Origin of the sequence: Pseudothioglobus sp. nBUS_23 (genome assembly GCF_051201565.1) — a bacterium.
Lineage (GTDB): Bacteria > Pseudomonadota > Gammaproteobacteria > PS1 > Pseudothioglobaceae > Pseudothioglobus.
In genome coordinates this window covers 971430-1086772 of sequence record NZ_CP179200.1, presented here as the reverse complement: position 1 = coordinate 1086772, position 115343 = coordinate 971430, and the positions used below count along the sequence as shown (strand labels likewise).

The following is a 115343-nucleotide window of genomic DNA, read 5'->3' as shown; positions in this document are numbered from 1 at the left end:
GCTGGAAAGACTTCGTATATACCGTCCCCAAAGAGAAACCCCCGGTCCATCACTGATATATAAGCTTTGTTTTTTTCTATAAAGTTTCCGTTTAAATAAACCAAAATTATCTAAACATGAGTTTGACTGTATCTATCATTTTAGATACAAATCCTGCCTCCTCGGCATTTTCAAGAGCTATTAATGGAAGCGTTGCAATATTCTCATCATTAAAACTTATTGCGAGAGTACCTACCTGATCACCACTACTGATCGGAGCGATTAAGTCACCAGACAACTCTATAGTTTGAGTGGTATATTTAAATTGATTTCTTGGAAGGGTAAGGTAGCTAGAGTCAGCCACTCCAACTTTCAAATTACCTTTCTTTGATTTGAATACTGGAACTTGATGAGAGATGTCATTGACAGATTGGGTTTCAAAGAAGCGGAAACCATAGTCAAGCAGCTTTTCTGTTTCAGCAGTTCTTATCGCTGGGCTCGCAGAACCTAGCACAATGGATACTAGTCTCATGCCAACACGATTTGCACTCGTAGCAAGGCAGTACCCTGCTTTCTCTGTCCATCCTGTTTTTAGACCGTCAACAGTGCTATCGGTAAATAGCAGTTTGTTTCGATTGATTTGCTTAATGTTGTTATAGGTGAATTCTTTTTGGCCATACCACTCATAAAACTTAGGGAAATCTTTAATGATGGCAGATGAGAGTAGAGCCATATCTTTGGCAGTTGTGTATTGGTCTTTGTGGGGTAGTCCTGAGGAATTTTCAAAGCGCGTATTCGTCATCCCAATTTCTTGGGCATAGTCATTCATGAACAGAACGAATGTTCCTTCTGAGCCGGCTACATGTTCAGCCAAGGCTACAGAGGCATCGTTCCCTGATTGAATGATCATGCCTTTTAATAAGTCCTCAAGCTTGATCATTTTACCAACCTCAATAAAACTTCTAGAGCCTCCAGTTTTCCAAGCCTTTTCGCTTATTTTCACCTCATCATCCAGAGAGATAAAGTCCTCTTGAAGGCGCTTAAAAACAACATAAGAGGTCATTATCTTTGTCAAACTGGCAGGAGACCTTCTCTCATTTTCATTTTCAGCAGCCAGAACTTTGCCCGAGTTATGGTCCATCAGGATGTAGGCTTTTGCAGCAATTGGAGGAGATTCAGGAATATAGAATCGAGGCTCATCAGCGCTGACACTTGAGCACAAAAGGACTAAGAAAAATGTATTAAAAAGAGTAAGAATATTTTTTTTCATGAAATATTATTTATCCAGAATGTTTGTAATGATAAAAGGGCAATAAATTTTGTAAATTCTAATTACAGATTGATTATAACGAGTTACTGTAAATATCTTGGACTTTTGTGCTTGTGAATCGACATAATAATTCCAAAACTAGCCATCAGGGTTATTAAGGATGAGCCGCCGTAGCTTATCAAAGGTAAGGGAACCCCGACTACAGGCAATAAACCCGACACCATGCCTATATTTACAAAAATGTAGGTAAAAAACACAAAGGTGAGGCTTGCCCCTAGAAGTCTAGAAAAATTGTCTTCACATCGAAGCGATAGGCTCATGCATCTATAAATAATGAGCGCATAAATGATAACAAGTAATATGAATCCCATGAATCCTAGCTCTTCAGCTAAAACTGAGAAAATGAAGTCAGTTGACTGCTCTGGCACAAAATCAAGTTGCGACTGAGACCCTCTAACGATTCCCTTTCCAGTAAACCCTCCAGATCCGATAGCAATTTTTGATTGAATGATATGGTAGCCAGATCCAAGTGGATCAGACTCTGGGTTAAACAGAGTCAGAATGCGTCTTTTTTGATAAGCAATCAACAAATAGTTCCACGCAAAATAGAGTAAGCCAGCAAGGGTGCTTATCAAAATAATAAGATTAAGCCAAATATTTTTTACAAGCATCACCCTAAATCCAGAAAAGAATAAAACATAGACTCCTGAAGCGCCAATTAACAATGAGGTGCCGAGGTCAGGTTGTCTCGCTATAAGAAGAACGACAGTGCCTATCGTTACGAGTGAAATGATTACCGGAAACGCTCTTGGAGGAAGCGTTTTCTCACTAAGGATAGCCGCAATTGTCATGGGTACTATAATTTTCATTAATTCGGATGGCTGAAATCTTACCAAACCCAAATCTAACCATCTTTGGGCGCCACCGCCAGAGCTCCCAAAAAATAGGACTAGGATTAATAGAACGACTCCAAGAATCATAAGTATAGGCGAGACTCGGAGCATAATGATGGGCGGGATTTGGGCTATTATGAGCATGACTGAGGTCGCCAATCCAAGATGAATCATTTGCCGGTAAACTAGATTGAGTGATCCACCTGAGCTGCTGTATAAAATTAACAGGCCGAGCGATGAAAGCAAAATTAGAAGGATTAAAAGTGGCGTGTCGATCTTAAAAAATTTATAAAAAAGTATGAGCTTTTTTAATAAAAATGAAATCATATCAACAGTAATCCAACTTTCCTTAAGTCCCCAAGAAGTAAATTGAAGCTAGAGCATGCTGAGGTATTGTTCATGCACTCAACGCCAAGACCAATACTTGAAAGCTCGATTTGTTGTTTGGGCGAGAGAAATTTTGGGGATGCGCCGGTACCTATTATTAATAAGTCTACTGAGTCCTTCGTAATCAGAGGAAATAAAAACTCTTTTCCAATTTCTGTGATCTTGATGTTTGATAATTCATTAGACGTAGTGGCGGAGACAAAACAAGGCCTATTTAATTTAGTGTGCGATAGTGATACAGAGGATTCCTCAATCGAAATAATGGTATTTGTATTCGCGTTTTGCTGAGTGAATTCCATTAATTTGCATGCATATTTGAGTGTTGGTTCAACATTATAACAGTGTAAAATTGAGAGTGATTTAATTGAACTTTAAATAACTATTATTTAAATCAAGCTTTCAAAATAAATTTTCAATTTTTCTACTTAAAGTAATAGATGAAATCAAGATTTGCTCCTTCCCCAACTGGTTTTTTACATATTGGCGGTGCTCGAACGGCATTGTTTGCTTGGCTATGGGCAAAAAAAAATAAGAGTAATTTCGTTCTAAGAATTGAAGATACTGATAGAGAGCGTTCAACTCAGGCTTCTGTTGAGGCTATTCTGGATGGACTGGAATGGCTTGGTCTGGACTATGACGAGGGACCTATATATCAAAGTGATCGATTTGGAAGATACAATGAAGTTATTCAAGAGCTGCTTTCAAGTGGCCAGGCTTATTACTGTGACTGCTCAAAAGAGCGTCTGGATTCAATGAGAGAGACTCAAATTGAAAACAAAGAGAAACCTAAATATGATGGCTGTTGTCGAGAAAAGTCTCTAGAAAATGGGGTCGTTCGATTTCGTAACCCTGATGATGGATCCGTTATTTTTAATGATTTCGTCAAAGGTGAGGTTATTATTGCCAATTCAGAACTGGATGATTTAATTATATCAAGGTCAGATGGAACGCCAACCTACAATCTAACTGTCGTTGTTGATGACCATGATATGCAAATAGAATGCGTCATAAGGGGTGATGACCACATTAACAATACTCCGAAACAAATCAACCTGTATGAGGCTCTAGGATGGAGTGTGCCTAAATTTGCTCACGTTCCAATGATTCTAGGTTCAGACGGATCACGCTTATCAAAAAGGCATGGCGCACTTAATCTTTTGTCTTATAGAGATGAAGGATTTTTGCCTGACGCACTTTTGAATTATCTTGTTCGGCTTGGATGGTCGCATGGGGATCAGGAGATCTTTTCAATTGACGAGATGATTGAGCTTTTTGAGCTTAAAAATATTAATAGCTCTCCTGCAAGCTTTAATCAAGAGAAGCTCGAATGGATAAACCAAAATTATATTAAAACATGCGCTCCAAGTGATCTAATTAAACACTTGAATTGGCATCTTGAGCGCCTAGAAGTAAACTTAGATGATGGACCTAAAATTGATGAGCTCGTTGATTTTTTACGAGAAAGGTCTCAATCTTTATTGGATTTATCTAGAAGCTGCGTTATGTTTTATAAAGACTTTGATGATTTTGACGAGCTTCAAGCCAATAAAACTTTCTCACTGAACGCAAAAGATTTTTTAGAGGATTTACTGAGTCATCTCAGTGAGCTAAATGATTGGAGTGCTAACAATATCCATTCTATAATTGAATCAATCTGCGATGAAAGGAATATCGGTTTTGGTAAGGTTGGGCAGCCCTTTAGACTCACCCTTAGTGGCGATGGAAAGTCTGGAAGTATTGATAAAAGCGCACAATTTGTGGGAAAGAAAAGAACTTTAGCCCGATTAAAAAAAGCGATTGCTTGGATTAATAGTCAAAATAATTGAATCATTTAGACTAAATTCAGTGCTTTCAAATTTTTTCCAAATATTTTTATTAATTTCACCAGTATTTCTTCTGATTATATTAGGAAATATTCTCAGAAGAATTGGGGTTCCTGACCTCTCTTTTTGGGAGGTAAATGATAAGCTCTGCTACTGGGTTTTAATTCCGGCTCTTCTATTCCACTTTATATCCCAGGTTAGTCTATCTTCAGAAATGCTTTTCATCTATTCAGCTATTGTATTTGCTGGATTTGTAGTCACGTTCTGTTCATCATTTTTTTTTGGAAAGTTGCTTAGATATACTCCCGAAGTGTGGACCTCAATTCTCCAGGGCTCAATGAGACAGAATGCCTTTATTGCGCTTGCAATAGCTGGAAGTTTTTACGGCTCAGAAGGTCTAAAAATAGCCTCACTTTTTATGTTTATTTATGTGCCTACTATTAACATAATCATCATAACTACAATGGTCTTGGCTCTTAACAAGACTGAAGAAAAAGACACGAAGAAAGCTATATCGAACGTATTTTTAGAAATTGCTAAAAATCCATTCATTTTGGCAATGATTGCCGGATTATTGGTTTCACTTTTTCCCATAGAAAAAATGAGCGTTCTTATTGATACAACCGAGCTTCTGGGTTCAGCTGCACTCCCAATAATGCTATTAACTATTGGCGCAAAGATCAAAGTGCGAGACTTAACATTAAAAGTAGTGCCCATAGTAATTTCAAATTCTCTTAAATTAATTATTCTTCCAGTTGTTGTCTATTTCTTAGCAAGTTACTATGATTTGAGTCAAACTGAAATAGTTGTTGCGGTAATTTTTGCATCGGTTCCAACTGCAGCCATGTCATATTCATTAGCTCAACAGTTTAGAGCAGATCATCAACTCATGAGGGCTATCCTGACCACCCAAGTAGCGCTATCATTCATTACTATTCCTTTATTACTTGCCTTTATTGCTTAAATGCAAATATTTAATATATTTAATAAATATTTATAAAATATAAGAAAAGATAAAAAGAAGTGTTATAATTAAGCCGCGAGTTATTTCAACTCTAATTAAAATTCCATTTTAAACACATGAACGACAAAATTAAAGTAGTCAGTGACGCCTCTTTTGAGGCTGATGTTGTAAATTCCTCTCAACCGGTATTAGTTGATTTTTGGGCTGAATGGTGTGGTCCATGCAAGGCTCTTGCTCCTATTCTCGACGAGATTGCTGATGAGTATGATGGTAAGATTACTATCGCTAAAGTCAATGTTGATGAAAATGTTCAACTACCACCAAAATATGGCATTAGAGGAATTCCAACTATGCTTTTATTCAAAGATGGTGCAGTTCAAGCAACTAAGGTTGGTGCTCTATCAAAAGCCAACTTAAATGCTTTTTTAGATTCCAATATTTAACAAAAAAAATTACCAAAAAACAATAACTTAAAAAAACTTTCCTCAAAACAAACATATATATCAATTGTATGTTCCATTATAAGGCTTTTAGCCAAATCTTCTAAAACTCAAACAAACCCCTATGAAATTATCAGAATTAAAAGTTAAAACTCCAGCAGAGCTTCTTGATCTTGCACAATCTCTTGGTATTGAAAATATATCGAGAGCCAAAAAACAAACGCTCATATTTGCAATCCTTAAAAACAAAGCAGACAATGAGGAGGAGGTTCTTGGTGATGGCGTTTTAGATATTTTGCAAGAAGGGTATGGTTTTTTGAGATCTTCAAACGATTCTTATGTTTCTGGTCCAGATGATATTTATGTTTCACCAAATCAAATTAGGCGCTTTAATTTATCTACTGGAGACGTGGTAACTGGAAAAATTAGGGCACCCAAAAAAGGTGAAAAGTACTTTGCACTGATAAAGGTTTCTGAGGTTAATGGTGATTCACCAGAAAATATAAGAAATCGCATACCTTTTTCATCATTAACACCCCTGCACCCAAACCAAAGACTAGGTCTTGAGCTTGGAAACGGAGGTACTGAGGATATTACAGCCAGAGTGATTGATTTAGTTGCTCCTTTTGGCAAGGGTCAAAGGGGGCTGCTTGTTGCGCCTCCAAAAGCTGGAAAAACGATGATCATGCAAAATATTGCATCATCAATTGCAGTGAATCATCCTGAATGTGAACTCATTGTTCTTTTGATTGACGAAAGACCCGAAGAGGTTACTGAAATGGAGAGAACTGTCCGCGGTGAGGTGATTTCTTCAACCTTTGATGAGCCAGCAAAGAGACATGTTCAAGTAGCTGAAATCGTTATTCAAAAGGCCAAAAGAAGAGCCGAACAAGGCAAAGATGTTATTATTTTGCTAGACTCAATTACGCGTTTAGCAAGAGCTTACAATACAGTTGCCCCGTCCTCAGGAAAGGTATTAACTGGTGGTGTAGATGCCAATGCCCTTCAAAGACCAAAACGATTTTTTGGTGCAGCGCGCAACATAGAGAATGGAGGAAGCATCACAATTATTGCTACAGCTCTAATTGAAACCGGCTCTAAGATGGACGAGGTCATCTACCAAGAATTCAAGGGTACTGGTAATATGGAACTTCACCTTGAAAGAAGGCTTTCAGAAAAACGCATATTCCCAGCCATTAACATTAATGCTTCTGGAACAAGGCGTGAGGAATTAATAACGGATGAGCAAGAACTTCAAAAAATGTGGATTTTAAGAAAAATTCTTCATCCAATGGACACTGTAGAGGCTGCAGAATTTTTAATTGAAAGACTAAGGTTTACTAAGACTAATGATGAGTTTTTTGACTCCATGAAACAAAAAAAGTAAAGGTTCGCTTTTAAGCTATATTATTTTATAATTAGCTTAATGACTCTAAAGATATTCAATTTTCCAAATTCAATTATTTCTAGATATCTACTGAAGAGCTTAGTAGTTTTCTTTTTAGGTATTTTTTTTATTATTGGTTTGATTGTTTTTGGAAATCAATTCGTATTGACTGTTCAAGAGAGTGTCGAGCATGGAATTCCTATTCAGGAATTAATGCCAATAGTTGGTTTTAATATGCTTCGTGATTTACCCATCATACTGTCGCTTTCTATTTTTTTATCAATAATCATATCCATATCACAGTTTTATAAAAACTCTGAGGCTGTTGTAATGAATTCCTTTGGTATGGGAGATAAAAGCTTTATTCATCTGATACAACCAGTAGTTGTATTTTTATTTCTTTTGGTTTTTGCACTTACAATTTATGCAGTTCCATGGGCAAAACAACAAAAAAGTTTCGCTGAAGATGAGACTGTAAATGCCTCAGAATTTTCTTTTATCAGTGAGGGAAGGTTTGAAAGTTTTAAAAATGGCGAGATTGTTTTTTATGCATCTGAATCATCTCAAATTGATGAGGCTGGTGAGCAAAACATGGAGGAAATTTTTATCTATGTATCCAATGAAACTGCTCCAATTGTTGTATTAGCTTCTGAGGCGATAAAATACACTGATTCAGATAATGAAAGTATCTACTTGAGACTCAAGGATGGGGTTCGCTATGAGGGTTTGCCGGGAGATAAAAATGTCAATATTTTGGATTTTGATCGATATGATTTGGAAATTGTATCAGGAGAGGTTCAAAAATCGCTTTCAAATTTTTCCGAAATTGAAGAAAAAACATCGATTGACCTGCTAATGGAAGGAGGTAATCTTGCTAATGCAGAAATTCAATGGCGCTTATCGCAGCCAATTTCAATTCTCATTCTTTCATTTATTGGTGTGCTGTTAGCAAAAACTTCACCTAGAACGGGCAAAGGGGTTAATCTGCTCTTTGGAATAATTATTTTTATGCTCTATAACAACGGTTTATTGGTTGCCAAAAACTCGATTGAAAGTGGCCAATTAAATCCATTTGTAGGGCTTTGGTCAATACATATTCTTTTTATTTTATTTATAATCATTTTTTATCAGTTTAGACAGGGGAAATTCTCCTCTTTTATTGCTAAAATATCTCCTTTATAAATTAAACTGAGAAAAAAACTATGTCTAGCTCTCCAAGTAAAATTTTAGAAGTTTTCGATAATCCAAATGAAGAAAGAGATTTTGTAATAAGAATTGATACTTCAGAATTTACCTGTCTTTGCCCACTTACTGGCCAGCCTGATTTTGCAGATATTCATATTGAGTACATTGCTGATAAGCTCTGTGTAGAGCTTAAAGCCTTGAAAAACTATTTCTGGTCTTATCGAAATGAAGGCGCCTTTCATGAGGCAGTAACTAACAAGATGCTGGATGACTTGGTAGTAGCAATGAACCCAAGATTTATTAGGTTAAAGGCTGTTTTTAATGTAAGAGGCGGCGTTTATACAAATGTAGAATGTGAGCACAGAAAAGAGGGATGGAATCCAAGAGAAGTAGTTAGTTTATGAGTCCAATTCGTCAAAGCGTTCGATTTGACAAAAAATTAATTGATTCAGATGCTTTAAAAATTGTTAAAAAGCTAAACAAAGCAGGTTACGAGGGATATCTTGTTGGTGGCTGTATTAGGGATCTACTTCTTGGGTTGAAGCCAAAAGATTTTGATATTGCCACTAATGCAACTCCTGAGCAAATTCAAAAACTATTTAAACGCTCAAGAATTATAGGAAGGCGATTTAAATTAGTTCACATTATGTTTTCTGCTAGAAAATTTATTGAAGTTGCCACTTTTCGCTCTAGTCGAAGCAACCCAACCTCTAACAAAGGCATGGTGCTTCGTGATAATTTCTATGGCTCTTTAAAAGATGATGTTTTTCGAAGAGACTTCACAATCAATGGTCTATACTTCGATGTGAAAAATTACCAAGTTATCGATTATGTTGGAGGTCTTGAAGATCTAAAAAAGTTACAAATTAATATGATTGGTAATCCTTCTGAAAGGTTTGGAGAAGATCCAGTCAGAATGATTCGTGCTGTTAGATTTAAGGCTAAATTAAATGCAACAATTAACGCAAACCTAAATAAAAGTATTTCAAAAAATGCTCATTTAATAGCTAATGTTCCTCCAGCAAGGCTTTATGAAGAAGTGATTAAGTTGTTTCACAATGAGAGTTCTTTAGCGGTTTTTCGTGAATTGTCAAATTTAGGCATTCTTAAATATTTGTTTCCTCATACGCAAGAGGACGCATTTATATCTGCCTCACTTATTAATACCTCAGAAAGAATAAAGTCTGGAAACTCAGTTACGCCAGCTTTTCTATTTGCTGTGTTTCTTTGGTCTGCTCAAAATAAGCGTTTTAATGAGATTGATAAGAAAAAAACGTCTCGTATTGAACTGATGATTAAAGCTTCAGAGGATGTTATTAGGAGACAAGTTCAACAAGTCATGATGCCCAGATGGCTTTCAGGGAGAGTAAGGGATATTTGGCTATTGCAATATCGCCTTGAAAACTATAATCCTAAAAAAACTCAAGAGATTTTGAGTAATCCTCGATTTAGAATGGCGTATGATTTTTTTGTTCTACGATCTGAAAGTGTTGATCATCATCTAAGAGATAAGGCACAATATTGGACAAATATTCAAAAGTGAAGTCAGTTTTAATCACAGGATGCTCAACTGGAATAGGTCTTTGTATTGCTATAGGACTTCAAAAAAAAGGGTATAGAGTTTTTCCAACAGCCAGGACTAATGAGGATGTAAAAAAGTTGCAAGATTTGGGCTTTGAAGCACTTTATTTAGACTTGCCCTCCTCAGACTCCATAAAATCTGCAGTTTTTAAGCTTTATGAGAAAACTGACTCTTTATATGCATTAATAAATAACGGAGCCTATGGACAAGCAGGGGCTTTGGAAGACATATCTAAAGCTGTGCTAGAAAAGCAATTTCAGACCAATGTTTTTGGTTGGCATGAACTCACAAATCTTTTACTTTCAAGAATGAGAGATTCTGGCTCAGGAAGGATAATCTATATTAGCTCTGTATTAGGATTTGTTGCAATGCCTTTTAGAGGCCCCTATATAGCTTCTAAGTTTGCAATTGAGGGACTTGTTAGTACTTTAAGACTTGAGCTATGCAATACAAATATAAAGTTTTCAGTAATTCAGCCAGGCCCAATAGAATCAAAATTTAGGCAAAATGCATATAAAGCTTTTAAAGAGAATGTTGATACATCCAATAGTCATTATCTAAATCAGTATGAATCAATGATAAAAAGGCTCAATTCAGGCAAAAATGTTAAATTTACTTTATCTCCTGACGCCGTCTTAAAATGCACAATCCATGCTCTAGAGTCAAACTCTCCTAAAAACTATTATAGGGTTACCTTTCCAACAAAACTGTTTGCTTTGTTAGGTAACATACTGCCTAGTAAGTGGATGGATAATATTTTGAAGAGATCATAAGTTAGAGGTTAAAAAGTTTATGGCTGAAAAATTTAATTTCAATAAAGGTTTGTCAAAGCTTGAAGAAATTATTAACAAGATGGACTCTGGAGACCTGAGTCTAGAGGAGTCTCTAAAATACTTTGAAGAGGGTGTCAAAATTCATAGACAATGCCACTCAGCTCTTAAGGATGCTGAGCAGCGCATTAGCATCTTGACTGAGAATGATGAATATAATGAAGAAAAGCCCTTTGAAGACTCATGAGTTCTACAGGGAGCGAGTCAACTCCCAGTTAAATCTGTTTTTAAGCTCTATCCAATCGACTAGTTCTTCGAAAAATCGTCTTAACGACATTATGAAATACAGCGCTTTGGCTGGAGGAAAGCGTTTTAGACCAATCCTCACCTATACTGTTGCAAGTTTATATAATGTTGCAATCGAAAAAGTTGATTCATGCGCATGTGCGATAGAGCTAATTCATATTTATTCTCTAATTCACGATGACCTGCCGGCAATGGATGATGATGATATTCGCCATAATCAGCCAACAAGCCACAAAGTTTTTGGTGAGGCGCAAGCGATTCTCTCTGGGGATGGTCTTCAAGCATTGGCTTTTCAAGTTATTTGTAATGACTCATTGCTTCATGATGAGACAAAAGTGAAGTTGCTAAGCCTGCTATCAGAATCATCTTACAAGATGGCAGAAGGCCAATCAATAGACCTATCTATTGTTTCTCAAAAGGTCGATATAGACCTTTTAAATGAGATGCACCAAAAAAAAACTGGAGCCCTTCTTAGCTGTGCTATAAATTTTGGGGCAATTTTAAATGATACTAGTGATAAGGATTTATCATTGCTCGAAGTGTTTTCTAACAAAATTGGACTAGCATATCAAGTTCAAGATGATGTGCTTGATGTAACCACCTCAGACGATATTTTAGGTAAACGACAAAACTCAGACTCAACTAAAAATAAACCCTCTTATCCTTCTATTATTGGAGTTGATGAGTCTATAAGAATTTTTAAAGAGCTTTACCATGGCGCGCTTGATGAATTATCTTTATTGAGCGTTGATCCAGAGCCTTTAAGAAAGATAACTAGAGAGCTAATGTCTCGAAGTTATTAAAATTCAGTGAGTATACTACCCCAGCTGAATCCTCCGCCAATACCTTCAAATAGCAAAGTATCCCCTTTTTTAATTCTTCCATCACGAACTCCATCATCTAAAGCTAAAGGTATCGAGGCAGCAGAAGTATTCCCATGCTTATCAAGGGTCTGAATGACTTTTTCCATAGGTAGATTTATCCTTTTGGCAACTGCTTTGATGATTCGTATATTAGCTTGATGAGGTACCATCCAGTCAAGGCTCTCTGAATTCATCTTACAGTCTTTAAGTGTTTCTTCTGCTAAATCAGATAATCGATTAACTGCAATTTTAAATACCTCATTTCCCTCCATTTCGATTATTCCTAATTCATCGATTCCATTGTTATTGACATGAAGCGAAGACAGATAACTTCCATCACTAAAAAGTTTAGAGTGTTTGATGCCAGTATGGCTATCAGCTGATAACACAACAGCACCAGCACCATCTGCAAATAAAATAGCAGTAGATCGGTCACTCCAGTCAACAATTTTAGACATTGTTTCGCTTCCAACGACTAAAATATTTTTAGCACTCCCATTTTCAATATACTGCTGAGCAGTACTTAATGCAAATACAAAACCAGCACAAACCGCTTGAAGGTCAAAAGCTGGACATGAGGCGCCAAGACGATCCTGAAGCATTGTTGCTGTAGCAGGGAATATTTTGTCCGGCGTAGTTGTCGCAAGAATAATTAGATCAATCTCTTGTGGGCTAATTTCTGCCATTGAAAGAGCATTTAAGCTGGCTTCTAGAGCAAGATCACAGGTGCTTTCATTGGTAACAATTCTTCTTTCTTTAATTCCTGTTCTTGCAGTAATCCATTCATCTGAAGTATCAAGAGTTTTTTCAAGATCAAAATTCGTAATAACTTTTGTAGGGAGATAGCTTCCAGTGCCAGTAATTCTTGCAAAATTTTTCATTATTTGTGCTCTTCTAGTTCGCGAGTTAGCTGTTCAGAAATCTTATCAGTGATTTTAGCATGTGCCTCAAGATAGGCTTCTTTGATTGCATGAAGGAAAGAGTCGATATCTGCATTGCCATGACTCTTTACTACAACACCTCTTAAGCCTAAAAGACTAGCCCCATTATATTTTCCTGGATCTACTTTAGACTTAAAGTCTCTCATAACGGGCTTAGCAATTATTGCAACAAGTTTGGTAAAGATATTTTTAGTGAAAGATTTTTTAATAAAGAAGGAGAACATTTTGGCTACCCCTTCACTGGCTTTTAATGCAATATTACCCTCAAACCCATCGCAAACAATAACATCAACATTACCCTTATAAATATCATCTCCTTCAACAAAACCGATATAGTTAAGAGATGAGTTTTTTAAGAGCTCTGATGTTTCCTGGCTTTTATCATTTCCCTTAAGCTCTTCTGTTCCAACATTTAAAAGGCCAACAGAGGGTCTATCAATATTTTCGGTATTTTGAACTGCGATAGAGCCCATGATTGCAAACTGAAGAAGAGTGCTCGGTTTTGAATCAATATTTGCTCCTAAGTCGAGTACATGTGTCGGACCATTAAGTGTAGGAACTGCAGACATAATAGCTGGCCTATCAACTCCAGATATTGTTTTGAGCACAAACCTTGCGATAGACATTAATGCCCCAGTATTACCAGCACTAACGCATGCATCTGCCTCACCATTTTTCACTAAATTTATGGCCACTCTCATCGAAGAGTCTTTTTTATGTCTTAGAGCAACAGATGGAGAGTCGTCCATGTTGATAACTTCACTGGCATGAGTTATCACAATACGATTAGTGAATTTTGAATATAAAGAGTTGTTATTTAACTCTTTTTCTATTCCTGTCTGATCACCAACAAAGTTAACTAAAAGATCATCATAAATCTTTAGAGCATTGATACCAGCATTAATGGTAACAGGTAACCCAAAATCACCACCCGAGGCATCTATTGATACCTTAATAGACATGATTTAGTTAGGCTTCAACCTCTTCAATATCATCAACAGTTTTAATCACTTGCTTGCCACGATAGTATCCATCTGCTGTTATGTGATGTCTGAGATGAGTCTCTCCAGTTTCTTGATCTTCAGATAATGCAGGGTTCTTTAATGCATTATGAGAACGACGCATTCCTCTTTTAGATGGTGTCTTTCGACTTTTTTGAACTGCCATATTTACTCCTTGCCTAAATCGGCTATTTTTATATTTTTTAGAACATCGAAAGGATGTTCCCGAACTTCTTCAACTATGTTTCCTTTATCAGTCTTTAAGCCGCAATCATAATCATGAGAAGGGGCCATAGGAATTGATAAAAGAATTTCATCAGTAATTAAATCTTTTGTCTCTAACTCTTCATCATCTCCAATAAGATAAATTTCAAATTTATCATCTAGGCTATCAGCCTGGAATTCATTTCTAGCAAATGCTATATTAAATGGAACTTTTAAATCTACTTGAAGACTATCCAAACATCGTTGACAATCCAAAACAAGTATAGACTTTATTATCCCCTCAACACATGGGATTCTTCCATTTTCTAGGCGAAAAGATAAATCTACTTCTACCTTGTCATTTTCATTGCTTGCTATTTCAGAAAGTCTTGATAACTCTGAAACTTTAAAGTCTCCATTTAGCTTGACTTCTTTCTTAGCAAAGTTAAAAAAATTAATCTTCTTAGGAAGCTTTTTAGCCTTTTCCATTATCTAATTTATAAAGCCGAAAATTATACCCAATAGTTTACTTAATGTTAAGAGCTTTCTCTCTGTCTTTTAATCTCAAATAGGCTAATCGCAGTTGCCACTGACACATTGAGACTTTCTATATTTCCAGACATTGGAATACAGACTAATTGGTCACAATTTTTTTTGATTAATGGCCTAATTCCTTTGCCTTCTGAGCCCACCACAATAGCAATTGAACTAGTTAGATTGACATTGTAAATAGAGGACTGTGTATTTCCATCAAGACCAACAACCCAAATATTCCTTTCTTTAATTTGTTTTATTGTTCTTGATAGGTTTGTTACATGAAAAATTTGAAGACTATTAATAGCTCCGGCTGATGTTTTATGGACTAAAGAATTAATTGGTGCTGAACCATCTTTATTGATAACTACATGAGAAACTCCAGCTGCATTAGCACTTCTAAGGCAGGCCCCTAAATTTCTTGGGTCCTGGATTGAGTCTAGTATAAGAATCATTGGCTTTTGATCAAACATAGTAATTGAATGAAAAAAAGAATCTTCACCTAGAACTGGTGGAGTCATGACTTCTGATATGACCCCTTGATGGATCTCTCCTTTTGAAATTTTGTCTAAGTTGTTTTTATCAGAAATTGAATAAAGTATTTTGTAAGAATTAAGAGTATCTGTTAAATCAATAATTCTTTTATCTTTTCTTCCTTTTTGAATTAGCACTCTTATAACTAATTCAGGACTCGAATTTAATACACTTTCAATACCATGGAATCCAAAGATATTAATTGATTTAGACATAAAAATCAGACCTATTTAAATTTGTCGTAATAAATTTCAATAAATGCTTGCTCTCTTTGGTTTTTAAGCCAATCCGCATAAAATATTTCAGCATTTTGATATATTATTTTCTCTTCACACTCTTTTAGTTTACTACTTATAAATCTTTCATCAATTTTAATTGCAATTGCTAAGCCATAAATAGTTGAATAGATTTCTGAGACTTCATTTGTATTAAGAGAGTCAAGCATTTTAAGAGTTGGGTTATTCACTGTTAGCCAATCACTAACACCACCATCTTTGTAGCTGGGATGTTGGGAGTGAAGTTTAGCAAAAGATTCAAAAGATGCACCTTTAGAGATATGAGTCGAGAGTTTATTTAAAAACCCTTTAATAAGAATATTTTGTTGTTTAGTATCTTTTAATTCGGAATCAATTTCAGAAATAATAATTTGAGCTACTTTAATTTGTTTTAGATCTTTAATTAATTTGTTATTGAAGCATTCAGATTGGATTTTATCTTTTGGATAGGTAACATCTTGAGTAATATATCTTTGTAAATTTAAAATAGATAGTTTCTCTGAAATCTTTGTTTTAATTAAATCTATATCATCAAAATTTGTTAGTTCATCTATAGTAATATTATTGCTTTTAGCAATATCTAACAAGACTTTATTAATATTTTGTTCGGACGGTATTAAATTAAGCTCTTCAACTTTTTGAAGTTGAAGAATATAACCAATTTGAGTATTTATAATTTCAATTTTCTTTTCATTTGTTTTTACTGAAATAAATTCATCATCTAGTGAATGAAGAGAAATTGGTTCATTATTTACTAAAGCAATGATAGTGTTTTCAGCAAATATAATTCCTGTAAAAAATACAAGAAAAAGAGCTAAGATTTTTTTCATTATCTAAGTTTTGCAGAATATCCTGGTATCTTATTTTCGATTTTATCCCTTAGGGGAGAAGAGGTTGAGCCAAGTCCCGTAAGAACCAACTCCATTCCAGTGCTATAGTTGTATCCCCCAGATGAGTTGTCATTTTTAAAATGGGCAAGTCTAAATGCCCAGCAGCATGACTCATAAGCAATTCCTGTTGTTTCTGCATTTCTAACACCTGTGGATGTTGTTTTTTCTAGGCCACCAAATACATGAACTGAGTCAGTAAGAGGGTATGCTCCATAAAATTTTTCAATCTCTTTTGATCCTTCGTCGATAAAACTCATAGTCACAAACTTTCTTGATGAAGGACTATACGTTATCGTATTTTCTTTTTTTACTATTTTTGATTCATCTGGATTAAATTGAGCAGCTGAGCTAAATGAAAAGTTATTAACTGCCATATCAATTGAAGCTGCTATGTCAGAGTATGATTTTCTTGTTTCGTAGTTAGTGCTCACTGTATCACTTACTACTTCGTCATCTGTATAGTAAGTTTGTGCAATCTTCATGCTAAGTAAATCTTTATCATCTTTTAGGGCGCCATCCTTTCTGTAGGTCGACTCTAAGCTTAACGTAATGTCATTAGCATTAGTTATTCTATCTAGACCTGTATATCTTTCGCCCGATGTAAGGTCAGCAAAACTAATAATATCATCATACTTATCAGTACTATCAAACAGTGGTATATTTCCTTGAACTTTTTTAGCTCTATAGTTATAGGTAATTAATGGACTAATCTGATGGGTTGCTTTATAGCCAAATAAAGTGCTGTTTTTGATAGTTGTAAAGTCAATATCAAGGCCAGAACCAAAAATCGTTCTATTTATATTTGGATTGTTTTTTAGTGAATAGTTTGTGATAGCTACACTTGCTCTCGGAGTTACTTTAGGATATTTAATGTTCAGTTCTCTTGAAATTCCAATACTTCCATGAGTTCTTGTGCCTGATTCTTTTATAGAATTATCATGGGCAAAGCGTGTACTTACTAAGTCAACTTTTAATGGCATTTTGCTATTTGAATTGAAAGTTTTTGAAGCTGTTCCCTCTAGTGCTCTTGTGTATTCTGGTGTTCCAGAATTCACGACTTGCTCATCTTCTGTCATAAGAGAAAGTGAAAGGTCTTCTTCTTTGTTTTGAAATGAGTATTTTAAAGATGACTTTAGAGTGCTAACATTTGTATTGGTTCTTGCAATTTCTTCAAAATATTTTGAATCTGAAACTCGATAGTAATTTGCACTTAAATGAACTTTATCAGATAAATCCAATTCTTCAGAAAAATTAATAAGCCATCTTTTAAGACCAGTAATATCATCTTCAGGCAGATACTTTACTTCTAAGGATAGTAGCGAGTCATTATAATCAGGTGATAACTTTGGAGCAATTAGTTGTCGATATTTGCCTTCGTATGTCATTCCTCTGCTGGACATATAAGTTAGAGCTAAAAGAAGATCACGATCGGGGGCTAAGTTAACATAGTAGGGTACTCTTAAGCTATAAGCATCTTTATTTTGACCAGTTTCATTATAGGTTGAATAGTCTGGAGTTAGAAAGCCCGAACCTCGTCCGGACAAAACCCAGCTATGTTTTGGAGTGTAAAAAATAGGAACACCATAAAATTTTATGGTTGCATTATCTGCATATCCACGATTTTTTTCAAGGTTAAGTTCTATCTCATCTGCATCTATTAACCAGTCATTTTGATTTACAGGACACAGGCTGTAAGTAGAGTTTGTAAGAAGAACAGTAGTTGGCGTTTTTTCTATTATCTCAGTGTATCCATTTGCTCCTTTCAGGCCTGCAGCGTAGTCCTGATAATTTGCATTTGTTGCTGTTGCAATAAGATTGTTCTCATCGCTTGCTGCAGAAAGGTAATCACTGGTAATCAAATAAGATTCATCCTGAAATTTAACATTACCTGTGGCTAAAATTGAGCTATCAGTTGATGAAACCTCAACATCATTTGCTGACAGAAATAAATTCTGTGAATTGACTTCAACGTTTCCAGAAAGAAGATATTTATCTTCAATAATCTCACTTTGATCAGCTTCTATATCAAGTGCACCAGTACTTTCTGAAAATTTTTCAACAGGAAAAATTGTTTGATATTCAGGGCAACGGTCACACGAACTTTGATCAAGTGCGCAACTCAGATTAACACCGTTAGCAAAAGAGGAAAGGTGGCTAAAAATTAAAACTAAAAAGATTAAAAATTTCTTCATATTTTTACATAGCCATAAGAAAACTACATTTTATCATTATAAGTGATTTAAAAAATACTCTGATTTTGAATGTTTATTTGAAATCTTAAAATGTATTTTGAATTGTATTTATGGGTAAAATGATTTTTTTTGGTTTAGTGAAGTTTTTTTAGTACTTCTACACCTTGTTTTTTTCAAATATGACCATATCTTTCTTTTTAACTTAATTTTATTCTAAGGATACTGCGTGAGTAATAATAAAAATGGAGCCCAAATGGCTTGGAATGATAACAACAATCAAACACCACCTGAGTTAGATGAAGTTATCAAAGACTTTAAAAATAAATTTAACTCAACCTTTGGAGGCAAATCCTCAGGTAACTCTGGTGCAAGTAAGGCGGCTAAAGGCAGTTTTAAGTATATTTTTATACTGGCTTTTATTGTTTGGCTAGCAACTGGTATATATATTGTTGACCCTGCAGAAAGAGGAGTAGTGCTTCGATTTGGTGCTTTTCAAACCTCAGCAACCCAAGGCCCTCACTGGCACATTCCTTACCCAATTGAGTCGGTATATAAGATAAATGTTGAGCAGATTCGTTCTGCAGAAATTGGCTTTAGAAATGTTCAAAATTCCTATGGTGGTGGAGTTAGCTCAGAATCGCTCATGCTGACCAAGGATGAAAATATGGTTGACGTTAAGTTGGCTGTCCAATATAAAGTTGCAGACGCCCAGGCATTCCTGTTTAATGTATTTCAACCTGAATTGACACTTAGTCATGTGGTTCAAAGTGTTATTAGACAAGTTGTGGGTGATAATACAATGGATTATGTTCTAACAACTGGTCGAGAGCAGGTTGCTCAAGAAGTGAAAGTTGCTTCTCAAGCATTACTCAACGAGTACAATACTGGACTCATGATTACTGCTGTTACTATGCAGGACGCACAGCCACCAGTTCAACTGAAAGCAGCATTTGATGATGTTGTTAAGGCACGTGAAGATGAACAGCGATACATTAACGAGGCCAGAGCCTATGCGAATGATATTGTTCCAAAGGCTCGAGGAGCGAGCCAGAGACTTCTTGCAGAGGCCGAAGCATATAAGTCAGAAGTAGTTTCAAAGTCTGAAGGTGAGGCCTATCGTTTTAATCAAATACTAACCGAGTATACAAAAGCTCCTGAAGTGACAAGGGAGCGACTTTACAGGGAAACATTAGAAGAAGTTTTAAGTACGACTAATAAGGTTATTGTTGATTCAAGTTCAAACTCAATGATGTACTTGCCTATTGATCAGTTGATTAACTCATCAAAGACACCTAAATCATCATCTTCAACGAATTCATTTCAGCAAACTCCATCAGGAAGTTCAAATAACCAAGGGGTACTGCGTTCAAGGGAGAATAGATAATGAAAAGAATAATTATAGTATTGGCTATCTTGGGCGCTATCCTTCTATCATCAAGCCTCTATACGGTTAATGAAACTCAGGTAGCTATTAAACTTAGACTGGGTGAGATTGTCTCAGTTGAAAATAAACCTGGACTGAAGTTTAAGACTCCTTTTGTCAACAATGTAGTCTCGTTTGATAAACGTATACAAACTTTAGATTCAGCTGCTGAGTCATTCCTAACGGTTGAGAAGAAAAACGTGGTTGTTGACTCATACGTTAAATGGAGAATCGTTGATACTGAGAAGTTCTATATTTCGACTGGCGGTGCTATGGCGTCTGCCAACTTGAGACTAGCGCAGAATAATCAGGACGCACTAAGAACTGAGTTTTCCAAAAGAACAATTATTGAAGTAGTTTCAGATGAGCGTGAAGCAATCATGGCAAGTGTTAAAGCGAAACTTAAAACAATTGCTGAAGACGAATTTGGTATAGAGGTTATAGACGTTCGTATTAAGCGAATTGAGCTTGCTCAGGAAGTTAGAAATTCTGTCTACAGCCGAATGGAGACTGAAAGAAAAAGTATTGCTAACAAATTCCGTTCAGAGGGTGCTGAAGAGGCTGAGAAAATTCAAGCCTTTGCAGACAAAGAGAGAACAATTATCTTAGCGAATGCTTATCGTGACTCTGAGAAGATTCGTGGTGAGGGCGATGCAATATCTGCAAGCAATTATGCTGAAGCATATAGCCAAGATAGTGACTTTTACTCATTCTACCGTTCACTTGAATCTTACAAAAAGTCATTCAGTGATCAGGGTGATATTTTGGTTCTCAACCCAGAATCAGAGTTTTTCCGCTACTTCAACCCAACTAAGTAATTCAGGGTTATGAGTAATTGGCAGTTACCCGAGGGCATAGATGAGCTCACTGGTGACCAAGCCAATGCGTTTGAGTGCGCGAGAAGAGGCCTACTTGATCTATACCAAAGTTGGGGGTATGAAATTGTAGTACCCCCAATGATTGAGTATGCAGATAATCTTGTTCTAAATTCCAAATCAATTGATGACAAAACCTTTAAGTTTCTTGACTCAGTTTCCGCTCGGATGCTGGGAGTTCACTCTGATATAACCCCCCAAATTGCTAGAATTGACTCTAAAAGAACTAACTCTGGGGATATCAATAGATACTGTTATATCAACGCAATACTTCAAACTAAGGCAGATGATTTTTATGCTTCAAGGTCGCCTATACAGGCTGGTGTTGAGCTTTATGGTTTTAAGGGAATAGATGCGGATATAGAGGTCATTGTGTTGATGCTTTCATCCTTAAATATCCTAGGCATATCAACTCCAACTCTAAGTCTTGGTAACACAGCAATTTTTAATACTTTATGTGATTCAGCTAATCTTCAAGTAAACGATAGGTCGGTTCTAAGAGATATTTTCAGAAGGAAATCAATACCTGATTTAGATAATTTTCTATGTCAAAACCAAATTAAAGAATCCGATAAGTTTAAATCTTTGATTTCTCTTGATGGAGATGAAAGGGTGCTTGATGATGCGTTAGAGGTTTTTGAGGGTATGCCCTTGGTCATAGAAGCAATCAATGATTTAAGAAAACTGAATGACTTTTTCAAGGGTTATGACACTGAATTAATATTTGATTTAGGTGAAGTTAAGGCCTATGAATATCATGATGGTATTGTATTCGCAGCATATACGGATAAATTTTCAAAAGCTATCGCTCAGGGTGGTAGATATGATGCTTTAAGTCAATCATTTGGATCTCTAAGAGAAGCTACAGGATTTTCATTTGATCTTAAATTTTTGATACATCAACAAACCATTGGTCTAAAAAATAAGAGAGTGCTAAATGCACCAAACATTGACAATCCTGACTATATAAAGTTAGTTAATCAATTGAGAGCTCAAGGTCACATCATTAGAACTGATTTGAAAGGGTCGGATAGTATTGATTTTGTTAACGATAATGGGAAATGGAAGCTAAAGGAATAAAATGGGAAAAAATGTAGTAATCATTGGTACTCAATGGGGCGATGAGGGGAAAGGAAAGATAGTTGATTTGATTACTGACAAAGTCAGCTCTGTAGTTCGTTTTCAGGGAGGACATAATGCTGGACATACTTTGGTTATCGATGGCAAGAAAACAGTGCTACACCTCATACCCTCTGGCATCTTAAGAAAAAAAGTTAATTGCTTCATTGGGCACGGCGTGGTTTTATCAATGACTGCCCTTTTAAAAGAGATGAATGAGCTAGAAGACTCTGGAGTCGAAGTGAGCTCTAGACTCAAGATTAGCCCAGGTTGTCCTTTGATTCTTCCTTACCACATAGAGCTTGATAATGCTCGTGAGGCGCACAGAGGCAAAGCAGCAATTGGAACGACTGGAAATGGTATTGGTCCAGCGTATGAGGACAAAGTGGCTAGAAGAGGGTTGCGTGTTGGAGATTTACTGGATGAAGAGCTCTTTACGAAAAAATTAAAGGACGTTGTTGATTATCATAATTTCAGTCTAGAGCAATACTACAATCAAACACCAGTAGATTTTGACAATGTATTGTTAGAGGCTTTGAACCAAGCAAAAATCATTAAGCCAATGATCATGGATGTTGCTAATGAACTTCACAAGCAAATGGATAACTCTGAAAATATTTTATTTGAAGGGGCACAAGGCGCTCTTTTAGATATTGATCAAGGTACATACCCTTTTGTAACTTCATCCAATACTACTTCTGGTGGAGCGGTAACCGGCTCAGGAATAGGGGTCAGAGATATTGATTATGTTCTTGGTATTGTAAAAGCCTATACGACAAGAGTCGGGGGTGGGCCTTTTCCTACTGAACTTGATTATGACGTGAATACTGATGAGGGTGATCCAGTTGGAAGGGAGCTCTGTTCTAAAGGGCGCGAGTTTGGAGCGACAACTGGTCGTCAAAGAAGATGTGGATGGCTTGATTTAGTTATATTGAATCGTTCATTCAGGCTTAATGCAGTGAGTGGTATTTGTTTAACTAAGCTGGACGTCATGGATGACTTGGACTCAATAAAGATTTGTATAGCCTATGAGATTGAGGGTCAAAGAACCTCGATTCCTCCATTTTCAGCAGAAGGTTACAGCGCTGCTAAGCCTATTTATATTGAAATGCCCGGCTGGAAAACCTCTACTATAGGAACTCACTCATTTGACGATTTACCCAAAGAAGCTCAGGACTATATCAGAAAGATTGAGGAGTTAAGCCAGATTCCTGTGGACATTCTCTCAACAGGTCCTGATAGAGATGAGACATTGATATTGAAAAATCCATTTGAATAGTTATAAAAAAGACTAAGCTTGCTTTATACTTAGCACATTATGTCAGACCCTCACTATCTTCGTGAAGCGGAAAAATATGAGAGCCCGATTCCGTCTCGAGAACATATTTTAAGTTTTATTCAAAAAAGACCCAAAAGTAAGCGGCAACTCTTCGAGCTCCTTTCGATAGAGGATGAACAAAAAAAAGCCTTTGAGAGACGCCTGAGAGCAATGGTTCGCGACAAACAGCTTAGCTGTAACAAAAACGGTGTATATCGCCCTTTCTCCAATAGGGGTCTGATATCTGGAACTGTAATTGCCAACCCCAAAGGTTTTGGATTTGTCTCTCTTGATAAAGGCGGAAAAGATCTAAGGCTTTCAAGTCAACAAATGAAGTTGGTCTTTCATGGCGATAAGGTTAAGGTTCGTCTTTTGAATCGAAAGCTTGATGCTGAAATTGTTCAAGTTACTCAAACAGTTAAAACTTTAGTGGGCCGTCTTAATATTAATCAAGACGAGTGTTATGTGGTAGTTGATGATAGAAGAATTAAGCACGAGATTGATATTGTAGAGCTGATAGAGGGCTGTGCAGACAATCAAGTCGTTGTAGTTGAGGTGCTGAACTCTCCAACCCTTGAAAAAAATGCATCAGGCAGAATCACCTCAATTATTGGCAACTATCTAGATGAGGGGGTCGAAGTGGATTCAGCAATTCATCGCCATGAAATCCCCGCCATTTTTGGAGATAAGGCCCTTGAAGAGTCTGCAAAACTTCCTAACAAGGTTCTAACAAAAGATAAAAAAGGAAGAGTTGATATAACTCACCTTGAGCTAGTAACGATAGACGGTGAAGATTCACGAGACTTCGATGATGCGGTGTACGCGATTCCATCGAAAAATGGTTGGAAGTTAATGGTTGCAATTGCAGACGTTTCACATTACGTCAAAGAGGGCTCTCAGTTAGATGCTGAATCACTGGAGAGAGGTAATTCAGTATACTTCCCGCATCGAGTAGTTCCAATGCTTCCAGAATCTATTTCTAATGGTCTCTGCTCACTTAATCCTGAATTAGAAAGGCTCTGCATGGTCTGTGAAATGGAGATTGACTCATTAGGCTCTCTTCTTGAGTATAAGTTTTATTCAGCAGTGATGCTTTCTCATGCTCGATTAACCTACACAGAGGTTAATGAGATGCTAGAGAATAAAAAAAGTAAGCTCAGAAAAAAATACAAAAAAATTGAAAATAACATTGATTTTTTGTATGGGCTTTACCAAACACTCAGAATCTCAAGACAAAAGAGAGGTGTTATGGATTTTGATAGAATAGAAAGCCAAATTCTCTTTGATGATCAAGGAAAAATTGAAAACATTGTTGCTCGAAAAAGAAATGATGCACACCGCTTAATTGAAGAGTGCATGCTCATGGCGAATCAAGCTGCGGCAAAATACCTCCAAAAAGAAAATGAAGATTTTCTCTACAGGGTTCATCCAAAGCCAACGCCTGAGAAGGTTGAGATAACTAGGCAATTCCTTACTGCTATAGATCTCAGACTGGATGGCGGCCTTGAGCCAGAATCAAGTGATTTTGCTAAATTACTTAAAAACGCATCTGGAAGAGAGGATGAAAATATTATAAAGACAGTAGTTCTAAGGACAATGAAGCAGGCTACCTATACACCAAATAATGAGGGCCATTTTGGATTAGCCTTCGAAGACTATGCTCACTTTACCTCTCCCATTCGTCGCTATCCTGATTTGCTGGTACACAGAGCAATCAAGAGGGCGCTCTCTAATAAACATCGAGAACGTTCTAATAAAATGGTTGAACTCGGCGCTCACCTGTCTATGACAGAAAGAAGAGCTGATGACGCCTCTAGAGACGTTGAACAATGGCTTAAATGCGAGTACATGAGAGACAAGGTAGGTGAATGCTTTAATGGTGTTATTTCAGGAGTTGCTGGCTTTGGACTATTTGTAGAGCTGACAGAAATATTCGTTGAAGGCTTAATTAGTGTTCGTGACCTTAAAGAGGACTACTTTATCTATGATGATGTTCACCATCAACTCAAGGGTCAAAGAGGAGGAAGAATCTACCGACTTGGAGACTTGATCAAAGTCAAAGTGGCGTCAGTCAACCTTGATGATAGAAAAATTGAGTTTGTCCCAGTTTCTAAATAAACTACTCTGTAATTGCACCACGTGAAGCTGACTGAGCTAGTTTTCCATACTTGGCTAAAACACCTTTAGTGTATCTTGGCTCTGGCTGCTTCCAGTTAGAAAGTCTATCGCTAATGATTGATTCGTCCACTATCAGCTCGAGTCGATTACTTTCAGCATCAATAAGAATTTCATCGCCATCCTCAATAATTGCTAAAGCTCCACCAGTATAGGCTTCGGGTGTAATGTGTCCCACTACAAAGCCATGGGTTCCGCCCGAGAATCTTCCATCGGTTATGAGTGCAACTTTGCCCCCTAGTCCTTTGCCCATAACTGCGGAAGTTGGCGCCAACATTTCTCTCATTCCAGGCCCACCTTTGGGTCCTTCATAGCGAATCACGATGACATCACCCTCAACGATCTGATCCTTTAAGATTGCCTGAAGAGCATCCTCCTCACAGGCAAAGGTTTTGGCACTACCTCTAAAGGTTAACCCTTCCTTTCCTGTAATTTTAGCAACAGCTCCATCGGTAGCAAGATTACCTCTTAAAATTCTTAAGTGTGAATCCTTTTTGATAGGATTATCTAGAGGCATAATTATTTCTTGATTAGACTCATATGGCTTGACACCCTTTAAGTTTTCAGCGAGTGTTTTGCCAGTCACCGTCAAGCATTTTCCATGAAGCATGCCAGCATCTAAAAGCATTTTCATTAAAGGTAGTGTACCTCCAATTTGAACCAGCTCACTCATCATATATTTGCCTGAAGGTTTAAGGTCAGCCAAAACAGGAACATTGGCACCGATCCTTGTAAAGTCATCAATAGAAAGGTCAACATTAATGGCATCTGCCATAGCAATCAAATGAAGTACGGCATTAGTCGAGCCGCCCAAGGTGATAATCAAAGTGATCGCATTTTCAAACGCCTCCTTAGTCATGATATCACTAGGCTTAATGTCTTTTTCGAGAAGGTTTAGAACTGCCTCTCCAGCTCTTGAACAGTCATTATTTTTGTCATCAGAAATTGCATCCTGCGCGGATGAATTTGGAAGGCTCATACCCAATGCCTCGATTGCTGAAGCCATAGTATTTGCCGTATACATTCCACCACAAGACCCTGGTTCAGGAATTGCTTGAGACTCAATCTGCTCCAACTCTATGTCGTTGATATCATTATTCGCTCGCTTTCCAACCGCTTCGAAAACGCTAACAATATCAGTATGGTTTGCACCTGGCTGAATAGTGCCTCCATATACGAAAACTGAAGGGCGATTAAGTCTTGCAAGACCCATCACGCAACCTGGCATATTTTTGTCGCAACCACCAATAGCAACTACACCATCAAAACCTTGGCACGACGTTACAGTTTCTATTGAGTCTGCTATAACCTCTCTCGAGACTAGGGAGTATTTCATTCCTTCAGATCCCATTGAAATACCATCAGATATGGTAATAGTGTTAAAAATAACGCCTTTACCACCAGCACTATTGACTCCCTTTTCAGCTTCACTCGCCAAATCATTAATATGCATGTTACATGGGGTTACCATAGACCAAGTTGAAGCAATCCCAACCTGAGGCTTTTTAAAATCTTCTTTTTTGAAGCCTACTGGGTAGAGCATTGCCCGAGATGCGGCGCGCTCGTAACCATCAATTACAACTGATGAATATTTTCTAGAGTTCGACATGACTTTTAAATTAGCAAAAAAATATAAATTTTAGACTAAAATAACCCGCTTCTAATGTCAATTAAGGCTATAAGTTGAGTAAGGCCAACCAAATTATCAAACTAATGGAGCCATTCATAGAGGAAGGCAGGCTCCTCCCAAGAAGCGCTGAGACTATCAGCGAATGTATAGATGACTTTGTTGTTATTGAAAATGAAAATCAAGTCATTGCTTGTGCTGGTTTAAAGGTCTACGAACAAGAAAAGGTAGGCGAAATTTATGCTTTGGTTGTAAATAAGAGTTTTCATAATACTGATACTTCTTCAAAATTAATGCAATTATTAATAGACAAAGCTACCAATATGGAGCTAATCTCAATTTTTGCATTATCGAAGTATGGTGGTAGGTTCTTTTTTAGGTTTGATTTTAAGGAGACGAAATTATCTTCTCTTCCCGAGTTAAGACAAAAGAGCTATGATTATGAAAGAAGCTCAATCATTTATTCAAGAAAGCTTTGAGCTATTGTTAAGATAGTGTTTTTAAATAAGGCTTATTAATGCGACTTAAAGACAGAATACGCGGATATCTCCCGGTTGTCATTGATGTTGAAACATCCGGATTTAATGAAAAGACTGATGCATTGTTAGAAATTTGCGCCATCATAATCAGTATGGATGAAAGTGGTTCTTTTTATCCAAAGACAATGCTCCACTATCACGTCAAACCTTTTGAGGGGGCTAATATTGAGCCATCAGCAATCAAGTTTAATGGTATCGATATAGACAACCCTTTCAGACTAGCCGTAAGTGAAGAAAGAGCTTTAACTGAGATATTTGAAGAGATTAATAAAGCGCTAAAATCTGAGGAGTGTTCAAGATCTATTTTGGTGGGTCACAATGCCTTTTTTGATCTTGGGTTTGTCAAGGCGGCAACTAAAAGGGCAGGCCTAAAAAGTCCATTTCATCAGTTCTCAACAATTGACACTGTCAGCCTTTCAGCATTGTATTGTGGTGAGACAGTGCTTGCTAAAGCGATTTCTAAAATTGGAATTGAGTGGGACAATAATGAGGCTCATTCAGCGCTATACGACACTCAAAAAACCTCTGAACTCTTTTGTCAAATCTTTGACTCTAAAATAATAGGAGATTAAGGGCTCTCGTTCTTAATTTCTCTAAGATATTTGTAGTCAAGTGCCCATTTAATAAAGTCATCTGTATTGATTTTATCACTCCTAAATCTTTCCCTTAAAAGATGGTTTTCAACTCTTTGAAAGAAAATTAAGCTTAGTTGTTTGTCCTGAAGTTTCTTTATTTCATTAAGTTTAGTTTTGTAAAGCGTTGGTTCAATAATGTTTGAGAGTTTTGGACTCACCCCTAATAGGATCAAAAGACATTCATTAAAACTTAGATATTTAGTTTCAGTCAAGAAGTCATGCCAATACTTACGAGTTTTTAGCTGATTATTATTTGGATTAAGGTCTTTAAAGTCTAAAATATTATCTGCTAACAGAGATTCAATTGATAGAACATCAGAGTGAATTTCTGCATTATTTTGCCCACCTTTTAGAAGGGATTCTCTAAGTTTTATTAGTTCAGCCTTAATATTTTCTGCAGTTCTTAGGTGAAAAAGATTGTAGTTCAATTCAGACATATTCTTAACTATTTAATTAAATTTGCTTTCTTGCTCTAAGGTCCACCGCCTAATTTGCTCAGTAAGCTCTGAAGGTTTTAAATTAGAAGGAGAGATTGCCTTGCCGATAACTAAGGTTATAGCCCCAGGTTTTTTAATAAATGCACCCTTAGCCCATAGTTTACCCGCGTTATGATAAACAGGCACAATACTGTAACCAGTCTTTTTTGCTATCGCGCTACCCCCATTTTGATATGCACCCAATTGTTTGTATGGCTGTCTTGTTCCCTCAGGATAAATAACAATTGATATTCCTCTCTTTAATCTATCTGCGCCTTGCCTAATAACCTTTTTAATCGCATTTAATTTATCACCTCGATTAATTATAATTGGGTTCAATAGAGCTAAACTCCAGCCAAAAACAGGAAGCCACAATAACTCTCGCTTTAATACCCAAGTGTGTGCTGGGAATATAGTTTGAAAGGCAAGCGTCTCCCATGTAGATTGATGATTTGAAATAATAATGCATGGTTCCTGTAATACATTTTCTCTGCCAATGACCTCGGTGGTAATATTGAGAGTTACTTTAAGCCACCAAATACAAAAAATTGCCCACTGCGAGAGAAATTTTTGACGAGTGGGGTAGCCAGTAAAAATTAGAAATAAGCCAACAAAAGAGATCAAAACTAAACTAATAATTGAACCAACAAAGTACAATAGTGATCTTAAAAGTAACATGGCTTATAGAAGTCTAAGCGTTATAATTTAATTAAAATTTTACTAACTTTAGTCAACACTGGTAAGTCTATTTTATGAATGCATCAAAACAATTGTCTATTTTCCAACATGTAAGCGCTGAATGAATATTCTAATAGGCATTATTTCGCTTTTAGTTGGTGCAGCAATTAGCTTTTATATTCTTAATAAGAGGCTTTTTAAGCTATCTCAAAAAAATATTCAGCTTGAAACAAAGCTAGAGGAACAAGACAAGAATTATGCTGAAAAAATTCAGCTTGTTGATCACCTAAAGAACCAGGTTAACAATGAATTTAAAACGATTGCATCAGATATATTAAAAAACGATCGAGATAAACTAAAGGTAGATAACTCTGATTTATTGACACCTCTTCAGACTCAGCTCAAAAGCTTTAGGGAGAGAATTGAAACAATTACCAAGGAGCAGGTTGAGGAGAGAACAACTCTCAAAGAGCAGATTAAATCGCTACATGAAGCGAATATAGAGACTCAGCAGTCAGCAAAGAATTTAACTGAAGCGCTCACTTATGATAATAAAATTCAAGGAGACTGGGGTGAGGAAATACTGAGCTCTCTGCTTTCAAGCTATGGCTTTCAGGAGGGTGTTGAGTTTGATCTTCAAAAGCAGTACAAAAATGAGATGGGTGAAAAATTCAAGCCCGATGTCATTCTCCATTTGCCTGAAGGTAAGGACGTTGTTATCGACTCAAAAGTGTCTTTAAAAGATTATGTAGATTATGTAGCCGATCAAACTAATGAGTTAGCCCTTAAGAAGCACATATCCTCAATCGAGAATCAGATTAAAAATATAAGTATTAAGGAGTATGAAAATCTTGAGGGAGTTAGAAGTCTAGACTTCATTTTTGTCTTTATTCCAATCGAAGGAGCGCTATTACTTGCTCTCCAGCATAAGCATAGTTTGTTTGATGATGCACTCAAGAAAAATATAATGCTGGTTTCCCCGTCAATGCTGAGCATGAGTTTGAAAACTGTTAACTTTATGTGGCAAACCGATAAACAAAATAAAAATGCGGATGAGATTGCCAGGCAAGCAGCAGGAATGTATGACAAGCTTGCTTTATTTGTAGAGGATCTAGATAGGATTGAGAATCAACTTGAAAAAACTAAAGAGGGTTTTACAAGTGCTCGAAATAAACTATCTACTGGAAAAGGTAACTTGATAAGCAGAGCTGAGAGGCTTAAAGCGCTTGGAGTCAAGTCGAATAAGGAAATCAGTGAATGATAATTGAGAGAGCACACACTATTAAGAAAGAGGAGTTTAAAGATAAGGTTGTTCTTGTTACTGGAGCAAATAGGGGTTTTGGATTAGCAATTACAATGGATCTAGCAAGAGCTGGCGCTACAGTCATAATGCTGGGTAGAGACCTTGGATCGCTGGAGTATGCCTATGACGCTGTAGTGGATGCTGGACTGACTGAACCGATCCTCTATCCTTTGGATTTAGAAGGCGCAACTCCCGAAAACTATCAGGAACTTCAGGACAACCTGCTCAATCAATTTGGAAAGCTAGATGGCTTGGTCCATAATGCGTCCATTCTTGGCACTCAAATGCCAATTGAGCATTACGATATAAAGCTGTGGTATTCCACATTGCAAATCAATCTTAGTGCTCCCTTTATGCTAACTCAATTTCTTGTTCCTGCTCTTTTAAAATCGGATGATGCTAGAGTTATTTTTATGTCCTCAACTGTTGGCAGAGAGGCTAGGGCATACTGGGGAGCATACAGCGTTAGTAAGTTTGGAATTGAGAGCCTTGCGAAAACGCTTTCTGAGGAGCTTGAAAAAACTACTATTAGCGTTAATACAGTTAATCCTGGAAAGATGAGAACTGAGATGAGAAGGGCGGCTTATCCTGCTGAAGATTCGACAAAAGTTCCATTACCAGAAGAAAAAAGTCAGGCAATTGCCTATTTATTGTCTAGCTCTAGCCCAAAAATTAATGGAGAGCAGCTGACCATTTCAGATTAATCTATCTCTGAAGGTCTTGGGTTAAGTGTGGATGGATTTTCTTTAGAATTTGTTTGTAAACATCGGAGTTACCAGCAACAACGTTTCCCGTTTCCATGTACTTATCTCTTCCAGAAAAATCGCCTATAAAACCTCCAGCCTCTTTAACCATAAGAGCCCCTGCTGCCATATCCCATGAGTTAAGTCCAATTTCCCAGAAGCCATCTAATCTTCCTGCTGCTAGATAAGCAAGGTCTAATGCCGCAGCACCAGCCCTTCTGATTCCAGAAACGTGCGGGTGTATTGCTCTAAAAGTTTCTATATAGCAGTCGAGGTGTTGCGGATGCTTGAAAGGGAAGCCTGTTCCAATAAGTGTGTCCTTAAGGCCATTGGTTGAGGTTACGCGAATCCTTTCATTGTTTAGATAAGCACCTTCACCTTTTGATGCAGTAAAGAGTTCTTCTTTAAAGGGGTCATAGATTACAGCATGAGAAGTAATTTTTTTCTCAATAAGTGCAATCGATACAGCATACTGAGGAAAGCCATGAAGATAATTGGTGGTGCCATCCAGCGGGTCAATGATCCATTGATAGTCATTATCGCCAATCATTTTTCCACTCTCTTCTCCTAGGACTGAGTGCTGAGGAAAAGCCTTCTTGATTTCTTTAATGATCGCACTTTCGGCAGTCTTGTCAACCTCAGATACGAAGTCATTTTCAGATTTATTTTCTATAGTTAATAAATCGACTTGATTGTGATACCTTAAAATAATATCACCAGCTGCTCTGGCAGCTCTAACTGCAATATTAACGGTAGGATGCATCTTAAATGAGCCAAACAAATAAAGAAATGAATTATACCTTGACGAATTTTAATAAAGTAAGGATTGTCATGGTGAATACTACCGAGCCAGGCAACATTGGGGCTGCAGCTAGAGCAATGAAAAATATGATGCTTAGTGAGCTCTATCTTGTATCACCATCAAACTTCCCCTCTGCGGTGGCAACTGCAAGGGCAAGTGGAGCCGATGATGTGTTATCAAACGCCACAATCTGCTCAACTCTTGAGGAGGCTTTGGTAGGAGTTAGCCTAGTGATTGGAGCTAGCGCTAGGCAGCGTAACATCAAGTGGAGGCAGTTAAATGTTATTGAAACGTGCAATGAAATTCAATCGACACTTGTTTCAAAAGATAGTGAAGTGGCAATAGTCTTTGGAACCGAGAACTCTGGCTTAACCAATGAAGAGCTAGACTTATGTTCAATCTTAATGACCATCCCTGGAAACCCTGAATACTTTTCTTTAAATGTTGCTTCTGCGATTCAGGTATTTGCCTATCAGAATTTTGTTGCTAATTCAGAAGGAAAATTTGATAACTCCTCAAAAGACATTGCGGGATTTGATGACCTAAATGGGTTTTACAAACATCTAGAGCAAGTCCTTGAACATATTAGCTATTTTGATTCTAAAAAACCTAAAAACCTACTTATGAGACGCCTTAGAAGGCTTTTTGGAAGAAGCATTCCTGAAAAAGAAGAGATTGCCATATTACGAGGGATTCTCAACAAGATCAACCCATACAAGCCATAAATAAAAAAAGCCCGAAAAACGGGCTTTTTTTTGATGAGTTGTTGCCTTTTAACCCAGCATCAACTTATTCATTCTTTTAACGAACTCTGCGGGCTCCTTAATTTGACCACCCTCACTCAGTACGGCCTGATCAAATAATACTTTTACAATATCATCATCGACCTTTGTTTTGAGTTTCATAACAAGCGGATGAGTAGGGTTAATCTCAAGAATTGGCTTTGTCTCAGGGACGTCCTGTCCAAGTGACTTCATAATCCTCTCCATATTGCCACCTAACTCATTTTCGTCAGCAACTAGACAAGAAGGTGACTCACTTAAACGACTTGAAACTTTAACTTCTTTGACCTGATTATCAAGTATTTCTTGTGCCTTAGAGATTACTTTTTCATAGTCTTTAACCGTTTTTTCTTTCTTTTTCTTATCCTCTTTTGAGTCAAGATCATCCAAGTCTCCCTTGGCGATAGACTTTAAGGAGAACTCTTCAAATTCTCCAAAGTTAGCAACTAGCCATTCATCAACTCTATCTGAGAGGAGCAAAACTTCGATATCTTTTTGTTTGAAAATTTCAAGATGCGGCGATCCTTTTGCTGCATCATAGTTGTCGGCAGTGACATAATATATATTTTTTTGATCTTTGTTCATTCGGCCAACGTAGTCTTTAAGAGAGACTGTTTGGTCTGAAGAATCAGATGAAGTAGATGAAAATCTTAGTAGGTTTGAGATTTTCTCTTTGTTGGCGAAGTCCTCTACAACACCTTCTTTAATGACCATTCCAAATTCATTCCAGAAAGTTGCATAATCTTCAGGCTTGTTTTTGGACATCTTTTCAAGTTCTGAAAGGATTCTTTTTACGGACGCCTTTTTGATTGTGTCGACAACTTTGCTACCTTGAAGAATCTCCCTTGAAACATTCAGAGATAGATCTGCGGTATCTATTACGCCCTTAATGAATCGAAGATATTGTGGAAGCAATTCCTCATTGCCTTCCATAATAAAAACTCTCTTGGCATAAAGCTTAACGCCTCCTTTTCTTTTGGGCTCCCACATATCAAATGGTGCTTTTTTAGGTATGAATAGCAGAGAAGTGTAATCCAGCTTGCCTTCAACTCTGTTATGGATTTGAGTTAATGGGCCATCGAAATCATACGTAAGCGATTTATAGAACTCATCATAGTCGCTTTGGGTGAGCTCTTTTTTGTCTTGCATCCAGAAGGCTGTTGCCTTATTTATTGTTTCATAAACAATCTCGGTTTCATCTTCCTCTGATGGCTTAATCATCATTATTGGAACTGTAATATGGTCAGAGTACTTTGAAACAATTCCTCGAAGACGGAAACCATCTATAAACTCACTTTCAGCTTTCTTGACATCTAGTATTACAGTGGTACCGTAATCCTCAAGTTCAACAGATTCAATTGAATATTCACCTTTACCTTTTGAAGTCCATTTGGTTCCGTTCGCTTTGTCATCGCCAGCTTTTCTACTGAGAAGAGTGACAGTGTTTGAAACTATAAACGCAGAATAAAAACCGACACCAAATTGACCAATTAGATTAGAGTCTTGAGTTTGATTTTTATCTAAACTTTCTAAGTACTTTCGTGTGCCTGAGTTAGCAATAGTTCCAATATTTTCCATGACCTCATCCTGAGTCATCCCGATACCATTGTCTTTAATAGTAATTGTTCCTGCATCCTTATCGACATCAATTTGAATGCTTGGTTCTTGCTTGCCTTCAAGCAGCTTATCATTTGATAATGATTCAAACTTTAGCTTATCGATTGCATCTGAAGCATTTGAAACAAGCTCTCTGAGAAAAATCTCTTTATTGGAATAAAGAGAATGAATCATCAAGTTAAGAAGCTGAGAGACTTCAGTTTGAAATTCATGTGTTTGTTTTTTACTCATTCAAAATCCCCTATCGTTTAACGTAAAATGTAAAGATATGGTCAATCACGAAAAAAACAAGTACAAAAACGTAATTTTATCGAAACAAATTGAAGATTTTGTTGGGCACTTGAGTATCGAAAAAAACTATGCATTAAATACAATTTCATCTTACAAAAGAGACTTATTGAAATTTACATCATTTCTAATTGATAAAGAGGTCTCTGATTACAAAATGGTTGACCCTGATACTCTTAATATGTTTGTCATGGAGTTAAGGCATAGCAACACATCAGGAAAATCAATTAAAAGATACTTGTCCTCAATCAGAGTTTTCTTTGCATTTCTTATGGAGATTGGTGAAGTAGAAACAAATTCTGCCCTCTTAATTAAAACACCAAAAGTGGAGCGTGAGCTTCCGAAAACTATCGACTTTGATGACTTAAAAAAAATGATGACAATTAATTCATCTCAATATAAGGAGTTAAGATCGGTATTGATGATTGAGTTGCTATATTCATGTGCACTCAGAGTATCAGAGCTTGTCGGAATAAATCTTGAAGATATTGATATGAATGAGGGTTTTGTAAAGGTCATTGGTAAAGGCAATAAGGCTCGATTTTCTCCAATGGGCCAAACAACAATTGATGTTTTGAAGCGTTATATTAAACAGAGGCCGACCTGCAATTCAGATGCCTTATTCATTAATCAAAAAAACACAAGAATTTCAACAAGAACCGTTCAAAATGTTGTTAAAAAAAGGGCCCTCCAAGTAGGTGTCTCAATCAATGTTCATCCACATTTGCTAAGACATGCAGCAGCCACACATTTCTTGCAGTCAAGTCATGACTTGAGGACTGTTCAAGAGTTTTTAGGGCACAAGAGCATTAAAAGTACCCAGGTCTATACCCACTTAGATTTTCTTGAATTATCGAAAGTTTATGATGAGTTTCATCCAAGAGCCAAAAAATGATAGTCAATACTAGAATTAGACTGGCACTCCATCATCTAAGAAAAGGAGTTATAGCCCATCCAACGGATACTATCTATGGTCTTGGGTGTCTCGCTAATAACTCATTTGGAATTCAAAAGATTATCGAACTAAAGAAAAGAGATATTAGCAAAGGTTTCATTCTGCTTGCCTCTGACATTGGTTACCTACTGCCCTATATTGATTCTCAAATAAGTGAAGATCTCTTAGAGCAGCTATCATTACCTACAGAAAGTCCAACGACTTTTTTAGTGCCAAAGTCAGAGGAATTGCCCCCATTATTAGCTGGTGGAAATGAACTTTTGGCTGTGAGAATTACTTCCAATCCTTTGATTAAGTTTTTTTGTGAGGAAACTGAGTCGGCTCTGATTTCAACAAGTGCAAATCTACAAGGCAAAAAAGCTGCCTCAACTCAGCGCGAATTAAAAAGCTACTTTGGTAATCAGCTAGACTATGTATTGCCTCCTACTGGGTATAATTCTGAACCTTCAAAGATCATTAATTTAATGACTGGGGAGCGTTTAAGGTAAACACTTAAATTCATTTAAATGACAAACGCTTAATTTTTATAAACTAAAAAAAATGATAGAACAAGTTAAAAAGTATCTATTAAATCTTCAAAATGATATTTGCGAAGAATTTGGAAATTTAGACTCAAAATCAAGCTTTGATAATGATGTATGGGAGAGAGATGACGGACGAGGAAGTGGAATCACTCGAGTCATCTCTAATGGTAGTCTATTTGAAAAAGGCGGCGTCAACTTCTCAATTATTAGTGGCGACAAGATGCCCAAATCAGCAACACAGCTCAGGCCTGAGCTAGAGGGTAGAAAGTATACAGCGCTGGGCATTTCTGTTGTGTTCCATCCTGAAAATCCATTTGTTCCAACTACACATTCAAATGTCCGCTTCTTTATAGCTGAAAATGAAGGCGAAGAGCCTTTGTGGTGGTTTGGTGGAGGCTTTGACTTGACACCATACTATGGATTTGAGGAGGACGCAATTCATTGGCATAAGACCGCTCATCAGGCTTGTAAACCTTTTGGAGAAAAGGTTTATGAAAATTATAAAAAGTGGTGCGATGACTATTTTTATTTGAGCCATAGAGATGAGCAGCGTGGCATAGGCGGACTATTTTTCGATGACCTAAATGAAGGCGGGTTTGATTATTGCTTTGATTTTATGAAAAGTGTCGGAAACCATTTTGTTAAAGCATATAAACCGATCGTCCTTAAAAGACAAGAAACACCATATACAGAAAAGCAAAAAGAGTTTCAGCTTTACAGGCGAGGCCGATACGTCGAATTTAATTTAGTTCAGGATAGAGGAACTTTGTTTGGCCTTCAAAGTGGAGGTAGGACTGAATCAATTTTGATGTCACTTCCACCAAAAGTTCAGTGGGCTTATCAATTCAATATAGCTCCCAATAGTGAAGAGGAAAAACTAACGAATTACTTTTTGAAGCCTAGAAATTGGATTTCATAGATATCAACTACGGTTGAATTATTTTCTAGTGAAAAGCTTTTAAAACTAGGATATAATCCACGCTGAAATATCTTTTGTTGTTCTGTTTAGATACAACATATCGTTTGCAACGGCGCAGACTTCTGACAATGCCTGTCATTTTTTAAATTTACTATTATTTATAGGGAGTATAGCTATGTCTGCAAAAGATGTAATGAAAACGATTGAAGAGCAAAGCGTAAAGTTTATAGATTTTCGTTTTACTGATACAAAAGGAAAAGAGCAGCACGTTAGTGTTCCAGCTCATACAGTTGATGCTGAAAAGCTTGAAGAAGGACAGATGTTTGATGGATCTTCAATTGCTGGCTGGAAAGATATTAACGAGTCTGACATGATTCTTATGCCTGATTGTGATACCGCAATCATTGATCCTTTTACTGAAGAGGTAACACTCAATATCCGTTGTAATATCATTGAGCCTTCAGACATGAAGGGATATGTTAAAGACCCTCGCTCTATTGCTCATAGAGCAGAAGCATACCTGAAGGATTCAGGGATTGGCGACACAGCTTATTTTGGTAATGAACCTGAATTTTTTGTATTTGATAGCGTGAAGTGGGATACAGGTCACGGAATGGGAAAGGCTTTCTTTGAGATTAACTCTGAAGAGGCTGCATGGAGTTCTGGTGAGGATATGGAAGGTGGTAACAAAGGTCATCGCCCAAGAGTTAAAGGTGGCTATTTCCCTGTACCTCCAGTAGACTCATTGCATGATCTTCGCTCTCAGATGTGTTTAGCAATTGAAGAGATGGGCGTTACTACAGAGGTTCACCATCACGAGGTTGGAACAGCTGGACAATGTGAAATTGGAGCGTTATTTAATACTCTAGTTAAGAAGGCTGATGAGACTCAGATTCTAAAATACTGTGTTCATAATGTAGCTCATTTATATGGAAAGACTGCAACATTTATGCCAAAGCCAATTGCTGTTGATAATGGAAACGGCATGCATGTTCATATGTCAATTGCGAAAGATGGTAAAAATTTATTTGACGGTGACGGCTACGGAAACTTAAGTGAAACAGCGCTTTACTACATTGGTGGTGTTATTAAACATGCAAAAGCATTAAACGCTTTTACAAATCCATCTACTAATTCATATAAGCGATTAGTACCTGGTTTTGAAGCTCCAGAAATGCTTGCTTATTCAGCAAAGAATCGTTCTGCTGCGATAAGAATTCCATTCGTTTCTAATCCTAAGGGGCGCAGAATTGAAGTGCGCTTTCCAGATTCAACAGCGAATCCATATCTTGCCTTTGCAGCACTTCTAATGGCAGGGCTTGATGGAATTAAAAACAAGATACATCCGGGTGAGCCAGCTGATCAGGATTTATATGAAGACAGTGATGGGTCCATTCCTAAGGTTAGTGGTATGCTTCATATCGCTCTTGAAGAGCTCGACAAAGATCGTGATTTTCTTAAGGAAGGTGGAGTATTCACTGATGAAGTGATTGATTCATTCATAGATCTTAAGATGCAAGAGGTTACTGCTATGAGAGCGTCACCTCAACCACTTGAGTTTGATTTATATTACAGTTGTTAATGGTAATAAATAAAAAATAAAAAAAAGCCGCGCTCTGTGCGGCTTTTTTATAATCTATTCATAACTTTATGGATACGTTAAAATACATCATAATTAAATTTATTTTTTTAGAACAAAGATGATTGAACTCAGAAATGATTGGCAAATAGGTGAAATTAAAGCTCTTTTTGAGCTTCCCTTTAATGACCTTCTATTTAAGGCGCACTCGATTCATAGAGAAACATTTGACCCAAATAAAGTTCAAGTGAGTTCATTATTGAATATCAAAACTGGTGCTTGTCCTGAGGATTGTTCATACTGCTCGCAAAGCTCCAAATATGATACTGGTTTAGAGCGTGAAAAATTGATGGAGGTTGAGGAAGTTCTTCAACAAGCTCAAAATGCTAAAAACAAAGGTGCGACTCGTTTTTGTATGGGTGCAGCATGGAGAAATCCGACAGATAAAAGCCTAGACAAAGTGATTCCGATGATTCAAGGGGTCAAAGCAATGGGCATGGAGACTTGCGTGACTCTCGGCATGTTATCTCCTAAGCAAGCAGCAGTTCTTAAAGATGCTGGACTTGACTATTACAACCATAATATTGATACATCTAAAGAAAATTACTCTAATGTTGTAACTACACGCCAATTCCAAGACAGACTGGATACCTTAGAAGCTGTTAAGAATGCCAATATTAACGTTTGTAGTGGTGGTATTCTTGGGATGGGAGAAACAGAGACTGACAGAGCTTCAATGCTTCAATCTTTGGCTAACCTTGAAAAGCACCCAGACAGTGTCCCAATTAACTTGCTTGTTCCAATTCCCGGAACGCCATTTGAGAATGTAAAGCCTCCTAGTGAAAGTGAGTTTGTAAGAACCATCGCGGTTGCAAGAATCTTGATGCCTAATTCTGTTGTTAGGTTGTCCGCTGGCCGTCTGGATATGGGAGAAGGGATGCAGGCGCTATGCTTTTTTGCAGGTGCTAATTCTATTTTTTACGGCGAACAGCTTCTTACTACTGACAACCCAACGGTTGCTAACGACAAGCTTCTTTTTAGCCGCCTTGGCATTAATTCAGAAGATAATCAGCAATCAGTCGCTCAGGATGTAGCACTTTAAGTGACCCAAGGTTAAAACTCATCTCCTTGAGCCTTTCTGAGTCTAATTGAGACATTTGCTCGTCTAACGCTTCAGGTGTGAGATTTTGCTCATCAATTATTATCCCTGCTTCTTTTTTAGTTAAGTACTGAGCATTAACAGTTTGGTGATTATCGATTGCATAAGGAAATGGAATAAGTATGGCAATTGTCTTTGTTGCGATTAATTCAGATACAGTCATGGCTCCTGCTCTGCATACTACTAGGTCTGCCCAGGCGTAAGCCTCACTCATATTGGAGATAAATGGATCCAACTTTACTTGGCGATGATCACTCTTACTATACAAAGCCTTGACTTCATCAAAATGACTTTTTCCAGTCTGATGCCAGATATTAATTGGAGTTTTAATGTGCGGAATCACTTCGTTTATTTTTTTTGCGCCTAGCGAGCCCCCAAGCACAAGTAGATTTTTGACCTCTGAGACTGCTTTTTTTGAATTTGGCTCAAACAAAATAGGATTTCCAGTTGTAATAGCATTGACTTCCTCAGAAAAGGAGTTTTCGAATGCTTGAAAATTTAGCGTTGAAATCTTGCTTAAAAGTTTATTAGTAGATCCTGGAATTGTATTTTGTTCATGAATAAACAAAGGTACAAAAAAAATTTTTGCAATCAAGCCCCCGATTCCTGTTACATAACCTCCCATACCAATCACCGCATTTGGCCTATATTTTATAAAGACAATGACAGTCTGAATAAACCCAAAACTAAGTAAAAATAAAGCCCTGATTATTGTTATTAATTTTTTTCCACGAATTCCGCTAGAAAAGACGCCATTAAATTTAATTTTATACCTTGGAACTAGGTCGCTCTCCATAGAGTTTCTGCCACCAAGCCACTCAACTATTGCACCCCTTTTTGACAACTCTTTAGCAATAGAAAGGGCCGGGAAAATATGACCCCCAGTGCCGCCAGCCATAATTAGAATCTTTTTAGACATAGTGACGTTGCTTTGAGTATTTAGTCCTATTTTCCATATCTACTCGTAAAATAATGGCTAAAGAAATGATCGCAAATATCATAGATGTCCCGCCATAGCTCAGAAGAGGCAATGTAAATCCTTTCGGAGGCAAAAGACCTAAATTCATTCCTATATTGACCGTGATTTGCATTGCGAACCAGGTACATATCCCAAAAACTACATAGGAGCTGTAATACCTGCCTTTTTGAAGGGCAACTTTTGCAATCTTAAACCCCTTTAGCAAAATAAACAAAAAGGATAGCAATACAAACATCATCCCTAAAATTCCCAATTCTTCACCTATGACTGCAAAAATCATATCTGTGTGTCGCTCAGGCAGTAGAGAGTATTTTTGGATTCCAGCACCAATACCAGTTCCAAACCAATCCCCCCTTGCGATACCAATTAATGCCTGCTGAGTTTGATGAACTTTAGCGTCATTACTGGCCCAAAAATCATCCACCCAGAAGGAAGTGAGTCGTGCAATTCGATTTGGATTAAGATAAATAAATACACCAACGAAGGCAAATAAGCCAGCTGTTATAATTGAAAGTTGCTTTAAAAAAACTCCAGCAGCATAAAGCATAGCTAGAGCAGTTAAAGATATGATTAAGGTTGCGCCAAAGTCAGTCTCTAAAAGCAAAAGAAAATCAGCTATACCAATAATGACCAGTGTTTTAAGAAACCCTTTCCAAGGCCTTCTAATATCTTTTTCTTGCCGAATTAAAAAACCAGCCATAAAAAGAACCATGGATAGTTTCATTAACTCTGAAGGTTGAAATTTAAAAAAAACAAAATTAATCCATCTCGTCGATCCGTTAACAGTGTGCCCAATTGGTGGAGGAAAGAATACGACTGTCAAAAGAATCAAAGAGAGAATGAATAGCGGTATTGAGTATTTTTGGAGGGTTGAAATTGGAGTATTCAAAATTATCAGTCCTGCAAACAAACCAGCGCAGATAAATATAGTCTGCTTGAAAAAAAATGAATAACTAGAAAAATAAGCCAATGAAGCAGAAAAGGACATGAGCCACCCAAAAATTAACAAAGCCAAAATAGAAGACAGCAATGCTTTATCTGGCATTTGTCTTGTTCTCATGTTTGGGTTTAATCTCATAGACAAATATATTTTATACTTTTATTTTTGAAAAGTTTCTATAGATATCGATAAGCTTAATAGTCAAGCTTTCAATAAGTCATTATGGGATAATATTTTATTTTATAAATTTAAACGAACCATGATTTCTACTGCAAACGTCACCATGCAATTTGGTGAAAAACCGCTCTTTGAAAATATTTCAGTAAAGTTTCAAAGCGGTAATCGATATGGTCTGATTGGAGCCAATGGATGTGGAAAGTCAACCTTAATGAAAATTTTGACAGGCGAATTAAAGCCTACTCACGGGTCAGTTCTAGTGGGAGAGGGTCAAAGGCTAGGAGTGCTATCTCAGGATCAGTTTGCTTTTGAAGAGTATCGGGTTGTTGATACGGTCATCATGGGGCACAAAAAACTCTGGGAAATTAAAGAAGAAAGAGACAGAATCTATGCGCTTCCTGAGATGAGTGAAGAGGATGGTATTAAAGTTGCAGAATTAGAGATGGAGTTTGCTGAGATGGACGGCTACTCAGCTGAGTCTTCAGCAGGAGAATTATTGTTGGGCCTAGATATTCCATTAGACCAGCATTATGGGTTGATGAGTGAGATTGCACCTGGATGGAAGCTTCGAGTGTTGTTGGCTCAAGCACTGTTTTCTGATCCAGAGATACTTCTGTTGGATGAGCCTACAAATAACTTGGATATTAACTCCATTAGGTGGCTAGAGGAGGTTCTTAGCGCCAGAAAGTCAACCATGGTTATCATTTCACACGATCGTCATTTTTTGAATGGCGTTTGTACGCACATGGCGGATTTAGATTACGGCGCTTTAAATGTATTTCCAGGAAGTTATGATGACTTTATGATTGCGGCAACTGCAATCCAGGAGAGGATGAGAGCGGATAATGCCAAAAAGGAAGAAAAAATTAAAGATTTAAAGCACTTTGTCTCTAGATTCTCTGCAAACGCTTCAAAGTCAAAGCAGGCTACATCACGCTTAAAGCAGCTAAATAAAATTGAACTAGATGATATTAAGCCTTCTTCACGGGTAAGCCCTTATATTATTTTTAATCAAAGTAAGGAGTTGTTCAGAAATGTTTTGGAGGTGCAAGGGCTCTCTAAAAGTTATGATGATGAGCAGGTACTAAAAGATATTAATTTAATGATTGAAACAGGTGAGAGGGTTGCAATCATTGGACAAAACGGAATTGGGAAAAGCACTTTACTTAAAACTCTATTTGGAGAAGTTGAGGCTGACAGTGGTAATACAAAATGGAGTGAAAACTCTAACATTGGTTACTATGCCCAGGATCATAATGAAGAGTTTGAGAAAGATATGAGCGTTTTAGATTGGATGACTCAATTTAAAAATGAAAAAGATGATGTTCAAGTGATGCGTTCAGTTTTAGGGAAAATGCTTTTCGGAAAAGAGGATGTGAAAAAATCTGTCAAATCACTGTCTGGTGGGGAAAAAGGAAGGATGATTTTTGGAAGATTGATGCTTCAGAAGCCTAATATTTTGTTGATGGATGAGCCTACAAATCACCTCGATATGGAGTCTATTGAAGCTTTGAATTTAGCTCTAGACAACTACAAAGGAACACTCATTTTTGTAAGTCATGACAGAGAGTTTGTATCATCACTATCTACGAAAGTGATAGAGCTGAAGGAAGATGGCGCTCACTATTATTCAGGAAATTACGAAGATTACCTTTTGTCTCAAGTGTGAATTTAATTAAATATCCTTTTGAAATCTATTAATAATTCATTGCAACATTTGATGGTTAAATAAATAAATTATTTAAGTGCGTTTTTTAATATAAGGTTACTTGTTAAATGTTTACAGGAATTATTCAATCTAAAGGCAGCATCAAGGAGATTTTCTCTTCTAGTGATGGTGCTCGTTTGAAAATCAATACTAACGCCCTAGACTTAAGTGACACCAAAGTTGGAGATAGCATTGCTGTAGATGGTGTCTGTTTGACTGTAACTGAGCTTACAGAAAGCTCATTCACAGCAGATGTCTCTAACGAAACACTAACTTGTACAACTTTTTCAGCTCTTAAGCAGGGAAAAAACGTTAACCTTGAAAGATCACTCAGAGTTAACCAAGGCGTTGATGGTCACCTGGTGAGCGGCCATGTAGACGGAATTGGTGCTGTAAATTCTATCGAAAAAGATGGCGATAGTGTAAGAATAAAGATAGAAGTTCAAGGCGACATCATAAAATATATTGCTAAGAAAGGATCAATCTGTATTAATGGTGTAAGCCTAACGGTCAATAGCGTCGAGAATAACTTTTTTGATGTTAATATAGTTCCTCATACGCTTTCAGCTACGACTCTTGGAGATCTCTCTCTTCAATCCAATGTAAATATAGAGATTGATCAGATTGCAAGATATGTTGAAAGGCTTTTGAGTCAAAATGAAGAATAGATGAATATGCAAGCATCAATTAAAGAAATATTAGAAGACTACAAGCAAGGAAAAATGATCATTCTTATGGATGATGAGAACCGTGAAAATGAGGGAGATCTTTTGATTGCCTCTGAAAAGGTTACAAAAGAAGATATTAATTTTATGGCCACGCATGGCCGAGGATTAATTTGCTTGACTCTGACTCAACAAAGGTGTCAACAATTGAACCTTCCTCTCATGGTGTCGCAAAATAGTGACCTGCATTCTACAAACTTTACCGTATCAATTGAGGCTGCCTCAGGAGTAACAACTGGAATCTCAGCTGCTGACCGGACAAAGACGATACTCGATGCAGTTGCAAAAGATGCAAAACCCATTGATATTGTTCAGCCCGGGCATGTTTTTCCTTTAATGGCTCAACAGGGCGGGGTTTTAATACGTGCTGGACATACAGAGGCGGGATGTGATTTGGCTCGTTTAGCTGGCTTTGAAGCCTCCTCAGTCATAGTTGAAATTCTAAATGATGATGGATCTATGGCTCGAAGTGATGATTTATACAAGTTTGGTAAAAAACACGACATTAAAGTTGGCCATATTGCTGATTTAATTCACTACAGAGTTGAAAATGAAAAAACTGTAGAGAGGATAAGTCAGAGGCCTTTTAAAACCAAGTACGGCGATTTCGATCTCTATTCTTATTTAGATACTATCCATAATGATATTCATATTGCGCTTGTTAAAGGAACTATAAGTCATAAAACAGAGCCTTATGTTAGGGTTCATATGGAAAACATCTTCAAAGATGTTCTTCAAGAGGTTCATAGAGGTTTCAGTATTAACAGTGCTTTAGATATGATTTCAGAGGTTGATAATGGTGTTTTTTTGTTGCTTAGAAAACAGTCCAATCAGGCTATTTTAGAAAATATTGATAATCAAGACTATAGAAGCAGTGACGACGATAAAACTTTTGGTATTGGCGCCCAAATTCTGTCTGATTTAGGTGTTTCAAATATGAAGTCTCTAGGAAAGCCAAGAACCTGGCCAGGCCTAGAGGGTTTTGGAATAACTATTACTGAATACGTAAACATTAAGGAGTAAATGAATTGAAAGCTATTGAGGGAGATTTAACGATTAACGATAAAAAAATTGCAATTGTCGCTGCCAAATTTAATTTCTTTGTCGTTGAGCATTTGATTAGTGGAGCAAAAGAAGCCCTACTAAAAAGTGGCACTAAAGAGGATGACATTGAAATATTCTATGTTCCAGGAGCTTTTGAAATTCCATTGGCACTTAAAAAAGTAGTAGGCACTTGTAAATTTGATGGAGTGGTGGCTTTGGGGGCTGTCATTCGAGGCGGAACACCACATTTTGAGTACGTTGCTGGAGAGTGTGTAAAAGGAATTTCACAGATTTCACTAAATTCGGAAATACCCATCGCTTTCGGCGTATTAACTGTTGATACCGTTGAACAAGCAATTGAGCGCTCAGGAAGTTCAGAAAATAAAGGCGCTGAAGCTGCGGAAAGTACTATTCAAATGATTAGCTTGATAGATAAACTGTGACTCCTAAACAGCGCTCAAGAGCACGAGTAGTTCAGGCTATATACCAATGGCTTCTTTCTGGTGAAGATATCAAAAAGATTGAGCAGCAGTTTTTAAACCAAAAAGAAGGAAAAATTTCTAAAGCTTTTTTCTCAAATTTGTTGCTAAACATTCCTAAGAATATTGCTGCGCTTGAGGATATTATTGTTCCATCCCTTGATCGAGGTGTTGATGAATTAGGTCCTACAGAAAAGGCAATTTTATACTTAGGCGTTTATGAATTAAAGTTTCAGCTTGAGGTGCCTTATCGCGTTGTTATTAATGAGGCAGTAGAGCTAGCTAAACTTTATGGCGCAGAGGGCTCTTTTAAGCTCATAAACTCCTCACTAGACAAGATTGCTCCAGACCTAAGATCTATAGAGTTTGCAAAGTAGAATAATCAATTAATAAAAGTCCACCAAACTGAAATTATTTTTTTAAGTTGCGCTCCAGCTTAAATTAGACAATTAATAAATCTCTTTCAGCCACCATAGTTCTTTTTTTATCTCAATCAAAAATAAATTAAACACATCTTTAAAAATTTTATTGATTTTATCTTTTTTCATGGTAGTATTTAATTTCAGCATTCAAATCTAGTTAGCTAAAAATGAGTTTTTACTCTATAGCTCAGGCTTACTTTTTTTGCTGAAAATAGGGTAAGTTAAATATTTATATTATTTTAGGAGAAACAATGAAAAGTATTTATAAAAAAATTGGAGCTACAGTAGTAAGTGCTATTGCTTCAGTGAATGTTATGGCTCTTGATGAGTTGAATGTGGCTTATTTTGAAGAGTGGCCAATGCCATTTGAGTACGCAAAACAAATCGGTGCTTATGATGAAGCTCTTGGTATGAAAGTCAACTGGAAAGCTTTTGGAACAGGTACAGCAATGTCAGCTGCTATGGCATCAGGTGATATCCATATATCTGTGAGCCAGGGTGTGCCTCCATTTATCGTGGCGGCATCAACTGGTCAGGATATCCAAATTGTTGACGTGGCTGTGAGCTATGCTGATAACGACAACTGTGTTGTGGCTTCAGGCCTAGAAATTGATGCAAGCAACGCTTCAGAATTAGCTGGCAAGAAAGTTTCAGTTCCAATCGGAACAGCTGCGCACTATGGCTTCTTAAAGCAGATGGAACATTTTGGTGTTTCAGTAGACTCAATGCAAGTTGTTGATATGGCTCCACCGGAAGGTGCTGCTGCATTAGCGCAAGGAAGTATTGATATGTTCTGTGGTTGGGGTGGTTCACTTCGTCGTGCTCTAGAACATGGTAATGTTCTTTTAACAGGTGCTGAAAAAACAGCTCTAGGTATCTTGGTATGGGATGTAACATCAGTTCCAGCAAGCTTTGCTGATGAGAATGCAGAAGTTCTTCAAACATTCTTAGGTGTTACTGCTGCTTCAAATGCAATGTGGAATTCTGGTGGATTTACTTCACTAATGCTTCCTCATATTGCTAAAGATGCAGGTATGGATGAGCAAGCTACGGCTGAAACAATGGCGACATTTGTATTCCCTTCAGTTAGCAACCAACTAGGTAGTAACTGGCTTGGTGGATCAGGTGCGGCATTCCTTAAAGGTGTAGCAGATGTATTCGTTAACAGTGGAAACATCCCAAGTGCTCGTGGTTCATATGCTAATGCTATCAACACTGATGGCTTAGAGGGACTAGCTGCACAATAAAGTATTTAAATTAACGACATTTAAGTCTTTAATTTAGTATTAGTTAGACCAAAGGTGGCGCACTTTTAAGTGTGCCACTTTTTTAATGAAAAACAAATTCGGAGCCAGTTTTGAAAGGTTTATCAATAAATAATATATCCATGCGTTTTGACTTAAAGAATGGATCTTCCGTTCAAGCGCTAAAAGACGTTTCACTTGACATAGATGAAGGACAAATAATTACTGTTCTTGGACCCTCGGGCTGTGGAAAAACTACACTACTTAATATCGTAGCAGGCTTTCTAGCTCCTACAGAAGGCAAGGTTATTCTGAATGATGAGATTGTTCAAGGGCCTGGCGCAGAGCGTGGAATGGTTTTTCAGCAGGGCGCTCTTTTTGAGTGGATGAATGTTCGCTCAAACGTTGCTTTTGGACCCCGAATGAAGGGAATGTCTAAGTCAGAGCAAGAAGAAAAGGTTAAGCATCTTTTAGAGATTGTAGGACTCGCTGATTTTGAAGATAAAGCGGTTTATGAATTATCTGGAGGGATGCAACAAAGAGTTGCTCTAGCAAGGTGTCTGGCCAATGATCCTGATGTAATCTTGATGGATGAACCATTAGGCGCATTAGATGCATTAACACGTGAAAAAATGCAAGGCCTTGTTTTAAAACTATGGAAAGAGACTGGTAAAACAATTATCTTAATTACTCACTCAGTTGAAGAGGCGGTTCTTCTTGGTGAAAGATTGTTAGTACTAGCTCCAAGACCAGGAAGAATCCACAAAGAATACCAACTCCCTTTTGCTGAAATGGGAGTAAACATGGATTTAAGGGATGTTAAAAAGGCGGATGGCTACACTGAGACTCGGGATGAAATTCTCTCAATTATTTGGGAAATGGAAGAAGAAATAATGGGTAGAGCGGAAGAAAACTAATGGCTATTTTAATTTTTTATATAATAATTTTTGTTGCAGCTTTCTATGTTGTTAAGATTGCTACATCATTTACCAAATCACAAGATGATTTTACAAGTTTAAAAACAGTAACTTTTGGAGATGAGAGTGCTGTCACACCTAACAGAGCAGCATCTTTTATATCCGTAATCGCTATCTTTGCTATATGGGCAGCATTCACAGGCTCTAAATTAATCCCAATTCATGTGCCTGGACCTTTTGTTGGCGATCTCTCTTTTAGCTATACAGCAATGAATTCCTCTGGTGAAACAGATGACGCCGATGTAACCATAACGGTCTATGATGTTCAGTCTGGTGTAATACCTGACAAGCTTGAAATTGAACCAGGAGACGGTTTTGCGCTGAATGATACTGATCAAATCATAACCTACAGAAGTGGACTTATTAAAGTTCAAAAAAACGATGTAGGTGGAAAAGATAAAGACTATAAAGTAGTAGCTGTCAATGGACAGGAAATATCTCCAGAACAAGAGGTGTTTGTTGACAATGCTCGTATTTATATGACAAGAAAGGGTACGTTGAGTGTCACACCAGAAAAAGGCTGGCAGATGCAGCCTGTGTGGCTTCCTGCACCAGAAACAGTCTGGTCTAGATTAGTCAAGGTTGGCTCTGAAGGGTATAAAAACTTTACTCTATGGGAGCACTTAGGTTGGTCCCTTATTCGAGTAATTGTTGGGTTTTTAGCTGGTGCAATTATTGGAATTCCTTTGGGCTATGCGATGGGTTTATCTGGATGGTTTAGGGGCTGGTTTGACCCTATAGTTGAATTTATGAGGCCAGTGCCACCTTTAGCTCTCATTCCGCTAGTTATTATTTGGTTTGGAATTGGAGAGCAGGGTAAGATTATTTTGCTATTTTTAGCATCACTCTGGATTATGACGATTTCAGCCAGAGCAGGAGTTTCAGGTGTGAAAATTTCAAAAATCCATGCCGCTTACTCCCTCGGCGCATCAAAGTGGCAGATTATGAGGTTAGTCATTGTTCCAAATAGTTTGCCAGAGATCTTTACAGGTGCAAGAGTATCTATGGGAGTTTGCTGGGGAACAGTTGTTGCTGCAGAATTGGTAGCTGCACAAAAAGGAGCTGGAATGATGATTATTAACGCATCTAAATTCCAAATGACCGACTTAGTAATTATGGGAATTGTTTTAATTGGCGTCATTGGCTATGCCATTGATATATTAATGAGAATTTCAGAAAACTATCTCGTTCCATGGAAGGGTAAATAGTTCTATAATTCTATTTTTTTTATCACTTAAATAGATATGTCGACAAGTATTCCTAAGCATGCTCAAGCAGTAATCATTGGTGGTGGAGTTGTTGGTTGCTCCGTTGCTTATCACCTTTCAAAACTTGGATACAAGGATGTAGTCTTACTAGAGAGAAAAAAATTAACTTCTGGCACAACTTGGCATGCCGCTGGTCTTGTAGGACAAATGCGATCCTCGCTTAATTTAACTCAAATGGTTAAGTACTCTGGAAATCTCTATGAAACACTTGAATCAGAAACTGGAATGGCTACTGGTTACAGAAGAACTGGCTCTGTAAGTCTAGCTACTAATCAAGAGAGGTTAACTGAATATAAACGCAATGCATCACTTGCAAAGGTTCATGGGGTTGATGTACAAATCCTGTCAACAGATGAGTTAAGAAAGAAGTTAGATTTTTTTAATCTTGATGACGTCGTGGGTGGTGCATGGATACCTAAAGATGGCAAGGCTGATCCAGCAAATGTTGCAATGGCTCTGGCAAAGGGCGCTAAAAATAATGGCGTTAAAATTTTTGAAGATGTAAAAGTTACTGGGATTCTTAAAGATAATGGAAAGGCAACTGGAGTTCAAACAGATTTTGGAGACATTCAATCTGAGGTAGTTGTCAACTGCGGTGGCATGTGGGCAAGAGAAGTAGGAAAAATGGCTGGAGTGTCAGTTCCACTTCATGCCTGTGAGCATTTCTATTTTTTAACTTCGGCTGTACCAGGATTAGGAGATATGCCGGTTGTCAGAGTTCCAGACGAGTCTGCATACTACAAAGAAGACGCTGGAAAAATATTGGTTGGTCTATTTGAGCCAAATGCTAAACCCTGGGCTCAAAATGGCATACCAGAGGATTTTTGTTTTGATCAAATTCAGGATGATTTAGATCACTGCATGCCTTACCTTGAATTAGCAATGAACAGAGTCCCAGTAATGGAGAGTTTAGGTATTGAAACACTTTTCAATGGGCCAGAAAGTTTTACACCAGATGATAATTTTCAAATTGGTGAGTCACCGGAACTTGGAAGTTTTTATGTTGCTGCTGGGTTCAACTCAATTGGAATTCAAGCTGCTGGCGGAGCTGGAAAATATCTAGCAGAATGGATTGTTGGCAAAGAACCACCTTGTGATTTATGGGACGTAGATATAAGAAGAAATCAGTCCTTCCAGAGTAATAAGACTTATCTAGCTAACAGAGTAACTGAAACCCTTGGCTATCTTTATGAAAATCATTTTCCATATCACCAATATGAAACTGCAAGAGGACTAAGGAAAACACCTCTTTATGATTTCTACAAAAAACGTGGCGCCTGTTTTGGTGAAGTTGCTGGCTGGGAGAGGCCTAACTGGTTTGTTCCAGAAGAGCTCATTGGTAAGGCAGAGGCAAAGTATGAATATTCTTGGGGTAGGCAAAATTGGTTTGAGTATCATAAATTAGAGCAACAAGCTATAAGAGAGTCTGTTGGCATGTATGAAATGTCATCGTATGCCAAAATTAGAGTTAAAGGCAGTGATGCTATGGACTTTCTTCAGCTCATTTGTGCAAATGATGTAGATGTTGAGCCTGGAAAGATGGTCTACACTCAATGGCTTAATGAAAAAGGCGGAATAGAGGCCGATGTAACTGTGACTCGACTTGCTATTGACGATTACTTGATTGTTAGCGGAACTGTTTGCCTTAATAGAGATATGCATTGGCTTCAGAAAAATATGCCAAATGATGCGAACTGTTCATTATTTGACGCTACAAGCTCTGAGGGTTGTATAGCCATTATGGGTCCAAATTCGAGAGATCTACTTCAATTGCTTACAGATACTGATATGAGCAATGAAAGCTTTCCATTTGCAAATGTGCGAAACATTGAGATAGGCATGGCCAATGTAAGGGCTCATAGAATTACTTATGTTGGCGAACTGGGTTGGGAGCTTTATTTTCCAATTGAATTCTCAAGTTATGTTGCTGAGTTGCTAGATGAGAAAGGCAAAGAGTTTTCTTTGAGACATATTGGAATGCATACCGTAGATAGTTGTAGAATTGAAAAAGCGTACAGACATTTTGGACATGATATTACTGATGAAGACCACGTAATTAATGCAGGTCTTGGGTTTGCAGTTAAGGTTGATAAGAAGCCTTCTAAGTACGGTAATTTCATTGGCCATGACTCTGTTCAATCTAAAAAAGCATCTGGCTACGATATGCGCGTTATGCAATTTTTATTAGATAATTCAGATTTAATGTTATACCACAATGAGCCTATTCTAAAAAATGGAGAAATTGTGGGTCATTTATCGAGTGGAACATATAGTCATACTCTAGGAGGCGCTGTTGGACTTGGTTATGTGCCTTGTAAGCCAAATGAAAGTCACGAAGATATTTTAATGGCTGAGTATACTATCGAGGTTGAAGGTGTTATTGAAAAGTGTAAGGTATCACTCAAACCTTTGTATGATCCACTCAATGAAAAAATTAGAATCTAATGGCTCATTAAAGCGCCTATGAGTGTCGCTACCCCAACTATTCCAAGCGCAACCAATGAAGAGTTTCTGTAATATTTGTTCCCAGAAAAGTTAAAAAATCTTGTGCCAATATATGTGGCAAATACATAGACTGGGGCAGTGATTGCACCTGTAAATAAAATGTCTTTTGTGAAAAGTCCAAAATAATAAAGACTCATAATAGCGCTGATCACTAGGCCAGAAGTAATTACTAAAATATTTGCTCGTGCCACTTCATCGCTATCATTTTTAGATAATAGAACTGTTACGTATGGCGGCCCTCCCATACCTGTTGCTCCCTGCATTAAGCCGCTGATAGCGCCTCCTAATACAAGAACATATTTAGTTATCGTAGATTTGATTCGCCAGCCACTTCCAATCAGAATAACAAAAAATATTAAAAGTATAGACATCAAAGTTTTGATGATTTGTTCATCAACGGAAACTAAAAATATTGTTCCAAAAGGGATAGTTAGCATCATTGTCGCCATCATAGGAGTGATCTCTTTTAAATTAGCTTTTTTAATGCCAACAAATGTCAAATAGATGGTTGCTGGAATTTCAATGACAATATTGAAAACCATTGCAAAGACTGGAGAATAAAAATAAGAAAGAATTGGAATCATTAAGAGACCAGATCCAAAGCCTATAAAGCCTCTTAAAAAACCAGAAAAAATAACAACAAGAGCTATTAATAAATAGTTTTCTGGAGTGAAGTTATAAAGATTTTCCATTGAGGACTTTAAACCATCGCCTTAATTTCTTTAATAATTAAATCTAAACCTTTGTCAATTTTATTGGTATCAATGGCAGAATAACCAAGGTGCAAATAATTTGTTGGCGAGTTATCCCCACTAAATAGCGTGTTTCCAGACCTTACAGCAACCCCTTTGCCTAGGAGGTTTTTGCAAAGTTTATCACTATCGATAGGCGCAAGTATTTCGATCCAAAAAGTTGAACCACCTAGAGTCGGAGTGCAAGACAATAAAGGCTCATTATTTATTTTTTCGTTAATTAACCCCCACCTTTCTTTGTTAGTTTTTTGAATTTTAGTAAACATATTATGATAATGGCCTAGTCCTATAAAAAGGGCAACAGATCTCTGGTTGTTTGCTGGTATATGTCTAATCATTAGCCTTCTTAAAGCTTTGACTTCCTTGATAAAGCTTTCAGGAGCTACCATGTATCCCAACCTTAAACCAGGAGCGAAAGCCTTTGAAAAGCTACCAACATAAATCACATTATTGTCTTTATCTAAGCTTTTGAGAGAAGGGTGAGGCTTTTTTTGAAAGTTTATCTCGGCCTCATAATCATCCTCAATAATAACCATTTGTTTTTCTTTGGCAATAGATAAAAGTTCACGTCTTCTTTCCATACTCATAGTCACACCTGTTGGGTATTGGTGGCTTGGTGTCGTAAAAATAATATCCGTGTCTTCTTTAATATCGTTAACAACAATGCCGTCTTTATCAATACTAATAGGAACAATATTGTCAGTTTTAGAGCTAAAAATGTTTCTCACATCAGGATAACCGGGGTTCTCCATACCCACAACTGTTCCTTGTTTAGTCAGTAAACTAGCTATCATGTAGATGGCATTTTGACTGCCTGACGTAATCAAAATTTGATCTTTGTTGGCCCAAATACCTCTCTTTGGAAGAACTTTAGACTGGATTTGTTTTATTAAGGACGGATCATCACTATCAACATGATCTATATTCCATTTTTGAATTTCTGGCAGTGTAGATGAGTGTCTAACCACCTCTCGCCATTCATAGTATGGTATCAAGCTCTTGTCAAGTTGCCCAATTGTGAACGAGTAGGGAAGACTTTGCCAGTTATCTGGATTATGAATATTGATTTGAGAAGAAGGTTTTTTTGTAATTAATTTATCATGCCAGACTGGAGACTGTGGCTCAGTTGGCTCGCCTTTTTCATTTGAAGTATAGCTTTCATAAAATTGCTCGTTAACAAAATATCCTCTTCTTTCTTTCGGTGTTATATAGCCATCAAACTCTAACTCTTTGTAAGCTGCTATGACTGTATTTCTGGCCACCTTGAGAGCCTTTGCTAAATTTCGTGAGGACGGGAGTGGCTCATTAGAACCGATTAGACCATTAGTAATGGCATCAATTAGCTGCTGACGGATCTGCAGTTGAAGCGTCCTTGGTTTATCATGTCTCAAAGAAAAAAATTGATTCCACATTTCATCCATTTTGCTGGCCTATTAATAGTAAGTTTCCTGGTTCTATATATATGTTAAATCAGGACCAGTTAAATTTTATAATTCTTTTCTTAAAATTTGATTGTTTCTTTTAATACTGCGTATAAATTTATTCTAGGAGGGAGAATGTCTAATACTTCAGTTGTCGAAAATGCAAAAGACCATGTCTGGCACCATCTTACTCAACACAAAGCTTTTGAATCTAATGATCCACTAGTTGTTTCAAATGCTAATGGAATGATTATAACGGATTCTAAAGGTGACGAATACCTGGACGCAACTTCAGGCGGAGTTTGGACAGTGAACCTGGGTTATGGAAGAGATGAAATGGTTAAGGTGGTTAGTGATCAAATTTCAAAGATTCCTTATTTTGCTGGTGCGTTTGGTAATGAACCGGCTTCAGAATATGCGCAAGAAATTACCTCGTTGATGCCTGGTATGAACAGAGTTTATTATTCTAATTCTGGCTCTGAAGCTAATGAAAAGGGCTATAAGATGGTTCGCCAACTGGCTCATTTTGATAATGACGGCAAGAAACATAAAATTATTTTTCGTGATCGTGATTATCATGGAACCACAATTGGTGCTATGAGCTCCTCTGCTCAAATCCAACGCAAAAAACAATATGGTCCTTTTGCGCCAGGGTTTGTCGAAATGCCAAATTGTTGTTGTTACCGTTGCCCATTTGGTAAAAAATATGGAGAGTGTAATATAGAGTGCGCAACCGTACTTGAAGATATCATTGTTAAAGAGGGGCCAGATACTGTAGGCTCTGTTGTTCTAGAGCCAATTACTGCTGGTGGAGGTGTTATTCCTCCTGTCAAAGAATATTTCCCAATAATTCAATCTATATGTAAAAAATATAATGTCTTACTTCACATTGATGAGGTGGTTTGTGGACTTGGCAGAACTGGTAAATGGTTTGGTTATCAACACTTTGACGTGCAGCCTGATATTGTTACTACAGCAAAAGGCCTTGCTGCTGGTTATGCCGCTATTTCTGTTACGATTACTTCAGAAGAAATTTTTGATAGATTTAAGCAAGATCCTTCTAACCCTGATAGCTACTTCAGAGACATATCTACTTTTGGTGGGTGCACTGCTGGGCCCGCTGCAGCTCTTGAAGTTGTAAATATTATTAAAAGAGAAAATCTCCTTGAAAATGTTAAAAATATGGGTGATTATCTTAAAGACAAGTTGCATGCGCTCGAGGATAAATATGACATCATTGGAGATGTAAGGGGAAAAGGTTTATTTTGTGGTGTTGAGCTCGTAAAGGACAGAAAATCAAAAGAGCCCGTTCATGAGAGCATAGCAATGGCCATTGCTGGACATTGTTTAAAAAATAAAGTTATGATTGGTAGAACTAATCGAAGCTTTGAATACAATAACAATGTGCTCTTGTTCAGTCCAGCTTTTATCTGTTCAAAGAACGAAATTGATCAAATTGTAGATGCTGTTGATAACGCAATTGCTGCGAATATTTAATAGTTTTTTTTAATAAACATATAGGATTTAAAATGATTATTGGTGTCCCAAAAGAAATTAAAAATCATGAGTATAGAGTTGGTCTTACACCTAGAAGTGTTAAGGAATTTATTAACCATGGTCACAAAGTTTTAGTTCAAACTAATGCTGGTGTTGGAATCGGTGCTTCAGATCAGGAGTATGCTTATACAGGTGCTGAGATTATTGCAACTGCCAAAGAGGTGTTTGATAAAGCAGAAATGATTGTCAAGGTCAAAGAACCTCAGGCGGAAGAAATTGCCATGCTTAGAGAAGGACAAATACTCTACACTTATCTTCATCTTGCGCCAGACCCTGAGCAGACTAAAGGGCTTGTTGAAAGTGGAGCAATCTGTGTTGCCTATGAGACAGTAACCTCTCCAAGAGGTGGCCTGCCATTACTGGCACCAATGTCAAAGGTTGCTGGCAGAATGGCTGTCCAAGCCGGTGCCCACTTTTTAGAGCATCCAAATGGCGGAATGGGTGCACTTCTTGGCGGTGTCCCAGGAGTTGATCCACTTAAGGTAGTGATACTTGGTGGTGGAGTTGTTGGAGCTCATGCAGCACATATGGCTGTTGGTATGGGTGCTGATGTTTGGGTACTGGATAATAATCCTGATACTTTGGAGCAGCATTGGCAGCAATTTGGTAGAAGCACAAATACTGTGTTCTCAACTAAAAGTTCGGTAGAAGAGTATGTGCTCCAAGCCGACCTGGTTATTGGTGGGGTGCTGATTCCTGGAGCTGAAGCTCCAAAACTGGTCTCTAAAGAAATGATAAAAGCTATGAAACCTGGATCTGTGATTGTAGATGTTGCAATTGACCAAGGCGGCTGTTTTGAAACTTCTAAGGCTACAACTCATGCAGAACCAACATACATAGTTGACGATGTAGTGCACTATTGTGTTGCTAATATGCCTGGAGGCGTTCCAAAAACATCTACTTATGCTCTGAACAATGTCACCTTGCCGTTCGGGCTGAGTATTGCGAATAAAGGAGTAAAACAGGCTCTATTGGATGATGAGCACCTAAGAGCTGGATTAAACGTTCACAGTGGAAACGTAACTTGTTTAGAGGTTGCACAGGATTTGGGATATGATTATGTTCCTGCTTTGGATATATTAAATAAATAATAATAGGGGAGTAAAAAAAATGGCAAAAATGACTTCGAGTGAAGCCTTTGTTGAAACTATGGTAGCGAATGAAGTTACAGATATTTTCGGTATTATGGGCTCAGCATTTATGGATGCAATGGATATCTTTGAACCCGCAGGAATAAGATTTATTCCAGTTGTTCATGAGCAGGGAGCTGCTCACATGGCTGATGGATACTCAAGGGTTAGTGGTAGGCATGGTGTTGTTATTGGGCAAAATGGTCCAGGAATTTCAAATTGCGTTACTGCGATTGCTGCTGCTTATTGGGCTCATAGCCCCGTTGTTATTGTAACTCCTGAAGCTGGAACAATGGGTATGGGATTGGGAGGATTTCAAGAAGCGAATCAACTTCCTATGTTCCAAGAGTTTACTAAATATCAGGGACATGTTGTGAATCCAATGAGAATGGCGGAATTTACTGGCCGTTGTTTTGATAGAGCTATGAGTGAAATGGCCCCAACACAACTAAATATACCTAGAGATTATTTCTATGCAGATGGAGAATTCACTATTCCTACACCTCGACGTATAGATCGAGGATCCGGAGGAGAGGATACTCTCAACGAAGCAGTTGCATTGATTGCAAAAGCAAAGTTTCCAGTTATTGTATCTGGCGGTGGTGTTGTTATGGCAGATGGCGTAGATGAGTGTGCAGCCTTAGCTGAGCGTCTTGGCGCTCCTGTAGTGAATAGCTACTTGCATAATGATTCTTTCCCAGCTAGTCATGATTTGTGGTGTGGTCCACTGGGTTATCAAGGCTCAAAAGCTGCAATGAAGCTTATTTCTAAGGCTGATGTAGTTATTGCGTTAGGAACTAGATTAGGCCCGTTTGGGACCCTGCCTCAGCATGGAATGGACTACTGGCCAAAAGATGCTCAGATTATTCAAATTGATGCTGACCACAAAATGCTTGGCTTAGTTAAACCAATTAATGTTGGTATCTGTGGTGATGCAAAAGCAGTGGCATCAGTTTTATGTCAAAAATTAGACTCTGAATCACTTAATTGTGATTCTACAAAAGCTGATAGAGCAAAAATGATTGCAGATGAAAAAGCGGCCTGGGAATTAGAATTGGATGAATGGATTCATGAGACTGATTCCTACAGCATGGATATGATTGCAAATAAGGAAGAGGGTTGGCTTCATCCTAGACAAGTTTTAAGAGAACTTGAAAAAGCAATGCCTGAAGATGTAATGGTTTCAACTGATATTGGAAATATTAACTCTGTTGCAAATAGTTATTTGCGCTTTGAAAAGCCACGAAGTTTTTTTGCAGCAATGAGCTTTGGAAATTGTGGCTATGCATTTCCAACAATTATTGGCGCGAAAGCAGCTGCCCAACATAGGCCTGCAGTTTCTTATGCTGGTGATGGTGCATGGGCCATGAGTATGGTTGAAACGATGACTTGTGTACGTCATGATATCCCTGTGACAGCGGTAGTTTTTCATAATCGTCATTGGGGAGCAGAAAAGAAGAATCAAGTTGATTTTTATGACAGAAGATTTGTAGCAGCTGAACTAACTGACCAACATTTTGTCAATATAGCTGAATCGATGGGCGCTGAAGGAATCCGTGTTGATAAGCTTGAAGATGTTGGGCCAGCACTCAAAAAAGCAATCGATATGCAAATGAATGAGAGAAAGACAACAATTATCGAAATTATGTGCTCTAGAGAGCTGGGAGACCCGTTCAGAAAAGATGCTCTAAGCAAACCAATTAGACATTTAGAAAAGTACAAAGATTACGGCGAAAAATCTCCTCATCGTTAAGTATTAACTTTTAAACCTTTAGAGTGGTATATTATGCTGCTCTAGAGGTTTCTTATAGCTTAACTATGAATGAAAATCTAATAAAGCCTAGCGATATAATTGATTATTGGTTTTCTGAAAAAAGCAAGCAGTTCTGGTTTGCTTCAACTCCAACAATAGACAAAGAGATTAAATCCAGATTTGAGAAAGTTTGGGAACAGGCCTCATCTGGTGATTTCGGCTCATGGAGAGAGACAGCTGAAGGCTCAGTTGCCCTCATCATAATTCTTGATCAGTTTCCTCTCAATATGTTTAGATCTGAAGCTAAAGGCTTTTCAACTGAAGGTATGGCCATTGAGGTTGCACTAAACGCGATAAATAATGGGTTTGATGAGGAATTAGATAATGAAATGCTTCTTTTCCTCTTTATGCCATTAATGCACAGTGAAAATTTAGACCATCAAAATCTCCAAGTCTATCTTTTTGAAAAGTACAACTTTAACCTTGAGTTTTCAAAGCATCATAGAGACCTTGTTAAAAAATTTGGTCGCTTTCCTCATAGAAATGAAATCTTAGGTCGCATGAGCACTATGGAAGAATTAGATTATCTTCTTTCTGATAATGCATTTAAAGGTTAGTGGTAGTTTTTTACTAAGCAGAAAGTAATGCGTCAATGCCTGCTTGAGCCACGACTATATCCTGGTCTGCACTCCCAGAACTGCAACCAATCCCGCCAACAATCTGACCATCAACAAAAAGCGGCAAACCACCACCAACGACACAAAAACGACCTTGATGTGAAGTTTGGATGCCAAATGCTGGTCCATGATTGATAACAGATTTACCATAATCTAAAGTTGCTTTTCTAGCTGCTGCAGCGGTAAATGCCTTATCAATAGAAACATTAATGCTTGTAATTTTTGCATTATCCATTCTTGTAAATAACATGAGATGACCACCGTCATCGACAATAGCGATATCCATATCTATACCTATTTCAATTGCTTTATTGATTGCGCTATCCATCATTTTAGTTGTATCTTCAAGTGTAAGCTTTAGTACCTTTTTCATATTTTAACCTTCGGAATGGCCATTGCACTTTGCTGTAACTTCAGTTTGACTAGCTCATAGATAATATGACTCATAAAAACCCCTTAATATTTATCAATAATATTAATATAACTTAATTTTTAAGGAGTGGATTTAGAAAATATCAAAGCTGATTTAGGTCAAATCAACTGACAAAACTATTGCGTTTTAATAGTTAGTTTAAGGAAATACCTGTAGGAGGTCGAAATTACATATATCAAGAAAATTTACAATTTATCTAAGTAATTTGATTAGCCTCAAGAAATTTTCGTCGGTATTTGATGAGAATGTCTTCAGTGTAACCATTTGCCTGGTCTGTCCCTTCAAATACTAGAGCTGTAGAGGCTTTAAATGCGTAGCAATCGTATTTAGGAGCCATTGGAATATAGTTAGGGTCATGCTTATTTTGTTGATCCACTATAAGAGCCATTTCTTTAAAGGCTTGAATGACTTGCTTCTCAGAACAGATCTCGTGGTGCAACCAGTTAGCCATATGCTGCGAGGAAATTCTTAATGTTGCTCTGTCTTCCATGAGTCCAACATGGTTTATATCTTGAACTTTAGAGCAACCAACTCCATGGTTAATCCATCTAACAACGTAACCCAAAATACTTTGAGCATTGTTATTTATTTCATTAATAATTTTTTCCTCAGACAATTGATCGGCTAGTTTCAAAAAAGGAATTACAAGCAGGTCATCTTGATTAGGCTTTTGGTTTTTAGATAATATTTTTTGTTGCTGACTCATAACATCAAATCGATGATAATGAGTGGCATGTAAAGTTGCTGCAGTTGGAGAGGGTACCCAAGAGCAGCTTGCACCAGCCTCTAGATGCACCATCTTGTTATCTAGCATCTCTCTCATTTGGTCGGGTTGTGCCCACATTCCTTTGCCAATCTGGGCTTTCTTGTAAAGTCCGCATTCCAGTCCAACACTGACATTGTTTTCCTCATAAGCAGAAAACCAGTCCTCTTCCTTAATAAGGTTTTTACAACGCATTGCTCCGGCCATCATCGATGTATGAATTTCATCACCAGTTCTGTCAAGGAAGCCAGTATTAATAAAAATACACCGACTTCTTGCTTCATAAATACAAGCTTTTAGATTTAGAGTAGTTCTTCTCTCTTCATCCATAATTCCAATCTTCAGAGTGTTCTTTTTGATTGAAAGCGCGTTTTCGACTGATTCAAATAAATCTATTGTAAATTTGACCTCATCTGGACCATGAAGCTTTGGTTTTACAATGTAAACACTTCCTTTTTTTGAGTTTATCTTGAGTTTCAAGTCATGAAGTGCAATCAGTGAGGTAACCATTGCATCCATAATGCCTTCAGGTATAGATGAGTTGTCAAGATTTCTAACCATTCTTGTTCTCATATGTATTCCAACGTTGCGAACAAGAGTTAAGCTAGTTCCAGGAAGAGTATGTTCTTCACCATTTGTATCAATATACTTTTTGTCTTTATTTAGTGATCTACTGATTGTATGTCCATTTTTTGTGAAAGTTGAGTTTAAATCACGCTTCATAAGACCTAAATAATTCCTGTAGCCATGGATTTTCTCCTCATCAGAAACAGTCGCGGCAGAATCCTCAAAATCAACAATCGTTGTGACAGCAGACTCAAGAATGACATCAAAAATTCCACTTTTGTGAAGACTTCTCTCTTGGTCACAAACTATCTCCAGATGGAGATTGTTATTCTTGAGTAATATGTTTCCACTTTCAGTAAGACCAATGTACTGATCAGGATCGATTAAGGTTGCTAGCTCACCATCATCAAGATTAAAAATTAAAGTCCCAGAGTACTTCACTTGGGAAGTAATTTGTCTATATGAGGCGCCTTTAAGAGGTGCTATTTCATCAAGAAATTCACATGCAAGTTCTGCAGTTCGGTTTACACGCTGGAGGTTATGCGCAAAAGAGGTTGTCATACTGCCCCTATTAGGAATTACGTTGGTTCCATACAGACAGTCAAAAAGACTACCCCATCTTGCATTAACTGCATTTAATACAAATCTTTGGTTAGTTATAGGAACAACAAGCTGAGGTCCTGAAACCTTTGAAATCTCATCATCAACCTCTTCAACATCAATATTGAATTCACCAGGATTTGAGGTAATATAGCCTATGTCTTCAAGAAAGCCTTTGTATTTTTTTTGGTCAATCCTTTTATTGTTCCGATGCCAGTCATTAATCTTTGCTTGCAGCTCACTTCTCTTCTCCAAAAGAATCTTATTTTCATCTTGGTATTTAGCTAGAATGTTCGATAATGATTGGAAGAATTCTGTAGCAGAAATGTCCAGCCCATCACAAACCTCTTGATCAATAAAATCATAAAATTTATTGTTAACCTTTATGTCATTAATTACTTGATGTTCAGTACTCATTAATCTGCCTTATGTTCCAATACAATAACCCCATCTTCGTCAGCATAAAGATAGTTTCCAGAGATGAATTTTACATTTGAAAAAGTTACATCTATATCTCTTTTTCCAGCTCCTTTTTTAATACTTTTTCTAGGGCATGTTCCAAGAGCACGAATACCAATATTCATAGAATTGATTTCTGCTGAGTCTCTAATTGGCCCATTAATAATAATTCCTTCCCAGTTATTCTTTATTGCATCTGAGGCTCTTTTATCTCCCATCATTGCGCACTTTAAAGATGCCCCTGCATCAATAACCAGAACACATTCACTCCCATCAGTTTTTAAAGCTTCCTCTACAAGTGAGTTATCCTCATAACATTTGATTGTAACTATTCGACCAGAGAAGCTATTTTTTTTACCAAAACTCTGAAAAACTGGGTTCAAATATTGAACTTTTGGATGCATTTCATCAGAAATATCACAGGTTGACTTCATATTATTTTTCATTGTAGATATTGCACATACGCATTTCAAGTCCATACGGATAGTAATCCATAACCCCATTTTCTTTTATTTTTTCTTGGACAGATACCCAGTAATCTGCATCCAAAAGCTTTTTATACTTTTTATTAAAAACCTCTTTCATGTAGGGGTTTGGTAGCATAAAGTATTTAAATTCTTCTGGAAAAACATCGTTTTGTCCCACGTAATACCATGGCTCTGATGCCATCTCCTGTTCGTATGTTTTTGCCTTCGGTATTTTTTTGAAGATTGGCGTACTCATCAAAGTGATTTCATCATAGTCATAAAAAACAACTCGGTTTTGGCGAGTGACACCAAAGTTTTTGGTTAACATGTCGCCAGGAAAGATATTTGAGTTTATAAGCTCATCAATTGCTTTTCCATAGTCATTAATGATATGGTTCTGTTGTTTCTTATTTGCTGTTTCAAGATACATATTTAATGGCGTCATTTTGTTTTCAATGTACATATGTTTTATGATTAGCAGATCATCTTCAATTTCAATGTTTGAACCAGCTTTATTTTTTAATTCTTGCAATAAAGTATCATCTATATCTTTCAGTGGAAAGGCAACATTAGAAAACTCCCAGGTATCTGCTAATCTTCCAATTCTGACATGATTTTTGACAAAATAATATCTATCCTTAACCATGTCTTTTGTTCCCATTTTTGGGGGGGCAAACTTATCATTAATGACTTTGAAAACATATGGGTACATTGGAAAAGTAAACACTGACATAACCATACCTTTAATACCAGGTGCGATTATGAGTTTTTCGCTAGTAATTTTAGAATATTTTAAAAAATGTCGATAAAGAAGAGTTTTTCCTTGTTTATGAAGTCCAATTGCACTGTAAAGAACGGCCCTTGTTTTTCCTGGTAAAAGCTCTTTCAAATATTCAACAATGGCTGAAGGATAGTCTGTAGTAATAAAAAAGTATGACCTAGAAAAACTGAAAACAATTGAAATTGCACCGACATCAGTCAGGAGACTGTCAACATACAATCCTTTTTCTTGATCATTCAATAGCGCTATGAGAACTGGAATATCGGGGTGAAGTTGAGTGACAATTTTCCCAACAATATAAGCACATGTCCCTCTAATAAAGGGTGTGCTTATAAATTGCATCTCAAATACCTCAGAGCTGAGCCTTGGTACTTGTCTGTATAGTTGCTCCTGCAGCCTGTCGATATCTTGATCAAAGTTACCAAATTCACATTTGAACTGATAATTCTTAAGAATGGATGCAAATGTGTCATGAAGCTGTTCATTGTCAACAAAATAGCTGTCTATGACAGGCTCATCCATATCAATGTAATTAAGAGAAACACAAGGTTTAGTAAAAATATATTGATTGTTATAAAAACTTCTCGAGAATATTCTACAAAAAACTGAGTTATAAAAAGTCTCTGCTAACTCCGGCTGTTTGTGTGATGTGATGAGCTCAGTATATACGTTTTTAGTATTTTTCCAGAAATCTGAATTAAATTTGTCGCTACTCTTTGTGTCATTGAATTCTTCTTTAGCTCCATAGAGGGTTTGTTTTTTAAGTTCTAGGGAAAGTTTCTTACAAAAATCATCAACTTGTTCATCATAAAAATTAAGTCTTAGTTTTGAATCTTTTTCAATCTTTTCCCATTCTCTTTCTTCAAAGCACCTTTTTGCTTCTATTGAAGCACTTTTTATGTTTTGATAGTGACGTTCAAATCCCATCAAAATCTTTTTTGCAATCGATAAAGAGATTTTTTGAGAAGAACTGCTAGGCATAAATTCTATTTAAATTAGAAAGCCCCTCAAAAAAGAAGGGCGTTCTTTAAATCAGTTTTGGCTTTAACTAAATTGCTCTTCTTCAGTCGAGCCCTTTAAAGCAGTTACCGATGATTCACCACCTTGTATAACGGTTGTAACATCATCAAAGTAACCTGCACCCACTTCTTGCTGATGAGAGGCAAATGTATAACCTTTCTTTGCAGCATTAAACTCAGGCTCTTGAACTTTCTCTACGTAGTGTTTCATGCCCTCGCCTTTAGCATACTCGTATGCAAGATCAAACATGTTATACCACATATTGTGGATACCAGCTAAAGTGATAAATTGATACTTGTACCCCATCTCTGAAATTTTCTCCTGAAATGATGCAATTTCACTGTCATTAAGATTCTTCTTCCAGTTAAATGATGGAGAGCAGTTATAAGCTAATAATTGTCCTGGGTTCTCAGCCAAAACTGCTTCCGCAAACTCACGAGCAAAGCCAAGATCTGGCTTACCAGTCTCGCACCAAACTAAATCAGCATAAGGTGCATAGGCAACTCCTCTTGAAATTGATTGTTCTAGGCCATTTTTTACTACATAAAACCCTTCAGCAGTTCTCTCACCAGTTATGAACGGAGCATCATGAGGATCTACGTCAGACGTAAGTAGATTTGCTGCTTCTGCATCTGTTCTAGCTAATAATAGTGTTGGAACTCCCATGACATCTGATGCCAATCGAGCTGAGATTAGTTTTTGAACTGCTTCCTGGGTTGGTACTAATACTTTTCCTCCCATATGACCACATTTCTTAACTGCTGCAAGCTGATCCTCAAAGTGAGCTCCAGCTGCACCATTCGTTATCATATTCTTCATCAGTTCAAAAGAATTTAGAACGCCGCCAAAACCGGCTTCAGCATCAGCAACAATAGGAAGAAAAAAGTCAATATATTTATCATCGTCAGGATTTATTCCTTGGGACCATTGAATTTCATCTGCTCTCTTAAATGTATTATTAATTCTTCTAACCATAGTTGGTACGGAGTCATAAGCATAAAGTGACTGATCTGGGTACATTGTCTCTGAAGTGTTTCCGTCTGCTGCTACTTGCCAGCCAGATAGATATATGGCCTCAATGCCTGCTTTGGCTTGCTGCATTGCTTGACCTGCTGTAATGGCACCCATGCAATTGACATAACCTTTTTTGGAAGAGCCATTTACTAAGTCCCAAAGCTTTTCAGCGCCTCGTCTAGCATAAGTACACTCTGGTTGAACTGAACCTCTGAGCCTTACAACGTCTTCAGCAGAATAAGGTCTTTTTACGTTATCCCATCTAGGGTTAACTTTCCAATCTTTTTCAAGCGCTTTAATTTGATCACTTCTGTTCATATTTTTTCTCCTTTTTTCATTTTTTTGTAATCTTAAATCAAAATTTAAGAACTTAACTTTTTGATACCTAGGTCAGTTTTTTGAAAGCAACAAGGCTTATAATGTTTAATCTAACTTCTTGAAAAAACAACTTAATTGACTGATTTGAATAATACCGATGTTGTTTTAAGATAATTTATTTATTTCACTATATAATATTAAAATTTCATAATATGAAAAAAAAGATGAAACCCAGATCTATAGATAAAAAATATAATGCAATTGAAAAGTGCCTACAGATTCTTTCGATGTTTTCGTTAGATAAGTCTTCATTTTCAATTAAAGAAATTTGTGAACAATTAAACTTTAACGTTTCAACTGCATATCGTATTCTTTCTACTCTTGAAGATTATGGCTATGTTTCCCGTCTGAAAAATAAAAACTATGTAGTTGGAACTCAAGCTTTATATTTAAGTGCAATATATACCCAAAGTAATCATCTTGAGCAAATTAGACCAATTGTTGACTTCATTAGAGATGTATCTGGAGAAACATCCTCATTTTTTGTTGAAGAGGATGATAAGCGTATTTGCCTTTATAGGGCACACTCTAGAGACGAAATAAGGCACAACATAGAGCAAGGCTCAAGATTAGATCTAAATCGAGGAGCTTCTGGTCGAATTATTTTGGCTTATGGTAAACGCAATAAAGATAAAAAGGGGTTTTATAAGGATATTAGAGATAAGGGCTATTACCTATCAATTAATGAACATAACCCATCTCTATTTGCGCTTGCTGTCCCAGTGCTCTCTAACAGTGATAAGTTTGTCGGAGCAATTGTAGTTTCAGGGCCTATTACTCGCTTTAATGAAAAGCAAAAATCAATACTCTTAAATCTTCTCAAAGATCAGCTCAAAAACATTGTGATGCCTTAGTAAAAAATCATTTGGGACTAAGTAAAATTTACTTTATATTCTATTATTTGTATCTCTTTTTCAGCCTTTTTATTGTCAATTATTTACTATTTCATATAAATTTCATATGTATCATTATTGCTAGTTAATACTTCATTGATTACTCTTTAATTTAAAAATAATTATGACAGCGCATTTATATATTCACGGTGACTATATTGAGTCCTCTTCTAAAGAAAGCTTTAACTCGATTAATCCTGCGACTGGTGAAGTAATTGCAACGATTGGTCAAGCAAGTGAGGATGATGTTGAGAAGGCGATATTATCTGCCGAAAAAGGATTCACTGAATGGAGTCAGATGACTGCTTTTGAGAGAAGCAGAATTTTACTTAAAGCGGTTAAAATTCTTAGAGATAGGAATGATGAGCTCGCTGAACTTGAAGTGATAGATTGTGGAAAACCACTTCAGGAGGCAAACTGTGTTGACATTCAGACTGGGGCTGATGTCATTGAGTATTTCGCTGGTCTAGCGCCTGCAATGCAGGGCTCTCAACAAGACCTAGACTCCGATACGTTTTTTATTTCTAAGAGAGAGCCTTTGGGGGTTTGTGTTGGCATTGGTGCATGGAATTACCCAATTCAAATCGCCTGTTGGAAATCAGCCGCTTGCCTTGCTGCAGGAAACTCAATGGTGTTTAAGCCATCCGAGGAAACGCCTTTAAGCGTTTTAAAGCTGGCTGAAATATACACTGAAGCGGGTATGCCAGATGGTGTATTCAACGTTGTTCAGGGCGATTACAGAGTTGGTCAATACTTGACAAGACATCCGAGAGTAGCGAAAGTATCCTTTACAGGTGAAAGCGGCACCGGAAAGAAAGTCATGTCTGATGCCTCGGGAACCCTCAAAGAGGTCACCCTTGAATTGGGAGGTAAGTCACCTTTGATTATATTTAATGATGCAAATCTAGATAATGCAGTTTCTGGAGCACTTTTGGCAAACTTCTATACACAGGGTGAAATTTGTACAAATGGAACGAGGGTTTTTGTGCAATCAGAAATTTATGATAGGTTTCTTGAGCTCGCCTGCGAGCGAAGTAAAAATATAATAATTGGTAACCCATTAAATCCTGATACTCAAATGGGTGCACTCATCAGTCAAGAGCATCTTGATAAAGTTATGGGTTATATTGAAGAAGCCAAAAAAACTAATTCTAAACTTATGATTGGAGGAAATCGATTCATTTCTGATGAAACAAAAAATGGTTTCTTTGTTGAGCCAACGATTTTTGCTGATTGTGATGACAAAGATCCCAATGCAATAGATGAAATTTTTGGTCCAGTAATGTCAGTATTGCGTTTTAATGATGAGTCAGAAGTGATTGACAGAGCAAATGATACAAAGTTTGGTTTAGCTGCAGGTGTCTTTACTCAAGACATCAGTCGAGCTCATAGAGTGATTAATCAATTGCAAGCAGGTATTTGTTGGATTAATAGCTGGGGAGATTCGCCAGCAGAAATGCCAGTTGGGGGTTACAAGGAGTCAGGTATTGGGCGTGAAAACGGCCCAGAAACTCTCAAAAGCTATACCCAGCTAAAAAGTGTTTTTGTTCGACTTAATAATGTCGATAGTCCTTATTAAAATTATGAGTTTTTAGAGATTATGAATAATTACGATTTTATTATTGTGGGAGCAGGTTCAGCTGGCTGTGTTTTGGCGAATAGGTTGAGTGAATCTGGAGAACATAATGTCATCCTTCTTGAAAATGGAGGCAGTGACAAAAACATTATGATTCAAATGCCTACAGCACTTTCATATCCTATGAATACTGATAAATTTGCTTGGCAGTTTCATACTGAGCCAGAACCTTTTTTAGACAATAGAAAAATGCATTGCCCTAGGGGGAGAGTGATGGGAGGTTCTTCCTCAATTAATGGCATGGTTTATGTTCGAGGTCATGCAAAAGACTTTGATGAATGGGAAAGACATGGTGCAAAAGGGTGGTCATTTCAAGACTGCTTGCCTTACTTTAAGCGCTGTGAAACATGGCATGAAGGCGAAAATGAATACCGAGGTGGAAGTGGCCCTTTATCCACTTCAAATGGAAATAACATGAAGCTTAACCCTCTATACAAAGCATTTATAAATGCTGGTAAGGAGGCAGGTTATCCAGAAACTAATGATTACAATGGTCAGCAGCAAGAGGGCTTTGGACCTATGCATATGACGGTTGGCAACGGTGTTCGCTCTTCAACCTCAAATGCTTACATCAAGCCGGTAATAAAAAGGCCAAACCTTAAGATAATAACTGGCGTTCTTGTTGAAAGAGTAATTCTTGAAAATAAAAAAGCTACTGGAGTTGAATATTCAGTTAGTGGAAGAAAAAAGACTATAAAAGCAAAAAAAGAGGTCTTGCTTTGTGCAGGCTCTATCGGCTCACCACAACTTCTTCAATTGTCTGGTATTGGACCAAGACAAGTATTAAATAATGCGGGTGTTGAGCTAGTGCATGAATTGCCTGGTGTAGGTGAGAATCTTCAAGATCATCTAGAGGTTTACTTTCAATATAACTGTAAAAAACCTATTACTCTAAATAGTAAATTAAACTTATTTAGTAAAGGTCTCATTGGTGTGCAATGGATACTTGCAAAAACAGGATTGGGAGCCACAAACCATTTTGAGTCTTGCGGCTTTATTAGATCTAGAGCGGGTATAGAGTGGCCAAATATTCAATATCACTTTCTCCCTGCTGCAATGCGCTACGACGGAAATGCCGCAATGAAAGGGCATGGATACCAAGTACATGCAGGAGTGAATAAAGTGAGTAGTCGAGGAAATGTAAGAATAAAGAACTCAGACCCTTCTTCAAAGCCTTCGATAATTTTTAATTACTTAGAGACTGAGGAAGATCGTCAAGACTGGAGAGATTGCATAAGACTAACAAGAGAGATTCTAAGCCAACCTGCTCTCGATGAATATAATGGCGGCGAGGCTAGCCCTGGTCTTGAGGTTAAAAGTGATGATGAGATAGATGCATGGGTGAGAGCAAATGTTGAGAGTGCTTATCACCCATCATGTTCCTGCAAGATGGGCTCATCCAATGATCCAATGGCTGTTGTGAACAGTGATGGTCAAGTAATTGGGATAGACAACCTAAGAGTTATTGACTCATCAGTTTTTCCAACTATTCCAAATGGTAATTTAAATGGACCAACAATAATGCTAGCTGAAAAAATGGCTGATTCTGTTATTGGAAAAAAACCTTTAAAATCAAGTAATGTCAATGTTTGGATTGACTCAAATTGGAAAAAATTACAACGTCTCGCAAAGCCCACGAGAGAATTAAATTTCTAATTTTTCTAGTTAATGTAAATATAACTTGATTCTTAGATTAAATCCGTATAAAAATTAACTCATCCTCAAGTTATTTTTATCTTAGATGCAAGTTGAGAAATTAAATACATATATTGTTGCAACACCAAAGCCCCATATCGGCGGCATGTATTGGATCTTTCTGTCCATAGAGACCAAATGTGGATTATTAGGTATCGGAGAGGTTTATTCAGCATCTTTTCATCCCGAGGTTGTTGTCAAGGGGATTAGCGACGTTTTTGAGAGGTATCTCAAAGGGCATGATCCTCATCACGTCGAACGCTTCTATCGTGAATGCTACTCAAGTGGCTTTACTCAGAGGCCTGATTTAACCATGATGGGCGTTTTAAGTGGTCTTGAGATGGCTTGTTGGGACATAATTGGAAAAGAGGCAAATAAACCAATTTATGAGCTTATAGGGGGAAAGGTCCATGAAAAGTTGCGCTCTTATACCTATTTGTATCCAAAGGATAACAATGATGAACTGAATTATGAAGATCCTGAGCTTGGTGCCCAGTCTGCTATCGAATTAATGCAACAAGGCTTTAGTGCCATTAAGTTTGATCCAGCTGGACCCTATTCTTCATACTCTGGACATCAAATATCTCTAAGTCGGTTAAAGCATAGCGAGAGCTATTGTCAAAGAATTAGAGAGGCAGTTGGAGATCAATGCGATATCCTTATTGGAACCCATGGGCAGCTCACACCTGCGTCAGCTGTTAGGCTTGCAAAAAGACTCGAAAGGTTTGATCCTCTTTGGTTTGAAGAGCCTGTTCCTCCTGGTCAATCAAGTGCAATGGCTCAGGTGGCTAAAAAAACTAAAATTCCAGTTGCAACTGGTGAAAGGCTGACCACAAAGTATGAATTTTTTGATGTTTTAAAAAACAATGCAGCCTCAATCATTCAAATGAATCTAGGCCGAGTAGGTGGAATTCTTGAAGCAAAGAAAATTGCAAGTATTGCAGAGGTTTATTATGCCCAAATTGCACCGCACCTATATAACGGCCCTATTGGAGCTGCAGCGAGCATTCAGCTCTCTACTGCAACACCTAACTTTTTAATAATGGAAAGTATTATGACTTGGGGAGGCTTTCATGCTGAAGTTCTAACTGAGTCAATAAATTGGAATAATGGAAACATAATTCCCTCAGCTAAGCCGGGCTTAGGTATTGAATTGAATTTTGAAGTTGTGGAGTCAAACTCCCCATACAAAGGAAAAAAGCTTCATCTTTCAATGGATCAAAAGCCTTATTATGTTGATGATGAATCTAGCAATTAGGAGAATTACATGAAAGTAGGATTTATTGGCCTAGGCAATGCAGGAGGTAAGCTTGCTGGCAGTCTTTTAAGGAATGGTTTTGACCTTACAGTTAGAGATTTAAACGATTCTTTAGTTAATGAATTTGTAGCACGAGGAGCATCGACAATTGACTCTCCAAAGGAAATGGCTGAGCTTTGCGATATTGTTATAACTTGCCTGCCTTCGCCGAAAGCTTGCTCAGAGGTTATGGAGTCAAAAAATGGCATTATAGCGGGCCTAAGCAGTGGAAAGATTTGGCTTGAGATGAGCACAACTGATGAAGCAGAAATCAGACGAATAGGTTTACTAGTTGAATCAAAAGGTGCTTTACCAGTCGACTGCCCTGTATCTGGGGGTTGTCATAGAGCTGACACAGGAAACATTTCAATATTTGCAGGTTGTAAACGTGAAGCTTTCGAAAAGGCACTTCCGATTTTAAAGACAATGGGAAGAAGAGTTCTTCATACCGGTGATTTAGGAACAGCTTCAACATTAAAAGTAATGACTAATTATCTTGCTACAGTGAACCTTGTATCGATTTCAGAAGCCCTCACAACAATGAAAGTTTTGGGTATGGATATGAATGTAACTTACGAGGCTATCAAAGCTTCCTCAGGCAACTCTTTTGTTCATGAAACAGAGTCACAGGTTATCTTAAATGGAAGTAGAGACATAAGTTTTACTATGGATTTAGTTTCAAAGGATGTAGGTATTTTTAATGAGTTGGCTGAGCGCAAAGGGCTTGGTTTAGAAGTTGCCCCAATGATAGTTGATATTTTTAAGGATGGAGAGGAGCGTTATGGACCCAGAGAGCTCTCTCCAAATATTATCAAAAGACTCGAGGAAAGGGCTAATGTAGATGTTCTGGGAGTTGGTTTCCCACCCGAAATGGTCGATGATGAGCCGGAGGAGAAAGGGTATGAGGTTATTATTCCAAACAGGCAAGATACCTAACTCATCTTTGCCTATCGGAATTAGCTTCACCTAATCTTTTTTTAATCAACTTCTAAAATTCATTTACTTTTAAATATCTTATTTTAAAATGATTGTTTTTTATTAAATCCTAACGTTTGTATGCAATCAGACCTCTCTCCAAATTTTAAACCCAAAAATATTGTAAATAGTATCAGTAAAGCTATTAATTTAGGAGAGGCACAATCCTCTCTTGCAAGTCAGGGCAAAGATTGGGAGAGTGTGATTGATGTTCTGGATAAAGCTGAGCATCATATTGGTAAAGAAATGAGTGTTAACTCTCATCTTAATTCAGTCATGTTTTCTGATGACTTCAATAAACAGTATGAAAAAACACTGCCTTTAATTTCAAACTACTACAGTGATTTGGGAGCGAATAAAGAATTATATAAAGCTTTTAGTAGGGTGAAAGAAACCAAATTAAGTAAGCAGCAAAAGCACATAGTAAAAGAATCTTTACGCAGCTTTGAGCTCTCTGGTGTTGCACTTGATGGAGTCAAATCTTCTCGTTTCAAAGAAATTAAGGAGCAGTTAAGCATACTCAGTAATAATTTCTCTAAAAATGTTCTGCAAGCAACAAACTCATGGAAAAAGACTGTGTCTGTTTCAGATCTAAAGGGCTTTGGAGAGAATGAATTATCTAAAGTTAGAGTGGGAGAAAATTACGAGATCAGTCTTCAGGTGCCTGTTTATATTGATTTAATGACATATGCTGACTATAGGGAGCTAAGAGAAGAGGTATACAAGGCATACATTTCTAGAGCTTCTGATGTTGGAATTACTTCGAAGGATTTTGATAATCGCAAAATAATGGATGAAATCTTAGAGCTAAGGTCAGAGCTCTCTCAGCTGGTAGGATTTTCAAATTATGCGGAATATTCAGTTGAATCAAAAATGGTTGATTCCCCAGATGCAGTTGTGGATTTCCTGGAAAAACTAATAGATCTGTCTTTGCCTCAAGCCCAGTCAGAATTAAAAGAGCTTCAAGACTTCGCAGGTCATGAGCTGATGCCATGGGATTTAATGTATTTTTCAGAAAAATTAAAACAGAAAAAATTTAACTTTAAGAGTTCTGATCTAAAGCCATACTTTCCTGAAAAAAGTGTATTCAATGGCCTGTTTAAGACTATTGAGAATCTCTATGGAGTTGAGTTAACTGAAATTGATGAGAAATCTTATCATGAAGATGTAAGGGTAATCGAGCTTCACGAAAATGATGCGCTTATTGGCAGAATTTATTTGGATGTCTATGCCAGGGAAAATAAGCGCGGCGGTGCCTGGATGTCAGATTATCAGGGTCTTTACAAAGATTCTTTGCCAGTTGCTTTTGTTGTTTGTAATTTGAATTCACCTTCCGAGGGTAAGCCTGCCCTATTTGATTTCGATGAAATTGTCACTATTTTTCACGAATTTGGTCATGCACTTCATCACCTATTAACGAAAGTTCAATTCCCTTGTGCAGCTGGAATTAGCGGCGTTCCTTGGGATGGGGTTGAGCTTCCCAGTCAATATATGGAGAATTTCTGTTATGAGAGAGAGGTTATTGACTTGATATCGGGCCATTGGAAAACTGGAGAAAAGCTCCCTGATGAATTATTTCTAAAGGTAATTGATTCAAAAAACTTTCAGTCAGGTCTGCAGATGTTAAGGCAGTGTGAGTTTGCCTTGTGGGATATGAAGACTCATATTTCTGATGCTGATACTTATGACATCCTTGAAGAGGTTAGGGCAAAGACTTCATTAATTCCAGTTGTTAAAGAGAACAGATTTTTAAATGCATTCTCACATATCTTCAGTGGCGGCTATGCAGCCGGCTACTTTAGCTATAAATGGGCTGAAGTGCTGGCAGCTGATGCGTATGAGTATGTAAGGGAAAATGGAGGCATTGGTTCTAAAACTTCTAGCGATTTCAGAGCTCAAATTCTTGAGATTGGTGGGAGTCTTGATTTTATGGAGCAGTATGTTAGCTTTAGGGGAAGTCAGCCAAAAATGGATGGATTATTGAAAGCGTCAGGAATTTCAGTTTAATGCCTATAAAATTGGTAAAATCTATCCTCATTGAGATTAAAGTTAAAATAAAGCATGATTAAATATCTACTCGGCGCCATTTTAGCCCTGGCAATAATTGGAGGTGCTTTTGACTTTAAATCTACAGATAACAGCTGGCAATTAATTATCAATAAAAAAGAAGCCTTTAATAGTGTCACTAACGGCGCTAAAAGAATCTTTAATATTGTCAGAAATATCATTCCAGATTCTGAGCTTTCTGAAGCGGCGACAATTATCTTAGAGGAAAACTAAAGTTTCTCTAAGGGGCTTTTGAAATCAGTATAGAGCCGTTAGTCCCGCCAAATCCAAACGAATTAGAAATTGCGTGATCTATCTTCATTTCTCGCGCCTCATTGGCCGCATAATCAAGGTCGCACTTTGGGTCTTGATTAAATATGTTAATAGTTGGAGGAGCTATTTGATCTCTTATGGCCAAGGCAGTAAACACCGCCTCAATACCTCCAGCAGCTCCTAATAAGTGGCCAGTCATAGACTTAGTTGAGCTCATCACAATATTTTTTGAGTGAGATCCGAGTGCAAGCTTTGCGGCATCGGTTTCAGCAATATCTCCGGCAGGTGTTGATGTGCCATGAGCATTAATGTAGTCAAGTTGATCTGGGTTGATGCCTGCATTATTCATTGCATTTTTCATACATCTTGCTGCGCCTTCACCACCTTCTGAAGGGAGTGTCATGTGATAAGCGTCACTACTCATTCCGTATCCAGAAAGCTCACCATAGATTCGAGCACCACGCTTTTTTGCATGTTCATACTCTTCGAGAACTACGACTCCAGCTCCATCACCAAGAACAAACCCGTCACGATCAACGTCCCATGGCCTAGAAGCGGTTTGTGGATCATCATTCCTTGTGGACAAAGCTCGAGCGGCTGCAAAGCCTCCAAGACCGCAATTGGTTGAGGACATCTCTGTGCCACCAGCAATCATCGCATCAGCATCGCCATATTCGATAATTCTTGATGCATCTCCAATGTTATGAGTACCAGTGGTGCAAGCAGTCACAATAGCAAAATTTGGGCCTTTAAGGCCGTACTTGATTGACATGTTTCCTGAGACCATATTAATGATAGAGGAGGGCACAAAGAAAGGTGAGATTCTTTTTGGTCCTTTTTCTCTAAAAAGGTCAGCTGTTTTTTCAATAGTTGAAATGCCGCCAATACCAGCACCAATTGCAACGCCGATTCTTTCCGCATTGGACTCATTAACCTCTAGTCCGCTATCCTCAAACGCTTGTATTCCAGCAGCCATTCCATAGTGGATAAAAACATCCATTTTTTTGGCTTCTTTTGGACTTAAGTACTCAGATACATCGAGATCTTTCACAGCGCCACCAAATTTAACTGCTTGTGATTCAGTATCAAGATTTTCAATCAAAGAAATTCCAGATACACCATTGAGGATATTTTTCCAAGAATCTTCTACATTGTTTCCTACTGGGCAGACCATGCCAAGCCCTGTAATCACTACTCTTCTTTTGTTCATAATAGATTTATCTAAAATTGGAAGTTATTTAAAAAGCAATTAAAATACAAAAAAATGCGTAAAAAAAGGCGTGTTACTTAGTAAAGTAAACGCCTTAATAGATTTTATGAAGATTATTACGTGTTTGCGTTAATGTAGTCGATTGCCTGTTGAATCGTTGTAATATTTTCAGCTTCCTCATCTGCAATCTCAGTATCGAATTCCTCTTCAAGTGACATTACAAGTTCAACAGTATCAAGTGAATCCGCCCCTAAGTCATCAATAAATGAGGCATTATTGTCAATTTCACCACTAACATCTAACTGCTCACTTACAACTTTTCGTACTCTTTCTTCAATACTCATTTTGAGTTAAATCCTTAAATTGTTTAAAAGATTACATTTTATCTTCAAAAACATTTAAATATCGTAATTTTTTTAAATATTTATTGATATCTGGTTGGGTCTTTAACATTGGCATTTTCAAAGCCTATTTTTCTAAGAACACAGGCATCACATTCGCCGCAAGCTTCGCCTAGGATATTAGCATCATAGCAACTCGTAGTTTCTGAATAATCTACTCCAAGACCAAGCCCTTTTTTAATTATTTCTGCTTTAGTCATGCTAATCAAAGGCGTCTTGATTTGAATTCTATCTCCCTCAACAGACTGCTTTGTGGCTAGGTTTGCCATATTTTCGAAAGCCTCAATAAATTCTGGCCTACAGTCAGGATAGCCTGAATAATCTAGAGCGTTCACACCTATAAAAATTGTTTGACAATCTACAACCTCGGCCCAGGCAAGAGCAAAAGATAAAAAAATGGTATTTCTTGCAGGGACATAGGTTATGGGTATTTCATCGCTATCAGAGTATTTTGGAACATCAATAGATTGATCTGTTAGTGCTGAACCTCCAATATCGCTTAATGAAATTTTCATAATCCTATGCTCGATGACATTAGATTTTTTCGCAATTGATATCGATGACTCTAGTTCTGATCTTTGTTTTTGCCCATAATCAAAGCTCAGCGCATAGCAGTCATAGCCTTGCGATTTTGCTATAGCAAGCACTGTTGTTGAGTCTAACCCACCAGATAGTAGAATTACAGCCTTAGACATTCGCTAAATTGCCTTTGGTTTCAAGCCAGGATTTTCGATCTGATGCTCTTTTTTTGGATAGCAGCATGTCCATTGTTTCTGAGATTTGAAGTGGATGATTTAGGGTAAGTTGAATCAATCTCCTTGTATCTGGCTGCATTGCAGTTTCACGAAGCTGCTTTGGATTCATTTCACCAAGCCCTTTAAAGCGTTGAACTTGTATTTTTTGTCGTTTGTTTTCTTTCATGAGTTTGGCTTCAATCTGATCTTTCTCTGCATCATCTAGCGCATAGAATACTTGTTTACCTGCATCGATACGATAAAGAGGGGGCATGGCTACATAGACATGTCCTTGGCTCACTAGTTTAGGGAAGTGTTTTACAAATAATGCGCAAATTAAGGTGGCGATATGCAGTCCATCTGAGTCAGCATCAGCCAAAATACAGATCTTTCCATACCTTAAACCAGAAAGATCACTGTTGTCAGGTTCTAAACCTATAGCAACGCTAATATCATGAATTTCATTAGAGGCCAGAACCTGGGAAGAGTCAACCTCCCAAGTATTCAGAATCTTACCCCTTAAGGGAAGAATGGCTTGATAATCTTTATCTCTTGCTTGTTTAGCTGATCCTCCAGCCGAATCTCCTTCAACTAAAAAAACCTCAGTTTGCTCAAGATCAGAGCTCGTGCAGTCTGAAAGCTTTCCAGGAAGGGCTGGCCCGCTGACAATTTTCTTGCGAACAACCTTTTTTGCTGTCTTTAATCTTGATTGTGCATTGAGAATAGCCAGCTCTGCAATTTTTTCAGCAATGTCTGTGTGCTGGTTGAGCCATAGGCTAAAAGAATCCTTTACGACACCTGAGACAAATGAAGCGCATTCTCTAGAGGAGAGCCTTTCCTTGGTTTGTCCAGAAAACTGTGGATCAAGTATTTTGATTGATAGGACATATGCAATTCTTTGCCAGACATCGTCTGGAGTTAATTTGATGTTTTTTGGAATAAGATTTCTGAATTCACAAAACTCTTTGAGCGCTTCAGTTAATCCAGATCTGAGTCCATTAACATGCGTCCCACCACCAATCGTAGGGATTAAATTTACAAAGCTTTCTGCTGTCGTATTGCTTGTGTTTTCGGTCCAGGTTAGAGCACAATCAAGCTGCTCCTCTTTGGTTCCAAATGAAATAACAAAAGGGGCGCTTGGCACACAATCTAACCCATCTAAAGAGGCTTGTAGGTAGTCCTTAATGCCATCCTCAAAAAGCCAGTTATCCTCAGTTTCATCAATTTCATTTTTAAAGTTAACTGCAAGTCCAGGACAAAGTACCGCTTTAGATCTAAGATTGTGCCTTAATTTTTTAATAGAGAATTTAACAGAATCAAAGAACTGTGCATCAGGCATAAACTTGATTAACGTCCCAGTATTGCGCTTTCCAACCGCACCTATTTCTTCTAAATCACTTGACTTAACGCTAGATTCAAACTTCATGAAGTAGTGCTTTGCATCCCTTTTAATCCATACTTCGATAGAACTTGACAGGGCGTTAACAACGGATATTCCAACACCATGAAGGCCGCCAGAGAACTGGTATGAGTCATTAGAAAATTTACCACCCGCATGAAGTTTTGTCAGAATAACTTCAACAGCAGGAGTGCCTTCTTTTGGATGAATATCTATTGGTATTCCTCTGCCATTGTCTTCAACCGACATTGAGTTGTCTTTATGCAGCGTAACGTTGATTTGAGTTGCGTATCCAGAGACCGCCTCATCTACACTGTTATCAATGACCTCTTGTGCAAGATGATTCGGGTTTTCAGTGTCTGTATACATGCCTGGACGTTTTTTGACTGGCTCCAGACCAGTTAAGACTTCTATCGAGGATGCGTCGTAATTTGACATAGTTTATGAAAGATATAATTGGCAATCATAATACCAAAAAAAAGCCCCAAAAAATGGGGCTTTTCTCTCTAAAACAGCAGATTTACATCATGCCTGGCATTCCGCCACCCATGCCGCCCATATCCGGCATTGCTGGGGCTGAATCTTGTGGCATATCAGTAACCATAGCTTCTGTAGTAATCATTAGTCCAGAGATGCTTGCAGCATGCTGAAGAGCCGCACGAGAAACCTTAGTTGGATCTAAAATACCCATTTTAAGCATGTCTCCATACTCTTCAGTTGCGGCATTGTAACCATAGTTTGACTTGCCCTTTAAGACTTCATTTAAAACAACAGAGGCCTCACCGCCGCCGTTAGTTACAATTTGCCTTAGGGGCGCCTCTAGAGCACGCCTACAGATTGAGATACCAACATCTTGATCGCTATTATCTCCCTTAACCTTATCAAGTGAAGAGATTGCACGAACAAATGCAACGCCGCCCCCAGGAACAACGCCTTCCTCAACAGCAGCTCGTGTTGCATGAAGTGCATCGTCAACACGATCCTTTTTCTCTTTCATTTCAACTTCTGTTGCAGCGCCTACTTTAATTACTGCTACACCGCCTGAAAGTTTTGCTAGACGTTCCTGAAGTTTCTCTCTGTCATAGTCTGAACTTGTTGCATCAATTTGAGTTTTGATTTGACCAATTCTTGAAGAGATATTCTTTTTAGCACCTGCGCCGTCAATCACTGTTGTATTATCTTTACCAATCTCTACTCGCTTAGCAGTGCCTAATTGATCTTCAGTGATACCTTCTAAAGATAATCCAACTTCTTCAGAGATTACTGTGCCGCCAGTTAGAACTGCAATATCTTCAAGGATTGCTTTGCGACGATCACCAAAGCCTGGAGCTTTAACAGCAGCCACTTTCACTATTCCTCGCATGTTATTAACAACGAGTGTTGCAAGCGCTTCACCTTCAATGTCCTCTGCAATAATCAATAGGGGTTTTCCAGCCTTCTGAACCGCTTCAAGAGCAGGCAATAAATCACGGATATTTGAGATTTTAGCATCATGTAAAAGGATATAAGGGTGCTCTAAATCAGCAGTCATCGACTCTTGATTGTTTATAAAGTAAGGTGAAAGATATCCACGATCAAACTGCATACCTTCTACTACGTCTAGTTCGTTCTCTAGCGTAGATCCTTCTTCAACCGTAATCACTCCCTCTTTACCAACCTTCTCCATTGCTTCAGCAATAATTGCGCCTACTGATGCGTCCGAATTTGCTGAGATAGTACCAACTTGTGCAATCGAGTCACTATCTTTACAAGGCTGTGATGATTTTTGAAGAGTTGCTACAACTGCTTCAGTTGCTTTGTCAATTCCTCTTTTAAGATCCATTGGGTTCATTCCAGCTGCAACAGACTTTACCCCTTCAGATATTAACGTTTGCGCTAATACCGTTGCAGTTGTAGTTCCGTCACCCGCGATATCATTTGTTTTGGAAGCAACTTCTTTGACCATTTGTGCTCCCATGTTTTCGAATTTACCGTCCAACTCAATTTCTTGAGCTACTGAAACGCCATCCTTGGTTATTGCTGGGGAGCCAAACGATTTGTCTAAAACTACGTTCCTTCCTTTTGGTCCAAGTGTCACTTTGACTGCATCTGCAAGAGTGTTAACACCTGACATCATTAAGTCTCTAGCTTCTGAGCTAAATTTTACGTCTTTTGCTGACATTATAATTCTCCTTTATTCTTCGATTACTGCAACAATCTCATCTTCACTCATCACTAGGAGTTTTTCTTCTCCAACTGTGATTTCTGAACCTGAATATTGTCCAAACATTACTGTGTCACCAACCTTAACATCCAAAGGAATTAAGTCTCCTTGTGCACTTATTCTTCCATTTCCTGCTGCAACAACTTCACCTCTTGAAGGCTTTTCAGTTGATGAATCAGGGATTATTAAACCACTTGCTGTAGTCTTTTTTTCTTCTACTCTACGAACGATTACACGATCGTGAAGGGGACGGATTTCCATGTTTTCTCCTGGTATTACAAAAAAAAATATCGTAGAAGAGTTATTCTTCTAGACGTTCTTTAAGCTTTTTTATAGCTTTGTTTTCAAGTTGACGAACCCTTTCAGCGGAAACACCATACTTGTCTGCTAAAGTATGTAGGGTCTCTTTTTCCTCTTTCAAGTACCTAGATTGTAAAATTTCGATACTTCTTTGATCTAAGGAAGACAGAGCTTGATAAAGCCTTTTGTGTTGGTCTTCTTGATTTTTATCACTGAGCACTAATTGCTCAGGATTTTTTCCAGGATCTGCAACATAATGCTCAGGCGTGTAAGCATCTTCATCATCATTAACTTCAAAGGCAACATCGTTAAGCTGCAGTCTTGATTCCATTTCAATAACATCTTTTTCTTTAACACCAAGATCATCAGCAATCACTTTGGCTTGTTCATTAGTTAAAGACTGAAAAATGTTCGATTTTGCTTGCTTAAGCTTAAAGAAGAGTTTTCTTTGAGCTTTAGTAGTCGCAACTTTAACTATTTTCCAGTTTTTAAAAATATACTCATGAATCTCAGCACGAATCCAATAGACAGCGAATGATGACAATCTAACTTTTTTGTGCGGGTTGAATCGTTTAACGGCTTTCATTAAACCGATTGTTCCTTCCTGGATTAAATCTGCTTGTTCTAATCCATAACCTTTATAGCCATGAGCTATGAAAGCGACAAAACGCATGTGCGACATAACGAGCTTCTTTGCAGCTGAGAGGCTACCATTTTCATAGAGTTCAATAGCTAGGTCGTATTCTTCTTCTGGCGTTAGAATAGGAGGGTACTTCTGTACCTCCAGATCTCTAGATACGTTGTTTATCGATAATGCAAAATCACTCATTTACTTCCTTAATTCGATAAATTAGGCCTAAATTATACCAAAAAAATGATTTATATCAATTCTTTAAACAAGTATCTATGTCTTGATATCTGGTTTTCAAGTGAAAATTCAATATTTTTTTTATTATTGCTACAATCTTGAATAATCGCCTTTAAATCATTGAGCGCAGAATCAAACTGATCATTAATGACTAAATATTCAAATTCATCATAGTGGCTCATCTCACTTTCAGAGTTTTTCATCCTTTCAGAAATAGTCTCATCATCATCTTGAGCGCGATCTGTAAGCCTTTGAAGTAATACATTTTTTGAAGGCGGCAATATAAAAATACTGATTGAATCAGGCATGTTCTCTCTAACCTGTCTAGCACCTTGCCAATCTATTTCCAGGATTATGTCAATATTGGCGTCTAATTTCTCCTTGATGTTGCTTCTTGCAGTTCCATACAGGTTCCCGAATACTTCAGCATGCTCTACAAAATCATTATTGGAAATCATCTCACCAAATCTTTCTTTTGAAACAAAATGGTAGTTTTCACCATCAATTTCTGCTTTTCTAGGTTTTCTGGTGGTATGAGAAACGGAAACCGAGAGGTTACTTAAGCTTTCAAGCAGCGCCTTCACTAAGGATGTTTTTCCACAACCAGAAGGGGCAGCAATAATGAAAAGATTAGCCATATTAATTTATTTTAGTTGAGTTATTTAGGCGTGTAACCCTCAATCTTATCCACATTACCTCCCTCAGAGAAAAAGTAATTTTCCATTTGTTGCTTGAGGTAGCTTTGTGAGGATTCATCAAAAAGATTTAAACTATTTTCATTGATTAGCATTGTTTGATAATCAAGCCATTGTTGCCAAGCTTCTTTTGAGACTGATTCTAATATTCTTTTTCCAAGCTCTCCAGGATAGGGCGCTCTATCTAACCCTTCAAGCTTTTTATTCAATTTGATGCAGTTGACTGTATTCATAGATCTTTAAACCTTACTCCAATAACAAATAATGATAAAAAATAAATAGACGCTGATATAGCTATCGACTTAAATAATAACCAGCATCTATCAAATATTGAAGAATCAAAATACGCTTCAATATTTGTATCAAAAAACAAAATATATGATGACATCAAAATTACAGCGAATATGACTCTAGTTAGCATTTTATAGAAAGCAGCATCAAACTTAAAGATTGATTGTTTAATCAAGTAGAAGTAAAGTATTGAAGCATTCAATAATGCAGACAGTGAGGTAGCAGCTGCAAGCCCAATATGACCATAAAACTGAACGAGTATTAGGTTTAATATAATATTTGATACCATTGCTACAATTCCAGCTTTCACGGGAGTTTTTGTATCTCCTCTTGATAAGAATACAGGCGCAAAAATCTTAATTGCAATAAATGCCATTAGCCCTGAGCCATAGGCCTGAAGACTCAATGAGGTTTTAATGGCTGAATCCACACTAAATTCGCCATATTGAAAGAGGGTAATAATTAGCTCTTTAGAATAGAGAATAAGACCTAGACAAGCTGGAAATCCCAAAATTAAAGATATTAATAGAGCTTTATTAATGGTTTTAACAAAGTTCGAAGTATCTTTATGAGCATGATAATTACTGAGTTTAGCAAGTGCTACTGTAGCAAGAGCTATTCCTATAAGGGCTAAGGGTAACTCTAGGAGTCTATCTGAGTAATATAGCCATGAAACACTTCCAGCAATTAGAGTGGAGGCAATCATAGTGTCCACAAGAAGGTTGATTTGAGAAACTGAAACTCCAAAAAGGGCGGGCAGCATTCTTTTTTTAAGAGTGTCAATCGTTTTATGGTGTCCAAATTGTAATTTCGGTAATTTTTTTATTTTTCTTAAAAAAGGAATCTGAAAAGCAAGCTGAAGTATGCCTCCAATCAAAACTCCCCATGCTAGAGCCATAATAGGATTATTGAGAAATTGTGATGAAAAAATGGCACTTAAAATTAATGAAATATTAAGAAGGACCGGTGTGAATGCTGGAACAGTAAAGTTATCAAAAGTGTTCAGTATTGATCCTGACAATGCTGTTAATGAAATCAATAGTAGATAGGGGAAGGTTATTCTTAGCATATCTGACGCCAAATGAAATTGAGTGGAATCAGCCTTAAAGTAAAAACCCCATGCAAAAATAAAGATGACTAAAGGGGCAGCCACAACTGCAACAAGTGTAATAATCATTAGCACACTTAAAAGTTTAGTCGCAATGTGATTAATCACTAACTGAACTTCTATGTCACTTTCGTTCGCCTTAGTTTCAGCTAGGATAGGAAGAAATGCCTGAGAAAAGGCGCCTTCGGCAAATAAGCGCCTAAAGAAATTAGGGATTCTGAATGCTACCAAAAAGGCATCAGTAAGCTCATTAGCTCCAAATAAACGAGCAATGATGAAATCTCTGATTAAACCTAATATCCTTGATATAAAGGTCATTGCAGAGACAATACTGCTTGACCTTATAAATGACTTGGACATGACTTAATTGAAATTATCTACTCATCTACTGGGCCACGCATAATGCCCACTCTTGAATTTCGAATACATTTAACAAATTGCATTACCTCAGCGCTATCAGATTCTGATGCTTCAAGCTCCTTCAGAGCCTGATCTAGCAGCCTACCTTGAGAGTCTCTATAAACCACTTTAAATGCACGTTTAATCGAAGAGATTGAGCTGGCACTGAAACCTCTTCGTTTTAAGCCTACTGTATTAATACTTCTAATTCTTGGGTTAATGCCAGCGGCAACCATATAGTCCGGTATATCTTTATTGATTTGACATCCCATTGCCGCATAGGCATGTCTTCCGATACTGCAAAACTGTTTAACTAAAACAAAACCATTCAATATGGCCCAGTCAGATATTCTTACGTGTCCTGCAAGTGAGGCATTATTTGACATAATGATGTGGTCACCTAGCTGACAATCATGAGCAATATGAACATAAGACATAAGCATGTTGTTGGAACCAATTCGAGTTAAAGAGTTCTCCTTTTCAGTGCCTCTATTGATTGTGCAAAACTCTCTTATAAGGTTGTCATCACCAATAACAAGATTACTCTCTTGACCATCCTGGTAGGTAATGTCTTGTGGGTCACCTCCAATTGAAGCAAAAGAGTAAATGTGGTTATTTTTGCCGATCTTTGTTGGTCCTTCAATGACTGCATGAGAGTCAACGACGGTTCCTGGACCAATTTCAACGTTTGCACCAATCATCGCATAGGCTGCAATAACTGCACTTTTGTGAATCTTAGCGCTTTCATGAACTATCGCCGATGGATCAATAGACATGGTTAGCTATCCGCCTTTTTTTGGGTGCATAAAATATCAGCAGAAGTCACAAGTTCGCCTTCTACTTTGGCAGTGCAGCTAAACTTCCACATTCCACGCTTAACTGTAATAACTTCAGCATAAATTTCAAGCTGATCACCAGGTTCAACGATTCTTTTGAAGCGAACTTTATCAACACCAACTAGCATATAAATCTGCCCAATTTCAGGGCGACCCACTTCTGATTTAAATGCCAATATACCTGTTGCCTGCGCCATTGCTTCAATAATAAGGACTCCTGGCATAATGGGCTGTTCAGGAAAGTGACCAGTAAATTGGGGCTCATTAAAAGAGATATTTTTAATGGCAGTTAAATTCTTTCCTGATTCAAAGCTGATTACCCTGTCAATGAGTAAAAAAGGGTAGCGATGGGGAAGAAAGTTCTTTACCTCGTTAATATTCATTTCCATAAGTTTACCTAATGTTTTTCAATTTAATCTTCAGGAAGCTGGCAATTTTATCAAGTTTTGATACCCACATTCCGACCTTTTTCCATTCTGAGTGAAGCATGATAGGCATAAAACCAGTGTAAATACCAGGTTTTGAAATATTACGATTCACCGTACTTGTTGCATTAATGATAACATCGTCGGTAATGTTTAGATGGCCCACAATCCCTACAGCGCCACCAATCATGCATCGTTTACCAATCTTTGTTGATCCAGCAATACCAGTTTTTGCTGCAATAGCCGTATCCTCCCCAATAATCACATTGTGGGCAATATGTATCAGGTTGTCAATCTTTACACCATCATGAATTTCGGTATTTGACATTGACCCTCGGTCAATAGTTGAATTGGCACCAATTGATACATTGTTTCCAATGGATACATTTCCCAAATGAGCTATAGCGCTCCATTTTTTATTGTTTCTTGCATTTCCAAAACCTTCTGAACCTATTACAGCTCCGGGAGAAATGATGCAATTATCTCCAATAATACTGCCATGTTGAATTGTAACGTTTGACTCAATCAGACAACCTTGACCAATACTGGTGTCGTCTTCTATAACACAATTGTGATGAATGATTGTTTCAGCACCAATCTCAACATTTTTTCCAATTAAAGAGCTTGAAGCAATTTTGGTATTTGGATAACTGACTTCATTTCCAAAAGTTAAATTATTAATATCTTGAGTTTGTTTAAATTTATGAGAAAGTAGTGAATATGCTAGATAAACATTTTTAACGATAATTACATTAGTTTTACAGTGCTCTTTAAGCTCCTGGTTAACTATAATAGCCCCAGCTTGAGATTTAATCATAGCATCCTTGTACTTTTCACTGACGGCATATGAAATCTGATTTAGGTCTGCATTTACTAGAGAATTGAGTCCATAGATTTCTTTAGTATTGTCACCTTCAATTGAGCCATCAATCAAATTAGCTATTTCTTGTAGTGTAAGTTTCATAGTTTTTCAATTTCATCAATTATTTCTTTTGATATGTCTACCTTATCACTTACAAAAGCTATATTTTCATAAAGAATGAGATCATAATTCTCTCTCTTTGCATATTCATTAATCGTTTGATTTACAAGAATTTCAATTTCTTTAAGTAAATCAATTTTTTTATTATTCATGGTATTTTGCCAAAACTCCGTTTCCTTCCTAAAGCTTTGCTCTAAGTTTGAAAGTTTTGCTAAATCATCCTCAATAGATTTGTTTGAATCAGATTTTAGAATTTCATCAATTTTTGTTCTAACTAATTCAATATGATTATATAAATCTAATAGCTCTTGTTTCTTAGGTTCAAATTCACTTGAAATTTCATCAATGCTTGTTTTGTATTGAGATAAGCTAGTTACTACTTGATTAGTATCAATAAAGCCAATTTTGATATTTTCAGCATTGGTCGAAAAGCACAGAAAACAAAAAAAAAGTATTACTAAAACCTTCATAGAGGCATTAGAAGCCAGTTCCTAATGAGAAACCAAAGTCTTCAATAATGTCACCATCTTTTTTAAGAATTGGTGTAGAAATAAATGCTCCAATAGAACCAATTGGGCTTAAATAAGCAAATCCAAGACCAGTAGACATTCTTAAATCATCAAGCTTAATATTTGAGCTTTTTTCAAAAATATTACCTGCATCAATAAAAGCACTCATTCTCATTTTTTCATTATTGTCAAAAAAGAACGCTGGCGTAATTAAGTTGGCACTGCCAAGTATTGAAATTTCACCACCTTTAGCTTTACCATTGGGGTACAGAGGGCCCAATGTTTTGTTACCAAAGCCTCTGACAGAGCCACTACCTCCTCCGAAATGCCTTTTGTGAAATGGCAATTCTTCGTCACTATAACCTTTAGATAAATTAATATTACCTGTAAACTTTAAAGTGACAGTATCATTTAAAGGTCTATAGCTCTTATGATCAGCATTCACATTGAAGTATTTGTAATCTCCAGGTGGAATGGAAACGCTTGCTGATAATGAGTTGTTTACACCATTAGTTGGATAAAGGTAATCATTTAGTGTATTTCTACTCCAATTAGTGTTAACCTTAAATTCATCTCTTTCCTTGTTGGAACACTGACTAGATTCATATCCAGAGCCAGAGAAAAGTGTGCTGCATTTGATTTCATTATTAGAGTATTCAAATTCAGTATTGATTCTTGAATCATTACTTAGCGGAATTCCATAGCCTAAAGAAAATCCAGTTGTATCAATTTCGTATGAATCCGTAGCTATATCATCATCATTGATTTCACTTTTAAAAGCCCCTACGCTAACACTGTGGCCCTGATCATTATAATTAGGATTCATAAAGTAAAAACTAACCCTGTTGTAGGATTCAGAAACATTTAGGTTAGCGTTTAGAGTATTTCCTGAGCCAAAAATATTTTTCTCTTCAATGCCTGCACCAAAAGAAATACCATAATTGTTGCTATGCGAAACTGAAAAACTAACTGAGCCAGTTTGAGTTTCTTCAACTTCAAAACTTATATCAATTTTATCAGGCATGCCTTTAACCTCAGATGTGGCAATCTGTACATCAGAGAAATAGCCAAGCCTTCTTAATTTATTTAATGAATTTCTGAGAATACTCCTTGAGTACAAACCACCTTCAGATATGCCAATTTCTCTTCTAACTACCTCATCTTGAGTGCGAGTATTGCCTGAAATAGAAATACGGTTTATATAAACCTTTTTATTTAATGAAATATCAAAATTAATATTTACAGAATTTAAAAACTCAGAGGTAATAGGGTTAATGTTCACAAAAGCATAACCTTTGTCAGCAAACATATCAGTTAATATTTGAATATCTTTAATGACTAAATTACGATTAAAAACATCTCCCTCATTCATACTGATGGCATTTTCTAAAACTTCAATACCAATAACTTCTGTCTCACCTTCAAAAGTGATTTTTCCTAATTGATACTGTATGCCTTCAGAAATATTAATATCAATTGAAATTTTTTCTTTATTATCATTTAGTTTGGAGTCTATATTGAGAATTTGAAAGTCCAAGTAGCCCGAATCAAAATAGGCATTAGTCATTAAGTCTATTCCTTGCTTGAATTCGGTCTCGGTAAATAAATCTTTATTTGTGAAGTAATTCATTATGAACATGTCAGCTTCACCAATTTTGAATAATTTTAATAATGATGCCTCAGAAAGTTTCTCAGCACCTGAGATTTTAAAACTCTCAATTTTAACTCTATCACCTTGTTGGATAGAGAGATCTATTCCAGCACGGTTTTGTGGGTCAACAACAACATTAGGGCTGATTTTCGCATTGTAATAGCCAGATTCTGCATACTTTGATTCAAGCATAAGAATAAAATTATCAAGCTTTCTTTGAGTATATGGATTTCCAGCAGAAAGCATATTGCTGATAAGTTCTTCGTCAAGGAGGTCTTTAGTCATTAGCATTTTTTCGCCTTTAAGCCAATTTGTAAAGCCTGAGCCTGAGTCTAGACTAATATCAAAGTACTTAATTATTGGATTTTCTTTTAGAGTTATATTTAAGCTATTTTCATTATTAGAGATAGTTATGTCAGAAAAAAGCCCAGTTTCAAAGAGCGACTCTATAATGCCATCGCTTAAATCACTCGTATATTCTTGGCCAGCTTTAAAAGGAATTAATTGCAAAAGAGATTCTTCAGGTGCATTATTTAGTCCAATAAAATTAATTTTGCTAATTGGGTTTGAGAAGGACTGTGAAGTAAAAAAGAAGAAAAGAAGGGTAAATAGAAGTCTTAATATATTTTTCATTTTTTCACCTATAGTAGCTAATTTTTTTAATCCAAAAAAACCATAAATACAATTAACTGAAGAAGTTTATGTGCATTTTAACAAAATAAATTCATTAGTTGTTGAACTAACAATAAATAATACTCTTTCGATAATAAATTTAAATCGAAACTTCATGGAAGTTTTGCTTGTTTACATTGTTTTTTTCTACGCGGTCACAGTAATCTTTCCAAAGCTCTTCTTTGTCTTTACCTAGGTGATGAAGATAACTCCAAGAATAAATACCAGTAGTGTGACCATCACTAAAATGAATTGCTACCGCATAGTTTCCCATTGGCACAAGAGAACTGATAGTAACGTCTTGTTTATTTAATTGAAGAGTTTCCTGGCCAGGACCATGTCCTCTAACTTCTGCTGATGGTGAATAAACTCTCAAGTATTCACTGCTAAGAGTAAAATCATTTTTTTCAAATGATACTGTGAGTAGTTTTTTATCTTTGCTTAATGTTATATTTGTTGGAGGTGTCATTTAGAGTTCAGATTTATTGGTTTGATGAATTTTAACATATCAGTAATTAGATAAAGCCATACACTAAAGGTTAAAATGTTCTAATGATTAATTTTACAAAAATGCATGGACTAGGTAATGACTTTGTTGTTATGAATAACATAGATGGAGACATTTCTTTATCTATTGATGAAATTCGTAAACTTTCAGACCGTCGCTTTGGTATTGGCTTTGATCAATTATTGATGGTTGAAAGCGCAATCTCTAAAGAGGCTGATTTCCGCTACGTAATATTTAATGCTGATGGTTCAGAAGTGAGTCAATGCGGTAATGGAGCAAGATGCTTTGCGCTCTATATTCAAAAGAAAAATCTTTCATACAAGAACACCTTGACCGTTGAAACAAATGCTGGCGTATTGAATCTAAATATTAATACTGATGACTCAGTGACTGTTAACATGGGGATTCCAAACTTTGAACCTTCAAAAATACCGTTAAACTTTGAAAATGAGTCATCAGAGTATTTGGTTGAAGAACTTAAAGTCGGCTCTTTGTCGATTGGAAATCCACACGCTGTCGTAATTCAGGATGAAATCAAAGATATTGAGCAAGCTGCCTCAAAGATTCAGTCCAGTGACGCTTTTCCAGAAGGAGTGAATGTTGGCTTTATGCAGATAATAAATAGAGAAGAAATCAAGTTAAGAGTGGTTGAAAGAGGAGTTGGTGAAACGCTTGCATGTGGCTCTGGAGCATGCGCTGCAGTAATTTATGGTATCAAGCGAGGGCATCTTGATTCTAAGGTAATTGTCCATCTAAATGGCGGTGATGCAGTCGTTGAATTTGATGGAGATAGGGTTTTTTTGACAGGTCCTGGTGAATTTGTTTATGAGGGCTCTGTAAATCTAAGGAGCGGCTCTTCTTAGGATTCTAAGGATTGCTGAGAGATAATTTCATTTTTGGTTAAATTATAGGCAGAAAGCCTCCCTCCCCAGATGCAGCCATGATCCATAGGATAAATATTTTTCGTTTTTACATTTTGAAGTGTGGACCAGTGACCAAAAAAAATCTTGTGATTTTCCATCTCTCTTTTTGAGTGAAGAAACCATGCCCTATAGCCTTTAGGATTTTTGTCAGTATTAAGCTTGTGATTAAATTCAAGCTCACCATTTTCTTTGCAAAAACGCATACGCATTAGGGCGTTTATAGCGTAGCGTGATTTTTCTTCATTTGAGTGATCTTCATCCCAAATATAAGGACTATCTCCATACATCTTAGATAAAAAAATAGGGGCATCTGCTGACTGAAGATTCTTTTCAACTAATTTACTATTCTCTAAAACATCAGTCATACCCCATTTCGGTGGAGCACCAGCATGAACAAGCAGGGCGTTTTTATAATCTATTGCAAGCGGCCTTTGAAGAAGATAGTCAAGCATTACAACTTTATCAGGGGCCGATAGTATGTCTTGAAATGTATCTTTTTTGTTTGGGTTTCTTTCTGTTAGAGCGCAAACAAGAAGATGAAAATCATGGTTCCCTAAAACCATTTTCATGTTGTCTCTATTTGAGTAGATTAATCTCAGAACATCAAGGGAATTACTTCCTCGATTAACAACGTCTCCAAGAAAATAAATGCGATCCTTATCAGGGTTAAACTTAATTTTAGTGAGTAAAGCTACTAGAGTTTTAAAGCAACCCTGGACGTCACCAATTGCATAATCCATCGGGTTTGATCAATGCAGAGTTCGAGGCTCACTCAGAGTAAATTCTGGGATATCTGCATCGAATCTGTGACCTAAGTCACTAATCATTCCATAAGAGCCTTTCATAGTGCCAGTTTCAGTATTAATGATTGCTCCTGAGCTATACTGAAAACTCTCACCAGGGGAAAGATGAGGCTGTTGACCAATGACTCCTTCTCCAATAACCTCTTCAGTTTGGCCAGACTCATCTTGAATAAGCCAACGCCTAGTTCTTAGTTGGGCTCCTACGTCGCCCTGATTGGTTATTGTAATAGTATAGGCATAAGCATATTGCTTGTTAATTATGTCTGATTGATCAGACAGATAGGTGACCTCGACATTAATTTCTATATTGTTTTTCATAATCATTCATCAGGGTTACAAAATTATCAAGACTTAGCATCTCGGCTCGCTGCGATAAATCAATATTGGTTTGTGATTGATCAAGCACAGATTTTAAACAATTTTTTAATGTTTTTCTTCTTTGAGAAAAGGCTAATTTAACTATTTCTTCAAGTGGCTTTAGATCTTGCACTAAAGGCCTGCTTTTTGTTTTCAAATAAAGTATAGCAGATTCGATTTTAGGCTGAGGATTGAAAGACTCTTTTGGCACAATAAACATGAGTTCGGTGTCAAAGAAAGCCTGAATTACAACACTAAGCCTTCCATATGTCTTGTTTCCTGGTGGGGCCACAATGCGCTCAACAACTTCTTTTTGAAGCATAAATGTCATGTCAATTATATTTTCTCTATAGTTCAGTAGATGAAATAGCAAAGGTGATGAAATATTGTAAGGCAGGTTACCAACAATTCTTATTTTTTTTGAAAAGTGATTAAAGTTAAATTCTAGAGCGTCAGCATTAAAAATAGTAATTTTTGTATTGTTTTGAGAGCTCAGAATTGAAATTAAATCACGATCGATTTCAATCACGTTAAGATTATTGAGATATTCAGCAAGTGGAAAAGTCAAGGCGCCTTTTCCTGGGCCTATTTCAACAATACTATCATCACTTTTTGGAGCTATAGTAGAGATAATTTGATTTATAACTTGATCATCAATCAGAAAGTTCTGACCAAATCTCTTTCTAGGCGTGTGAGCCATTTTTACTAATTTTTTCAAAAAAAGATAACGCACAGTAAAAGCTGCCTAAATCAATTTTGCCTGTTCCAGCTAGCTCAAGCGCAGTCCCATGATCTACAGAGGTGCGAATAAATGGAAGACCAAGAGTAATATTGGCAGCATTTTTAAAGCCTTTTGCTTTAAGAACAGGCAGGCCTTGGTCGTGATACATAGCAAGAACAACATCGATATTCTCTAAAGAATCAGGGGTAAAGGCTGTATCAGCAGGAACTGGTCCAATGAGGCTAAAGCCATTTTGATTCAAATAATCAATCACAGGGCCAATTGTTGTAATTTCCTCATCTCCAAGATATCCATTTTCACCTGCATGAGGGTTAAGTCCGCAAACCAAAATATTTGGTTTTTTAGTGCCAAAAAATTCAAAGTCATTATTGATAATTGAAATCACCTCAATAAGAGATTCTCTGGTAATGTTTTTAGGGACGTCTTTCAGTGCAAGGTGAGTTGTTGCAAGAGCAACCTTGAGGCCTGAAGTTGCCAACACCATCACAGTTTTAGAGCTTTTTGATAGTTCTGCAAAATATTCAGTGTGGCCACTAAATTCAATCCCAGCGTCATTAATAACTGATTTGTTAATTGGGCCAGTCAGAATACCTTTTGAGCGATTTTCTAAACTGTGTTTAGTGGCTTTCTTTAAGAGTGACAGTACATATTCAGCATTGTCTGGATTAAGTTTTCCGGGCATTACTTTATGTGAGGTTTTTACAGGAAAGATTGACAATTCGCCTGAGCTCCTTGTTGGGTTTTCAGTTAAAGTGAGAGGCAATTTTAGAATTTTAGCTCGATTTATTAAGACATCAGGATCGCAATAAACTTGCAGATTTTCAGTTCTTTCTTTCTGTGCATAGATGACAGCAATGTCTGGACCAATTCCAGACGGTTCGCCAGAGGTATATGCAATAGACATAAAGTAATTTTTAGTTAATTTTATTGATAGTGAATACGGTTAAAGCAGCCACAGATCCTGAAAGAAACATGCCCCAAAGAATGTCAGCAATGACCAGCTTTAAGCTAAAAATATTCATAGATGCATAAACAGTTAAATCATAGGTTCCATAGGTCACTAGACCAAAAAAAGCACCAATTAAAAAGACGTTAAAAAGGGTATTGCTCTGGTTAGGATTAATTACAAAAAAGATTAGGCCGAGCAAGAAAACAACATAGAAAATAAGGGCTGGTGGAACTTTGAGCTCCATTAGTGAGCCAACCTCCTGCTTGTACATCGGCGTTGCTACAAAATAAATCCAAAAAACGTCAATAATGAAAAAGAATAGAAGGGCGATAAAGAAAGTTTTAATCATAACGTTTGGCTGCCTTTTTATTTTTGTTGAAGAATATTTTATCTATGATACTTTAAAAGTTTGATTTAATTTACTAGCTCACCCTCAGCTTGAAGATCAGCGTGGTAAGAAGATCTAACCATTGGACCGCTAGCAACTTGAGAAAAGCCTAGATCAATCGCAATCATCTTATATTTTTCAAACTGTTCAGGAGTGATGTATTCTTCAACTGCAAGGTGGTGTCGACTGGGCTGTAAATACTGCCCTAGAGTTAGCATATCTACTTGATGTCCTCTAAGATCTTTAAGCACATTAATGACCTGAGTATTCGTCTCACCAACCCCAAGCATCAGTCCAGATTTAGTTTTGACATGTGGGTGCCTCTCTTTGAAGCTTTTGAGCAAATCAAGTGACTGCTCATAATCTGAGCCCGGTCTCACCTTAGGGTAAAGGCTCGGAACAGTCTCTAAATTATGATTAAAAACATCTGGCGCACAATCATCAAAAATGTTGAGTGCTTTATCTACTCGACCTCTGAAATCAGGGGTCAATACCTCAATTTTTACAAGAGGAGTTTTTTTTCTAATGTTGTCGATGCAGTCTTTAAAGTGGCTTGCCCCTCCATCTCTCAAATCGTCCCTGTCAACAGAAGTTATGACGACATACTTTAGGGCCATTTTTGCAATTGTATCTGCCAAGTGTCCAGGTTCATTTTTATCTAAAGGCTTCGGCCGGCCATGAGCTACGTCACAAAAAGGACATCTTCGAGTGCAGATTTGACCCATAATCATAAAGGTTGCAGTTCCATGATTAAAGCACTCGCTCAGGTTGGGACACTGCGCCTCTTCACAGACTGTAAAAAGGTCTTGACTTCTGAGTGTTTTTTTTAATTCATTGACCTTGCTTGAATTTGCGTGCCTAATTCGTATCCAGTTGGGTTTCTTTATTGGTTTTCTCTCTGAATCAGGCCTAATCTTGAGTCGACTAACCTTAGACTCGCCTTTAAGGGCCTTTATTTCAACTTCTTGAGACATATTTAGTGAGATTTTTAGTTAATTGTTTTTTAATTTTATCTAAATCAGGTTTATTATCCGTGAGATTAGACATTTGGGTTATCTTTAAATCCTTGTATCCACAGGGGTTAATAAGGCTATAGGGTGAAAGATTCATGTCGACATTTAGACTGAGACCGTGATAGGTTTTGCCACGCTTGATCTTTAGCCCCAGTGCGGCAATTTTAGATCCATCCACATACACCCCTGGCGCGCCAGGAATCTTATGAGACGAGATTGAGTAATCGCTCAATAGATCTATAATGGACTTCTCAATAATACTCACCATTTGTTTGACTCCGATACCGAGTCTTTTAATATCAATCAAGCAATAAACTATCAATTGACCAGGGCCATGATAGGTAATTTGACCACCTCTGTCCGACTTAATGACCTCTATCTCAGTATCTTTGAGTAGATGCTCTGGCTTTCCACTGAGCCCTTGAGTGAAAACGCTCCTATGCTCTAGAGTCCATAACTCATCTTCAGTATGATTGTTTCTTTTCTCAGTGAAAGAGAGCATCTCCTGCCAAGTTGAGTTGTAATCTTGAAGACCCTTTTCTTTTATTTTCATCATCAGGATTTATAAAAGGTAAGACACTAGAGGGGACTTTTGAAGATCGGCGTTTATTGAGTCTAATTGTTGGCGACTAGTCGCAATAATTCTAATGGTTATCGAAATATATTTCCCTTTAGAGCTATTCTTGATTGAAACTTGATTTTTGTGAAGTTTCCCCACATAGTTTTCTATGATTGAGCAGACTGATTCTTCGATTTTGGGTTGATTTAAACCGAAAACTTTTATTGGGTATTCGCAGGGGAATTTGAAGATGTCGTCATTACTTTTACTCACAAACTAAATTTTACCCATTAAACTTACTCATTAGCAATTGTTAATAATAAAATACAGTTTTTAATAACGAATTTAGAAGATGTTAGAAGACCTTAATCCTCAAGAATTTCAAGACAATTTAACCAAAGATGGCAATACACTGATTGATGTCAGAGAAAAATGGGAGCTCGACATCTGCAAAATTGAGGGCGCGGTCAATATGCCTATGAGCTCGATTATGGAAACATTTTCTGAATTAAATCCAGAATCAAGTTATTCCATCTATTGTCATCATGGAATGCGCTCGATGCAGGTGGCAAACTTCCTGTTATCTAATGGCTTTCAATCTCTTTTTAACCTTCGAGGTGGAATAGATGCCTGGTCCAGAGAGATAGATGACTCTGTTGAAAGATATTAAGTTCTGTTTCTGGTTTTTATATTATCTCTATAATTTTGAATTTCTCTAAAAAAATAATCAAATGAATCAAATTGAACAAATGTTTGCCCTCCAAAAGCAGTTAAATGACCAGACCAATGGGGAAATTTGGATAACAGGAGTCACAAAAGAGAATAGAAAAATTTCATGGTATAGAGGCATCTATATGGAGGTTGCTGAGGCCATTGACTCCTTTAATTGGAAACATTGGAAAAATATTAATGATCAGCCAGATTGGAATAACATCAAAGTTGAATTGGTTGATATTTGGCATTTTATTATGTCTGAGTCCATTCGAATTGATGACCAGACCTATGCAAATAAGCATCTTGAGATAACTACAAAGGGAGACTTTGATAGTGATATCTTGGTTTCATTGCTCGAAAACATGCTCCAATTATCAGTCACCTCAAACATTAATCCAGAACTCAATAATATCAGGAAAATTACAGATCTCTTTTTTGAAATTATTTCTCATTTGGGTATTGATGTTGAAGATTTATATAAGCGATATGTTGTCAAGAATCAATTAAATACTTTCAGACAAAAAAATGGTTATAAAGATGGAACTTATAGAAAGAATTGGGGTGGCGTTGAAGATAATGTAGTTGCTTTTAAAATTATGGATAACAACCCTAGAATCTCTCCTGAAGACTTATACAGCGAACTTAGTTCTGAGTACTCAAACCTTAAATAAACCTGATGAGTATTAATGATATTAAATTAACTGAATTTAGCCATGGTGCTGGCTGTGGATGCAAAATATCTCCTAAAGTTTTAAAAGAGATTCTAGGAAGTAGTTATGAAAACTTAGATTCAAAACTGTTGGTAGGACATGAGTCGAGTGATGATGCTGCTGTCTATGACCTTGGAGATGGAAGGGCTCTGATCAGTACTACAGATTTCTTTATGCCAATCGTTGATGACCCCTTTCATTTTGGAATGATAGCTGGCAGTAATGCGCTAAGTGATGTATATGCAATGGGTGGAAAGCCGCTCATGGCGATCTCAATATTTGGATGGCCCATAAATATGCTTTCGGCTGAAATTGGAGCTAAAGTAATCGATGGAGGCCGAGAAATCTGCTCACGCGCAGGCATTTCTCTTGCTGGAGGGCATAGTATTGATTCTCCAGAACCGATTTTTGGTCTATCGGTTTCTGGCATAGTTGAAATAAAAAATCTTAAAAAAAATATTGGTGCCCAGCCCGGTGACTCATTATTCTTGACTAAACCACTAGGAATAGGGGTTCTATCCACCGCACAAAAAAAGAAAGTTGTCACACAAAGTGATCATAATCGTGCAGTAAATCAGATGTGTTCACTAAATGATATCGGCCCCAAGCTTTCCACTAATAGTTTCGTAAATGCGGTCACAGACGTTACAGGTTTTGGCTTGGCGGGACACCTTTTGGAGGTTTGCAAAGGGAGTGAAGTGTCTGCTGAGATTTATTTTGAAAGCTTACCTTTATTACCTAACATCCTTAAATATATTGAAAATGACTGTGTTCCAGGGGGCACTGATAGAAACTTTGAGAGTTATGGTAGTCATCTGGGCGAATTATCAGAAATTGAAAAATCTATTGTTTGTGATCCTCAGACCAGTGGTGGGCTTCTTGTTTCAGTTTCTGGCGAAGGCTTGAAAGACTTTTATGACCTTATGAGATCTAATTCTTTTGATCTCAAACCTATTGGAAAAATTTTAGATCGTTCAGATGAAAATAAAACTATTGTCATTAAATGAATCGTTTAAAAGAAATCGATAATTTTTCAGAAATCTTTAAATCAAATATTCCATTACTTGATGTAAGGGCGCCAATAGAGTTCAAAGAAGGCTCGTTTCCTCATGCTTATAACTATCCAATTATGAGTGATAGTGAAAGGCATCAAATTGGTATCTGCTACAAAGAGCATGGTCAAAAGTCTGCAATTAGACTTGGTCATGAGCTGGTCAGTGGAAAAACTAAAGAACAAAGGATTGACAAGTGGTCTAAGTTTGTTAAAAAATACCCAAATGGAGCACTTTTTTGTCTTAGAGGTGGTCTTCGTTCAAAGATATCCCAAGAGTGGATTTATGAGCATTTTGGTGTTTCCTACCCAAGAATTAAAGGAGGATATAAAGCGCTTAGAACTTTTCTTCTGAATGAAATGGAAAGTACTTCTTCCAAAATGAATTTCTTAGTTATTGGAGGCCAAACAGGTTGCGGCAAAACCATTTTGTTAAATAAGTTTGATAACAGTTTGGACCTTGAGGGTTATGCGAATCACAGGGGATCCGCCTTTGGAAACAATGTAACACCGCAGCCAAAGCAAATTGATTTTGAGAACCATCTGATTGTAGACTTGATAAAAAAAGAACACTACGAGAATCTATTGATTGAAGATGAGGGTAACAATATAGGAACAATCTATATTCCTGAAGTGATTAAAGCTAAAGCCAAGGAATCAAAAATTATTATTCTAAGAGCCTCAATTGAAGAGAGAATTCAAATTAGTCTGAAGGCTTATGTAATTGATATGATTAAAAGATTTACCGATCAAGACCCAATAAATGGTGCTGATAATTTTTCAAACTACTGGCTTGGCAGTCTTTTCAAAATCAAGAAAAGACTTGGCGGGGCGCGCTACAATTTGCTGTTGGATCAGTTAAATATTGCGCTTAAAAATCATAAAGAGAACAATGAGTTAAGTGGCTTTTTTCCACTGATTGAGTCTCTCCTTGTTGATTACTATGACCCTATGTATGACTTTCAAATTAGCAATAAAAAACAAAGAGTTATATATGAAGGTAACTTCCAAGAGGTTACGAATTTTTTGAAGGAATTTAAATCTTAGTTGTTATCTCAATGTCTGAGACTGGTCTCGATTGACATGCCAGGATTTCCCCTTGAGATAAGGGCACTAGACACTCCTGATGAATCACATCTCCCTTGACGAGTTTTAAAATGCAACTACCGCAATGCCCCTGTCTACAGCTATGATTGACCAGTACATTGTTGGCTTCGAGTTCGCTCAGAATAGAGGCTTCACCATACACATAGAGTGACTCTGTTTTACCGTTAATATTATCAACATCAATCTTGAACATTTGACGCTAAGCAACTAGAGCTTAAAATCACTAAAATCTTCGTCTTCAGAATCAATAGTATTGTCGATAGCACTCACCAGATAAGAGGTAATTTCAGTTTCTTGTGGAGCAACTTGAACGTTATCTGAATCAAGCCAATGATTCAGCCATGGTAGCGGGTTAGTAGTCTGTTCAAATATTGGCTGCATATTTAATGCAGACATACGAATATTTGTAATATATTCAAGATATTGCTTTAAGATTTGAGCATTCAAACCAATCATTGAGCCATCTTTAAACAGGTATTCAGCCCATTCCTTCTCTTGCTCTGCTGCATCTTTAAACATTTGAATAACTTCTGCTTCGCACTCAATAGCGATTGCTTGCATATCAGGATCATCCTTACCATCACGCATCAAATTGAGCATATGCTGAGTACCAGTCAGGTGCAGCGCTTCATCTCTAGCAATTAGCTTAATAATCTTAGCATTACCCTCCATCACTTTTCTTTCTGCAAATGCAAACGAACAGGCAAAGCTAACATAGAAGCGGATTGCTTCTAGTATGTTGACAGACATTAAAGTTAAATAAAGTAATCTCTTGAGAGAGTACATATTGATGGTGAGAATTTTTCCATCAATTTTATGCTCACCCTCACCATTTAAAAGGTAAGCTTGAGTATGTTTGATTAACTTATCGTAGTGCTTGGAAACGCTTGTAGCTCTCTGAATAATTTCTTCAGTTTTCATAATTTCATCAAAAACAACACCAGGCTCATTAACAATAGCCCTAATAATATGGGTATATGAGCGAGAATGAATTGTTTCTGAGAAAGCCCAAGTCTCAACCCAATTTTCTAGCTCAGGCAGAGATACAATCGGGAGAAAAGCAATATTAGGCGATCGGCCTTGCACAGAATCTAATAAAATCTGATATTGCAGGTTTGAAACAAAGATATGCTTTTCATTTGGCAGTAGTTTTCCAAAATCAATCTTATCTTTTGATACATCAATTTCTTCTGGTCTCCAAAAGAATGAAAGCTGTTTTTCAGTTAGCTTTTCAAACATTTCAAATTTCTGCTGATCAAAGCGAGCAACATTCACTGAGTCACCAAAGAACATAGGCTCTTTGAGAGTGTCATTTATTTCTTGATTAAATATACTATAGGCCATAATTAGTTACAAATTAAAGTTTACAAACTCCATCTTCACAATCATCATCCCCTTTCTTATCAACGCTCTGATCATCGCTAGCTCCATCTCTCGTTGTATGGTAATAAAGTGTTTTGATGCCATACTTATAAGCCTTGAGAAGGTCCATAAGGAAGAGCTTCATTGGAACTCTATTTCCATCATATTGAGAAGGGTCATAGTGAGTATTAGTCGAAATAGACTGATCAACAAATTTTTGCATAATTGCACACAATTGTAGATAGCCTTCGTTGTCCTTTATATCCCAAAGAAGCTCATATTTTTTATGTAGCTTTTCGTACTCTGGGACTACTTGTTTAAGTATGCCATCTTTGGATTGTTTGACAGATATAAAGCCTCTTGGCGGCTCAATACCGTTAGTAGAATTAGAGATTTGAGACGAGCTTTCGCAAGGCATAAGTGCTGTCAAAGTAGAGTTTCTAAGGCCCTTTTCTTGAATATTTTTTCTCAAAGTATCCCAGTCTAGTTCAAGCTTTGTATCACAAAAATCATCAATATCTTTTTTGTAGCTATCAATTGGCATTATTCCTTTTGCATACTGAGTTTCTGAGAAAAGAGGGCAAGGGCCAAACTCTTGAGCAATCTCATTGGAAGCCTTTAATGAATAATATTGAAGTGCTTCAAAAGTTTTATGGATCAAGTCATTACCTGAGCCGTCTGAATACTTGACATCATTCTTAGCCAAGTAATAAGCTAAGTTAGTTATACCGATGCCCAATGTTCTTCTATTGTTGCTTGTAATTTCAGCAGATTTCAAAGGGTAGTCCTGATAATCTAATAATGAATCTAGCGATCGAACAATAATATCGGTAATATCCTCCAACTCATCGAGACTATCTAGAGCACCTAAGTTTACCGCTGAAAGGGTGCATAAAGCAACCTCGCCAGCATCATCTTGCACGGAATAAAGCGGCTTTGTTGGAAGCGTAATTTCCATACATAGATTGGACTGTTTGATTGGAGCCTGCACAGGGTCGAAAGCGCCATGTGTATTGCAATGATCCACATTTTGAAGATAAATACGACCTGTATTAGCCCTTTCTTTCATAAATAATGCGAATAGTTCACGCGCATTAATACGTTGCTTTCGAATCAAGTCATCTTTCTCGTATTTTTCGTAAAGCTTCTTAAACTTAGGCTGATCTGCGAAAAAAGCATCATAAAGTCCAGGCGCGTCATTTGGAGAGAACAGCGTAATGTATTCATCTTTTAAAAAACGCTCATACATTAAACCATTGAACTGAACACCATAATCTAAATGCCTAATTCTATTTTCGTCAGTTCCTGTGTTGTTCTTTAAGACTAATAGGCTTTCTACCTCTAGATGCCACAGAGGATAGAATAGGGTGGCAGCACCTCCACGAACACCCCCCTGAGAGCATGATTTAACAGCTGTATGGAAGTGTTTAAAGAATGGAATACATCCAGTATGTGTTGCTTCACCTCCCCTAATTGGGCTTCCTAAGGCTCGAATCTTTCCAGCATTGATTCCAATTCCAGCACGTTGTGATACGTATTTAACGATAGCACCTGATGCTGCGCTAATTGAGTCTAAATCATCATCAGTTTCAATTAGCACACAAGACGAGAATTGTCGAGTAGGGGTTCTAACGCCAGCCATAATTGGTGTAGGCAAAGAAATTTTAAAGTTTGATGCTGCATCATAGAAACGCTTAACAATATTTAATCTAGACTTACCCTTGTACTCTTGAAATAAGCACATACCAACGAGCATATAGAGCATTTGAGGAGATTCATGAATTTCACCAGTAACCCGGTTTTGAACCAAATATTTGCCTTCAAGTTGTTTAACCGCTGCGTAAGAGAAGTTCATATCACGCCAGTGATCAATATAATTATCTAGCTCTTTAAATTCAGATTCTTTGTATTTCTTGAGAATGTCCTTGTCATAAATACCTAAATCGGTCAGCTTTTTGACATGATCAATTAGTGGAGGTGGTGTAAAAGATTTAAACGCTTTCTTTCTTAAATGAAAAATCGCTAATCGAGCAGCTAAATATTGATAATCAGGCACATCAGTTGAAATCAAATCTGCAGCAGATTTAATGATGGTTTCATGAATATCTTCAGTCTTGATGCCATCAAAAAAAGCAAGTTGGGCATTAATCTCAACCTGAGATACCGAAATATTTTCGAGATCTTGAGAAGCCCAGTGGACAACACGGTGAATTTTTTCTAAGTCAATTGACTCTTTCGAACCATCTCTTTTGGTTACTAAAATTTCTTGATCGACAGCATTGTCTTTTACTGTCTGTATTTCCTGGTTCAAACCCGACTCCTAAAATTGCACTACATTTAGTGCTTCCGTAGGTAAATATACACTAAATATAGAATATAATTAAATTAGATGCAATTGTAATTTTAAAACCTTATTGGAAATTGAATCTAACCAATTGAAAAAAAAGGAGAATTTAATTAAATTTTTTTTTATTTTTTAGGAATTTTTACGTGAAATAAAAATTCCAGAAATGATAAAAATCAAAGCTATAATATTCTGAATAAGTATCTCTTCTCCGAGCAATATTGCACCAAGAAAAAAAGCAACCACAGGAATTAAATAATTAATATTAGCTAAAAAAGTGGCACCAGCTGAATTAATAATTATGAAATAAATATAAGCCGCAATACCTGTTGGTAAAACTCCCAGCAAGATTATAGAAGATAAGCTAATTAGTGGGATATCATTAAAAGCTATAGATAAAGATTCAGGCCAAATTAGAAAAGAAAATAAAGAAGCTAATATTAAGACACAAGTGCTTGATACAATAGGGTCATAAGAAGTTAATCGTGCAGCAACAATAGTATTTACAGAATAAGAACAAGCAGCAGCCAGAACAAGAAGAATACCAAAGGTAGAGTTAGAACCATTGTTGATAGAGGGGGCAAGTATAAAAAGAACTCCCGAGATACCGAGAATAAAACCAAGGATTTTGTAGACATTGAGCTTATCATTTGGTAGAAAGAAATGAGCTAAAAGTAAAGTAACTAAAGGCATTACTGCCATTAGTAAGCCGGCCATACCAGAAGTAATCGACATTTGACCAGTGGATATAAGCAGGTAGGGCAAGATGTTGCCAATGACAGCATAAAAGCTAAAATGAAACCAGGGACGAATAGAAACAAATAATCGTTTACGATAAATTAAAGAAATAAGCAGCATCGATAAAGCACCTATAGTTAATCTATAAGTAACAACTTGTTCTGGTGAGAAAAATAGTAAAGAACGATCAGTGAGAACAAATGAAGACCCCCAGATCATAATTAAAGAAGCAAGCAGCAGGTAATTTCTTTTGTTATCGGTCATATTAGATTATTGGGACCAAGTAAATAAAGACCCAATAAATAACAAAATAGGGCGGGACTAAGAATTATATTATCCATAGATTAAGGAAAATGAATATAAATCTTGAGTATTATTATTATTTAACATAATATAAATTATACGAATTAAATAATGCTAAAAACTGTTAAAATAGTAGATAAACCTATATAAAACAAGGACTTACATATTGAACTCGAAATTCATTGATTTAGCGACTATTAATGATAGAGCTTAATACTTTGTAGCAAAAATTGAGAAGGTCGCTTAAATCTAAAATTTAAAGTAATACAGTATTTTATGGCTAATAATTAATAGAATTGAGTTTATTAAGGCTAGTCTTTTGATCTTCTTCTTACAAATTTACCTGTAAGTTTGTATTTTTGGCTTGGACTTCTTGGGCTTCCAGGAATTGTAAGTTCTAGAAACCGATGATCAATTAGTGGATTGATAATTGCTGTTTTAAATTTAGATTTATTTGTGCGCTCTAAAATTTTCATTAACTCTAATGCCGAACTTTCTTCTTTACAATTTTTTAGAATTTTAAGATGGTCCCCACTTAGTCCCTTCTTAGTCCCTATATCTTCATTTATGCCTTCAGAATAGTACAAGAATGATAATTGCTCAACCTCATTACCAATCCTTTTGCTTCGTTTAATATCTTTTGTCCAATCGTCTGATGAAGTAACTTTTTCTTGTTTTACTTCTTGTGTAGATTCTTTTTTTAAGAATTTAAACATTTGAGTTAAATGATAATTGACACTAAATTATAAATTAAATCAGAATCTTGTATTAGCGATTCTTTAATTTAACCATTCAAACAAGCTATTAACATATCTTTTAATGCGTTAATATTTGATTTAAGAACAGCTGTAACCTATCTGATTCTGCATTATTAAAGAAATTTTCTGGATCATTTTCTTCGACAATTTGTCCATCGTCCATAAATATAATTCTATTCGCAACTTTTCTTGCAAATCCCATTTCATGTGTCACACAAATCATTGTAATTCCTTCCCTAGCTAGCTCTATCATTACATCTAGAACCTCTGATATCATCTCTGGATCAAGTGCTGAGGTGGGCTCATCAAAAAGCATTATCTTTGGATTCGTACATAGGGATCTTGCTATTGCAACCCTTTGCTGTTGGCCACCACTAAGTTGATTTGGATACTTCTCAGCCTGGTCTTTAATACCCACCCTATCTAGTAGTTTTAACGCCTTCTCTCTGGCCTCTTGCTTTGTTTCATTGTGGACCCATATTGGAGCCAAGGTTAAATTATCTACAATTGTTAGGTGAGGAAACAAATTAAAGTGCTGAAAGACCATGGAGACTTCACTTCTGATCTTTCTAATCTTCTGGGCATCATCTGTCAGCTCTGTTCCTGAGACTAAAATTGACCCTTCTTGGAACTTTTCAAGAAAGTTAACACAGCGTATCAGTGTGGACTTTCCACTTCCTGATGGTCCACATACAACGATTATTTCACCCTCTTTAATATCTAAATTAATATTTTTAAGTGCATGGAAGTCGCCATACCACTTATTTAATTCTGATATTTCAATGATATTTGTTTTTTTACCACTCATATTTAACAACCTTTAGTTTTTGTTTTCCGTATTAAAGCGTAACTCTAATTTCCTTGAATAACGGGACATTGTATATAGTATAGCCCACATAACCATTGTTACAAAGACAAAGCCCTCTGTTTCTCTACCAAGCCAGTATGGGTCATTACTTGTTAGATTAACCATTGCTAACATATCAAATAGTCCAATAATAAGTACAAGTGTTGTATCTTTAAATAATGAAATTGATGATCCAACAATATTAGGTATCGATATTTTCAAAGCTTGAGGCAGGATTATTAGAACATTTTTTTGAAAATAACTCAGCCCTATTGCATCTGCAGCCTCGTATTGCCCCCTAGGGATTGCTTGTAATCCTCCTCTAACAACTTCTGCGAAATATGCGGCCTGAAAAAGTGCTATTCCTATGAGTGCCCGTAAGAGTTTATCAAAATAATTACCTGATTCTAAAAACAGCGGCAAAACAAAAGAAGCCATAAATAGGATTGTAATTAATGGAACTGCTCTAATAAACTCAATAAAAAGAGTTGAAAAGAGTTTAATTACTTTAAGGTTTGACTGTCTTCCAAGCGCCAAAAGAACGCCAATAGGAAAAGAAACGATAATACCAACTGAGGCAATAATCAATGTAAGCAATAAGCCTCCCCATTGATCAGTTGCAACCGGTGTTAATAGTCCAAACCCTCCAGCAATTAAAACATATGAAATGAGTGGGTATAGAATGATTAGAGACAAGGTCACCCTATTCTTGTATTTATAGTTTTTAACAAGTGGAACTATAACAAACAGCAGCCCAGTTAAAGCGAATACCGTGTTAGGTCTCCAGGTCTCTGTTCTTGGATAAAAACCGTAGGTATACATGTATAGCTTTTCATAGATATACGGCCAACAAGCGCCCACCCTTCCGCAATTATCATTTGTTGCCATTTCTTCACTAAACTTTATTTCAAAGCCAAAGAAATTAATAGTACCAAAGCTAAAGCTTGCATCAAATATCATCCAATTCAGCAACGGTGGAATCATGATGTAAAGTAAATAGAGAGAAGCAAAAGTAAGGATAGAATTAATCCAGCTCGAAAAGAGGTTTGTTTTAAGCCAAAGTACAGCCCCAATTTGAGATATTGGCGGCTTCCTAGTTTCTTGTTGATCGAATACTGGCATAGTTATCTTCCCTGGATGGCCATTTTATTATTTACATAGTTTAGTAACAAGGATATAAAGAGTGATATCACAAGATAAACTAACATAGCCATTGCTAAAATTTCAACAGCCTGACCAACTTGATTAAGAACTGTCCCTCCAAATGCACTCATTAGCTCTGGATAACCTATAGCGGTAGCTAGGGATGAGTTCTTTGTTAAATTGAGATACTGATTAATTGTTGGAGGTATTGCCACTCTAAGGGCTTGCGGCAGAATAATTAACTTTAGTGATTGCGTTGGTGTAAGTCCAATTGCAGCTGCGGCCTCTTTTTGACCCTTGTCTACTGCCTCAATGCCTGATCTAATTGCTTCTGCAATATAAGTTGCAGTGTAAACGCTTAGGGCAAAGGTTAATGCCAAGAATTCTGGGACAACATTCATCCCTCCTCTTAGGTTAAATTTTCCTAGGACTGCGATATCAAACTGAAGTGGAGATCCTAAAACTAGAAAAATGATAATTGGGAGCCCAAGAATCAGAGCAACTGAGAACGGCCAAGTGCTAGTATGAATCCCAGTCAACTCATGCTTCTTTTTGTAATGTTGTTTAACAAAATAAGAAGCGATTATGCCTACTAACAAAGAAAGTGCAACCAGCAAGAAGCCGTCTTCAGGGATAGGCTTTGGTAGATAAAGTCCTCTTTGATTAAGGAACATTATGTCAAAGAAAGCAAAACTCTGTTTAGGGTGAGGAAAAAGATTAATAAATAAGTTGTACCAAAAAAGAATTTGAAGAAGTATAGGTACATTTCTAAAAAGTTCTATATATCCACCTGCAAGCTTTGCAACAAGATAATTATTTGATAGTCTAGCAATACCAATGAAGAGGCCGATAAGGGTAGACAAAATAATGCCAACAAATGCCACAACAAGGGTATTTATCAGTCCGACATAAAAAACGCTAAAATTGGAGGATTCAGGGGTGTAGTCAACAACATAGTTGCCTAGAAATGGCAGAATATCAAATCCAGCTCTATTTTTAAGGAACGTGAAGCCCGTATTAATTCCTCTCTCTTCAATATTCTGAAAGAGATTTCCAATAGCGGTATAGAAAAGCCCTACTACTAGGACAAAGGTAACAATTTGGAAGAAAAATGCTCTTGCTTCATTGTTATAAAGCATGTCACGAAAGTTTAACCCTCTGTGTTGAGATTTACCTAAAGAGTCGAGGATAATTTTTTTCATAAAGATATAAAAATACTAATCAACTTATTTTACTAAAAATGAGCTTTTGAGAATAAAAAAAAGTATAAAAAAAACCAGCCTGCTTTAAGGCAGGCTGGTTTATGATCTAACAAGATAATTGCTTATCTAAATGGAGGTGAGTATAAGATACCACCGTCAGTCCATAGTGCATTAACACCACGAGCAATACCAATTGGAGTATTGATACCAATATTACGCTCAAAGCTTTCAGAATAGTTACCTACTTGCTTAACGATTTGGTAAGTCCAATCTGGAGTCAGACCAACATACTCATGAGTACTGCCAGAACGACCCATTAAGCGCTCACGCTCAGGGTTGTTAGTAACTTCGTCAACAGTCGCACTAGTCACACCAAGCTCTTCAGCAGTAATCATAGCATTAAGAGACCATCTTACGATGTTGAACCATTGGTCGTCACCTTGACGAACAACAGGACCTAAAGGCTCTTTAGAAATAATTTCTGGAAGTACTACGTGCTCAGAAGGATCTGATGCAGCAGCACGCATTGAATATAGACCAGAAGCATCAGTTGTTAATACATCACAACGTCCAGCGTCATAGTTAGTTAGAGTTTGAGCATTTGTGTCAGAAACAACTGAGTTGTATTCGATACCATTTGCTTTACCCCAATCCGCTAGGTTTAATTCAGTAGTTGTACCTGCTTGAATACATACAGCAGCACCACTTAATTCCATAGCACTTGATACACCAAGTGAAGACTTAACCATAAATCCTTGACCATCGTAGTAGTTAACACCAGCGAAGTTCAATCCTAAAGAGGCATCACGAGTAATTGTCCAAGTAGTATTTCTTGACAACATATCGATCTCACCAGATTGAAGCGCAGTAAATCTTTCTTTAGCTGTTAAAGGTACAAATTTAACCTTTTGTGCGTCGCCAAGCGTTGCAGCTGCAACAGCACGACATACGTCAACGTCTACACCAGTCCAAGTACCAGAAGAATCAGCAGATGAAAATCCTGCAAGACCTTTAGATACGCCACAAGAAACGTAGCCTTTTGCTTGAACGTCGCCTAAAGTAGAAGCCTGGACACTAAGAGCGCCAACAACTAACAATGAAGCAGCAGACAATTTTAATAATTGTTTCATATATATCTCCTTAATGAGTTTCAAAGTATAACAATCCTTCACAATTGAATGAGGATTACAGAAATTTTATCACTAGTTCAATAAAGAATACTAATTAATTTATAAAAAATAATTTAAATCAATTCAACCTTCTCAGAATAACTTATCCTAACAATACAATATATTTCGGGTATTTACTCTAACCTTAGTTGAATTAAATTCAACTTACTGTTTTTTAAATATAGATTAATGTTAGGAATTAAAGTTACGAATAACAAGATCAAAATACAATAGTTTAAAAATTCTAATAATTGTTTTTATTGTTTTAAATCAATAAGTTAAATAGCTTATAGTTATTTATTACATGTATTTATTTCTTTTAAAATCGTAATATTTAGTTATTTTTTACCTGTAGTGGTATAAAATAACTAATATTGAGTTTAATTAATGAAGTCTATGTATATAAAAACAACTGAATACCTAGCTATGGTGCGAAATAAAACTGGTTTTTCTGATTATAAGATCTCTAAAGAGTATGAGATCAATCAGTCAAATCTCAGTAAATATAGCTCTGGTAAGGCTGCATTGAGTGAAACTCATGCCTGGCTCTTTGCGAATATACTTGACATTGACCCTGCTGAAATCGTTGCCAATACCAAATTAGAGCATGCAATTTCTTCGGGAAATAATTCGAAGGCGAAATTTTGGCAAGAACAGCTAGATAAAATATTTTCCGAATCCTTGCCAATTAAAATACAAATCGCCCAAATTAACCCTATTGTTGGAGATATAAAATCTAATGCGAAAAAAATTATTGCATTGTCTATCGAGGCTAGTGAAAATGGTGCGCATCTTGTTGTTTTTCCAGAGCTTGCATTAACTGGCTACCCTCCAGAGGATCTTTTGTTGAGAAATGGGTTTATTGATCAAGTCAAAAATGAAATCAATATTTTATGTGAATTGATTCCCTCTAATATTTTTGTTCTTTTTGGTGCGCCTAGCCAACTTGATAAAAATTTATATAACAGTGCTTATTTAATTTATGATAATAAAATTCAAAACATTTATAACAAGCAAGAACTTCCAAACTATGGCGTATTTGATGAAAAGAGATATTTCACTTCTGGTAAAGAATCTTTTTCTTTTGAATGTCAAAATACTAGGGTTGGGGTGCTAATTTGTGAGGACCAATGGGTTGAAGGCCCTATCAATCAAGTTTGTCAGGGAAATGTTGATATGGTCATTTCTCTTAATGCATCGCCCTTTCAGCTTAATAAGCAATCTGCAAGAATGTCTATTTGCCAAAAATATGCTCTTAAATTTGGTATTTCATTTATTTACATTAATATGGTTGGTGGTCAAGACGAGGTAGTCTTTGATGGAAACTCATTTGCTGTAGATAAACAAGGTGAATTGATTTTTGAAATGCCTGCTTTTGAAGAGATTTCCATGTCTTATAGTGATTCTAGCCTAAAGCCAGTCGTTACAACTGATGAGTCCTCTATCTATTCAGCTTTAGTATTAGCCACAAGGGACTATATTAATAAAAATTCTTTTAGTGGCGCCTTAATAGGGCTATCTGGTGGTATCGATTCAGCCTTAACTCTTGCCATAGCTGTTGACGCAATTGGTGCAGAGAATGTGCATGCCGTAATGATGCCATATCAATATACATCTGAAATTAGCTTGACTGATGCTGAGATGCAAGCGAGAACTCAAGGTGTCCATTTTTCAAGTATCGATATCCATAAGATGGTTGATTCTTTTAATGCTTCTCTGTCTGATGTATTTGAAAATAATTCTATTGATACGACTGAAGAGAATATTCAGTCAAGGGTCAGAGGGACTTTACTCATGGCTCTTTCCAATAAACATCATAAAATTGTTCTTGCAACTGGAAATAAGTCTGAAATGGCTGTGGGATATGCCACACTTTATGGAGACATGTGTGGCGGCTTTGCTCCTCTCAAAGATATTTCTAAGACTATGGTTTATAAACTTTCTAGGTATCGCAATACTTTGTCAGAGGTAATCCCATCACGAGTTATTACCAGGCCACCTTCCGCTGAACTTGCTCCTGATCAGGTTGATCAAGACTCTCTTCCTCCTTATGACATACTGGATGATATTTTAAAAAGATTTGTTGAGGAAAAACAGTCTGTTGATTCAATTATTTCACAGGGGCATACTTCAGAGGACGTTAATAAAATAACCTCTTTGATCCTTAAGAATGAATATAAAAGGCGCCAGTCAGCTCCTGGCCCTAAGGTTAGTAGTAATGCCTTTGGGAGAGAAAGACGATATCCTATGACCTCAAAGTTCAAGCCTTAAATAGCCTATTCTTGAAAAACTTTTATGAGTCCTTGGGCTTTATGCCTTGTCTCTGCCAGCTCATTTTCTGGATCAGAGTCATAGACAATACCCGCTCCTGCCCTAAATGAAAGGGTTTTGTCTTGCTGAATAAAGCTTCTAATGAGGATGTTGAAGTCCATTTTTCCATTGTTGCTTATATAGCCTACTGAGCCTGTGTATGCCTCTCTTGGCATTTGCTCAAGCTCACTGATTATTTCCATACACCTGACTTTGGGGCATCCTGTTATTGTTCCGCCTGGGAATAAAGCCTTAACAATTCCTTTAATACCAATGCCATCTCGAAGGTTACCCTTTATATTTGATACAATATGGTGCACATAAGGGTAAGTCTCTAATGTCATGATTTCATTAACATATACACTACCATATTCGCATACCCTTCCCATGTCGTTTCTTTCAAGGTCTAGAAGCATGACGTGCTCTGCAATTTCTTTAGGATGGCTAATTAAATTTTCCTTTTGAGTTTTGTCAGAATCCCCTATTCCTCGTGGATGTGTTCCTGCAATTGGCCTAGTTTCTAGGACGCGATCATTTAGACTAAAAAGCCTCTCTGGAGATGATGAGATAATGCTGAAATCATCGAATTGGATAAGCGCTGAAAATGGTGCTGGATTAGCTTTTTTAAGTTTGCTATAAATAATGGAAGAATCAAGGTTTGAGTCAAGGTAATAACTCCATTTTCTTGATAAATTCACCTGAAATACATCTCCAGCAAAAATATAGTCCAGGCTACTTTTAACTCCTTCGATAAACTTCTCTTCTTTTTCTTCTTGAATCTTGCCCTTAATAGGCTGACTTGGTGCGCTTTCCAGTGTATTAATGTCATTTAATATTTGATTGATACGAGATTGGTCATCTTCCTCGTCATATAGGAAAGTCTTTCCAAGTTTATGGTCAGTATAAATTACTGTGGGCACTCTAACAGCATAGGCAATTGGCAGATTAGAATTATGATTTATAGGTGCCAATATTGGTTCAATTTGACCAATCAATTCATAAGAAAGATAAATAAACCAACCACCAGTAAAAGGAAGCTCTGGGTTGATATTGTTTTGAATAGAAAGATTATTGAGCTTACTTAGGAAATCAAAGTCCGAAAGATTATTTAAAACTACTTTTTCTCCTGGAAAGGCAAACAATAAAGAGTATCTGTTATTATCGTTATGATTAACGCTTTCTAACAAAAATGGGTATCTGTCTTTATTCTTATAACAAAAAGAAGCCAAGTCAACTTTTTGTATCTCATGAACTATCACTTTTTAAAGGTTTTGAAGCAATGCAGAAGCTTTACTTGATAGAGGATGGTCTGGATATTCAGTAATCATTTCATTTAATAATAGTTTTGCCTGATCACTCTCATCTAGCTTCATGAGAACTTTAGACAACTCGTAGAGAGAGTCAGCAAACTTGGGGTGATCTTGACCCATTGATTGATATTCTAGATAAGAGGCTTTAGAATCTAAAAAAGATTCACTATAAAAATATGCCCTTCCAAGCCAGAGCATTGTGTCTGTTTCGCTCAAAGAGCTTGGGGAGGTTTTAAGGTGATCTAAAAAAAGTTCAATCGATTTTTCATAATTTCCAAGGACAAAGGCATTTTTACCATCACTAAAGAATTTAGAAGATTTGGTGCCTTGCTCTGTTGAATTTGATTGAACTGATTTTGTATTTCCAGATTGATTTATTTCAATCATTTGAAGTAGTTCAGTAATTTTTTCTGAGTTTAATCTTTGATTTTCTCTTAATAGCTCAATATCGTCTTTTAACGAAAGAATTTCATTATTAAGCGATTTAACTTCTTGATTAATCTTAAGAATTGCCAAATCAAGATTTAACCCTTCATTGGCAATTACATTAAAGCTAAATAAAAGTGGTAATAAAAAAGTATATCTAGAAAATATCTTTATCATTAGGCGACACAAAAAATAAGTTATAAAGCAGCCTAAAGCCTATTGTCTAGTAATAGACGAATTCTACTCTTCTATTTTTTTCCCAGGCTTCTTCATTACTTCCAGTGAGAATAGGTTGTTCTTCTCCATAGCTCACTACGATGATTCTGTCGTCAAGGTTGTATAGACCCAGTACTTCTTTAACACTTAGAGCACGATTTTCACCAAGAGCTAAATTATATTCCCTAGTTCCTCTTTCATCAGCATGCCCTTCTAAGCGAAGGTTGACTGATGGATTGCTTTGCATGAAGTTCGCATGTTGGATAATAATTCTTGTTGCAACTTCATCAATTTCAGTGTCATCATAAGCAAAATAGAGTGTAAATGAATCGGCATTATTACCAAACTCACTAATTGCAGCTTCTGTTGCAGCGGCGTTTTCAACCAAGGCTTCTATAAGCTCATCTCTGTTAGCTAGGTTACCATCAGCATCAAGAACTATCTCTTCACTAAGTCCTTTAGCAACCGCAACTTCAATTAGTTCATCATCAGACATTGATTCAAGTTCGTCGGATTTACTCTCAAGAAGAGCCGCACTTTCTACTATAGCATTGATAATTTGATCCCTATTTAGAAGATTTCCGTCTTCATCAAGTAAGATGAGGTCTTCAAGCCCTTTTTCCTGAGCAATTGCTATGAGTTCATCATTAGATAGCGCCTCTAGCTCATCGATGGTAAAGCCTCCAGTTTGATCCATTGCAACCAAGGTTTCCTCTCCACCAAGGACCGCTTCTTCTGTTGCAGCATCTGAAGGATTGATTAAGTCTAGAAATTTATCTCCAAGTTCAGAAATGTTTGTTGTTGCACAAGAACTGAGAAAAATTACACTCGACAATAATAGAATTTTTTTTGACATTTTTGATTTCCTTAATTTGAATAGTTTGACCAGCTTGGCTCTCTAACTTCACCTTCTTTTTGCATCAATTCTACAACTTGATTGTTATGCAGTGAAATTATAGACAAAATTCCTTTGTTATCTCTGTTAGTTGAGTAAATAATCATACCACCATTTGGAGAAAAATAGGGTGACTCATCAGATTTATTTTGAGTCATTACAGTTAGATCTCTTGATGCAATATCTAAAAGAGCAAGTCGATAGTCTTTTCCAACGCGATGGATTAATGCTAGATCTTTTCCATCTGGAGAGAAAACTGGTTTTGCGTTATACCTCCCTTCAAAAGTGGCTCTAGAAATTTTACCTGACTTTAAGTCTTTAATATAAACCTGAACCTGGCCCGTTCTGTTTGATGTGAATGCTATTTTATTTCCATCAGGAGAAAAACTGGCTTCTGTGTCGATTGAAATATTCTTAGTTAATCTTTCTAATTTTTTTGATTGAAAGTCATAAAGATAAATATCTTTATTGCCTTGCTTAGAGATTGTTAAAGCAATACTTTCTCCACTAGGATGCCATGTTGGAGAAGAGGCAATTCCATCAAATTTTGGTAATTTGATTGGAACAGTTTTCATAAATGGCGTCATTACAAAAACCTCTGATCTATTATTCTTAAATGACACATAAGCTAATTTTTGTTGGTCTTTTGACCATGCAGGAGATAGAATTGGGTTTGAAGATCTAACAACTGTTTGAGGGTTGAATCCATCAGAGTCAGAAATTTGAAGTTTATATGTTCTTCCACCAGAACTATTATCTGATACTGTTACATAAGAGAGTCTGGTGTCAAACGACCCTTTTT

The 115343-nt window shown here is 37.0% G+C and carries 113 protein-coding genes (2 of these 113 cut by a window edge); 51 read left to right on the top strand and 62 right to left on the bottom strand.

Annotation, left to right across the window (positions count from 1 at the left end):
- The 4 genes from ACMAZA_RS05530 to ACMAZA_RS05515 form a co-directional block, all read right to left on the bottom strand.
- Window positions 1–50 carry the beginning of an aminotransferase class IV gene (locus ACMAZA_RS05530; protein WP_435190476.1) on the bottom strand. It extends 730 nt beyond the left edge of the window, so 50 of the gene's 780 nt are visible here — the first part of the coding sequence; it begins with the start codon at window positions 48–50; the stop codon falls past the left edge of the window.
- 56 nt (window positions 51–106) lie between these two features.
- A complete protein-coding gene (locus ACMAZA_RS05525; RefSeq protein ID WP_435187718.1) occupies window positions 107–1249 on the bottom strand; it encodes a D-alanyl-D-alanine carboxypeptidase family protein in 1143 nt (380 codons plus the stop codon).
- Window positions 1250–1332: 83 nt separating this feature from the next.
- Window positions 1333–2469: a rod shape-determining protein RodA gene (rodA, locus tag ACMAZA_RS05520; protein ID WP_435187716.1), complete on the bottom strand. Its 1137-nt coding sequence runs from the start codon at window positions 2467–2469 to the stop codon at window positions 1333–1335.
- Window positions 2466–2828: an MTH938/NDUFAF3 family protein gene (locus ACMAZA_RS05515; protein ID WP_435187714.1), complete on the bottom strand. Its 363-nt coding sequence runs from the start codon at window positions 2826–2828 to the stop codon at window positions 2466–2468. Before ACMAZA_RS05515 ends, rodA begins: the two co-directional genes overlap by 4 nt.
- 138 nt (window positions 2829–2966) lie before the next feature.
- On the opposite strand from ACMAZA_RS05515, the gene gltX reads away from it, so the two are divergent.
- From gltX to ACMAZA_RS05465, 10 genes are all read left to right on the top strand, one after another.
- Complete coding sequence (gltX, locus tag ACMAZA_RS05510) at window positions 2967–4355, top strand: glutamate--tRNA ligase (RefSeq protein ID WP_435187712.1); 1389 nt, start codon at window positions 2967–2969, stop codon at window positions 4353–4355.
- Between the two features lie 19 nt (window positions 4356–4374).
- Complete coding sequence (locus tag ACMAZA_RS05505) at window positions 4375–5316, top strand: AEC family transporter (protein ID WP_435187710.1); 942 nt, start codon at window positions 4375–4377, stop codon at window positions 5314–5316.
- A 116-nt stretch (window positions 5317–5432) separates the two neighbouring features.
- Complete coding sequence (gene trxA / locus ACMAZA_RS05500) at window positions 5433–5759, top strand: thioredoxin TrxA (RefSeq protein WP_435187709.1); 327 nt, start codon at window positions 5433–5435, stop codon at window positions 5757–5759.
- Window positions 5760–5880: 121 nt separating this feature from the next.
- A complete protein-coding gene (gene rho, locus ACMAZA_RS05495; protein ID WP_435187707.1) occupies window positions 5881–7143 on the top strand; it encodes a transcription termination factor Rho in 1263 nt (420 codons plus the stop codon).
- Between the two features lie 39 nt (window positions 7144–7182).
- Complete coding sequence (lptF, locus tag ACMAZA_RS05490) at window positions 7183–8325, top strand: LPS export ABC transporter permease LptF (RefSeq protein ID WP_435187705.1); 1143 nt, start codon at window positions 7183–7185, stop codon at window positions 8323–8325.
- A gap of 20 nt (window positions 8326–8345) precedes the next feature.
- The gene (gene queF, locus ACMAZA_RS05485) at window positions 8346–8732 is read left to right on the top strand and encodes a preQ(1) synthase (RefSeq protein ID WP_435187704.1); all 387 of its coding nucleotides are present in this window, start codon (window positions 8346–8348) and stop codon (window positions 8730–8732) included.
- On the top strand, window positions 8729–9871 hold the full coding sequence (pcnB, locus tag ACMAZA_RS05480) for a polynucleotide adenylyltransferase PcnB (RefSeq protein ID WP_435187702.1): 1143 nt from the start codon (window positions 8729–8731) through the stop codon (window positions 9869–9871). Before queF ends, pcnB begins: the two co-directional genes overlap by 4 nt.
- Window positions 9868–10683 carry an SDR family NAD(P)-dependent oxidoreductase gene (locus tag ACMAZA_RS05475; RefSeq protein ID WP_435187701.1) on the top strand — a complete coding sequence of 272 codons (816 nt, stop codon included), beginning with the start codon at window positions 9868–9870 and terminating at the stop codon, window positions 10681–10683. Before pcnB ends, ACMAZA_RS05475 begins: the two co-directional genes overlap by 4 nt.
- Before the next feature lie 19 nt (window positions 10684–10702).
- A complete protein-coding gene (locus ACMAZA_RS05470; RefSeq protein ID WP_435187699.1) occupies window positions 10703–10927 on the top strand; it encodes an exodeoxyribonuclease VII small subunit in 225 nt (74 codons plus the stop codon).
- Window positions 10914–11789, top strand: coding sequence for a polyprenyl synthetase family protein (locus ACMAZA_RS05465; RefSeq protein ID WP_435190474.1), 876 nt, complete (start codon window positions 10914–10916; stop codon window positions 11787–11789). The genes ACMAZA_RS05470 and ACMAZA_RS05465 overlap by 14 nt, the downstream gene beginning before the upstream one ends.
- On the opposite strand, the gene ACMAZA_RS05460 is transcribed toward ACMAZA_RS05465, so the two are convergent.
- From ACMAZA_RS05460 to ACMAZA_RS05430, 7 genes are read right to left on the bottom strand one after another with little or no spacing between them, the layout of a single operon-like run.
- Window positions 11786–12730, bottom strand: coding sequence for a beta-ketoacyl-ACP synthase III (locus tag ACMAZA_RS05460; protein WP_435187698.1), 945 nt, complete (start codon window positions 12728–12730; stop codon window positions 11786–11788). The genes ACMAZA_RS05465 and ACMAZA_RS05460 overlap by 4 nt on opposite strands.
- The gene (plsX, locus tag ACMAZA_RS05455; protein WP_435187697.1) at window positions 12730–13752 is read right to left on the bottom strand and encodes a phosphate acyltransferase PlsX; all 1023 of its coding nucleotides are present in this window, start codon (window positions 13750–13752) and stop codon (window positions 12730–12732) included. The genes ACMAZA_RS05460 and plsX overlap by 1 nt, the downstream gene beginning before the upstream one ends.
- Window positions 13753–13759: 7 nt before the next feature.
- The gene (rpmF, locus tag ACMAZA_RS05450; protein ID WP_435187695.1) at window positions 13760–13957 is read right to left on the bottom strand and encodes a 50S ribosomal protein L32; all 198 of its coding nucleotides are present in this window, start codon (window positions 13955–13957) and stop codon (window positions 13760–13762) included.
- A gap of 2 nt (window positions 13958–13959) precedes the next feature.
- Window positions 13960–14484: a YceD family protein gene (locus ACMAZA_RS05445; RefSeq protein WP_435187693.1), complete on the bottom strand. Its 525-nt coding sequence runs from the start codon at window positions 14482–14484 to the stop codon at window positions 13960–13962.
- 47 nt (window positions 14485–14531) lie between these two features.
- The gene (gene rlmB, locus ACMAZA_RS05440; protein ID WP_435187691.1) at window positions 14532–15278 is read right to left on the bottom strand and encodes a 23S rRNA (guanosine(2251)-2'-O)-methyltransferase RlmB; all 747 of its coding nucleotides are present in this window, start codon (window positions 15276–15278) and stop codon (window positions 14532–14534) included.
- A gap of 11 nt (window positions 15279–15289) precedes the next feature.
- On the bottom strand, window positions 15290–16168 hold the full coding sequence (locus ACMAZA_RS05435; protein WP_435187689.1) for a peptidylprolyl isomerase: 879 nt from the start codon (window positions 16166–16168) through the stop codon (window positions 15290–15292).
- A complete protein-coding gene (locus ACMAZA_RS05430) occupies window positions 16168–18420 on the bottom strand; it encodes an LPS-assembly protein LptD (protein ID WP_435187687.1) in 2253 nt (750 codons plus the stop codon). Before ACMAZA_RS05430 ends, ACMAZA_RS05435 begins: the two co-directional genes overlap by 1 nt.
- Window positions 18421–18646: 226 nt before the next feature.
- On the opposite strand from ACMAZA_RS05430, the gene hflK reads away from it, so the two are divergent.
- The 5 genes from hflK to rnr are packed head-to-tail and all read left to right on the top strand — an operon-like array spanning window position 18647 to window position 25273.
- On the top strand, window positions 18647–19804 hold the full coding sequence (hflK, locus tag ACMAZA_RS05425; RefSeq protein WP_435187686.1) for an FtsH protease activity modulator HflK: 1158 nt from the start codon (window positions 18647–18649) through the stop codon (window positions 19802–19804).
- Window positions 19804–20661, top strand: a complete 858-nt coding sequence (gene hflC, locus ACMAZA_RS05420) for a protease modulator HflC (protein ID WP_435187682.1) — start codon at window positions 19804–19806, stop codon at window positions 20659–20661. The genes hflK and hflC overlap by 1 nt, the downstream gene beginning before the upstream one ends.
- A gap of 9 nt (window positions 20662–20670) precedes the next feature.
- Complete coding sequence (locus ACMAZA_RS05415; protein ID WP_435187680.1) at window positions 20671–21798, top strand: ATP phosphoribosyltransferase regulatory subunit; 1128 nt, start codon at window positions 20671–20673, stop codon at window positions 21796–21798.
- Between the two features lies 1 nt (window position 21799).
- Window positions 21800–23116: an adenylosuccinate synthase gene (locus tag ACMAZA_RS05410; protein ID WP_435187678.1), complete on the top strand. Its 1317-nt coding sequence runs from the start codon at window positions 21800–21802 to the stop codon at window positions 23114–23116.
- 39 nt (window positions 23117–23155) lie between these two features.
- The gene (rnr, locus tag ACMAZA_RS05405; RefSeq protein WP_435187676.1) at window positions 23156–25273 is read left to right on the top strand and encodes a ribonuclease R; all 2118 of its coding nucleotides are present in this window, start codon (window positions 23156–23158) and stop codon (window positions 25271–25273) included.
- Between the two features lies 1 nt (window position 25274).
- Here rnr and ilvD read toward each other — a convergent pair whose 3' ends face one another.
- Window positions 25275–26939, bottom strand: a complete 1665-nt coding sequence (gene ilvD, locus ACMAZA_RS05400; RefSeq protein ID WP_435187674.1) for a dihydroxy-acid dehydratase — start codon at window positions 26937–26939, stop codon at window positions 25275–25277.
- Between the two features lie 74 nt (window positions 26940–27013).
- Between ilvD and ACMAZA_RS05395 the strand changes: the two genes are divergently transcribed.
- Window positions 27014–27436, top strand: coding sequence for a GNAT family N-acetyltransferase (locus ACMAZA_RS05395; protein ID WP_435187672.1), 423 nt, complete (start codon window positions 27014–27016; stop codon window positions 27434–27436).
- Window positions 27437–27474: 38 nt separating this feature from the next.
- Window positions 27475–28068 carry a ribonuclease T gene (gene rnt / locus ACMAZA_RS05390; RefSeq protein WP_435187670.1) on the top strand — a complete coding sequence of 198 codons (594 nt, stop codon included), beginning with the start codon at window positions 27475–27477 and terminating at the stop codon, window positions 28066–28068.
- Here the strand turns inward: rnt and ACMAZA_RS05385 are convergent.
- Together ACMAZA_RS05385 and ACMAZA_RS05380 are read right to left on the bottom strand one after the other, a co-directional pair.
- Complete coding sequence (locus tag ACMAZA_RS05385) at window positions 28065–28568, bottom strand: hypothetical protein (protein WP_435187669.1); 504 nt, start codon at window positions 28566–28568, stop codon at window positions 28065–28067. The genes rnt and ACMAZA_RS05385 overlap by 4 nt on opposite strands.
- Before the next feature lie 12 nt (window positions 28569–28580).
- Complete coding sequence (locus ACMAZA_RS05380; RefSeq protein ID WP_435187667.1) at window positions 28581–29285, bottom strand: lysophospholipid acyltransferase family protein; 705 nt, start codon at window positions 29283–29285, stop codon at window positions 28581–28583.
- A gap of 121 nt (window positions 29286–29406) precedes the next feature.
- On the opposite strand from ACMAZA_RS05380, the gene ACMAZA_RS05375 reads away from it, so the two are divergent.
- Both ACMAZA_RS05375 and ACMAZA_RS05370 read left to right on the top strand, forming a co-directional pair.
- A complete protein-coding gene (locus ACMAZA_RS05375; RefSeq protein ID WP_435187665.1) occupies window positions 29407–30546 on the top strand; it encodes a DNA recombination protein RmuC in 1140 nt (379 codons plus the stop codon).
- On the top strand, window positions 30543–31292 hold the full coding sequence (locus ACMAZA_RS05370; protein WP_435187664.1) for a YciK family oxidoreductase: 750 nt from the start codon (window positions 30543–30545) through the stop codon (window positions 31290–31292). Before ACMAZA_RS05375 ends, ACMAZA_RS05370 begins: the two co-directional genes overlap by 4 nt.
- A gap of 1 nt (window position 31293) precedes the next feature.
- Here ACMAZA_RS05370 and ACMAZA_RS05365 read toward each other — a convergent pair whose 3' ends face one another.
- The gene (locus ACMAZA_RS05365) at window positions 31294–32094 is read right to left on the bottom strand and encodes an inositol monophosphatase family protein (RefSeq protein ID WP_435187662.1); all 801 of its coding nucleotides are present in this window, start codon (window positions 32092–32094) and stop codon (window positions 31294–31296) included.
- Window positions 32095–32099: 5 nt separating this feature from the next.
- Here ACMAZA_RS05365 and ACMAZA_RS05360 point away from each other — a divergent pair, with 5 nt between their 5' ends.
- On the top strand, window positions 32100–32858 hold the full coding sequence (locus ACMAZA_RS05360) for an RNA methyltransferase (RefSeq protein WP_435187661.1): 759 nt from the start codon (window positions 32100–32102) through the stop codon (window positions 32856–32858).
- Window positions 32859–32906: 48 nt separating this feature from the next.
- On the opposite strand, the gene htpG is transcribed toward ACMAZA_RS05360, so the two are convergent.
- Window positions 32907–34763: a molecular chaperone HtpG gene (gene htpG / locus ACMAZA_RS05355; protein ID WP_435187659.1), complete on the bottom strand. Its 1857-nt coding sequence runs from the start codon at window positions 34761–34763 to the stop codon at window positions 32907–32909.
- A 37-nt stretch (window positions 34764–34800) separates the two neighbouring features.
- Here htpG and xerA point away from each other — a divergent pair, with 37 nt between their 5' ends.
- The 5 genes from xerA to bioB all read left to right on the top strand — a co-directional run bounded on the left by xerA (window position 34801) and on the right by bioB (window position 39899).
- Complete coding sequence (gene xerA / locus ACMAZA_RS05350; protein ID WP_435187657.1) at window positions 34801–35715, top strand: site-specific tyrosine recombinase/integron integrase; 915 nt, start codon at window positions 34801–34803, stop codon at window positions 35713–35715.
- Window positions 35712–36263 carry an L-threonylcarbamoyladenylate synthase gene (locus ACMAZA_RS05345; RefSeq protein WP_435187655.1) on the top strand — a complete coding sequence of 184 codons (552 nt, stop codon included), beginning with the start codon at window positions 35712–35714 and terminating at the stop codon, window positions 36261–36263. Before xerA ends, ACMAZA_RS05345 begins: the two co-directional genes overlap by 4 nt.
- 52 nt (window positions 36264–36315) lie before the next feature.
- Complete coding sequence (gene hemF / locus ACMAZA_RS05340) at window positions 36316–37218, top strand: oxygen-dependent coproporphyrinogen oxidase (RefSeq protein WP_435187654.1); 903 nt, start codon at window positions 36316–36318, stop codon at window positions 37216–37218.
- Between the two features lie 175 nt (window positions 37219–37393).
- Window positions 37394–38800: a type I glutamate--ammonia ligase gene (glnA, locus tag ACMAZA_RS05335; RefSeq protein WP_435187652.1), complete on the top strand. Its 1407-nt coding sequence runs from the start codon at window positions 37394–37396 to the stop codon at window positions 38798–38800.
- Window positions 38801–38918: 118 nt separating this feature from the next.
- Window positions 38919–39899 (top strand): biotin synthase BioB, encoded by a 981-nt coding sequence (gene bioB, locus ACMAZA_RS05330; RefSeq protein WP_435187651.1) that lies wholly within the window; start codon window positions 38919–38921, stop codon window positions 39897–39899.
- On the opposite strand, the gene murG is transcribed toward bioB, so the two are convergent.
- A complete protein-coding gene (gene murG, locus ACMAZA_RS05325; RefSeq protein WP_435187649.1) occupies window positions 39850–40875 on the bottom strand; it encodes an undecaprenyldiphospho-muramoylpentapeptide beta-N-acetylglucosaminyltransferase in 1026 nt (341 codons plus the stop codon). The genes bioB and murG overlap by 50 nt on opposite strands.
- Window positions 40868–41995 carry a putative lipid II flippase FtsW gene (gene ftsW / locus ACMAZA_RS05320; RefSeq protein ID WP_435187648.1) on the bottom strand — a complete coding sequence of 376 codons (1128 nt, stop codon included), beginning with the start codon at window positions 41993–41995 and terminating at the stop codon, window positions 40868–40870. The genes murG and ftsW overlap by 8 nt, the downstream gene beginning before the upstream one ends.
- Window positions 41996–42134: 139 nt before the next feature.
- On the opposite strand from ftsW, the gene ACMAZA_RS05315 reads away from it, so the two are divergent.
- From ACMAZA_RS05315 to ACMAZA_RS05275, 9 genes are all read left to right on the top strand, one after another.
- Window positions 42135–43721 carry an ABC-F family ATPase gene (locus ACMAZA_RS05315; protein WP_435187646.1) on the top strand — a complete coding sequence of 529 codons (1587 nt, stop codon included), beginning with the start codon at window positions 42135–42137 and terminating at the stop codon, window positions 43719–43721.
- A gap of 107 nt (window positions 43722–43828) precedes the next feature.
- Window positions 43829–44428, top strand: coding sequence for a riboflavin synthase (locus ACMAZA_RS05310; protein WP_435187645.1), 600 nt, complete (start codon window positions 43829–43831; stop codon window positions 44426–44428).
- A 6-nt stretch (window positions 44429–44434) separates the two neighbouring features.
- Window positions 44435–45508 carry a 3,4-dihydroxy-2-butanone-4-phosphate synthase gene (gene ribB / locus ACMAZA_RS05305; RefSeq protein WP_435190472.1) on the top strand — a complete coding sequence of 358 codons (1074 nt, stop codon included), beginning with the start codon at window positions 44435–44437 and terminating at the stop codon, window positions 45506–45508.
- Between the two features lie 5 nt (window positions 45509–45513).
- Window positions 45514–45972 (top strand): 6,7-dimethyl-8-ribityllumazine synthase, encoded by a 459-nt coding sequence (gene ribH, locus ACMAZA_RS05300; RefSeq protein WP_435187644.1) that lies wholly within the window; start codon window positions 45514–45516, stop codon window positions 45970–45972.
- Entirely contained in the window at window positions 45969–46385 is a 417-nt protein-coding gene (nusB, locus tag ACMAZA_RS05295; protein ID WP_435187642.1) for a transcription antitermination factor NusB, read from the top strand. The genes ribH and nusB overlap by 4 nt, the downstream gene beginning before the upstream one ends.
- Window positions 46386–46681: 296 nt before the next feature.
- Window positions 46682–47677 carry a taurine ABC transporter substrate-binding protein gene (locus ACMAZA_RS05290; protein ID WP_435187641.1) on the top strand — a complete coding sequence of 332 codons (996 nt, stop codon included), beginning with the start codon at window positions 46682–46684 and terminating at the stop codon, window positions 47675–47677.
- Between the two features lie 110 nt (window positions 47678–47787).
- A complete protein-coding gene (locus tag ACMAZA_RS05285; RefSeq protein WP_435187640.1) occupies window positions 47788–48591 on the top strand; it encodes an ABC transporter ATP-binding protein in 804 nt (267 codons plus the stop codon).
- Window positions 48591–49859 (top strand): ABC transporter permease, encoded by a 1269-nt coding sequence (locus ACMAZA_RS05280; RefSeq protein WP_435187638.1) that lies wholly within the window; start codon window positions 48591–48593, stop codon window positions 49857–49859. Before ACMAZA_RS05285 ends, ACMAZA_RS05280 begins: the two co-directional genes overlap by 1 nt.
- 36 nt (window positions 49860–49895) lie before the next feature.
- Complete coding sequence (locus tag ACMAZA_RS05275) at window positions 49896–52364, top strand: GcvT family protein (protein WP_435187636.1); 2469 nt, start codon at window positions 49896–49898, stop codon at window positions 52362–52364.
- Here the strand turns inward: ACMAZA_RS05275 and ACMAZA_RS05270 are convergent.
- Together ACMAZA_RS05270 and ACMAZA_RS05265 are read right to left on the bottom strand one after the other, a co-directional pair.
- Window positions 52361–53116: a sulfite exporter TauE/SafE family protein gene (locus ACMAZA_RS05270; RefSeq protein WP_435187635.1), complete on the bottom strand. Its 756-nt coding sequence runs from the start codon at window positions 53114–53116 to the stop codon at window positions 52361–52363. The two genes, ACMAZA_RS05275 and ACMAZA_RS05270, sit on opposite strands and share 4 nt — an antisense overlap.
- An 8-nt stretch (window positions 53117–53124) precedes the next feature.
- Window positions 53125–54597 (bottom strand): PLP-dependent aminotransferase family protein, encoded by a 1473-nt coding sequence (locus ACMAZA_RS05265; protein WP_435187633.1) that lies wholly within the window; start codon window positions 54595–54597, stop codon window positions 53125–53127.
- A gap of 135 nt (window positions 54598–54732) precedes the next feature.
- On the opposite strand from ACMAZA_RS05265, the gene ACMAZA_RS05260 reads away from it, so the two are divergent.
- The 4 genes from ACMAZA_RS05260 (at window position 54733) to ACMAZA_RS05245 (ending at window position 59654) form a co-directional block, all read left to right on the top strand.
- A complete protein-coding gene (locus tag ACMAZA_RS05260) occupies window positions 54733–56094 on the top strand; it encodes an aspartate aminotransferase family protein (RefSeq protein WP_435187631.1) in 1362 nt (453 codons plus the stop codon).
- 32 nt (window positions 56095–56126) lie between these two features.
- Window positions 56127–57245 carry an alanine dehydrogenase gene (ald, locus tag ACMAZA_RS05255; RefSeq protein ID WP_435187629.1) on the top strand — a complete coding sequence of 373 codons (1119 nt, stop codon included), beginning with the start codon at window positions 56127–56129 and terminating at the stop codon, window positions 57243–57245.
- A 19-nt stretch (window positions 57246–57264) separates the two neighbouring features.
- Complete coding sequence (gene xsc, locus ACMAZA_RS05250; protein ID WP_435187628.1) at window positions 57265–59037, top strand: sulfoacetaldehyde acetyltransferase; 1773 nt, start codon at window positions 57265–57267, stop codon at window positions 59035–59037.
- 65 nt (window positions 59038–59102) lie between these two features.
- The gene (locus tag ACMAZA_RS05245; RefSeq protein WP_435187627.1) at window positions 59103–59654 is read left to right on the top strand and encodes a DUF924 family protein; all 552 of its coding nucleotides are present in this window, start codon (window positions 59103–59105) and stop codon (window positions 59652–59654) included.
- A 13-nt stretch (window positions 59655–59667) separates the two neighbouring features.
- On the opposite strand, the gene ACMAZA_RS05240 is transcribed toward ACMAZA_RS05245, so the two are convergent.
- From ACMAZA_RS05240 to aceA, 5 genes are all read right to left on the bottom strand, one after another.
- Complete coding sequence (locus ACMAZA_RS05240) at window positions 59668–60087, bottom strand: GlcG/HbpS family heme-binding protein (RefSeq protein ID WP_435187625.1); 420 nt, start codon at window positions 60085–60087, stop codon at window positions 59668–59670.
- A 256-nt stretch (window positions 60088–60343) separates the two neighbouring features.
- A complete protein-coding gene (locus ACMAZA_RS05235; RefSeq protein ID WP_435187624.1) occupies window positions 60344–62494 on the bottom strand; it encodes a malate synthase G in 2151 nt (716 codons plus the stop codon).
- Entirely contained in the window at window positions 62494–62970 is a 477-nt protein-coding gene (gene rraA / locus ACMAZA_RS05230) for a ribonuclease E activity regulator RraA (RefSeq protein WP_435190470.1), read from the bottom strand. The genes ACMAZA_RS05235 and rraA overlap by 1 nt, the downstream gene beginning before the upstream one ends.
- A gap of 1 nt (window position 62971) precedes the next feature.
- On the bottom strand, window positions 62972–64765 hold the full coding sequence (aceK, locus tag ACMAZA_RS05225) for a bifunctional isocitrate dehydrogenase kinase/phosphatase (RefSeq protein WP_435187622.1): 1794 nt from the start codon (window positions 64763–64765) through the stop codon (window positions 62972–62974).
- 63 nt (window positions 64766–64828) lie between these two features.
- A complete protein-coding gene (gene aceA, locus ACMAZA_RS05220; RefSeq protein ID WP_435187620.1) occupies window positions 64829–66136 on the bottom strand; it encodes an isocitrate lyase in 1308 nt (435 codons plus the stop codon).
- A 212-nt stretch (window positions 66137–66348) separates the two neighbouring features.
- Between aceA and ACMAZA_RS05215 the strand changes: the two genes are divergently transcribed.
- The 7 genes from ACMAZA_RS05215 to ACMAZA_RS05185 all read left to right on the top strand — a co-directional run bounded on the left by ACMAZA_RS05215 (window position 66349) and on the right by ACMAZA_RS05185 (window position 74972).
- Complete coding sequence (locus ACMAZA_RS05215) at window positions 66349–67050, top strand: IclR family transcriptional regulator (RefSeq protein WP_435187618.1); 702 nt, start codon at window positions 66349–66351, stop codon at window positions 67048–67050.
- Between the two features lie 163 nt (window positions 67051–67213).
- The gene (gene betB, locus ACMAZA_RS05210) at window positions 67214–68668 is read left to right on the top strand and encodes a betaine-aldehyde dehydrogenase (protein WP_435187616.1); all 1455 of its coding nucleotides are present in this window, start codon (window positions 67214–67216) and stop codon (window positions 68666–68668) included.
- Between the two features lie 18 nt (window positions 68669–68686).
- Window positions 68687–70381, top strand: a complete 1695-nt coding sequence (betA, locus tag ACMAZA_RS05205) for a choline dehydrogenase (protein ID WP_435190469.1) — start codon at window positions 68687–68689, stop codon at window positions 70379–70381.
- Between the two features lie 85 nt (window positions 70382–70466).
- A complete protein-coding gene (locus tag ACMAZA_RS05200; RefSeq protein WP_435187614.1) occupies window positions 70467–71678 on the top strand; it encodes a mandelate racemase/muconate lactonizing enzyme family protein in 1212 nt (403 codons plus the stop codon).
- Between the two features lie 9 nt (window positions 71679–71687).
- Complete coding sequence (locus ACMAZA_RS05195; protein ID WP_435187612.1) at window positions 71688–72653, top strand: NAD(P)-dependent oxidoreductase; 966 nt, start codon at window positions 71688–71690, stop codon at window positions 72651–72653.
- Between the two features lie 120 nt (window positions 72654–72773).
- The gene (locus ACMAZA_RS05190) at window positions 72774–74699 is read left to right on the top strand and encodes a M3 family metallopeptidase (RefSeq protein WP_435187610.1); all 1926 of its coding nucleotides are present in this window, start codon (window positions 72774–72776) and stop codon (window positions 74697–74699) included.
- A gap of 54 nt (window positions 74700–74753) precedes the next feature.
- Complete coding sequence (locus ACMAZA_RS05185; RefSeq protein WP_435187608.1) at window positions 74754–74972, top strand: hypothetical protein; 219 nt, start codon at window positions 74754–74756, stop codon at window positions 74970–74972.
- A gap of 7 nt (window positions 74973–74979) precedes the next feature.
- Here ACMAZA_RS05185 and fabF read toward each other — a convergent pair whose 3' ends face one another.
- The 16 genes from fabF to ACMAZA_RS05105 all read right to left on the bottom strand — a co-directional run bounded on the left by fabF (window position 74980) and on the right by ACMAZA_RS05105 (window position 90163).
- A complete protein-coding gene (fabF, locus tag ACMAZA_RS05180; RefSeq protein WP_435187606.1) occupies window positions 74980–76221 on the bottom strand; it encodes a beta-ketoacyl-ACP synthase II in 1242 nt (413 codons plus the stop codon).
- Between the two features lie 116 nt (window positions 76222–76337).
- The gene (gene acpP, locus ACMAZA_RS05175; RefSeq protein ID WP_435187604.1) at window positions 76338–76565 is read right to left on the bottom strand and encodes an acyl carrier protein; all 228 of its coding nucleotides are present in this window, start codon (window positions 76563–76565) and stop codon (window positions 76338–76340) included.
- Window positions 76566–76645: 80 nt separating this feature from the next.
- A complete protein-coding gene (gene queC / locus ACMAZA_RS05170; RefSeq protein WP_435187602.1) occupies window positions 76646–77317 on the bottom strand; it encodes a 7-cyano-7-deazaguanine synthase QueC in 672 nt (223 codons plus the stop codon).
- Window positions 77310–79193 carry a DNA topoisomerase IV subunit B gene (gene parE, locus ACMAZA_RS05165; RefSeq protein ID WP_435187600.1) on the bottom strand — a complete coding sequence of 628 codons (1884 nt, stop codon included), beginning with the start codon at window positions 79191–79193 and terminating at the stop codon, window positions 77310–77312. The genes queC and parE overlap by 8 nt, the downstream gene beginning before the upstream one ends.
- A gap of 82 nt (window positions 79194–79275) precedes the next feature.
- Window positions 79276–80916 carry a chaperonin GroEL gene (gene groL / locus ACMAZA_RS05160; RefSeq protein ID WP_435187598.1) on the bottom strand — a complete coding sequence of 547 codons (1641 nt, stop codon included), beginning with the start codon at window positions 80914–80916 and terminating at the stop codon, window positions 79276–79278.
- A gap of 12 nt (window positions 80917–80928) precedes the next feature.
- Window positions 80929–81219: a co-chaperone GroES gene (locus tag ACMAZA_RS05155; RefSeq protein ID WP_065353453.1), complete on the bottom strand. Its 291-nt coding sequence runs from the start codon at window positions 81217–81219 to the stop codon at window positions 80929–80931.
- 40 nt (window positions 81220–81259) lie between these two features.
- Window positions 81260–82087 (bottom strand): RNA polymerase sigma factor RpoH, encoded by an 828-nt coding sequence (gene rpoH / locus ACMAZA_RS05150; RefSeq protein WP_435187596.1) that lies wholly within the window; start codon window positions 82085–82087, stop codon window positions 81260–81262.
- Between the two features lie 50 nt (window positions 82088–82137).
- Entirely contained in the window at window positions 82138–82764 is a 627-nt protein-coding gene (gene gmk, locus ACMAZA_RS05145) for a guanylate kinase (protein WP_435187594.1), read from the bottom strand.
- Window positions 82765–82784: 20 nt separating this feature from the next.
- On the bottom strand, window positions 82785–83054 hold the full coding sequence (locus ACMAZA_RS05140) for an oxidative damage protection protein (protein WP_435187592.1): 270 nt from the start codon (window positions 83052–83054) through the stop codon (window positions 82785–82787).
- Window positions 83051–84580: a murein biosynthesis integral membrane protein MurJ gene (gene murJ / locus ACMAZA_RS05135; RefSeq protein WP_435187590.1), complete on the bottom strand. Its 1530-nt coding sequence runs from the start codon at window positions 84578–84580 to the stop codon at window positions 83051–83053. Before murJ ends, ACMAZA_RS05140 begins: the two co-directional genes overlap by 4 nt.
- 17 nt (window positions 84581–84597) lie before the next feature.
- Entirely contained in the window at window positions 84598–85395 is a 798-nt protein-coding gene (gene lpxA, locus ACMAZA_RS05130; protein WP_435187588.1) for an acyl-ACP--UDP-N-acetylglucosamine O-acyltransferase, read from the bottom strand.
- Between the two features lie 2 nt (window positions 85396–85397).
- Window positions 85398–85844 carry a 3-hydroxyacyl-ACP dehydratase FabZ gene (gene fabZ, locus ACMAZA_RS05125; RefSeq protein ID WP_435187586.1) on the bottom strand — a complete coding sequence of 149 codons (447 nt, stop codon included), beginning with the start codon at window positions 85842–85844 and terminating at the stop codon, window positions 85398–85400.
- 4 nt (window positions 85845–85848) lie between these two features.
- Entirely contained in the window at window positions 85849–86844 is a 996-nt protein-coding gene (lpxD, locus tag ACMAZA_RS05120; RefSeq protein ID WP_435187584.1) for a UDP-3-O-(3-hydroxymyristoyl)glucosamine N-acyltransferase, read from the bottom strand.
- On the bottom strand, window positions 86841–87332 hold the full coding sequence (locus tag ACMAZA_RS05115; protein ID WP_435187582.1) for an OmpH family outer membrane protein: 492 nt from the start codon (window positions 87330–87332) through the stop codon (window positions 86841–86843). Before ACMAZA_RS05115 ends, lpxD begins: the two co-directional genes overlap by 4 nt.
- A gap of 7 nt (window positions 87333–87339) precedes the next feature.
- Window positions 87340–89655, bottom strand: a complete 2316-nt coding sequence (gene bamA / locus ACMAZA_RS05110) for an outer membrane protein assembly factor BamA (RefSeq protein ID WP_435187580.1) — start codon at window positions 89653–89655, stop codon at window positions 87340–87342.
- A gap of 139 nt (window positions 89656–89794) precedes the next feature.
- Window positions 89795–90163, bottom strand: coding sequence for a gamma-butyrobetaine hydroxylase-like domain-containing protein (locus ACMAZA_RS05105; RefSeq protein ID WP_435187579.1), 369 nt, complete (start codon window positions 90161–90163; stop codon window positions 89795–89797).
- Between the two features lie 83 nt (window positions 90164–90246).
- On the opposite strand from ACMAZA_RS05105, the gene dapF reads away from it, so the two are divergent.
- Window positions 90247–91065 (top strand): diaminopimelate epimerase, encoded by an 819-nt coding sequence (gene dapF, locus ACMAZA_RS05100; protein WP_435187577.1) that lies wholly within the window; start codon window positions 90247–90249, stop codon window positions 91063–91065.
- On the opposite strand, the gene ACMAZA_RS05095 is transcribed toward dapF, so the two are convergent.
- The 8 genes from ACMAZA_RS05095 to ACMAZA_RS05060 form a co-directional block, all read right to left on the bottom strand.
- Window positions 91062–91865: a symmetrical bis(5'-nucleosyl)-tetraphosphatase gene (locus ACMAZA_RS05095; RefSeq protein ID WP_435187575.1), complete on the bottom strand. Its 804-nt coding sequence runs from the start codon at window positions 91863–91865 to the stop codon at window positions 91062–91064. The two genes, dapF and ACMAZA_RS05095, sit on opposite strands and share 4 nt — an antisense overlap.
- 9 nt (window positions 91866–91874) lie before the next feature.
- Complete coding sequence (gene apaG, locus ACMAZA_RS05090; protein ID WP_435187573.1) at window positions 91875–92252, bottom strand: Co2+/Mg2+ efflux protein ApaG; 378 nt, start codon at window positions 92250–92252, stop codon at window positions 91875–91877.
- On the bottom strand, window positions 92224–92985 hold the full coding sequence (rsmA, locus tag ACMAZA_RS05085) for a 16S rRNA (adenine(1518)-N(6)/adenine(1519)-N(6))-dimethyltransferase RsmA (RefSeq protein ID WP_435187571.1): 762 nt from the start codon (window positions 92983–92985) through the stop codon (window positions 92224–92226). Before rsmA ends, apaG begins: the two co-directional genes overlap by 29 nt.
- Window positions 92969–93931, bottom strand: a complete 963-nt coding sequence (gene pdxA, locus ACMAZA_RS05080) for a 4-hydroxythreonine-4-phosphate dehydrogenase PdxA (RefSeq protein WP_435187569.1) — start codon at window positions 93929–93931, stop codon at window positions 92969–92971. Before pdxA ends, rsmA begins: the two co-directional genes overlap by 17 nt.
- A 10-nt stretch (window positions 93932–93941) precedes the next feature.
- The gene (locus tag ACMAZA_RS05075; protein ID WP_435187567.1) at window positions 93942–94325 is read right to left on the bottom strand and encodes a DUF2177 family protein; all 384 of its coding nucleotides are present in this window, start codon (window positions 94323–94325) and stop codon (window positions 93942–93944) included.
- A gap of 65 nt (window positions 94326–94390) precedes the next feature.
- Window positions 94391–95338 carry a lipoyl synthase gene (gene lipA, locus ACMAZA_RS05070; protein ID WP_435187565.1) on the bottom strand — a complete coding sequence of 316 codons (948 nt, stop codon included), beginning with the start codon at window positions 95336–95338 and terminating at the stop codon, window positions 94391–94393.
- Entirely contained in the window at window positions 95322–95933 is a 612-nt protein-coding gene (gene lipB, locus ACMAZA_RS05065) for a lipoyl(octanoyl) transferase LipB (protein WP_435187563.1), read from the bottom strand. The genes lipA and lipB overlap by 17 nt, the downstream gene beginning before the upstream one ends.
- A 6-nt stretch (window positions 95934–95939) precedes the next feature.
- Entirely contained in the window at window positions 95940–96209 is a 270-nt protein-coding gene (locus tag ACMAZA_RS05060) for a YbeD family protein (protein WP_435187561.1), read from the bottom strand.
- Between the two features lie 79 nt (window positions 96210–96288).
- On the opposite strand from ACMAZA_RS05060, the gene ACMAZA_RS05055 reads away from it, so the two are divergent.
- From ACMAZA_RS05055 to mnmH, 4 genes are all read left to right on the top strand, one after another.
- Window positions 96289–96606 (top strand): rhodanese-like domain-containing protein, encoded by a 318-nt coding sequence (locus ACMAZA_RS05055; protein WP_435187559.1) that lies wholly within the window; start codon window positions 96289–96291, stop codon window positions 96604–96606.
- Between the two features lie 61 nt (window positions 96607–96667).
- A complete protein-coding gene (locus tag ACMAZA_RS05050) occupies window positions 96668–97321 on the top strand; it encodes a dUTP diphosphatase (RefSeq protein ID WP_435187558.1) in 654 nt (217 codons plus the stop codon).
- Between the two features lie 5 nt (window positions 97322–97326).
- On the top strand, window positions 97327–98367 hold the full coding sequence (gene selD, locus ACMAZA_RS05045; protein ID WP_435187556.1) for a selenide, water dikinase SelD: 1041 nt from the start codon (window positions 97327–97329) through the stop codon (window positions 98365–98367).
- Window positions 98364–99458: a tRNA 2-selenouridine(34) synthase MnmH gene (gene mnmH / locus ACMAZA_RS05040; protein WP_435187554.1), complete on the top strand. Its 1095-nt coding sequence runs from the start codon at window positions 98364–98366 to the stop codon at window positions 99456–99458. Before selD ends, mnmH begins: the two co-directional genes overlap by 4 nt.
- On the opposite strand, the gene ACMAZA_RS05035 is transcribed toward mnmH, so the two are convergent.
- The 9 genes from ACMAZA_RS05035 to ACMAZA_RS04995 form a co-directional block, all read right to left on the bottom strand.
- Window positions 99448–99711 (bottom strand): 2Fe-2S iron-sulfur cluster-binding protein, encoded by a 264-nt coding sequence (locus ACMAZA_RS05035; RefSeq protein ID WP_435187552.1) that lies wholly within the window; start codon window positions 99709–99711, stop codon window positions 99448–99450. The two genes, mnmH and ACMAZA_RS05035, sit on opposite strands and share 11 nt — an antisense overlap.
- 14 nt (window positions 99712–99725) lie before the next feature.
- Complete coding sequence (gene nrdB, locus ACMAZA_RS05030) at window positions 99726–100862, bottom strand: class Ia ribonucleoside-diphosphate reductase subunit beta (RefSeq protein WP_435187550.1); 1137 nt, start codon at window positions 100860–100862, stop codon at window positions 99726–99728.
- A gap of 13 nt (window positions 100863–100875) precedes the next feature.
- On the bottom strand, window positions 100876–103191 hold the full coding sequence (gene nrdA / locus ACMAZA_RS05025) for a class 1a ribonucleoside-diphosphate reductase subunit alpha (protein WP_435187548.1): 2316 nt from the start codon (window positions 103189–103191) through the stop codon (window positions 100876–100878).
- Between the two features lie 165 nt (window positions 103192–103356).
- Window positions 103357–104226 (bottom strand): DMT family transporter, encoded by an 870-nt coding sequence (locus ACMAZA_RS05020; protein ID WP_435187546.1) that lies wholly within the window; start codon window positions 104224–104226, stop codon window positions 103357–103359.
- A 350-nt stretch (window positions 104227–104576) separates the two neighbouring features.
- Window positions 104577–104981 (bottom strand): Fic family protein, encoded by a 405-nt coding sequence (locus tag ACMAZA_RS05015; RefSeq protein ID WP_435187544.1) that lies wholly within the window; start codon window positions 104979–104981, stop codon window positions 104577–104579.
- A gap of 100 nt (window positions 104982–105081) precedes the next feature.
- Window positions 105082–105831 (bottom strand): amino acid ABC transporter ATP-binding protein, encoded by a 750-nt coding sequence (locus ACMAZA_RS05010; protein ID WP_435187542.1) that lies wholly within the window; start codon window positions 105829–105831, stop codon window positions 105082–105084.
- Between the two features lie 12 nt (window positions 105832–105843).
- Window positions 105844–106992 carry an amino acid ABC transporter permease gene (locus ACMAZA_RS05005; protein WP_435187540.1) on the bottom strand — a complete coding sequence of 383 codons (1149 nt, stop codon included), beginning with the start codon at window positions 106990–106992 and terminating at the stop codon, window positions 105844–105846.
- A gap of 2 nt (window positions 106993–106994) precedes the next feature.
- Window positions 106995–108215 carry an amino acid ABC transporter permease gene (locus tag ACMAZA_RS05000; protein ID WP_435187539.1) on the bottom strand — a complete coding sequence of 407 codons (1221 nt, stop codon included), beginning with the start codon at window positions 108213–108215 and terminating at the stop codon, window positions 106995–106997.
- Between the two features lie 122 nt (window positions 108216–108337).
- Window positions 108338–109345: an amino acid ABC transporter substrate-binding protein gene (locus ACMAZA_RS04995; protein ID WP_435187537.1), complete on the bottom strand. Its 1008-nt coding sequence runs from the start codon at window positions 109343–109345 to the stop codon at window positions 108338–108340.
- Between the two features lie 435 nt (window positions 109346–109780).
- Here ACMAZA_RS04995 and ACMAZA_RS04990 point away from each other — a divergent pair, with 435 nt between their 5' ends.
- A complete protein-coding gene (locus ACMAZA_RS04990) occupies window positions 109781–111655 on the top strand; it encodes an NAD+ synthase (RefSeq protein ID WP_435190467.1) in 1875 nt (624 codons plus the stop codon).
- Window positions 111656–111660: 5 nt separating this feature from the next.
- Here ACMAZA_RS04990 and ACMAZA_RS04985 read toward each other — a convergent pair whose 3' ends face one another.
- The 4 genes in view from ACMAZA_RS04985 to tolB are tightly spaced (at most 46 nt apart) and all read right to left on the bottom strand, a layout consistent with a single transcriptional unit that may run on beyond the window.
- Window positions 111661–112953: an aminodeoxychorismate synthase component I gene (locus ACMAZA_RS04985; protein ID WP_435187535.1), complete on the bottom strand. Its 1293-nt coding sequence runs from the start codon at window positions 112951–112953 to the stop codon at window positions 111661–111663.
- Between the two features lie 3 nt (window positions 112954–112956).
- Window positions 112957–113607, bottom strand: a complete 651-nt coding sequence (locus ACMAZA_RS04980; protein ID WP_435187534.1) for a tetratricopeptide repeat protein — start codon at window positions 113605–113607, stop codon at window positions 112957–112959.
- A gap of 46 nt (window positions 113608–113653) precedes the next feature.
- Window positions 113654–114502 (bottom strand): OmpA family protein, encoded by an 849-nt coding sequence (locus ACMAZA_RS04975; protein ID WP_435187532.1) that lies wholly within the window; start codon window positions 114500–114502, stop codon window positions 113654–113656.
- 11 nt (window positions 114503–114513) lie between these two features.
- Window positions 114514–115343 carry the 3' portion of a Tol-Pal system beta propeller repeat protein TolB gene (gene tolB, locus ACMAZA_RS04970; protein WP_435187530.1) on the bottom strand. 448 nt of this gene lie beyond the right edge of the window, so 830 of the gene's 1278 nt are visible here — the last part of the coding sequence; its start codon lies off the right edge, out of view; it ends in the stop codon at window positions 114514–114516.

What these genes read in the sequence shown, in the direction of transcription:
- hemF (WP_435187654.1), top strand. Translation starts at nt 36,316, where the DNA reads ATGATAGAACAAGTTAAAAAGTATCTATTAAATCTTCAAAATGATATT.
- ACMAZA_RS05015 (WP_435187544.1), bottom strand. Translation starts at nt 104,981, where the DNA reads ATGTTTAAATTCTTAAAAAAAGAATCTACACAAGAAGTAAAACAAGAA.
- queC (WP_435187602.1), bottom strand. Translation starts at nt 77,317, where the DNA reads ATGTCTAAGGCTGTAATTCTACTATCTGGTGGGTTAGACTCAACAACA.
- ACMAZA_RS05265 (WP_435187633.1), bottom strand. Translation starts at nt 54,597, where the DNA reads ATGGATGAAATGTGGAATCAATTTTTTTCTTTGAGACATGATAAACCA.
- bioB (WP_435187651.1), top strand. Translation starts at nt 38,919, where the DNA reads ATGATTGAACTCAGAAATGATTGGCAAATAGGTGAAATTAAAGCTCTT.
- ACMAZA_RS05095 (WP_435187575.1), bottom strand. Translation starts at nt 91,865, where the DNA reads ATGGATTATGCAATTGGTGACGTCCAGGGTTGCTTTAAAACTCTAGTA.
- rpmF (WP_435187695.1), bottom strand. Translation starts at nt 13,957, where the DNA reads ATGGCAGTTCAAAAAAGTCGAAAGACACCATCTAAAAGAGGAATGCGT.
- murJ (WP_435187590.1), bottom strand. Translation starts at nt 84,580, where the DNA reads ATGTCCAAGTCATTTATAAGGTCAAGCAGTATTGTCTCTGCAATGACC.
- xerA (WP_435187657.1), top strand. Translation starts at nt 34,801, where the DNA reads ATGGTCAATCACGAAAAAAACAAGTACAAAAACGTAATTTTATCGAAA.
- glnA (WP_435187652.1), top strand. Translation starts at nt 37,394, where the DNA reads ATGTCTGCAAAAGATGTAATGAAAACGATTGAAGAGCAAAGCGTAAAG.
- trxA (WP_435187709.1), top strand. Translation starts at nt 5,433, where the DNA reads ATGAACGACAAAATTAAAGTAGTCAGTGACGCCTCTTTTGAGGCTGAT.
- bamA (WP_435187580.1), bottom strand. Translation starts at nt 89,655, where the DNA reads ATGAAAAATATATTAAGACTTCTATTTACCCTTCTTTTCTTCTTTTTT.
- ACMAZA_RS05240 (WP_435187625.1), bottom strand. Translation starts at nt 60,087, where the DNA reads ATGAAAAAGGTACTAAAGCTTACACTTGAAGATACAACTAAAATGATG.
- ACMAZA_RS05280 (WP_435187638.1), top strand. Translation starts at nt 48,591, where the DNA reads ATGGCTATTTTAATTTTTTATATAATAATTTTTGTTGCAGCTTTCTAT.
- lipB (WP_435187563.1), bottom strand. Translation starts at nt 95,933, where the DNA reads ATGATGAAAATAAAAGAAAAGGGTCTTCAAGATTACAACTCAACTTGG.
- ACMAZA_RS04990 (WP_435190467.1), top strand. Translation starts at nt 109,781, where the DNA reads ATGTATATAAAAACAACTGAATACCTAGCTATGGTGCGAAATAAAACT.
- pdxA (WP_435187569.1), bottom strand. Translation starts at nt 93,931, where the DNA reads ATGTCTATTGCATATACCTCTGGCGAACCGTCTGGAATTGGTCCAGAC.
- rpoH (WP_435187596.1), bottom strand. Translation starts at nt 82,087, where the DNA reads ATGAGTGATTTTGCATTATCGATAAACAACGTATCTAGAGATCTGGAG.
- rodA (WP_435187716.1), bottom strand. Translation starts at nt 2,469, where the DNA reads ATGATTTCATTTTTATTAAAAAAGCTCATACTTTTTTATAAATTTTTT.
- rnr (WP_435187676.1), top strand. Translation starts at nt 23,156, where the DNA reads ATGTCAGACCCTCACTATCTTCGTGAAGCGGAAAAATATGAGAGCCCG.
- ACMAZA_RS04975 (WP_435187532.1), bottom strand. Translation starts at nt 114,502, where the DNA reads ATGTCAAAAAAAATTCTATTATTGTCGAGTGTAATTTTTCTCAGTTCT.
- rnt (WP_435187670.1), top strand. Translation starts at nt 27,475, where the DNA reads ATGCGACTTAAAGACAGAATACGCGGATATCTCCCGGTTGTCATTGAT.
- gltX (WP_435187712.1), top strand. Translation starts at nt 2,967, where the DNA reads ATGAAATCAAGATTTGCTCCTTCCCCAACTGGTTTTTTACATATTGGC.
- groL (WP_435187598.1), bottom strand. Translation starts at nt 80,916, where the DNA reads ATGTCAGCAAAAGACGTAAAATTTAGCTCAGAAGCTAGAGACTTAATG.
- ACMAZA_RS05525 (WP_435187718.1), bottom strand. Translation starts at nt 1,249, where the DNA reads ATGAAAAAAAATATTCTTACTCTTTTTAATACATTTTTCTTAGTCCTT.
- queF (WP_435187704.1), top strand. Translation starts at nt 8,346, where the DNA reads ATGTCTAGCTCTCCAAGTAAAATTTTAGAAGTTTTCGATAATCCAAAT.
- nrdB (WP_435187550.1), bottom strand. Translation starts at nt 100,862, where the DNA reads ATGGCCTATAGTATATTTAATCAAGAAATAAATGACACTCTCAAAGAG.
- fabF (WP_435187606.1), bottom strand. Translation starts at nt 76,221, where the DNA reads ATGAACAAAAGAAGAGTAGTGATTACAGGGCTTGGCATGGTCTGCCCA.
- ACMAZA_RS05470 (WP_435187699.1), top strand. Translation starts at nt 10,703, where the DNA reads ATGGCTGAAAAATTTAATTTCAATAAAGGTTTGTCAAAGCTTGAAGAA.
- ACMAZA_RS05435 (WP_435187689.1), bottom strand. Translation starts at nt 16,168, where the DNA reads ATGAAAAAAATCTTAGCTCTTTTTCTTGTATTTTTTACAGGAATTATA.
- fabZ (WP_435187586.1), bottom strand. Translation starts at nt 85,844, where the DNA reads ATGGAAATGAATATTAACGAGGTAAAGAACTTTCTTCCCCATCGCTAC.
- ACMAZA_RS05200 (WP_435187614.1), top strand. Translation starts at nt 70,467, where the DNA reads ATGCAAGTTGAGAAATTAAATACATATATTGTTGCAACACCAAAGCCC.
- rsmA (WP_435187571.1), bottom strand. Translation starts at nt 92,985, where the DNA reads ATGGCTCACACGCCTAGAAAGAGATTTGGTCAGAACTTTCTGATTGAT.
- ACMAZA_RS05155 (WP_065353453.1), bottom strand. Translation starts at nt 81,219, where the DNA reads ATGGAAATCCGTCCCCTTCACGATCGTGTAATCGTTCGTAGAGTAGAA.
- aceA (WP_435187620.1), bottom strand. Translation starts at nt 66,136, where the DNA reads ATGAACAGAAGTGATCAAATTAAAGCGCTTGAAAAAGATTGGAAAGTT.
- ACMAZA_RS05055 (WP_435187559.1), top strand. Translation starts at nt 96,289, where the DNA reads ATGTTAGAAGACCTTAATCCTCAAGAATTTCAAGACAATTTAACCAAA.
- ACMAZA_RS05445 (WP_435187693.1), bottom strand. Translation starts at nt 14,484, where the DNA reads ATGGAAAAGGCTAAAAAGCTTCCTAAGAAGATTAATTTTTTTAACTTT.
- ACMAZA_RS04980 (WP_435187534.1), bottom strand. Translation starts at nt 113,607, where the DNA reads ATGATAAAGATATTTTCTAGATATACTTTTTTATTACCACTTTTATTT.
- htpG (WP_435187659.1), bottom strand. Translation starts at nt 34,763, where the DNA reads ATGAGTAAAAAACAAACACATGAATTTCAAACTGAAGTCTCTCAGCTT.
- lpxD (WP_435187584.1), bottom strand. Translation starts at nt 86,844, where the DNA reads ATGAAACTTACACTACAAGAAATAGCTAATTTGATTGATGGCTCAATT.
- acpP (WP_435187604.1), bottom strand. Translation starts at nt 76,565, where the DNA reads ATGAGTATTGAAGAAAGAGTACGAAAAGTTGTAAGTGAGCAGTTAGAT.
- ACMAZA_RS05515 (WP_435187714.1), bottom strand. Translation starts at nt 2,828, where the DNA reads ATGGAATTCACTCAGCAAAACGCGAATACAAATACCATTATTTCGATT.
- ACMAZA_RS05020 (WP_435187546.1), bottom strand. Translation starts at nt 104,226, where the DNA reads ATGACCGATAACAAAAGAAATTACCTGCTGCTTGCTTCTTTAATTATG.
- mnmH (WP_435187554.1), top strand. Translation starts at nt 98,364, where the DNA reads ATGAATCGTTTAAAAGAAATCGATAATTTTTCAGAAATCTTTAAATCA.
- ACMAZA_RS05190 (WP_435187610.1), top strand. Translation starts at nt 72,774, where the DNA reads ATGCAATCAGACCTCTCTCCAAATTTTAAACCCAAAAATATTGTAAAT.
- rraA (WP_435190470.1), bottom strand. Translation starts at nt 62,970, where the DNA reads ATGAAGTCAACCTGTGATATTTCTGATGAAATGCATCCAAAAGTTCAA.
- ACMAZA_RS05050 (WP_435187558.1), top strand. Translation starts at nt 96,668, where the DNA reads ATGAATCAAATTGAACAAATGTTTGCCCTCCAAAAGCAGTTAAATGAC.
- ACMAZA_RS05235 (WP_435187624.1), bottom strand. Translation starts at nt 62,494, where the DNA reads ATGAGTACTGAACATCAAGTAATTAATGACATAAAGGTTAACAATAAA.
- ACMAZA_RS05360 (WP_435187661.1), top strand. Translation starts at nt 32,100, where the DNA reads ATGAGCCAAACAAATAAAGAAATGAATTATACCTTGACGAATTTTAAT.
- betB (WP_435187616.1), top strand. Translation starts at nt 67,214, where the DNA reads ATGACAGCGCATTTATATATTCACGGTGACTATATTGAGTCCTCTTCT.
- ACMAZA_RS05315 (WP_435187646.1), top strand. Translation starts at nt 42,135, where the DNA reads ATGATTTCTACTGCAAACGTCACCATGCAATTTGGTGAAAAACCGCTC.
- ACMAZA_RS05185 (WP_435187608.1), top strand. Translation starts at nt 74,754, where the DNA reads ATGATTAAATATCTACTCGGCGCCATTTTAGCCCTGGCAATAATTGGA.
- rlmB (WP_435187691.1), bottom strand. Translation starts at nt 15,278, where the DNA reads ATGTCTAAATCAATTAATATCTTTGGATTCCATGGTATTGAAAGTGTA.
- ACMAZA_RS05275 (WP_435187636.1), top strand. Translation starts at nt 49,896, where the DNA reads ATGTCGACAAGTATTCCTAAGCATGCTCAAGCAGTAATCATTGGTGGT.
- ACMAZA_RS05430 (WP_435187687.1), bottom strand. Translation starts at nt 18,420, where the DNA reads ATGAAGAAATTTTTAATCTTTTTAGTTTTAATTTTTAGCCACCTTTCC.
- apaG (WP_435187573.1), bottom strand. Translation starts at nt 92,252, where the DNA reads ATGATTATGAAAAACAATATAGAAATTAATGTCGAGGTCACCTATCTG.
- pcnB (WP_435187702.1), top strand. Translation starts at nt 8,729, where the DNA reads ATGAGTCCAATTCGTCAAAGCGTTCGATTTGACAAAAAATTAATTGAT.
- lipA (WP_435187565.1), bottom strand. Translation starts at nt 95,338, where the DNA reads ATGTCTCAAGAAGTTGAAATAAAGGCCCTTAAAGGCGAGTCTAAGGTT.
- ACMAZA_RS05460 (WP_435187698.1), bottom strand. Translation starts at nt 12,730, where the DNA reads ATGAAAAATTTTGCAAGAATTACTGGCACTGGAAGCTATCTCCCTACA.
- ACMAZA_RS05410 (WP_435187678.1), top strand. Translation starts at nt 21,800, where the DNA reads ATGGGAAAAAATGTAGTAATCATTGGTACTCAATGGGGCGATGAGGGG.
- ilvD (WP_435187674.1), bottom strand. Translation starts at nt 26,939, where the DNA reads ATGTCGAACTCTAGAAAATATTCATCAGTTGTAATTGATGGTTACGAG.
- ACMAZA_RS05345 (WP_435187655.1), top strand. Translation starts at nt 35,712, where the DNA reads ATGATAGTCAATACTAGAATTAGACTGGCACTCCATCATCTAAGAAAA.
- ACMAZA_RS05105 (WP_435187579.1), bottom strand. Translation starts at nt 90,163, where the DNA reads ATGACACCTCCAACAAATATAACATTAAGCAAAGATAAAAAACTACTC.
- ACMAZA_RS05195 (WP_435187612.1), top strand. Translation starts at nt 71,688, where the DNA reads ATGAAAGTAGGATTTATTGGCCTAGGCAATGCAGGAGGTAAGCTTGCT.
- plsX (WP_435187697.1), bottom strand. Translation starts at nt 13,752, where the DNA reads ATGTCTATTAAGGTATCAATAGATGCCTCGGGTGGTGATTTTGGGTTA.
- ACMAZA_RS05365 (WP_435187662.1), bottom strand. Translation starts at nt 32,094, where the DNA reads ATGCATCCTACCGTTAATATTGCAGTTAGAGCTGCCAGAGCAGCTGGT.
- rho (WP_435187707.1), top strand. Translation starts at nt 5,881, where the DNA reads ATGAAATTATCAGAATTAAAAGTTAAAACTCCAGCAGAGCTTCTTGAT.
- ACMAZA_RS05310 (WP_435187645.1), top strand. Translation starts at nt 43,829, where the DNA reads ATGTTTACAGGAATTATTCAATCTAAAGGCAGCATCAAGGAGATTTTC.
- ACMAZA_RS05290 (WP_435187641.1), top strand. Translation starts at nt 46,682, where the DNA reads ATGAAAAGTATTTATAAAAAAATTGGAGCTACAGTAGTAAGTGCTATT.
- ACMAZA_RS05035 (WP_435187552.1), bottom strand. Translation starts at nt 99,711, where the DNA reads ATGTTCAAGATTGATGTTGATAATATTAACGGTAAAACAGAGTCACTC.
- ACMAZA_RS05140 (WP_435187592.1), bottom strand. Translation starts at nt 83,054, where the DNA reads ATGAATACAGTCAACTGCATCAAATTGAATAAAAAGCTTGAAGGGTTA.
- ACMAZA_RS05010 (WP_435187542.1), bottom strand. Translation starts at nt 105,831, where the DNA reads ATGAGTGGTAAAAAAACAAATATCATTGAAATATCAGAATTAAATAAG.
- ACMAZA_RS05000 (WP_435187539.1), bottom strand. Translation starts at nt 108,215, where the DNA reads ATGAAAAAAATTATCCTCGACTCTTTAGGTAAATCTCAACACAGAGGG.
- ACMAZA_RS05375 (WP_435187665.1), top strand. Translation starts at nt 29,407, where the DNA reads ATGAATATTCTAATAGGCATTATTTCGCTTTTAGTTGGTGCAGCAATT.
- parE (WP_435187600.1), bottom strand. Translation starts at nt 79,193, where the DNA reads ATGTCAAATTACGACGCATCCTCGATAGAAGTCTTAACTGGTCTGGAG.
- ACMAZA_RS05245 (WP_435187627.1), top strand. Translation starts at nt 59,103, where the DNA reads ATGAATGAAAATCTAATAAAGCCTAGCGATATAATTGATTATTGGTTT.
- hflC (WP_435187682.1), top strand. Translation starts at nt 19,804, where the DNA reads ATGAAAAGAATAATTATAGTATTGGCTATCTTGGGCGCTATCCTTCTA.
- ACMAZA_RS05260 (WP_435187631.1), top strand. Translation starts at nt 54,733, where the DNA reads ATGTCTAATACTTCAGTTGTCGAAAATGCAAAAGACCATGTCTGGCAC.
- ACMAZA_RS05370 (WP_435187664.1), top strand. Translation starts at nt 30,543, where the DNA reads ATGATAATTGAGAGAGCACACACTATTAAGAAAGAGGAGTTTAAAGAT.
- xsc (WP_435187628.1), top strand. Translation starts at nt 57,265, where the DNA reads ATGGCAAAAATGACTTCGAGTGAAGCCTTTGTTGAAACTATGGTAGCG.
- lptF (WP_435187705.1), top strand. Translation starts at nt 7,183, where the DNA reads ATGACTCTAAAGATATTCAATTTTCCAAATTCAATTATTTCTAGATAT.
- ACMAZA_RS05115 (WP_435187582.1), bottom strand. Translation starts at nt 87,332, where the DNA reads ATGAAGGTTTTAGTAATACTTTTTTTTTGTTTTCTGTGCTTTTCGACC.
- ACMAZA_RS04995 (WP_435187537.1), bottom strand. Translation starts at nt 109,345, where the DNA reads ATGAAACAATTATTAAAATTGTCTGCTGCTTCATTGTTAGTTGTTGGC.
- ald (WP_435187629.1), top strand. Translation starts at nt 56,127, where the DNA reads ATGATTATTGGTGTCCCAAAAGAAATTAAAAATCATGAGTATAGAGTT.
- aceK (WP_435187622.1), bottom strand. Translation starts at nt 64,765, where the DNA reads ATGCCTAGCAGTTCTTCTCAAAAAATCTCTTTATCGATTGCAAAAAAG.
- ACMAZA_RS05385 (WP_435187669.1), bottom strand. Translation starts at nt 28,568, where the DNA reads ATGTCTGAATTGAACTACAATCTTTTTCACCTAAGAACTGCAGAAAAT.
- gmk (WP_435187594.1), bottom strand. Translation starts at nt 82,764, where the DNA reads ATGGCTAATCTTTTCATTATTGCTGCCCCTTCTGGTTGTGGAAAAACA.
- ribB (WP_435190472.1), top strand. Translation starts at nt 44,435, where the DNA reads ATGCAAGCATCAATTAAAGAAATATTAGAAGACTACAAGCAAGGAAAA.
- ACMAZA_RS05075 (WP_435187567.1), bottom strand. Translation starts at nt 94,325, where the DNA reads ATGATTAAAACTTTCTTTATCGCCCTTCTATTCTTTTTCATTATTGAC.
- selD (WP_435187556.1), top strand. Translation starts at nt 97,327, where the DNA reads ATGAGTATTAATGATATTAAATTAACTGAATTTAGCCATGGTGCTGGC.
- ACMAZA_RS05005 (WP_435187540.1), bottom strand. Translation starts at nt 106,992, where the DNA reads ATGCCAGTATTCGATCAACAAGAAACTAGGAAGCCGCCAATATCTCAA.
- ACMAZA_RS05215 (WP_435187618.1), top strand. Translation starts at nt 66,349, where the DNA reads ATGAAAAAAAAGATGAAACCCAGATCTATAGATAAAAAATATAATGCA.
- ACMAZA_RS05270 (WP_435187635.1), bottom strand. Translation starts at nt 53,116, where the DNA reads ATGGAAAATCTTTATAACTTCACTCCAGAAAACTATTTATTAATAGCT.
- murG (WP_435187649.1), bottom strand. Translation starts at nt 40,875, where the DNA reads ATGTCTAAAAAGATTCTAATTATGGCTGGCGGCACTGGGGGTCATATT.
- dapF (WP_435187577.1), top strand. Translation starts at nt 90,247, where the DNA reads ATGATTAATTTTACAAAAATGCATGGACTAGGTAATGACTTTGTTGTT.
- ftsW (WP_435187648.1), bottom strand. Translation starts at nt 41,995, where the DNA reads ATGAGAACAAGACAAATGCCAGATAAAGCATTGCTGTCTTCTATTTTG.
- ACMAZA_RS05415 (WP_435187680.1), top strand. Translation starts at nt 20,671, where the DNA reads ATGAGTAATTGGCAGTTACCCGAGGGCATAGATGAGCTCACTGGTGAC.
- ACMAZA_RS05380 (WP_435187667.1), bottom strand. Translation starts at nt 29,285, where the DNA reads ATGTTACTTTTAAGATCACTATTGTACTTTGTTGGTTCAATTATTAGT.
- lpxA (WP_435187588.1), bottom strand. Translation starts at nt 85,395, where the DNA reads ATGTCTATTGATCCATCGGCGATAGTTCATGAAAGCGCTAAGATTCAC.